This window comes from Elusimicrobiota bacterium (genome assembly GCA_041658405.1).
In the GTDB taxonomy this organism is placed as follows: Bacteria; Elusimicrobiota; UBA5214; order JBBAAG01; family JBBAAG01; genus JBBAAG01.
Window position 1 is genome coordinate 57,672 of sequence record JBBAAG010000001.1, and the last position, 92,850, is coordinate 150,521.

Here is a 92,850-nt window from a genome sequence, read left to right on the forward strand (position 1 = left end):
TTGTTTTTCGACATCGCGGATAAGAGGTTGAACATCCCGCCGGGTTGGTCGTCGATTACTGCAATAATAATTTTTCGTTTTGATACCGCAATACTGTTTTGTTTAAGCCTGTCATACGCGAGATCGGGATTGTTAACCAACAGTTTTAGCACACCGTACTCGCCCGTACTTGCGAGAGTAATCGCACGGAGGTTGATACCGTTATCCGCAAGAACTTTAGTTATTTTTTCAATTTTTCCAGGTTTATTCTCTACGAAGATCGATAAGTGATACGCCATAAATGTTTTATTTTACCTCCGATAAATTATTTTATACACTTTTTTTTCTGAAATCATATACCCGCTGGGCTTTACCTTCCGCTGCGGGTAAACTATTAGGTTCAACCAGCTGGACAATAGGGTTCAACCCGAGCTCGGACCTAAGTTCTTCCGTCACTTTACGCTGGATTTGTTCAAGTTCTGTCAACGTTCCGCGGAAAATGTTTTCGTTGATCTCAATTTTGATGATAAGTTTATCCATAAAACTTTCTTTTGTTAACTCAATAATATAATTATTGCCCACACCGGGTATACGCAGGATTGTGCGTTCAATCTGTATCGGGAAAATGTTTACCCCGTTGATGATAAGCATATCGTCACTACGCCCGGTAATCCTTGCGATCCTGCGGTGTGTCCGCCCGCAGGAACAGCGGGTAGATATTATATGTGTGAGATCGCGTGTGCGGTAGCGTATCAGCGGCATTGCCTGGCGCTGAAGCGTGGTTAATACAAGCTCGCCTTCTTCCCCGTCGGGAAGGACTTCGCAGGTATCCGGGTTAATGATTTCCGGATAAAAATGGTCTTCCCATAGATGCATACCATTTTGATGCGAGCATTCAAATGCAATCCCGGGCCCGCACATTTCGCTTAACCCGTAGGAGTTATAACATTTTATTTCATAAAGATTCTCAATTTGTTTCCTCATTTCCTCGCTATGCGGTTCTGCGCCGATGAAGGCAATACGTAGTTTAACGTCTTTCTTTGGGTCGAGGTTGAGTTCTTTAAATACATCAGTTAGCCGTAATGCGTAGGAGGGAAGAATATGCATAACTGTAGTCCCGAACTTTTGCATAAACCATATTTGGCGTTTACTATTCCCCGGCCCGATCGGGATTGTAAGCATCCCAATCTTTTCCGCACCGTAATGGAACCCAAGCCCGCCAGTGAATAAACCGTAACCCATAGTGTTCTGGAACACGTCGGTATCACGTACCCCGGACATGTACATACATCTGGCGATCAGTGTAGCCCAGTTATCTATATCTTTCCGTGTGTGATACACGACAGTAGGATTGCCGGTAGTACCTGACGAGGAATGTAACCGAATAACAGATTGAATATTTACCGCAAGCATACCGTAAGGAAAACTGTTCCGCAGGTCGTCTTTCACGGTGAATGGCAGGGATTGTATTGTTTTAACTGTTTTTATTCCATCTGCCGGGAAGGTTTTGAGTTTATCACGGTAAAACTCTGACTTCTTTGCGTGTTTTACAGTTTTGTTGAGTAACTGTATCTGTAACGCCTCAAGTTTTTTGCGCGGTATTGTTTCATATTCCTGCTGCCAGTACATTTTAACAACCCTTCCTTTTGGTTAATAACTTAATATTTTATAAAATATGCGGGTTATTAACAACTTATGCTTTCTTGACAAAAAGCGTACAAAAAGTAGTAAAATTATTATTATGAAACGTATTAATCAGCTGTCTGTCTGTACAGTAAAACAAATGTGTACATTATTTCTAACAATAATAATATTGCTGGGTTATACCGGTCTATTACCCGCAGTAGAACAAAAACCCGGAATTAAAAAGGTTAAACCCGCTGCAGTAAAAATATCTACATCAACCGTAAAACAGGAAGAACCAAAATATTTTGTACGTAAAAGCACAAACACGGATTATTCTCTTACAATGCTTGAACTTGGCTCAACAAATTGTATCCCATGCAAAATGATGGAAAAAGTGTTGTACACACTTGACGCAAAGTATGGCCGGCAGGTTAATTTTGTCTTTATTGATGTACGTTCAGCAGAAGGTACGCCCTATGCGCATAAGTATAACATTCTCGGTATTCCTACCCAGGTATTTCTTGATAAAGACGGGAATGAAGTATTCCGCCACGTAGGATACTTCCCCGCGGACGAAGTTGTGAAAACATTTAAACGGTACGGGGTTAAGTAAGCCGCTACTATGACTACCAACATCCAGTCGCTGTTAGAAGTAATGAATAAAATGAAGGAAGCCGAGATGAAAGTCGGCGAACTGTACCTTCTCTGCGCCAATAAATGGAAGGAAGATAAACATTTTTGGATTGACATCGCGGGAACAGAGGCTAAGCATGCCGAATACCTTCAGCAGATGATGGATATGATAATAACGAATCCCAACAAATTTAGCTACAACCGTCCGTTTAACATTACCGCAGTTGAAACTATGATTAAATTCGTGAAGAAAAACATTGAACGGTTGAACAAGGATGAGATTACTAAAGACAATATGCTTTTTATTGCCCGCGATTTTGAAAACTCGGTAATTGAACAAAAATATGTTGAGATTATTGATACGCTAGACCTAAAATACAAAGAGTTGATGAACCGTATCGTGGAGGAAACATTTGAACACAGGAAAATGTTGATAGACCGTATAAACATTTCCTGTAAAAGAGGATGCTGAATGGAAAACTTAAACGCGTTACGTGAGATGATGAAAAAAATGGCGGAAGCTGAAGTAAAAATCGGCGAGCTATACCTTCATTGTGCGAGAGTGTGGAAGGAAGATAAGGAATTCTGGATTTCAATCGCGGGTGAAGAAGCTAAACATGCAGCAAATTTAGAAAAAATGTTTCAAATGATAGAACATGAACCGAATAAATATAAACTTAAGCATGAATTTAAGATTGAATCGGTTGACTTAATAATAAAAGGGATCAGTAATACAATGGAAAACCTTAAATCCGGTAAAATGATTAGGCATTCTATGTACTTCGTTGCACGGAATATTGAAAGTTCGTTACTTGAAAAGAATTATGTGGAAATTATCGAAACTGAAGTTCCGGAATATAACGTAATGATTAACGATATTATTAAGCAAACGGTTGATCACCGCAAGATGCTCATAGCAAAAATTGAAAAAGGGTAACCGTACAAACCTTACGCCAGATGCGTCATAATTTCATCTAATGCCGCACCGGCAGGTACCATCGGGAACACGTTTTCTTCTTTCTCCACCCAGCAATCAATAATTACAGGTTTATCTTTTACTGCTAACGCTTTCTTCAATGCTTTTACTACGTCTTCTTTTTTATCTACACGGATACCCACTGCACCATACGCTTCCGCGAGTTTAACAAAATCAGGGACCAGCGCAGGACAGCCGTGATTCGGCCCGTCGCATTTGGGGGAACAACTGTCCGTTTTGTGTAAACACACAGCGGAGTAGCGTTTCCCGTAGAATAACTGTTGCCACTGGCGTACCATCCCGAGATATGTGTTGTTTAGTATTACAACTATAACATTTGTTTTGTTTAATACCGCAGTTGCGAGTTCCTGGATGTTCATCTGAATACTTCCATCCCCTGCGATATCAATCACGGTTTTGTCAGGTAACGCAAACTTCGCGCCGATCGCTGCGGGAAAACCATAGCCCATAGTCCCTAACCCGCCGGAGGAAATAAATAATCTCGGTTTCTTCGCCTGATAAAACTGCGCGGCCCACATTTGGTTCTGCCCGACTTCGGTTGTAACAACAGCTTCGCCGTTGGTAAGTTTTGATATTTGTTCCACAACATACTGCGGGCGCAGTTTATTGTCTTGTGTATAAGTCAATGGCTGTTCTTTTTTCCATTTATTAATTTGTTTTAACCATTCCACATGCTTTGTCTTAGCTACGATTTTGTTGAGTTCACTGAGTACAACTTTGCAGTCGCCTACCACAGGGATATCGGTCTTAACATTTTTTGAGATTGATGTAGGATCAATGTCAATATGCACAATCTTAGCTTTTTGCGCGAACGCTGTGAGTTTACCCGTACACCGGTCGTCAAATCTTGACCCTACTGCAATTATGAGGTCTGAGTTTTGCATTGCGTGGTTTGCCCAGTACATCCCATGCATACCAAGCATGCCAAGGGATAGTTCGTGATCCGGAGGGAACGCGCCGATTGCCATCAGTGTTGAGGTAACCAGGATCTCGCATTTTTCCGCGAGTTCCAATAGTTCAGCGCTTGCATTCGATGCGATGACACCGCCGCCTATATAAAGCACCGGCTGTTTTGATGATGCAATCGCATCAGCAACACGTTTTATCTGCACAGGATGGCCTGTATAGTTTGGTTTATACGACCGGAGTTCAACTTTTTCCGGGTATACAAACTTAGTTTTCTGCCGGGAAACGTCTACTGGTATATCAATCAGCACAGGGCCCGGGCGGCCGGTTTTTGCGATATAGAATGCTTCACGTATAACTCTTGCGAGGTCCGCTACGTCCTTCACCAGATAATTATGTTTTGTAACAGGCCGTGTTATACCCGTGGTATCAGCTTCCTGGAACGCGTCATTACCAATAAGATTCGTCGCAACCTGGCCTGTAATTGCTACCATCGGGATGGAATCCATATACGCCGTAGCAAGCCCGGTTGTAAGATTTGTAGCTCCCGGGCCGGAAGTTGCAATGCAAACACCTACTTTTCCTGTTGAACGCGCATAACCGTCCGCCATATGCGCTGCGCCTTGTTCATGACGGGTAAGGATGAGTTTTATTTTGGAACCATAAAGCGCGTCAAATATCGGAAGTAATACTCCGCCGGGGATACCAAACATTATATCCACGCCTTCTTTTGTTAAGCATTCAACTAAAATCTCTGAGCCAGTTTTTTCCATAAAAATAAATTCTTTCCCTGCCTTATTCCATAATTCCTATTTCAACACCGCGCCGGTATTTGCTGAAGATACAAGTTTTGCGTACCGCGAAAGATAGCCCGTGCGTACCTTTGGTTGTAACGGTTTAACTTTTGCTGTACGGATTTTTATATCCGCATCTGTCAGCCGTACAGTAAGCATACGGTTTGGGATATCAATTGTTATCATATCACCGTCCTCAACCACTGCGATCGGCCCGTTATCCGCAGCTTCCGGAGAAATATGCCCGATACACGGACCGCGGGTACCACCGGAGAATCTGCCGTCAGTAATTAATGCTACGGATTCAGATAAGCCCATCCCTACAATTGCGGAGGTGGGGGATAACATTTCACGCATACCCGGCCCGCCCTTCGGTCCTTCATGCCGGATAACTATTACAACGCCTTTATCAATTTTTTTGTCAGTGATAGCTTTCATTGCATCAGCTTCGCTGTTGAACACTTTGGCTTTACCTGTAAATGTAAGCATTTTATCTTTAACAGCGGACTGTTTTACTACCGCGCCATCCGGTGCGAGATTGCCATGGAGTATCGCAATCCCGCCTTGTTTACCAAACGGATTATTTAATGATCTAATAATCTCGGGATCCAAGACTTTACCACTCGCCGCGATTTCTGTTATATCCCTGCCACTGACAGTAGCTGCGGTGTTTAGTTTACTTTTTAAGACTGATAGTACCGCTGAAATACCGCCTGCGCGGTCAAGGTCTTCCATATACACATCCCCCGCGGGTTCAAGACGAACAATATTGGGGGTTGTTCTTGAGATATCATCAAACTTTTTTAATGGTAACTCTATCCCGCATTCACGCGCGATTGCCGGAAGGTGAAGAACCGTATTTGTTGACCCGCCAAGCGCCATGTCCGCCATAATAGCGTTATTAAACGCTTTCTCCGTCATTATACGTTTTGGGAGTAACGTTTGTTTTTCTATGAGTTCCACCACACGCATACCGGAATCATAGGCAATACGCCGTTTCTTTGCAGAGACCGCCGGCGCTGTTGCGCAACCCGGTAAACTCATACCCATTACTTCAGTTAAACACGCCATAGTATTGGCAGTGTATAATCCCTGGCATGAGCCCGCACCGGGACATGCACAGATTTCCACTGCGGATAGTGCAGCGTCATCCATTTTCCCGGCGGAGTACAACCCTACCGCCTCAAATGTATCGCGTACTAAAGACCTGTGTTTACCCGCATGAAAACCCGCAAGCATCGGCCCGGCAGTAACTACGATTGATGGTATATTCAACCGTGCAACTGCCATAAGCATACCCGGGGTTATTTTATCACAGTTTGTCAGGAGTATCAGCCCGTCAAGCCCGTGTGCGCGTGCAACGCATTCTATGGAGTCCGTGATTAATTCACGGCTGGGTAATGAATAACTCATGCCTTCGTGTCCCATGGCAATACCGTCACAGATTGCGGGTAAGCCAAAAATAAAGGGTGTCCCGCCTGCAGCGGCAACTCCCCGTTCTACCCAGCGTTCAAGATCACGTATGTTTATATGTCCCGGTACGAGGTCACTGAAACTCGACGCTATACCAACAAACGGTTTATCAATCTGTCCTTTAGTCAATCCTGTAGCATATAATAACGCGCGATGCGGTGCGCGTTGATATCCTTCTTTCACCGCACGGCTGTTAAATGACGGTACCAGTTTTTTTTCGTCCTTACCTGTCTGCACAGTACCCGCTTTTTTTGATGACTTAACACTTTTCTTACTATTTTTTCCTGACATTTCCAAACTCTCCCCTCTTCTTCAATAATTTGTATTCAATTGCATCTACTAACGCTATTAAACTCGCTTCAATAATGTTTTCTGATACTCCTATGGTAGTCCAGGTGTCTTTTCTATCACGTGATTCTATTAACACACGCACCTTCGCTGCGGTACCGGCTTTTGCGTCAATCACACGTACCTTGAAGTCTGACAGGCTCATATCCGCGAGTTCTTTATAAAACTTGGCTAATGCTTTCCTCAACGCAGTATCCAGCGCGTTTACCGGCCCGTCGCCATCCGCGGCAGTATGTTCTGTCTGGCCGTTAACTTTAACTTTAACCGTAGCTTCCGACCTCCACCCGCCTTTTTCTTCTTTCTCAATGATCACCCGCATGCCTTCCAGGTCAAATAACGGGACATACTGTTTCAATGTTTTACGCAGTAATAATTCAAACGATTCCTCTGCTGCTTCAAATTGATACCCTTGTTTTTCCAAATTTTTTACGGTATTCAACACTTTTTTTGCGGTATCATCATCTTTACCGTTACTCAATTTTAAGTCCGTCATTTTTTGGAGGACATTACTTTTCCCGGAATATTCGGAGATAAGAATTTTTCTTGTATTCCCAACATCCTCCGGTTTTATATGTTCATAGGTTCCTGTATGCCGGCTGACCGCGCTCGCGTGGATACCGCCCTTATGCGCAAACGCTGCGGTACCAACATACGGCTGGTAATCATTGGGGACCATATTTGCTATCTCCGAAACATACCTCGAAAGTTCTGTCAGGTTCATAATTTTTTCGGGGGATACACAGTTATACCCGAGTTTTATCTGCAGGTTCGGCAGTATCGCACAGAGATCGGCATTCCCGCAGCGTTCGCCATAACCGTTAATCGTTCCCTGGACAAGCGTTGCGCCTTCCATAACAGCGGTAACACTGTTCGCTATCCCGCAGCCGGAATCATTATGCGCGTGTATGCCAAGCGGTACACAGCGTACCTGCATGCGTACGTACCGCATAATATCCTGTATCTGCCCCGGGAGCATACCGCCATTAGTATCACACAAAGTAAGATTTACTGCACCCGCGGATGCCGCGGTTTTAAGGACTTCCACAGCGTACTCGCGGTTATTGATGAAACCATCAAAAAAATGTTCCGCATCAAAGATAACATCCATACCTTTACTTTTGAGGAACCCGATTGAATCACGGACCATACAAAGGTTGTTCTCTAATGTAGTCTTTAACGCGTGAGTTACATGCAGCGCCCAGGATTTACCGAATATACTTGCCACCGCAGTTTTGGCGTTCACCGTGGCAATAAGGTTAGGGTCGTTCTCCGGTTTATTATCCTTATGCCGGGTGGAACAAAACGCAACTACTTTCGCGTGGGTAAGTTTTACCGTCCTTGCACGTACAAAAAATTCGCTGTCTTTCGGGTTTGAGCCCGGCCATCCGCCTTCTACGTAATCAATCCCGAACTTGTCTAATGCGAGTAATATTTTTATTTTATCTTCTACTGATAACGACACCCCCAGAGCCTGTGCGCCGTCACGTAGGGTTACATCAAAGACGGATATCTTGCTGGTTTTCATATATCAAATAATTCCCTGTTTCATCCCTGGCGTTTAGCAAGGCCAAATGCTTCATGCAAAACTCTCACTGCGTGTATAATATCCGCGCTGTCTACCATACACGAAATCTTTATCTCGCTGGTGGAGATCATTTCAATATTAATCTTTTCTTTTGCCAGGGCACTGAACATCTTTGCAGCGACACCCGCATGGCTGCGCATGCCAACCCCTACGATTGAAACTTTTGCAACGTCTTTATCACAGAGAACATCTTTTGCACCGATTTCTTTTTTTAATTTCGCGAGTATCGGTAAAACTTTATCCAAATCATGTTTTGATACCGTAAACGATATATCGTTAGAACGGTCCTGTGCGGCAGATTGTATGATCATATCTACCATAATATTAGCTTTCCCAAGCTCGCTAAAAATCTTAGCTGCAACACCGGGTTTATCCGGTAAGTCAGTGATTGACAGTTTTGCCTGGTCTTTATCAAACGCAACGCTGGAGACTACTACTTCTTCCATATTATTTACCTCCCTGCGAACAATTGTACCTTTCTCCGTAGAAAATGTTGAGCGTATATGCAGAACAACATTATATTTTTTTGCTACTTCAATTGACCGTGCCTGCATTACCTGCGCGCCGGAACCTGCCATCTCAAGCATTTCGTCATAACTTATAGCATCAATCTTCCGCGCGTCAGGTACTACCCGCGGGTCGGTGGTATACACGCCTTTGACGTCAGTAAATATTTCGCATTCATCCGCTTTCAATGCCGCGGCTAATGCTACAGCCGTAAGGTCAGAACCTCCCCGTCCAAGAGTTGTTATATCGCGGTTGGGGTTTTGTCCCTGGAAACCTGCAACTATGACAATTTTATTTTTTTGTAATTCCTTATAAATTTTTGTGGGTATAATCCGCGTAATCCTTGCTTTTGTATGAGTACGGTCCGCATAAATACCTGCTTGCGGGCCGGTTAATGAGATTGATTCCTGCCCGAGTTCACGGATTGCCATCGCTAATAATGCGATTGATACTTGTTCACCCGTTGCAAGCAGCATATCCATCTCACGGTCGGACGGGTTCTCTGTAATCTCCTTCGCTTTTGCGATAAGGTCGTCTGTCATGTCTCCCGGAGCGGAAACTACAACTACTACCTTATTTCCGCGTTTTTGTACTTCAATAACCCGTGATGCTACATGTTTTACTTTAACAGTATCCGCGACGGATGAACCGCCGAATTTCATTACAATAAGTGCCATAATCTTTTAACGGTACTCCTGATAAATAAAATAATCCTAAACTTTTTCCACCCTATACCCTGTATCATCTATCTCCAACACTTTATACGACGCAAGAACATTATACTTTTTCCACGCTGATACCATACGCTCACCGATGATACTCCCTGTTTTCTTACTTTCCGTTACTGCCAGCATTGTCGGGCCAGCGCCGCTGAGCGCGACACCCATTGCGCCGGCACGTTTTGCTGCAGCATAAACTTTATAAAAACCGGGGATAAGTTTTGAACGGTATGGTTGGTGTAGTTTGTCTCTCATCCCAAAATCCAGTAATCGCAGATTACCAGTTATAAACGCTGTGGTTACCATACCTACTCTTGCACAGTTATACACAGCGTTACGCATAGGTATATTTTTTGGTAATACCGCCCGTGCTTTCTTCGTCGTGAGTTCAAATCCCGGTATACACGTTATGGCATAAATTTTACTTTTTATTTTGTCAAACTTTATGTACCCGATCTTTTTGTCTTCTATATATGACAAACACACTCCTCCGACAATTGCAGGGACAACATTATCCGGATGCCCTTCAAGTTTAGATGCCATATTAATAATATCTTCAGTTGTAAACCTGTCATTCAACACCGCGTTTACCGCGGTAATACCGCCTACTCTTGCCGCAGCGCTGCTGCCTAACCCGCGGGTTACCGGTATGTTATTCACAAGCTTAAGGCTTACCCCTGCAGAATGTATCCCCGCTTTTTTTAGTGCAACTTTGATAGCGGTGAATACCACGTTATCCTGTGTCTTCGAAATGCTTTCACAACCCTCACCCAGGATATGGATATTCTTAAGCACCACTCCACCTTTTTTCACGGAGGGGGATAAAGTATCGATCTCCACATCAACGGTATTATATAAGCCCACCGCCATGCCCAGACAGTCAAACCCTGACCCGAGATTACCGCTGGTTGCGGGGATTGTAACTCTTACCGCACGTTTAAATCCCATACTTGCTTATTTCCCGCATTGCACAAAATGTGCCGCACATTGTGCAGACTTCTTTATCCTTCGGTACCGACTTACTGCGTTCCTCATGTACTTTACGCGGATCTATCGCTAACCTTTCCTGGGTTGCCCAGTCAAGGTTTTTCCGTGCTTTAGAAAATTTTTTGTCCCACTCAAATGCCGGTTTTAATCCTTTTGCTATATCACCTGCGTGGCCGGCAATACGCGCAGCTATGATACCGTTATGTACATCCTGAATATCAGGCAACCGCAGATGTTCCGCCGGAGTTACATAACAAATAAAATCCGCACCTGCTGCAGCGGCTACAGTACCGCCGATAGCTGCAGTTATATGATCATACCCCGGTGCGATGTCTGTTACTAACGGTCCCAGAAGATAATATGGCGCGTTATGCGTAAGGCGTTTTTGTAGTTTCACGTGTGGAACTATTTTATCTAATTGCATATGCCCCGGGCCTTCAACTATGACACTCACTCCTTCTTTCCTCGCGGCAGTAACCATTCCCGCTAAAATGTGTAGTTCAGATAGTTGAGCATTATCATCAGCATCCGCTAATGCACCCGGGCGTAAACCGTCACCCAGGCTCAGGGTAACATTATATTTCTTCGCAATTTCAAGTACTCGTTCAAAGTTCTGGTATAACGGATTCTCTTTATTATTCGCAAGCATCCATCCTGCGAGAAACGCACCGCCACGGCTTACTATCCCGCAGATACGTTTATGTTTTCTCAACCTCTTCACAGTTGAGAGTGTAACCCCGCAATGTACCGTCATAAAATCTACGCCGTCACTCGCATGGCGTTCAAGCGCGGAAAATAAGGTTTCCGGATCCATTTTGTGGACGGGTAAACCTCTGCGTGATGTCTCAACAATTGCCTGGTAAACCGGGACTGTACCTACAGGAATCGGTGATTCTTTTATTACCATAGCACGGATTTTGTTGAGGTTACCCCCGCAGGAAAGATCCATCACGGCATCAGCTTTTGCTGCAACAACCGCTGCGAGTTTCTCGCGTTCTTTTTCAATTGATGAACAATCAGTCGAAGTTCCGATATTGGCATTAACCTTTGTACTCATCCCTTCACCTACTGCGGAAGGAGTTTTCATTTTTCTTTTAATATTGTTGGTTATAACCACAGTCCCGCGGTTAATACGCGAGATTAGTGTTTTTACGTCAATGTTTTCCGTTTTTGCAACGGCAGTAAGGTTTACTTTACATTTTTTACTGAGTATATCAGATATTTTTTCCATATTATTACAACCAATCCTTCCCTATATTACCTTGCTTTTTTTACGCCGCCGGGGTTTAACTTTATTAATGTTAATAAGTTTCACCACCTGTTTCTCTAGGCTGTAAAGCCTGAACCTTATTCTTTGCAGGTCACTCACTGCGTCACGAGATAATAACCTGCTGTACTCTTCTAAAACACGAACCGCTTCCTGTGCACGGCGAAAATTGCTGGTCACCAGTTCGTGCAGCGTTTCAAATCCTGTTGATGTAAATTCTTTACCAACATCACCATCGCTATCCCGCGTGGTGATTAACAGGTTATACACCGCAGAACCTATCCTGCTAACCCTGTGCCTTAACCTGCGGAGATCATTCACAACCTTTTTGTTATCCGCCAGAAACCGTACTGTATCTTCCACCACGCGTAAGCCTTCTCTCGCGCGGTTAAAGTTTGCGTCAATTAATCGGTAATACTTACTACTTTTTTTTCCCATATGCGTTCAGTATTTTTTTAATAATGCCAGTGGTGGATTTCCCGGCAATAACTTTTATCCGTACAGTTTCCCCTGCAATATCATGGCCTATAATGTCGTTATACTTCCAGTCCCCGCCTTTTACCAGGATATCCGGTACCAATGCGCGGATAACTTTCTCCGGTGTGTCTTCGTTATATACCACCACGTGATCCACGGGGGTTAGTGCGGCAAGCATTTTTGCGCGGTCAAGTTCCGGAACTACAGGCCGCTTCGGGCCTTTTATCCTGCAGACTGATTTATCTGAGTTCAAACCGACTACCAGGATATCGCCTAATTGCTTGCACCGGTAAAAAATCTGTAAATGCCCGGTATGCAGTATATCAAAACATCCGTTTGTAAACACTACCCGCTTCCCCGCGCGTTTATACCGCCGGGTAAGCGTTACCATTTCCCGCAGGGGGATAAGTTTACTTTTCCACCAGTTCATCTTCTACCAACTGGCAAATAATATGCCCCGCTGCAATATGCCCTTCCTGTATCCTTGCTGTTACATCTGACGGGATTTTCAGGCAGACATCCACCATTGAACCAATTTTTCCGCCGGACTTACCAGTAAATCCTACCGTCACAGCACCCTGTTTCCGTGCCTGTTTCAGCCCGTGAATAACGTTAACAGAATTGCCGCTGGTGGAAAGGCCGATCACAACATCGCCTTTCTCTGCTAGAGCTTCAACCTGGCGGGCAAACATTTGTTTTATTCCCAGGTCGTTCACCAGTGCGGTAAGTACTGCGGTGTTGCAGTTTAAAGCCAAAGCCGGTAACCCGCGACGCGTGCGCTGGAACCGCCCGACAAGTTCTGCGGATAGATGCTGAGAATCACACGCTGACCCGCCGTTACCGAAAAACATGACTTTACGCTTGTTCTTTAAGCAACACGAGATCAACCCGGCTATACGCACAATGTCATCCACACAATTGTCCTGTGTATGCTTGAATACATCAATACTTGAGGAAAGACTTGTTAGCACAACTTTTTTCTTTTCTTTAACTGTTAACCGCATAAAAATAATATTTATTCCTTCCGGCGCAGTGTTTACTGCGAAAGTATACGTTTTTGTACAAAGTCTGTACTGACCTTCCCTGCCTGAAACTTTTCGTCATTCATGACTTTTATATGGAACGGAATCGTGGTCTTTACGTTTTCAATCACAAACTCGCCTAACGCGCGGCGCATCCGGTCAATTGCGCGTTTACGGTCTTTATCAATAACAATAAGTTTTGCGAGTAAACTGTCATAGAAAGACGGTATGGTGTACCCGCTGTATAGGTGCGTATCAACTCTTACCCCAGGACCGCCGGGGGGGATAAACTGCGTAACTTTACCCGGTGACGGTATAAAATCAAGGTCAGGGTCTTCAGCGTTAATCCTGCATTCAATCACGTGCCCTAGCATACGTGTATTTAAACTTCCAACTTCCAGTTTTTCACCTGCAGCGAGACGGATCTGCATCCTTACAAGATCAAGCCCGGTGATCATCTCAGTGACAGTATGTTCCACCTGTATCCTGGTGTTCATTTCAAGAAAATAAAAGTTTTTTTCTTTATCCAATAAAAACTCTATTGTCCCGACGGTTGTGTACCCCACGGTTTTTGCGCAGCGTATCGCCGCGTGGCCCATACGTTCCCTGAGCTTGCTGTCCACCGCGGGACACGGTGATTCTTCCACTAATTTCTGGTGCCGACGCTGGATTGAACAATCGCGTTCCGGGAGATATCTTGTCTCCCCGAATTTATCTGCAACAATCTGGAACTCCACATGCCGTGGTTCTTCAATATATTTTTCAAGGTATACCTGAGAATTACCAAAACTTGACTTTGCTTCCGCCTGGGCAGTAAGTAATGCGTTATTCAACGCTTCTTCATTTTGAACGACACGCATACCCTTTCCGCCGCCGCCTGCACGGGCTTTCACCATTAATGGGAACCCAATCTTTTTCGCGATCTTCAAAAGATTGGGGTCGTCAGCATTAATCGGGCCATCAGTCCCTGGTACTACCGGTACACCTGCTTTTTTTACGGTTTCACGTGCTTGAATCTTATCACCCATCTTAAGTATCGCGTCTTTTGACGGGCCAATAAATTTGATATTACAGTCCGCGCAGATACCGGCAAACTGCGTATTCTCCGCAAGAAAACCGTAGCCCGGATGAATAGCATCCGCACCACTGATCTCCGCAGCTGAGATTATACTCGGGTAATTAAGATAACTTTCAGTTACAGGTGCCGGGCCTATGCAAATAGATTCATCCGCAAGTTTTACATGCAACGACTCGCGGTCGGCATCGGAATGTATTGCCACGGTCTTTATCCCCAACTCCTTACACGCACGGATGATTCGTACTGCTATTTCTCCGCGGTTGGCTATTAACACTTTTTTAAACATAATAGGTTCCTTTTAGTTTGTTTTGGGATACTATCACTTTTTATCGTCAATCTTATCACCGTTATCCGCGGTGAATTCTACTTCGAACAGATCCTGCCCGTACTCCACAGGACTGCTGTTTTCTACCATAATTTTAATGATTTTACCTTTTACATTCGACATAACGTCTTTATTAAGCTTCATTGTTTCTATGATACCAACCTTTTGCCCCGGGGTTATATGGTCGCCTTCAAGTACCATCGGGGGACGGTCAGTGAGTGACCGGAAAAACCGGCCGACAATCGGTGATTTTATCATCCCGCTTTTCGGGGATTCAACCTTTTCTTCCGCAGCTTCTTCCGCTTTATCCTTGTCTTTCTGCTGCCGCGCTTTTTCGTCTAACTCTCTCTCCAGAGCTTCCGCCGCAAGAGCTGCGGAATCTTTTGCACGGCGGAAGTTTATCTTTGTACTCCCATTTTCCCAGCGCAATTCTTCAATATCAGTATTTTTTACGAGCTCCACAAACTTTTTTACGTTGTCTAATTCCATAAAAATATTTTTGCTCCTATTAAAAAAATTATCCGCGTTCTACGTACTCGCCGGTAGTTGTATCAATAACAACGTATTCATCTTCTTTGATAAACAACGGTACCTGGATTTCGTATCCGGTTTCCAGTGTCGCAGGTTTTGTGGCATTCGCTACGGTATCACCGCGCGCGCCGGGTGCGGTGCTTGTGATTTTTAGCCTTACCTTCGGAGGTAATTCCACACCGATAATTTTGTCATCTAAATACAAAACGTCAAGCGTTGCGTTCTCAACAATAAAGTTCAACGCGTTAGTTATCATCTCTTTATTGATCGGCACCTGTTCATACGTTTCCTGGTCCATAAAATAGTACATACCGTTTTCTACGTATAAGTACGTTTTGGGACGTTTTTCTAGGGATAATTCGCGGAAACGTTCCCCTGACTTAAACGAACGCTCAACCGTTGAACCTGTACGGAGATTACGCATTTTTGTGCGCATAATCCCGCCACCTTTCCCAGGTTTATGATGCTGGAACCATACTACGGTATACGGTTCTCCTTCCACTTCAATGTTTAAACCATTATGAAAATCTGATGTATCTACTGCCATCTTTGCGTTCTACTCCTTTATCTATCCCTATACATCCCTGTCTTCGATTTTTTAAGTTAACCGTTTACACCCGGTTTTTGTGATGATTACGGTATTCTCAATCCTTACCCCGCCACGGTTGGGGATATATACACCCGGTTCTACGGTTATCACATTACCTTTGACCAGAAGATCCGCGCTTTTTGCGCTTACCGTCGGAGCTTCATGAACTTCTAAACCCACCCCGTGACCTGTTCCGTGTATAAACCGTTTACCGTACCCGCTGTGTTCCACAACCTGCCGTACCGCGGTATCCACATTTTTTGCGGGGATGCTTGGTCTTACAGATTCTATCCCTGCGTTATACGCGGTATCAACAACCTTATATAGTTTATTAAACAGTTTATTAAGTTTACCTATAAAAACCGTCCTTGTCAAGTCACAACAATACCCCTGGTATTTAACGCCAAAATCAAGTATTACGGGTTCATTTTCCCGGATTTTACGTTTTCCTGGTACGTGGTGCGGGTACGCGGAGTTCGGGCCGGACGCTATAATAGTTTCAAACGCGGGGATACAGTAGTATGAAAGTATCAAAGTATCAAGTTCCTTTGCAAGTTCGTGTTCGGTCTTCCCTGCACGGAAGAAGGTTCTTGTCCATTCAGTAAATACCTTATCCGCAATACGGCCTGCGGTACGGATAAAGCCGGCTTCCACACTATCTTTCACTGACCGGATCTCACGGATAACTTTTGTACAATCTTCAACTGGTATCTCGGGGCCTAGTTTCTCAATAATTGCGCGTGCCTGCGAATGAGTGGTACACCCGAAATCCAGCATTACCCCGCGAAGATTATCGCGTGATGCAATCTCCGCTACTCCCGCTATGATATCTTTTGTGCATTTAAAAAATAATCCGCGTTGCCGCCCTGCGGTATTGCGTATCTGTTCATATAGCAGCTGCGGGGTCAGGACATACCATTTATCAGAAGACAAAAACAGCCAGTATCCCGAAAAAGTTATGCCCGTGAAATAGGAAGTTAGTACCGGTGAAGTGAATAATACACCGCGTAAAGTGTCACCATAATACTCAGCTATCTTATTCCTGCGGGATAATAATGATTTCAAGTTTTTCATAATTATTTTTTTATGTTTTCCTAATACTTTTAATGGATTTATTATAGTTCTTATCTGGAAGGTACCAGTACTCGGGTTAAGATTTTTTTGTCAATAACAATCCCGGTTATTACATTCCCGATTTTTGTCGGTAAAACCGCTTTTATCTTACCATCAGAAACTTTTTTATCGCGTGCCATTGCGGATATCACAGCCTCAACCCCTAATTCCTTAGGCCAGGAGGTAGGTAAGCCATACGCGTGAAGTAAACGTTCAATCCTCACCGCAAGGCCTTTAACGGTATAGCCCATGGATTCCGCAGTTTTTGCAGCAACAACTGTCCCGATTGCCACTGCCTCGCCGTGGGTATACTTTTTGTACCCGGTTAAGGTTTCTACTGCATGGCCAAACGTATGCCCGAGATTAAGTTTTGCACGGAGGCCGTAACGTTCATACTCATCCTTCTCAACGATCCCGGCTTTAATTTTAACGCAGCGGTATACTATTTGTTCCAAAACACCGGAGTTATAACCCATAACCTTCCCGATGGTTAATTCCAGAATCCTGAATAACCCGGCATCCGCGAGGACACCGTATTTCACTACTTCCGCAAGGCCGCCCCGCAGTTCGCGTAATGGTAAAGTTTTTAGTACCTCAGTATCCGCTACTACCGCCGCGGGTTGATAAAACGCACCGACAAGGTTTTTCCCAACCGCAAGATCAACCCCTGTTTTCCCGCCAACCGACGAATCTACCTGCGCAAGTAATGTCGTGGGAACGTGTATCACGGGTACACCCCTGAGATACGTCGCAGCAGCAAATCCCGCAGTATCACCGACAACACCGCCGCCTACCGCAATGACCGCTGTACGGCGTTCAACAAAATGCGCTGCAAAGAAAGCGTATATTTTTTTTATAGTATCAAGGTTCTTGTATTTCTCACCCGCAGGTATGACACTTTTTCCGGTAATCCCGGCAGTTTTTAGAGCTGATTCCACTTTTTTCCCGTAAAGTTTGTTTACATTACCGTCAGTAATAACGGTTACTCTATTAATACTACGGTTCTTCAATACACAGGGTAGTGACTCAAGAGTATTTTTGCCGATAATAATGTCGTACCCGCGTGAAGCGGGGAGATTGAGTTTCACAACTTTATTTGTCATACCTGCCATCTTTTTCTTAACATTATTTTTTTAAGTACTCCGCTATTTTATCAACTACTTCTTTTACCGTTAGCTCCGATGTGTCAACCATAGTACGGCAGCGTTTATAATAACTTTCCCGGGCGGATAATAAACGTGTAATTTCCGCTAACGGGTCAGGTTTCTGTAATAACGGCCGAGCAGTATCATTTTTTATGCGGTTATATATAACCTCCGCCCGGGCGGTAAGGCATACCACTACGCCGTTGTACTCAAGATTATACATATTTTCCGCACGGAGGACAGCTCCACCGCCGAGGGTAATCACCTGGGTATCGCGTTGCGCAAGGTCAAATATAACCTCGGATTCAAGTTTACGGAATTCCGGTTCGCCTTTTGACGCAAAAATATTGGAGACCGTCATCCCTGCGCGTTGTTCAATAACAGTATCCGTATCAACCACTATCATATTCAAACGTTTACCCAGTTCTTTCCCTACCGCTGTCTTACCGGTACCCATAAATCCGGATAACACTATATTCATGGCCTTACAACAACTCCATTCGTTTAGTAGATTTAAACAAAATCGCTTGACGCTATATAAAAGTCTAAAGGAAATATTATAGATAAAAACTTGTATATTTGCGAACTAATCCTGTACCTGCACAACTCATGCGCTGTGGAAGTGTAGTTAAACACCAACCGTACAGCCCCGCAACGGGTAAGAGTTAATGTTTCCGCACCGGGGATGTTTTTCCGTGTGACAACAACATTTTTACCGTTATAACATAAGCTCGTGATTTCGTTATCAATTCTGAAATTAACGCTTACCTTTGAGGAGAATCCTGCTGTGCGTAACCGCTGTTCTATCTGCGGGATAAAACCTTCCAGTACCGCTGTTAAATCATTGATCCTCACCTTACCTAGAGAATGCACACCCCAGTCCGCTGCGTAGTCTATAAAACAACGGTTATCTTCATGCACGGTAAACTGGCGTTTTACAACAATGCTGTTTACATGTTTATACTTTTTAAATAACCACCGCAGTGTCTGGATAACCGTCATGGAATCACCCGCAGCGTCGTAAACGTTGATATTTGAAGAATCTTTACTTTCGCGGTAGTTAATATAAGCACTCCCACGGGAATGTGTATTGTTCTCCGCATACACTGTCTTCAGATGTATCCGTTGCCCGAACTGTTTTGTATAATCCTCGCTCTGGCGGAGAACCCTTAACTGCCTGGTGTTATGTAACGCTTCCATCTTGGGATTGAACTTTGGATTATACTTTGATACTTTCAACCCTTTGATTGATTGGCGGTCTATATCCAGTGACCTGCGGGTAAAGGAGTATGATACTACACGCCCGCCGGTTTCCCAGCCGTAATGGCTGTACCTCAACCGTTCACCCCAGAGGATTGACATTGCAACCCCGCGGAGTGTCATTTCGTCAATACAATGGTTCAATAACGCGGTCATATACCCTTTACCTCGGGTACTTGGATGCGTTGCTACCGCGCCAATACCTCGGCAGGTAACTGTTTTTGAGCCAATACGCAAGTCCAGCGGGTACAATCCTATATGCGCGAGAAATTCGTGGGATGGGGAATACATCGCATAATTATCTTTTAACATCCCATTCTCTGTACGGTACATATGCGTATACTCTTTATACATTGCCCCCGGTGTTTTCGGGCGAAATATAGCGTCAAGAAAGGCAATAAGTTTTTTTCGTTCAGTTTGTTTTACTATCACGACTTCTAATTCATTACTCATATTATCCGTCCTTACAAAAACTTCTTGTTTTTAATATAAAAAATGATATAATTAATTGCGTAAACAAGTCAATCATTAAGGTTTTTTCAGAAGGAAGGGATAGGTATTTACCGGCAAATGAAAACTGCAACCGCAGTATTATCAGCATTATTAGCCGTAACCCTCGCAAACTCCTTATGTTTTTGCGAGGATACGTATGTCTCAAAAAAAGTTCTGGCATTAAAATGGACATCCTCACGTCAAACCGCTACCGAATGCAAAGTACCGAAAACCGCACGGAAGGAATACACCGGAAGTTATACCTTCGCAATCGCACCGGATAATAAAACATACTTCTACGATCTGGAAGGTAACAGAGTTATGATCTTTAACAAGGGAAATTATGTGGATGAGATAAAAATACCGTTCCATGCACTGGTGTACGCGCTATGTGTTGACCCTAAAAACCAGGTGTATGTGGTATACAAAAAACAAGACCTCGCGGATCCTTTAAAAATGTCTACTATGATGAACATCTACGACCAGGCATCACCCGGGGCGGTTATCTCCACAAAACTTACTGATTCAACTACCGCGTTTTACGCAGTAGAACTCGATGGTGAGTGTAATATGTGGCTTGAAGACGGTGTGTACCGTTATGACGTGTTTAAATCCGGGAAATTTGTCAACGCAAAAACCAGGAATATAAATAAAACAAAGGTTATCGCACAGCAGATAAGTTATCCCGCGGAAGTAAAAGTTCTGGCGGATAAAACTGATCCGAAGTATCAGCCAATGATATCCCGCGGTATACAGAAACACAACCTGCCCGCAGAATTTGAGTACGCGGTACTGACACTAACCTCGACGGGGGCAGAGATCACAGGTTTTGCTAAATCCAGTGATAAACCAAAGAATAGTAAATAATATAAAGGAGAATTTTAACAATGAACGGTTTTAAATGCACGGTATGCGGTTATATGTCAATCACAGGTACAGCGCCGGATAAGTGTCCCGTCTGCGGAGCTAGTAAAGATAAGTTTGTCAGCCAAACAATCCAGCGCCCGGTTGATCCCAATAATTTAACGGAAGCTGAGAAAAAACATACTCCTGTTATCATAGTAGAAAAAAAGTGCGGGCTACTCCCCGATAGCGGGTGTACGGATGTACACACAAAAATCGGTGCGATAACGCATCCAATGACACCTGAACATTTTATAGGGTATATCTTGTTTTATGTGGATAAAGAGTACGTCGGGAAAATGTCGTTAGCTCCCGGGAAAACTAATCCCGCTGCGGCAATTCATTTAAAAGTTAATACCGGAACAGTCTCCGTGGTTAACTGGTGTAACCTCCACGGGTACTGGATGGCTGACGCTGCGTTATAAAATAACGCAGGAGTTCCGTTATTTTTGCAATTTCAGTATAAGCTCCGCGACCTTCCGCCGCATTGCGTATAATGTTTCCGGATCATGCGTAAAGTCCGTCAACGTTTTCACAACTTTATCATCCACCGCGAGTGCAGCTTCGATCTCCGCTACGAGTTTAGTGTCAAGTTTACGTTTAGACTTAGCTTTTTCATACAAGTTTCTTAACATATAAAAATACTCATAATCCTCAAGGCCGTCACGTATATTTTCAAACCGTATCGTCGATAACGGCCCCTTAGGACCGGGGCAAAGAATACTGCCGTCACCGTTTGAGGTATCAAAACTTGCGGGGTTCCAGTCGGTATACGGCCCGGATTCAATCGGGTGCGTATTATTCGGCCACCGTGTCATCGCATAGTATAGATATCCGTCAGTTTTGTACTTAAACGACATCGCACCAAGTAAGAGCCGTGCTTCAATCGCGGGGTATTCCACAAACCAGTTGGCATAGGGATGTTTCGGCCCTATACACGTGTACCACCACACTTTCTTACCTTTTGCCCTAACCTTTTCCGCAAGGTCAAGGTTATACTTCGGTGTCAGCGGTACCCAGATATCCACGCAGTCAAGCCCGGTTTCCAGCCCAAATGAATGGTCATACGCAGTTGTCATGGTCGGTACTTCCGGGGCAATAGTTTTGAGGTACCCAAAAATGTCTTTCATAATAGGAAATGTTTCTTTATTAATCTCGTCAAACCCGTAGAAACATATGCGGTCCATAGCGTTTAGACGGCGGAGAACCGGTAGCATTGCTTCATACTCCGATTTAGTTTTTTGCCTGAATTCGTCAGTAAAAACTTTTTTGGGATCATAAATATATTTCAGGTTACACATTGTCATCCCGCGGGGCATAGAGTATTCCAGAATTTCCTGATCCATAAAAGTTCTGCGGTATAAATAGTCCGGGCTCACGCGGTGGTCAAGGATAAACCCGCGGTAGGAAAAGTCTAGTTCTTTAGTCCACGAACTTTTGTATATGTTTTTAACGAAACTATCGTAATAACTGAACGCCGTGGGTAACGACGGCTGCTGGGGTAACTCAAAATTCCAGACGGTTATTTCCAGTCCGAGAACAATACTGCCCTGCCCTTCGGTATTAACCGTGAGTTTGCCTTTGTAAACACCAGCCGGGGTATCCGTCCCCGCGTGAATGTTGACCCAGAAACAACCGGTTTCTTCTTTTTCATAACTCGCTGAGGCCAGAAAGTCGAGGATAGGATCCGGCCACCACCCCACGAAGTCCACTCTGTAATGCCGTGACGGATCCGCTGTGTGTACGTACCCCATAATGCCGGTAGTGATATCTTTCCCGGGCTTAAGCACACTTTTTTTGTCTGCACTCAATAAATCGGATACTGTCACGGACACGTTAACCAGTTTTTCAGTAATCGGTATCACTACTACCTGGAACGCTTCAGATTCATTTTTTGCAAGTTCCACTTTGATATTATCACGGAATTCCGCAGTTACCGGCCGGCTTGAGATAAACACTTTCCGCATTGGCGGTTCGTACCCCACAGCGAACTTCGCGTCGGGATACACGGATAAGGTGTTGACATACAACACCGCTTTCCTGCACTGTAACCCAATAGATTCAAGCCGGGTGATTGCGGTATCCCAGAGTTCACCCGTAAGTTCCTCATAATCCTTCAACCGCTGTTCAATTGACAGTATTTCATCGTCAAGGCCAGAGAGTGACCTCATAACTTTTTCGTACGTCTCAGGAGAGGATTTCTCAAGTTTAGCAGCGTATTGTTTTACGGTATTTAGTTCCGCACGGATACCGTCAACACTGTAAGCCGGGGAGGAAAGTGTCACGGAATACCAAGTACGGTATATAGGGTTCCGCCCTTCATCACGTATCGTAATTTCTATATCCGTCACCTCGTTGGATAATATCCAGTACTTAACCTCTGACCAATAATCGGTAGTGATCAATGGTGTCGGCGGTGTCTTTACCGCCATATTACCCGCTACCTGTGTTACACGGCCACGGAAGCCCGAAGGGAACGGGGTAAAACTAATTACGTTCTTACCCCAATAAGGTTTTGGTACATCGGTTACCTGTACACAAGTGTTTGTACTATTAAATATCAACTGCCCGAACTGGTCCGGTTGGTGGTAGTCCGGGTCAGTTTTTGCCCACATAGTGTAATCCTTACGTTTAACCGCATTTCTTGCGAAGTTACACCAGATATACGATCCCGGGACAGGGGTTGAGGATATACCGATATCGTTAAACGGAAGTTTTAGTTCTGTAATCCAGGAATAGGTTGTACGGGTAACTGCAAGGGTTAATCCCTGTGCATTCCAGGTTTTCCCGCCCTTACCGGTCTCATCGTATACCGTACCGGAAGAGTTTATAACGAAATGATAGTAAGACTGGTAAGTGGATTGTTCCGTAAAAAATAGTTCGATACTTTCATTCTCCCATACATGTCCGTCACGCTTGGCAACTGTAGAAACTATTTTACTTATCTGCGGTTCGTAACACTCAATCCCGGCATATACCGCTTCCGGCGTATAGTACATTTTTACCTTGGTTTGATGGTTAACCCAGTTTTTAGTATTAAACGAAACAAAGCCGGTAATCCACGTAGCCTTACCCCATTGCGGATCATCAAGCATGCCGTCAATTTTTGTATCACCTTCAACCATTGGGATTGCGAGGATATTGTTCAGCGGATACGCGGAGTGCAGGGTTTGGGTTAATCCTGAAATTAACAGTGCGGATAGTACGGTTACCAATACAAGTAACGGTTTTACATTTCTTAACATCATAAAAAAACGGTTCTCCTTTATCTATTTTCTATTAACTTCAACGCTTGACTAATATAATCCGGCACGGATGACGATGGGGTGGGGGGATATACAGTAAGCATACGCCGACATTCTTCAATTGCTGCGGTATATGATATTTTTTTAGGAACTTTACCGAATATTTTATCCGCATTTGATGAGTATATCTTCCTCAAAACTTCTTCCGGGAGGTTAAGCCCGTGCAGGACATACTTCCCAGCTTCCCAACGGTCATCGGATTCCATCAACCGCCGGATATGGAGTATATGGTTCACTGATTTCTCAACGCTAAACTTACCTCCGCGCAAAGCGTTATCACTGCCGAAAACTATGCGTTCGCTGTATTTGACAAACATTTCCCGGGTTGTATCCAAGTTTTTTGCGATATCAAAATACACCCAACTCCCCGGAGTGATATCCATATAAAAATTCGGGTATTCTTCGAATATCCGTGATAACCTCGGGATGTTGTGTGTCATAAAAAACATATGCGCAAAAACGAAATTTACACGGGGATGGCGTTTAACCACGCTTAATGCATCCTGCCACAAAAATTCCAAGGTCGGATAAGTATTGTCGTATACCCATCCTTTGGCTTTCAAATGTTCCGGCGCATTGATGAGGTCCCAGTATATAAGCGGGTCTCCTACGTGCCAGAGAACCGGGAGGTTATTGGTTTCTAACGATTTAAAAAACGGGGTGAATACCGGCGAACCGATTTTGTGTTTATAGCTAACATAATATTCTGGCTTGGATTCAATAAGTTTGACACCATCAAATCCCAGTGCGTGTATCCGTTCCGCCTGGTGTTCCAAGGCTTTCGCTGCAGAAGGTTCGTCCATATCAAACACTTCAACATCATCCGGTGCGCCAAGGCCGTAAACTTTATCCGGATACAACACTTTTGCGGCAAGTACCACGGGGTTAGAGTTCACCCGTGACATTACTTCACTCCCGGGTTTCATATGCCCGAGAGTAAGCATCCCGAACTTTGTTACACCACACGCTGAGGATGATAGTCCGTCAACACAGGTGCGGATGTCCCCGGGTACATCGCAGTGTATATGCGTATCAAAAATATTTGTATTATTTATTTTCATTTGAAATACAGTTTAATAAACTTTTCCGGGCTGTGATACGTACGGTCAACTTTAGCTAATGAAACTGCCAGTTTACCCTCAGAAATATTATGCCCCAGGTTTATGCCCCATACATTCGTTGCGCCTATGGTGTTAATCGGTACCACAAATTCTGTACTCCAGAACTTATCCCCGGTATACGCTGCGGTTTTCCAGCCGGTTGCGTCCCATACAGTGTCATGTGTCTTCCCGCGGGAAGCTGACCTGTCATCAAATACGGTATTATTTGTATTAACTACAATACGATAATACATATTCCCGTCAGCTGAGGGGTCGATATATAGTTCTATACTATCATCTTCCCAGACTTTACCGTCATGTGTGACTGCATCTTTTTTTATGCTATCCTTCACTTTGATATCACACATTACTCCAATGTACAAGTTTTTGTCATCATACGCGAAGTATGCGGTGGTACCATATAGAACAGGCGCGTTATTTACTTCATTAAAATCTGAGACGGTAACAACCGAGGTTGATATCCAAACTTTATCATCGAGACGGCCGTCGAGGATAATACTGCTATCCCCCGGGTTTTTGCTTAACGTCAACGTTTTCTCCTGTGCAGCAGCTATACTCGAACCAGCAGATGATATTTCGTCTCTCATCTGGTAAGTTGTTTGGATATAGAATTCAGGTTTTATGGTTAATGGTATAACAAACTCCTGTTCTTCTTTAATGCCTTCATGATAAATCCGGACATCCGAATGGATGGAATCCACGTTCTTCGGTGAGTTCCATTTTGGCGCTGGTAATTTATCAATGGGAAGCATGTATACTGTCCGTACCTCTATACGGTCTTTGTAAACCTTGAAGTATCTATAGCATACCGAGTTCACCAGTGCACTGGTATTTACCTGATGAAAATTGTTATTGCGGGTATACGCGTTTATATGGTTATGCCCGTTAATGAAAACCACCGGGCGTGTAATGCCTTCCTGTGTAAGCCACTGTGTAAAACTTGCCGGGATAAAGTCCAGCCCGCGTTTTTTCATTGCACCGCCATCACGGCATGATACCGCAGGATAGTGTGTCGCAATAACCACCGGGAGGTTGCTATGTGCCTCCGCGTTTTTTATGATCCAGTCAGTCCATTCCCGCGCATCGGATTTTCTGAACGTAGCACCAATGAAGTATACCCCGGATTTTTCAAATTCGTAGTTAAGCGCAGGTGTGCCAAAAACTATCGCGTAATTCGTTTGTTCCAGCGGTAATGCCACAACAGCTGTACTGGTTGCAACGTCGTGGTTTCCTCCCAGAATGAAGAGTTTGGTGTTAAGTTTTGACATTATTGACTTAAACTTTTCCATACTTTTAACATCGCCGTAGTTCGCAATATCGCCGGTCACTACCACAAAATCAGGGACTGAATGATATGTTTTATTATTTATTGCATTAACAAACATTGTGAGGTACTTAATATTTTCCTGGTACGGGTTCCGTAACGCAGGGTCAGGGTTGTCGTCAGACATTATATGGACATCCGTTATTTGCGCAAATGAACATAACGGCGTTTCTGCTGCTGACTTTACAGGCTTTCCCGCACTGTACGCCTGCGGAGAAAATGTTAGAAAAACCAGTACCGCCATTAATAACCTTAACATTAAAACGCCTCCTGTTTGTTATAATACCTTTTTTAGTAAATAAGTTACAACCTTACCCGGCTGGATAACAACTTCAGCGTCAATACTTTTACCTGCCAGGCAGGAGTACCACAATGATTCTGTATTGTTCTGGTAATCATATTTATACAATGCATACCCGTTACTTTGTTGTAATGAATACTCCGCAGGGTTAATATTAAACTTAACCGAAACTGGTTCATTAACCGCGCAGTTTGTCAAAATAACGCATACCGTATCATCATTTTTGTTATACCACGCAGAAGATTGTATTACCGCCATTTTGTGGGTTAACGTATTAGCCCAGATTTTGCGGGTTACTTCCACCTGCAGGACCGTATCCTCAATCCTTACAGGCATAGCGTACTCACCGGAGACAATATATTTTGATAATGCCCTCCGCGCCTGTGCAAGGGTTTTTAGGTACTCACCTGCCGGGGTGGGTGATGGAAAAAAGAGTTCTGATGGTAGATCCCACGCAAGCTGCGCGCCAAAAGTAAAACATTCCGCTACGCGCGCACGAAAAGATTGGTGATCGCCTTTAAGTTCATGTTCCGCTATGTAATACATTCCGAAAGTAGAGGTGTACCCGCTGTACACCGCGGAAAACAGGGGGGCCATATCGTCACCGCAGCAGTTTACCATTAACTGGTTATCTATAAAATCAATATACGGTTCCGCATTACCTTCGGAAGTAATAAAAAACTGCGGATTTTCTTTTTGTCCATAAGTTTTTACCTGTTCCAGTAACTTACGGTAACTGCGTACCCATGCGTCACGCCCGCCTACAGGATGGGCGTGTGAGGCGTCATAACACAGTTTTGGGGGTGCAATCGCGATCTGGTCAATATAAATACCGTCTATACTGTAGTCTTTAATAAGTTTTTTTACGAGGTTAAGCACAATTTTTCTCCAACCCGGTGCGGTGGGGCACATAACACAGAGTTTACGTTTTGATGCGTAAAGTTCAATACTGACTTCACCGGTACTATCCTTCACGGCAAGAGGTTTGCCTGTGGTTTCAAACTCAGGGTTCTCACTGTCATACAACCGGCCGTTGATATACGGCATCACAGGGATATTGTTATCCTTCAATGTTTTAACTTCACCCGCAAACTCCGCTTTCGCTGGGAAGTAGTGCGGGTACGTATGGTCAAACGGTATCTGATGCCAATAATAGTAGTGGCACGCCAGAGGGATACCCAGGTACTGCGCTTTTTTTACGACATCCGCTGCCTGGGTACGTGTAGGACGAGGGGAGTTAAGCCCGGCGTTTGACCAGATAACGGTATCCAGCATTACCGGTGAATAATCTTTACGTTCATCAATCCTGCCTTTTGAACACCACAGTTGTTTTACCGCCCAGGAACGGTACTCTTTCCCTGCAGTATACCACCCGCCGGAGAGAGGTTTAAGAATAAACGCGTACTCGAGGTTCACCGTTTTTGGCTGGTTAACAAAATCTTTTGGGAAGTTTGTTATCGAATACTTTATTGTATGTTTAACTTTATCAGTCTCAAGGTTGAACTGTTTAATCCCGGCATTCCCGTCACACGCAGCGAGGTATACACTTTTTTCATTGCCTTGTAATGCATCACTATGATCTGTCTGCCCGATAAACTGCATAACATAATGACCCGGATAGTATGGTGATAGGGTTTTATAGCGGTCACATGCATTTTTAATAACACGGCCCCAGCCGTCGCATAAGATAGTTTTTGAATCCTTACCCGCGGATACAGTGATTACCGGGAAATGCAGTTTGTTTAGTTTCCACATACCGTCATCAGGACGGGCAAGTTTTATTTTCCATAAAACATTACCGGCATCGTTGTCGTACTCAAGCCGGACAGTAACGTCAATACTTAACGTTTTACTTTCTTCAAACACTTTCCGCCACTTAAGCGTTACGCTATCCGGCGTATCCTGTTTAAGCGAATACTTACCCGGTAAAAGGTTGGTGAATACAGCTGTAGTTTTAGTTTCAGCATTAACAAATTCTGCATGCCATAACACTGTCCCGGGGATAAAGTTATAGGTTAGTCCCTGAATCCCGGTATTACCCATGTGTTCAATTGACCCGGTCTTATCATTAAATACGTGTAAAAGATTCTGTATCTGTATTTTCATAGTGTCTATATTTTATAAAACCGCGTGTTGTTGTTTCAATACCTGTCTTAACTCTTCCACCCGTGTAATCAACCCGCGGGGGGTAATTTTGTTTTTTATGCATAACGCTGCAGCTGCGCCTGCTGCGTGTCCTACCACCGCAACGATCGGCATTATCCGCATTGCACCCTGTCCCTCCCGGGTAGAGGATATACACCGCCCGGCAATTAGCATATTATCAATTTTCAATGGGACAAGGCAACGGTAGGGTATATGGTAATAATCCCCGGGTTTTGGCCCGCCGGACATAAACGTTTGTGATTCTTCATCATGGAGGTCAATCGGGTAATTCCCGCAGGCAATACCGTCATCAAACTTTTTTGCGTTTATAACATCCTGCCCGGAGAATACGTACTCACCGGTTATCCTCCGTGTTTCACGTACGCCAATCTGCGGAGCGGTAGTCGTGATAAATGAGTTTTTGAACCCCGCAACGTTATCCCTCAAAAAATTCCATACCATCCATGCCTGGTACCGCGCGTCTACCTCCGCGGTGGTTAATCCTTCACCGGTGGAACCATCCAGCCCGGGTACATGCGTGGTATTGAGTTCAACCTCACCCGGGATAAGCGTGGAATAAAAAAATATGTGCTGGTGGATAGGTTTTGGGTAGGTGCCTTCCTCCTGGCCTTTTTTTGTTAGGTCAAAATATCCGGCAATTGATGCACGGGATGCACCTTTTGTTTTGGTTGACCACTTAAAAAACTGTTCCGGTGCTGCAGCTACGTCATCAATAGTTTTGTCAATCTCCACCCCGCCGATACGGAACATCAGCGTCATTGCCTGAAGTTCACCGGTTGGGTGCTTACCTTTTTCATAAGGTACTCCGGAATAGTATGCAACATCACCGTCACCCGTGGCGTCCACCACAATTTTTGGGGTTATAGCAAACAATTTTGATTTCCCTGAAAATATGAGTGCGTCCACCCTGTTATTTTCTACTACAGCATCCACTACCTGTGAATGAAAGACAAGTTGTACTTTTGAGTCAACCAGCATCTCAAGCAGCACCTGTTTCATTCCTTCCGGATGGAATGCGTTTTGTATAATCGCATTCTTTTTTGCCAGCCGGTCAAGGATTTCCTGAAACAATCCGCCGCATAAAGATTTCTCGCCGGATTTCCAGTTCATAAATATACTTACCCCGCCGGCTGTACCGTCACCGCCAAGCATACCCAGGCGTTCTACGAGTAAAGTCTTCGCGCCGGTACGCGCTGCAGCTACTGCTGCGCAAACTCCGGCAATCCCGCCCCCGGTTACCAGTACCTCAGGCGACTGGGTTACTTCCACACTTGTTTTGTACTCAATAGTTTTTGGCATAATAAATGTACTGCGCTCCTCCTTACCTTAAAACTCATAACGCCACAAGTACTACTGCTGTAAAGAAAAATAGCATACTGACAAACCCCGGGACCGTGGGTTTCTCTCCCAGGAATAACATACCAATGATAAACGTAAACGGTATCATACTGGAGGTTAGTAATGCTGCCTGTGATGCTGCGATGTTTTTTAGGGATACCATAAAAAATATTTCTCCGGTGATAAGACATAAACCGGAGATTATACTGTACACCACACCATGTTTTGTGTAGCCCGGTTTTGTGAAATAAGATAATATCAATAATCCGATCACCGCGAAGATAGCTTTATAAAACATTGCATTAAACGGCATGTAGAGAGTTAATACGTATTTAGTAAATACCGTACTTGACCCCCAGGATAATGCAACAAGGACTGCGCCAATCATTGCTACCACCGCGGTAGTAAGTTTGTTGTTACTCTTACTATTGTTTTTCTCTTCCCCGTTCCCGCTGAACATAGTCATAATCACTAACCCGGTAATAACGCAGAGTAGAGCAAGGAAGCTTAACAGCGTAAGTTTTTCATGTAAAAAAAGTACCGCCAGAACAACAGTCCATACCGGTGAGGATGAGGATACCGGCCCGACACGGTGTAGGCTATCAAGTTTGAGAACATAAAAGTATAGTGTTGCACCGACAATCCAGCCGGTAAGGCTTGCCATAAAGATAGGGAATATCATCCGCGGTTCTATCGGCTGAAGCCCTTCGATCCCCAGTGTGGCAATAAAGATTAATACTACAAACACGATAAACCGTATGGTATTGAGTCCCACAGTCGTAGTGTCCCGCATTGCAATCTTACCGAAATACATTGCCAGAGTCCAGAATACCGCGGCTAATATACACAAAATACTGTAGATAAACATATTTACGGCTAACAACTACTTTCTAAAGATAAACCATATCCGCTGATCATATTTGTTTACATTATACAATATCGCGCAATTGCTTGACTTCTTATTTCAAGTATAGTAACATTTTGAGTATTATTTATGACGGATAAAAAAGATCCCAAAACGTGTTTAATACTCATAGTCGATGACGACTCCACAGTTGTAGATTTCTTCAGTACTACAATGGAGATTGAAGGGTTTACTACAGAAATTGCGTTCGACGGCGGTGAAGCTTTGGCAAGTATGCGTAAGTCCAAACCTTCACTCATCCTGCTTGACCTCATGCTCCCAACCAAAGGCGGGTACGAAGTATTACGGGAAATGCAGTCGGATAAAGAACTTAAGGATATCCCGGTAATCGTTATTACCGCTAAGAGTTTGGAAGCTGAATCAAAAAAGTTTTTGGCGGAAGGCGTTAATATCCTTGAAATTATTGAGAAACCGATTAATCCTACCATCCTCGCGCATAAGGTTCATAAAGCTCTTAATACACTGACAATGGAAGATAAAATTATTGAACGCGGGAAAAAACAGCTTGAACAGCTTAACATTAAACCTGAACAGTTAAAGAAAAAGTTATGGGATTACTGAAGGACCGTCTGATACTTGTCGTAGATGACGACCTTATGGTTGCTGACCTGTTCAAACTTACCGTTGAATCCGAAGGCCTCCGTGCGGAGGTTGCTGGTGACGGAAAAATTGCGTTACAAAAAATTGCTGACCTCAAACCCGACCTCGTGATACTAGACCTTATGATGCCCAATATGGGCGGGTACGAGGTACTGCGTAAACTTCAAGCTGATCCTGAACTAAATAAAATGCCGGTGATCGTTGCTACCGCTAAAATAATGGATCCCGGGACTAAGGCGGTGCTCACAGAAGGGGTTAATGTCCCTGAAATTATTGAAAAACCCGTGGATATTGAAGCGTTAATGAAACTTGTCCACCGTATGCTTCCGCAGGAGGGGAGGAAATGAACATATTTACAAAAGTATTTACTAAAAAGTGGGTGCAGATAGTATCAGCAGTTATTGTTTTTATCCTCACCGTCTACACAGTCGTATATTTTGATATAACCTCCCGTGCGAAGGAAGCGTATCTTGAAGCTGAGAAATACCAGGCATGGCATACCGATCCGCAGTTAAAGGTTAAACAACTTGAGGAACAGTATACCACCGAAAAAAAAGCGCTGGAGAAACGGTTAAACCCGTCACTCATCAATACAATCCTCGGGGTGAAGAAACTTACGAAAGAAGAACTTGCGCAGCAGGTTGATGCTATTGAGTTTGAACATACCCGCAGATTAAACGAGTCATCTATCAAGTACGCGTATGTATGGTACCAAACCTGTGTAGAACTATTTTCTCCGCCGGAATCTAAATGGGTAAAACTTTCCCGTGAAAAAATGCCGGCAGCCAAGGAGTTGTGGAAAGCAGAACTCCGTGCGAAGAAAATTCCGTTTGAAGACTATATGCTTGACTGACCTCAGAAAAAGATATGCCGGGATTCCTGAACTTTTTATTCAAAACATTAGTAACCATCCTCTTATTCCCGTTATCGATTGGCGCGGTATACGCACTGGCGCGGGTATTAACCGCTCCGCAGGCACGGAATACCGCCTATTTCTGGTACCTCGCGGGGGGTACACTCGCGTATCCTGTCCTCCAAATCTTTATCCCGAAACCTATGTGGATATACACACTTGCGCATGAGGTTACCCACGCGATTACGTCAATATTATTCGGGGGTAAAGTGTTAAGCATGAAAGTAACCGCCCGGGGGGGTAAGGTGGTGGTAACAAAATCCAATTTTCTGGTAGCCCTGGCACCGTATGTATTCCCGTTCTACGCTGCAATACTTATGCTCCTATGGTATATTCTTACATTAACCTATGGCCCGGAGGTTGGATTGTACTACCACTGGTTTTTACTGGTACTGGGATTACTTACAGGATTCCATCTCACACTTACATGGTACGCCATAAGTCTTGGCCAGACTGACCTAAAGCAAACAGGGGTTATGTTTTCATTATTCTTTGTGTTATTCACTAACTGCGTATTCATAGTGCTGATAATGAAAGCCGCAGCGCCGGGTAGTGTTGATACAAAAACTTTTTTTACAGACCTTGCAGCGTTCCAGGGAACCTTCTGGGTCTATGCGTACATCTACGCCATTAAACTATGGCAGTACATCATACTATTGACACGTTCCCTTACTCAATAATAAGATTACAAAATTGTATATTCCTCTGCGTGTATCGCCACAGGTTTTCCTATCGCGATTGATTCATTCGCGCGGTAACTCAATAACGCGCCACGGATTGCTTTATTCACACCATTCGGCGGTTCTTTTTTGTTTAACACAGCATCCGCAAACGCATGAAGTTCGTACTCCCAGCCCTTATCACCCTTAGCAAGTTTTTCGGTAATAGTTTCCGTAGCGAAGCCATAAGCGTTAAGTTCAGTGAAGTCGTTGATATACACGGCCTTGCGGTTACTATAGATTTCAGTAACCTCCTTCGGCATTTTGTCATTACCTCTACTGGTGATAAGCGTAGTTCCCACAGATCCATCCGCAAAAGTTAGGGTTACACTCGCGGTATCCGGAACCTCAACTTTTTCGTCAGTGATAAACACCCCGCCTGCAGCGTAGATTGTTATGGGTTCAGCGTTTATGAGTTCGCATAACAAGTCAAGGATATGCACGCCTTCCCCGATAATCCGTCCCCCTCCAAAAGTTTTATCGTGGAGCCAGTGGTTAGGTTTTGTTGTGTTCTGCAGACGGTGATAAATTATGCGTTTCGAGTTTTCAGTGGATAACATTTCCTTTGCTTTCCTCACCAGTGGAGCTAACCCGCGGTTATACCCAACAGTATATTTTATGCCAGATTTTTTCACGGCTTCCGCGATACGCAGGCAGTCCGCGTAGTTTAACGCCATCGGCTTTTCGCAGACCACGTGTTTGCCCGCTTCCGCTGCTTTAACTGACAAGTCAGCGTGGGTATCATGACGTGTGGTGATAAACACGGCATCAATGTTTTTGTCATCCAAAACTTTCTCCGCATCAGTTGTAGCGTACTCCGCGCCGGTAATATTTTTTAAATTATCCGCTGCGGGCTGTACAACATCGCAGGTAGCTATGACTTTGAATAATTGCGGTGCGTTCTTGATTATTGGTGAGTAAATCGTTTTCGCGAACCCTCCGCAGCCGATCATGCCGATCTTTAGTAATGACATAAAGTATAAAACTCCTTCTCCAAATATTTTGTGTTTCCAGATACAATTATACTATTTTTGCTCATTCTATGAATATCAGCTTGCTACCCATATCGTACAATCAACTTAAGAAAATATTTTCATTGTGCCAAGAAAGGTAGTTTATTGAAGGCTTATTCTTTTCTTCGGGTACACTTTTTAATGAACTACCATGCACTGCATAATAATCTCTTCCATTCTCAAACTCCTCACGAATTCTTCTGCTGACTTCAACTTTTAAATCCGGTGTTATAGTAATATATCCCGTATCAAATAGCTTATGCAGATCCGAACGTAGTAATAAACCATTGGTGATTATATTGGGGCCGTTTTTAGAAATTGGCTGTATATGTGCCGCTTCTAAAACAGGTAACGTTCTTTCACCAGTAATCGCACATTTTTTATAATAAATATCTGTTACTATTAACCTGAATCCACCCTGACCTAATCTAGATTTCGTTAGATAAGGATTTCCATATATTGCGGTCGAATCTGGCATTTCGTATTTACTTATTGTAAGTAAGGGATTGTATTTCACTAATCTTTCTGAAATCATTTTAAACAAATTAAATCCTTCTGCTTCTTCAGTCTTATATATTTTTCCTCTAACTATATTTGAACTCCAACTTTGTGGTATATCAATCCAATCTTCTCTTTTAAAGAAAAATGGTGTTGAAAGCACGTTACATACTATTGATAGAGTGTGAATATTTTTGTTGTTAATTTCTTTGTTATATTTTTTTAAAACTGGTAGAAAATCATCTAATGCTTTTACACCATTTTTTTCTCCAAACGTTTCCCATGCTAATGCAATTGGAATTATAGTACTTGTTTCAAAAAAGCCACCACCAACAATAAAATCTAATGGGCTATGCAATTTAAAAAGAAAAAGTTCTTTTGAAGACAATGCTTTAAAGGAGGTTAGTGATGGCTGCCAAAAATTTACTTCGTCGGGTAATGGATTTTGAGATGACAAATATTCAAACCATCTATTATCTGTTACACCTATCCAAATTTTCACATATTCACCTTTTTACTTTAAAGATTTAGATAATATGATAATTCAAACGAGGCTTAACTTAACAAAAACCGATTACGGGCGCGATTACTAGCTTTTAAATTAATGATACTAAACAACAACTTATCAATCAATAAATATGTTTATGTTGTTATCATCATCTTTTTTGTATAATTGTAAGTATATTCGGATATAAAGAAGTGGATAAATATCAAGAAATAATTATGAAAAGATCTTACTATTCTGACTCTATTGAGCGTTTTCTTAATACAAATACTGACGAAATTCTTGGAAAACTAACAAAAAACAGCGATTTTGATTTAGGACAAGCTCAAAGAGATTCATGGATAGAAGAAATTAGTATTTTAAAGTCAGTTCTTTCTTATTATACGGGCGCGATATATTTTGAATATTCTATCCCTCGAATGGGGAAACGCATAGACGTAGTACTTCTTATTGATTCCATAATCTTCGTTCTTGAATTTAAGATTGGCGAAAAACAATTTACTTCATATGCAATAGACCAAGTATATGATTACGCACTAGACTTAAAGAATTTTCACGAAACGAGTCATAACCAACCTATTGCACCAATTCTCATAGCAACAGGCGTTAAAAATTGTGATTTAGCTGATCCAATAATACGCATAGATGATAATTTGTTTTCACCTATACGAACCAATGATAAATTTTTAAATACTGTCATTAAATATGTTCTACAATTTTCTCCCGAACACAAAATAGACCAACTGGCATGGGAAAAAGGGAGATATTGCCCTACACCTACCATTATAGAAGCAGCTATGGCCCTCTATAATAGCCATTCCGTTAATGATATATCTCGAAACGATGCTAGCGCAAAAAATCTGAGCATAACGTCAGAATCGATATCAGAAATTATTAGTTATTCAAAAACGAAATACAGAAAATCTATATGTTTTGTAACCGGCGTACCTGGGGCCGGGAAAACTTTAGTTGGACTTAATATTGCAACCAAATATATTGATAAATCGAGTGATCTCCATAGTGTATTTCTATCCGGAAACGGTCCGTTGGTATCAATACTACGGGAAGCTCTTGCACGTGATAAGGTTCAACAATCAAAAGAACGTGGAATACGAATAAGAAAAGGTATTGCAATGAGTGAAGTAAAGATGTTTATTCAAAATGTGCACAATTTTCGTGATGATTGTCTTGATAACTTAAAACCCCCATTGGAACATGTTGTTCTTTTTGATGAAGCGCAACGCGCGTGGAATAAAGAACAGACAACAAATTTTATGCGTCGAAAAAAGAATAAGCCTAATTTTAACCGTTCAGAATCAGAATTTCTAATTTCATGCTTGGATCGACATACAGATTGGGCAGTTATCGTATGTCTAGTTGGTGGAGGTCAGGAAATTAATACAGGTGAGGCAGGAATTAGTGAATGGTTAGCATCCTTGAATAACTCGTTTAAAGATTGGGATATTTATATATCCGCCCATCTTACCGATAGCGAATATAACACAAATGACGTTCTAGATAAATTAAAATCACGAATAAATATTAACTTAAAAAATGACTTACATCTTGCAGTATCAATGCGTTCTTTCCGAGCTGAACATGTTTCGTTATTAGTAAAGCAATTACTCGATCTTGAAAATGCCGAGGCATATAGAACTTTGATAGAAATTCAGGAAAAGTATCCTATTGTTTTGACTCGTAACTTGGCTAAAGCAAAACAGTGGCTCAGGTCGAAAGCACGAGGTTCAGAACGTTATGGCCTTGTCGTGTCTTCTCAAGCCGAACGACTAAAACCGTATGCAATAGATGTTAAATCACCAATGGAGCCAATTCATTGGTTTCTTGATGGAAAAGAAGATGTTCGTTCTTCCTATTATTTAGAAGACGTTGCAACAGAGTTTGATATCCAAGGCCTCGAACTTGATTGGGCAGGGATTATCTGGGATGCCGATTTCCGACATTCAAATGAAGGTTGGAACCACTGGTCTTTTTGCGGTGATAGATGGAATCACATTAGGAAACCAGAAAGACAAAGTTACCAAAAGAATGCCTATCGCGTACTTTTAACTCGTGCACGCCAAGGAATGGTGATTGTTGTACCAGAAGGAGATGCTGGTGATCCAACTCGAAAAAAAGAATATTATGACCCTACTTATGAATATTTAAAGGAAATTGGTTTTACGGAGATATAAAACATGTTTGACAACAACGTCCTCTTTGCATTCGGGCTGACCTTGCTCGCAGGGTTATCTACCGGGATAGGTAGTATCCTGGCGTTACTCTCAAAAAAGGTTAACCCCAAATATTTATCCGCAGCATTAGGTTTCTCCGCAGGGGTTATGCTCTACGTATCATTCGTAGAAATCCTGGCTGACGCACGGAAATCGTTAGTTGTTCTCTATGGTAACAAGCCGGGGTTCTGGATTGCAACCGCTGCTTTTTTCGCGGGGATCGGGTTAATCGCATTGATTGATAAACTAGTTCCCGAGTATGAGAACCCGCATGAACTTAAGAATATTAGTGATAAAACTGATGGCACTGCACCAGCCTGTGATCCGCGGTTAATGCGGGTGGGAGTGTTCACCGCACTGGCGATCGGTATACATAATTTCCCTGAGGGTATTGCCACGTTTATCAGTGCGTTACACACACCCGCTTTGGGGATAAGTATTGCCGTGGCGGTTGCTATCCACAACATCCCGGAAGGCCTTGTGGTATCGGTACCGATATACTGCGCAACAGGTAGTAGAAGAAAAGCGTTTATTTACTCGTTTCTTTCCGGGTTATCAGAACCCGTTGGCGCGATTATTGGTTACCTGTTGTTACGCACATTCCTTAACCCTGCAATGTTCGGTATAATTTTTGCTCTCGTAGCGGGAATTATGGTATATATTTCTCTGGATGAACTGTTCCCCACTGCGGAAAAGTATGGGGAACATCATATCGTTATCACCGGCTTTATTGCCGGGATGGCGGTTATGGCGGTAAGTTTATTGTTATTGATGTAAACTCTTCCTCCCTTGCGGATAATGACGTTAAAAAAGTATACTTATGTCACTCTAAGATGAACGGGATGGGGATATTTAATATATGATAAAAACCGTAGGGTTAACAAAACAGTTCAACCGCACATTAGCCGTGGATAATCTTAACCTCGAGATCGCGGATGGCGAAATTTTTGCCTACCTCGGCCCGAACGGCGCGGGGAAAACTACTACCCTGAAAATGCTGCTGGGGTTACTAAAACCTACTAAAGGATACGCTTTGGTAGGCGGGCTTGACCCGCAAAAAGATCCAATGAAGGTTAAGCATATGACCGGCCTTGTGCCGGAGTACCCGTACTTATACCGTAAACTCACAGGGTTTGAGTACCTTAACTTTGTTGCTGACCTTTATCATTTACCAAAAAACGATATTGACCGTATCCCCGAAGTACTGAAAACGTTTGGGCTCGAGGATTGGATGTATGACATGGTGGAATCATACTCTCATGGGATGCAGCAAAAACTTGCGCTCTCCGCGATTGTCCTGCGCCAACCGAAGTTTATATTCCTGGATGAACCACTGATCGGGCTTGATCCTCTTAGCCAGCGTAAGATGCGCGAGATACTAGTTGGGCTAGCAAAAAAGGGTGCGACAATTCTTATCTGCACACACATCCTTGAGATTGCAGAGAAAGTGTGTACCCGGGTAGGGATTATTAATAAAGGACAGTTGACGCATATAGGTACTATCGACGAACTACGGAAGAAAGCTGATACCGACGCAGCAAGCGGGCTGGAAGATATTTTCTTCAAACTTACGGAATGACGGGGATACCGGGAAATACTATTATGCCGAACGACTTATTGATATTCCTCAGGATAAGTAATCAGACACGTAAGAACAGCCTCCGTGCTGCGACAAAGCTTGAATGGGGTGTCGGCATATTTTTTTCTACGCTAACCCTCTTATTTTTTGCGGGAATCGGTGCGGGCTTATGGCGGTTCTTCGGGTACCTCGAGAATGTGCCGTATATCGGTGAAGCACTGGCTATCAAAGTTATCTCCATGGCATTTCTTTCATTATTTTCAATGCTTATATTTTCAAGTATGGTGACGTCGTTCACCACAATTTTTTTTGCGCGTGACCTCCCGTTTTTGTTATCCACCCCGCTGGAGTACGGGACGGTGTTCACTTATAAGTTTATCGAGACCGCGTTTTATTCGTCATGGATGGTAATCGTAGCGATGATACCCGTGATCGTATCCTACGGTATTGTAAAACATATGAACATATTGTTTTATTTCACAACCTTCGGGGTGATGATACCTTACTGCCTGGTTGCATCCGGACTTGGGGTGCTTATCAGCATGGTATTGATGTACTTATTCCCGACTGCAAAAACTAAGGATGCTGTAATGGTACTCTCGGTAGTGGTGGGATGCGGGATGTACGTGTTCCTGAGATTCCTCGAGCCGGAACAGTTTATGAAACCTGATAAACTTACCGAGATTGTGCAGTACCTGAATTTTATACAGGCACCGACGGCGGTATATCTTCCCAGCTGGTGGATGACCGGTGTGGTGAAAGGGTTTGCGTTACACCAGCCGGTAGAATTATGGTTTTATTCTTTATTACTGATATCCTCGGGGTTATTGACCATAGCGTTGATTACCAAACTATCAGAAGTTACCTACTTCACATCATGGGCACGGGCACAGGAATCTGTTGGTAAACGTCCGGTGGTGGGCGGGTGGGGTGACCGCACAGTGGACTTACTGCTTCACTTATTCCCGCAGTCATGGCGCGCGTTGGCAAAAAAGGACCTCAAACTTTTCTTCCGGGATCCTAACCAGTGGACACAATTGTTACTCCTGGGCGCGTTGATTGTGGTGTACATCTTTAATATCGACAAACTTCCGTTGGATAATTATTATCTCAAGAACATAGCAGCATTTTTTAATATCGGCCTAGCGGGGTTTGTTATCTCCGCAGTGGCGTTAAGGTTTGTGTATCCCGCGTTGAGTATTGAAGCGGAAAGTTTTTGGGTGCTCCGCAGTGCACCGTTGTCCTCACGGCAGATTGTGTGGTCAAAATATTGGCTGACATTCTTACCGGTATTTGTTCTGGGGCTTGCGATATCCGTGGTATCAAACCTACTCCTGCGGGTGGATACGTTTGTGTTTTGGTTATCCACCGGTGCTGTGATCGTGAGTATCTTTGCGTTAACCGGGCTGGCGATGGGTATGGGCGCGGTGTATCCCCGGTTCCGTGTCGAGAACGTTGCACAGGTGGAATCCTCTTTTGGCGGGATTATGTATATGGTATACTCTTTGTTTTATAACGGTTTTGTTCTGGCAGTGTTAGCATGGCCGTTGATTATGCATTTTAAGGTTTTGTCCGGTATGGGGAAGTACAGCGCGCAGGTAACCGTTTCTGCAGTCCTTACCGTCGCGGGGGTTAGTGTGCTGGTGTTTATCATACCTTTAATAATCGGCGTGAAACGTGTTGAGTTAATGGAGAATGAGTAGTTGAGGGGGTAACGGAAGTTGAGAGTTAAGAGTTTAGGGTTACTGGTTTTAGCAACACTTTTATTTGCAGCAGGTACTGCGGAATGCAGGTTTTATACTAACGGCCCGAAGGATGGCGGTAGATTTGTAGCGTTAACGTTTGATGACGGGCCTGGGCAGATGACTCCTGACTTTCTTGCGGTACTTGAGAAACAAAAGGTTAAAGCAACCTTCTTTATGTCAGGCAGCCAGGTTAAGTATCATCCGGAAGAAGCTAAGTTGGTAGCAAAAGCCGGGCATGAGATCGGGTCGCACACCACAGTCCACCGGGGGTATCATAAGATAAAAGTTATTGATGAGAAAGCCATAAAAATCCTTACTGACGATATCAAACAAACCGAGGCGGTACTCAGCACTACGATCGGTATAAAACCGCATCTTCTGCGGTTTCCCTATGGGTACTGCAAAAAATGGGCGATTGATGTATGCGCAAAACTGGGATACGACGTTATCAACTGGTCCTATGGGTATGACTGGACAAAATTGTCTGATCAGCAGTTATTGGATTACTACGTAAAAAATTCTGCACCCGGTGCAATAATTCTTATGCATGACGGGTGGAAGGTAAACCGTGTTCTCGCGTTATTACCAAAAATTATTGAAGATATCCGCGCGAAAGGGTATGAGTTCGTTACCGTAAGCGAGTTATTGAAGTTAGAAGATAAAGGGAAGGGTAAGTAACCGGGATGAGTATATTTGAGATCATAATGCTTCTCTGTTTTGGTGCGGCATGGCCGGTCTCAATCTACAAATCGTGGGTATCAAAGAATAACAGCGGGAAAAGTGTTACTTTTTTATATATCATTGTCATAGGATATGCCGCAGGGGTAATACATAAACTGCTCTACAGTTGTGACTGGGTGGTATATCTTTACGTTTTAAACGGAATAATGGTTCTCATAGATATTGCGTTGTATTATCGTAATAAAAACAGTGCTAAAGGGAATGCGTGATGGTTGAACCCAATATTTTTGAAGCGCAGATAAACGAACACGCGGTATTCCAGGATGAACTCCTGGAACGTGAACGTGTTGTATGGACCGGTAAGCCTGATCCTAATATAATCTTCGGTGCAGAGGATTGGTTTATGATACCGTTCTCCATTTTTTGGACCGGATTCAGTCTTGTATGGGAAGCTGCTGCATGCGGAATGTTTTTTGTTAATAAACACAGCGGGACTAACACCATACCGTCAGGGATTGATTTATTCACATACATATTCCCGTTGTTTGGATTACCCTTTGTCCTTATCGGCCTATACCTTTTATTTGGACGGTTTATATATAAACACTACCTCCGCAAGAAAACGTTCTACGCTGTAACTGACCAGCGGGTTATTATCGTCACCACGCTTGGGAATAAAAATATGAGAGCGCTAGAGCTTGATAAAATTGAGGAGATCAGCAAAACAGTTAATTCTACCGGACGGGGTACGCTGGTTTTTGGTATCAGTACTTCATTTATTAACTATGACTCACGAAAACAGCAGGTGGGCGGGGTGGTACAGGGTAATAGTTTCAATGATATCCCTGATGCTACAGGTGTGCATAAAGAAATCCTTACCCTGCGCGAAACAGTTATTGCCCGGAAAAAAACGGATCCGCAGGTATGATATGACGGATAAATACAATAATACTTTCGGGTATGACAGTAAAACTGAAACATGGATGCTGTTGAAAGACGTAATAACCGCCAGTGAGCGTGTTTTGTGGTCCGGTAAACCTGATGCCAGTGTTATCTTCGAAAAACTTGACTACCTGTTTATCCCTCTGGGGATTGGCTATACCTGGGTTTGTACCTCGTGGTGTGTGGGTGTGACAGAAAAAGTTGTGGAGTTATACCTGGACACAAGATTCGCGAATCCCGCGAACTGGCTCTCGCTTTTGTTTCCGTTAATCGGTGCGGTACTGATATTATCAGGATTGTATCTCACCATCGGACGGTTTGTGTATAAAACGTACAAACGTAAACGCACGTTTTATGCGCTTACTGACAAACGCGTAATCATTGTTCATGCAACTGGAGAAAAAAAGGTTACCTCAGCTGAATACAGGATTATTGATAGCATACAAAAAGTGGCAACTGCAGAGGCACGGGGAACTGTTGTATTTAGTTTATCCAGTGAAATGTTTGACCCTGAACACAACAAGGATAATATACCTGAATATTTTGTATTTGCAGATTTACCGGACTACGAACTAGTGTACAATCTTGCAGAGCCGTATTTAAAATCACAGAAATAAACGGTTAAGTAACCTTTACACGTTAAGTGTTATCCATTATCTCAAGATATATTTAAGATTATTATGTTTAAATAATATCATAAAAGGCTTGATATTGAATTCATAAATTATATATATTGGTGTAAACATGATGAAAATATTTTTGTCTACCTTTTTGTTAAGCCTGGCTGGTTATCTGAGTAATGCTGACTGTGCAAACCTGCAAAATAATTCTTTATACGACCCGTCATTGGATATTACTTCAGTTGAAGCTATGGAAAAGAGTTTAATAATAAAATTAACGGGTATCCTCAAAACACCGGTAAAATTGATTGAACTTAAACCTTACCAAAAATATACGCTTGACTCAAAACTGAGTATCGCCTGGCAGGGGATCCCCGAAAATAACCGTATCGAAATACCCAGGTTTGCGGGTACACAGGACAGGTTATTTTCAAAATTTCAAATAATTGATTCTAAGTCCAGGCAACGGGCCGGGAAATCTCATTATGTAAACGACTTATCGTCGGTATCATTACGTAACTTCGATTTTCTCCGGCCTGCAAGTATTAAAGGGCTTCAGGTGCAGGATGTAGAAGATGCGGTTCTTCTAGGGGTTAAACATGCGGCAATAAATATTTCGGTCTCAAGTATAATTAATTGGTCTACCGGTACCCCTAGCGAAACATGGGAAGTAGACGGTGAAAATATACCGATTAATACTAAGTATATAAGTAGATTAGACACTACCTGCAAAAACCTGACTGCTGCAGGAATTGATATTACCGGAATTCTTCTTAACCATGTGCCGGATAGCCCAAACCCGCAAAATTATTTAATTCATCCAAAAACGGATTTAGCTAACGCACCGAATCATTTAGGAGCATTTAATACGGCTACTGACCCCGGGTTACGTTACTATCATGCAGTAATTGAATATCTGGCTAACCGTTACTCTGATCCAACGGGTAAATTCGGCTGGGTTTCCGGTTACATTATTGGTAATGAAGTTCAGTCACACCTGGAATGGTATAATATCGGTAAAATCACGTTATCTGATTTTGTTGAAGATTACGGGATTGCTTTACGGATTGCCGATCTTGCAGCAAGAAAATTTCATTCTAAAATCCGGATTTACGTATCCTTAGACCATCATTGGAGTACAGCCCTTCGCCCTGATCCGTTAACGGCATTTAATGGTAAAGAATTTGTGGAACAATTAACTATTTGGTCAAAAAACAGCGGTGATTTCCCCTGGCATATTGCTTTTCATCCGTACCCGGAGAACCTTTTCGAACCGCGGTTCTGGAATGACCGGATGGCAGTATTAAGTTTTGACACACCCAAGATTACTTTTAAAAATATTGAAGTATTACCTGCGTTTCTAAACCAGGATATTTTATTGTACCGAGGTCAGCCGCGACGGATTATTCTCTCAGAGCAGGGATTTCATACACCAGCGGGGATAGACGGCGAAAAAGTTCAGGCAGCTGCTTATGCATATGCTTTCCATAAACTCAGCCATCTGCCGGGGATAGACGCATTTATTCTTCATCGGCATGTAGACCATAAAGGAGAGGGTAACCTGAGGTTAGGTCTTTGGACCTGGACAGAAAATGATCCTAATGCTTCTAAGCCTGATAAGAAAAAATATATATATGACGTGTTCCGTCTGGCAGATACCGCACAGCGGGAAAGTGTATTCGAGTTCGCCAAACCAATCATTGGAATAAAAGATTGGGCTGAAACATTACCCGTACTTTCTACAAGTACTTATACTAAACTATCCTGGAATCCGGTCCCGGAGGAAACAGAATCTGTTGTTATCAATTTAACTGACAATATAAACAATGCCGTACTTACAAACTGTTTATCCTGGCGTAGTGAAGTTGTACTTTATAACGAAACCCTAAAAAAATCTATTTTCCATCATCCTAAGGAACTAGCTGATAGTGACGCTACTTTTACGATTAAGCTCCCTGTTCTGAAGTCAGGAAAAAAGTTGAGTTTCGTATTTGGTACCGGTTTAACTCATGAAAGTGTTGATGGTGCACGGTTTTCTGTCTTGATTGACGGTAAAGAATTATGGGATGTTTCTGATAAAAATACGGTAATAAACGAATACAAAATTGATTTAACACCATGGGCTGGGAAAACTGTTTTATTAACCCTCCGGGTAAACCCGCTGGAAAACACTCAATATGACTGGCTGGTCTGGGTGTATCCGCTGATAATCACAGAAAAATAACATATTTGGGCAAGGAGGGAATCGAACCCTCAAGACCTGTAAGGGTCATAGGTTTTTGAGACCTACGTGTCTGCCAGTTCCACCACTTGCCCAGGCTTGTTAATTTCCGCTTATTATATATAATTTAGTGCGAGTCCGTCAATTTATATGGAAACAGGGGTACTTTAAATGCGTAAATTGTTAATCGCCATTGCCGTTACCGTCGCCACTGCGATCTCATCAAGCTTGCAAGGAGCTAACATTGTGTATCCAAACTACATTGGCAAGATAATCCCCGCACCAAAAGAGGTTGTGTACTACCCGGACTTTTTGATGGTATACAAAAAAAGCGCAGTGGCGTCTTCGCTGTTAATAGTAACTTCGTCGACAGTTGCTCCGGCGGTAGAGTATGCCATTGAATTATTCAACGGTAAATTACAGTTTGTTTCTAGCACAACCTCTGTCGTTGACGTTATCTCCGCTCCGTTGAAGGATTACGGGAAGTATGACACTATTATCTCCTTGGGAGATAATGGATTAACCGAAGAGCTTGAGAATAAATATAACCTTACCTACAGCACAACAGCACTGGCGAATAGCGAAGGGTATGTTGTCAAAACGGTAAAACATAACAATAAAAACGTAATTATCTGTAAAAGCAATACATCCCGCGGGCTGGCATACTCATTGATATCGTTGATTCACATGATGACTACGGATAAGGACGGTAATGTTGTGCTTCAAAAAGTTGAGGTTACCGACTGGCCATCATACAAAGTTCGTACTGTCAGCGGAACTACGCAATTCGCTAAGATGAAAGAGTATGCGCGGTGGATGCCGTTGTACAAGCTCAATATGATCGACATAAACTACAACACGCACGATTGGCGAAACCCGGATCAACGATACACCGAGTTTGTTAAAGATGTGTGTAACAATAGCCGTGATATCGGGTTAGTTGATATCATGCAGTTCGTCAACCCGTACTACTCTGTGAAGGTAACAACATCGTCAAGGATCGTGGTATCCGACCCCGCAGAACGTGACCGGTTGTTTGCCGATTTTGAGAACAGCCTCGCGCAGGGAGGGAAGTATATAATGCTTTGCGCTGATGACTATACGCATTACAAAGATAAAGAGTTTATCCTGTTTTACGAAGGGGATAAACAAATGTTTAAAACTGTCGCTGATGCCCAGGCATTCCTTGTGAACGACGTATACCGCCGGGTGAAAGCTAAATATCCTGAGACAACAATTATTTTCTGCGCACCGCATTATAGCAACGGACACGTGTACGGGTGGAGCCGCGAGCCAAAACTTGCAATTGATTATTTTAAAGAACTCGCGGATAAAATACCGTTGGACGTTCCTATCGTATGGACCGGCCCAACGGTGCGGTCGTTCAAGATTACGGAAGATGATGTTAAAGTTTTTTCCGGTTTCATCAACGGGCGGATACCGTTCCTCTGGGATAATACGTCATACGCGCATCATAAACCATTGATTTGTTTTTTTGATGCCTACGAAATCGACTTACCTGCAAACTTTTATGAACTTACCAACCCAAGCGGGATTCATATGAACGGAACTGTTAGTGAAATTTACAAACTTACGCATGTTACCGGCGGTGACTATATGTGGAACCCAGGGAAGTATAACGCTAACCAGTCAACAAAAGATACGCTAGCGTCTTTACTTGGCCCATCCTGTGCAGAACCGGTATTGGATTTGAAAAACCAGTATTTTGAAACGTTAAACGTTGTGTTGACCACCCCGAGGAACAAAAGTTACCAATCAACTGTATCCTCGAGCCTCTCAATCCTTGACGCTAAACTTGACAGCGTTGCAAAAGTGTGCAATGATACCGCGATGATGTCTGAGATACGCAACACCATCCGCACCCCGCGGGTGGAGTACCAAAAGGTGCTGGACATAAAAAAAGTTGTAGTCAAGAAACTTATGTCCGGAGCGAAGCTTGACCCGGCCATATCTTTTACCGACGAAAAGTGGGAAACGCTTACCCGTACTTCACAATTTATTCCGATGGATAACAGCGGTAAAATACCGCCTACCTACGCGTATGTAGGGTATGACAATAACAATTTGTATATCGCCGTCGTTGCGGAAGAACCCTATGTAAACAAGCTCGGCGGAAAGGTTACCAAGCGTGACAGCGGGGTGTACAACGAAGATAGTATCGAACTGTTTATCGACCCGAAACTTACACGCGATACTTACTGGCACCTAGGGGTTAATAGTATCAACACACAGTACGATAGCCAGGTGAAACCGGGGACTTCAAAAACCGCGGAAGCAAATATTGAATGGATGTCAAACGTAGAAAAAGATTATAATAAGTCGCGCTGGATTGCAAAGTTTGTTATCCCGTTTAAGTCGTTAGGCATGGTACCCGTAGCTGGGGATACCTGGGGATTGAACTTAAACCGCCAACGGTATATTGATATCGCCGACCCGCAGGAACTATCTACGTGGGCAGGCCTTACCGGTCGGATGTTTTTCCAGCCCAAACTGTTTGGAGAGCTGGTATTTGAATAAAGAAGGTAAACAGAACCATGAAAAACAAATGTGCTTACTTAAGGATGCTGGTCGTATTATTACTATCGTCCCCCGCTTGGATTACCTGTACAAATGTTATGGGAGAAAATACTAAAGTGTTATTATCGCAAAAACAACGGCCGTATATTATCGTTAATAAAGACAAAGTCGCGGAGATAAAAGAACGTATACAAAAGTATGAATGGGCAAAAACCATTGCGGACCGGTTAATAAAACAGGCGAATAACATTGTTGCAACGCCAGTTAACATACCGGATACCGGCGGGGAGTGGACACACTACTATGCGTGTCGGCAATGCGGCCGTACGCTGGATTATGTTGACGGTAAAAACTGGTGCCCTGTCTGTAAACTTGACCATCCCGGGATGCCGTATGATGGTGTTGTTGTCTCGCGTAAGCATCACGCTATTTTAGACAACCTTTTCAACGTTTCTATCGTATATGCACTTACCAGCGATACACGGTATGCTAAGCACGTGCGGGATGTTTTAACTGGTTATGCGGAGAGATATCGTAACTATCCTCTACACGGGGTGAGGTCAAGAACGAATGATAAATCATGGGGTCATGTGTTTTCACAAACACTGGACGAAGCCGTAACGTTTATCTCCGTGGTATGGGCATACGATATTATCTGTAGTAATACGGTTTTCTCTGATATTGATAAACAAAATATTGAACAAAACCTTTTTCTTGAAGTAGCGAAGAATATTATGCGTAACAATTCGGGACGTAGTAACTGGCAGTCGTGGCATAATGGATTGCTTACTGCTGTGGGGTTGTGTTTAAACGATTCCAAGATGGTAAGCGATGCGTTGTACGGTGATAGCGGGTTACAGTTTCAACTAAATAACTCTGTCCTCCCCGACGGTTTCTGGTATGAAAGTTCGCCGTCATACCATTTTTATGCGTTAAAGCCTATCAGAGAAACCGTAGAGATGGCTTCTCTGGCAGGTATTACAGAGTTTGTGGATAATAAACAGTACCGTTCATTATTCGCTGCACCGCTGGAATATGTCCAGCCGAACCTGCGGTTCCCGGGGGTAAGCGATGCGGCAGAGTTTTCGCTTTCCGGGGAAAGCGCTAATTACGAGTACGCATACGCAAAGTTTCGTGATCCAAACTACGCGACAGCAATAAAATCGCGGGGACGGAATTCAATGGAAGCGTTACTTTACGGCGTAGAACCGTTACCCGAAACCGCGGGGTTAGTCCTTACCAGCAAGAATTTTGGCGGCTTAGGCGCAGCTGTATTACGTGAAGGTACAGGGTCAGATCAGCTTTATCTCCACTTCGACTACGGCCCTTATGGGTCAGGCCACGGGCATCCGGATAAACTCGCTATACATTTATACGGATACGGGAAAGTGTTGGCGCCGGATCCTGGGGTACTCAATTACGGTGCAGCACAGTTTACTTGGTGGTACAAACAAACGTTGTCTCATAATACAGTTTTGATTAATGAAAAAAGCCAGGCAAAGGTAGACGGGATACTTGAGTTTTTCCATACTGAACCCGGCTTCCACGTGGCACGCGGTATGTGTGATAATTTATACCCTGGTGTGGCTATGCGGAGAACCGTAGTGCTTACCGACAAATACGTGGTTGATATTTTTGATATCGACTGCGGTACTGTTCCTGTGACAATCGATTGGGCATACCACAACTACGGAATTTTGCAATCATCACTTCCGTGGATTGTTCAACCCGAACCGGTATCAAAAGAAAAAGCGTACCAGTATTTTACTGATATCAAAAAAGCGGAACATAACGATGATTGGACTGCTGATTTTGTTGATACCGCCAGCAGTGTTACCGTGCGGTTGACAATGCTGGGGCATACCGCAGGGGAAACGAATAATGTTATCTATGCCGGTAACGGGTTAGCTGGTAAACCTCCGCAAAAATGTCCGATGGTACTCGCACGTAAAACCGGCGCTACTTCCGCGCGGTATATCGCAGTGATCGAACCCTATCGTACCAGCGAAAATCCGCCGTTACGCGATGTAAAGGTTATAAATAATATTGGAGTTGGCGGTATCGCAAGAATTGAATTAACAAGAAGTGATGCTAAAAAAGACATCATTTCTTTTACTACGGATAAAGTTGAGTTAATAAAATGATCCTCGGTGTGCATTGTTCTATACGCAACGGCTTACCTTCTGCAATAGACGAGGCGGTATCAAAAAAGTGTAATGCTTTACAAATATTTACACATAATCCCCGCGGATGGCGGTACCGGCAGATAAGCACCGGTGAAATCCATGAGTTCCGTAGTAAGGTGAAAGAAAATAATATAGTATCCGTTATCGCGCACTCGCCATATCTCCCGAATTTGTGTACGTCAAACCCTGTGCTCTACAAAAAATCGGTTGATACCCTGATTACCGACCTCAATACGTGTAACGCAATTGGGGCACACTTTTTGGTGATCCACCCGGGGTCATACTCTGAGAATTCTACACGCGAACACGGGCTCATGCAGTTGATCAGCGCTGTGAATAACGCACTGGAGGATCCTTACCTTAATACAAAAGATACGGGTACAGTATTATTGATTGAGAATGTTGCCGGGGGTGGACGGAGGATTGGCGAAAAATTAACTGAATTAAAGTATGTGTATGATAATATCAAACTTAAAGAACGTGCCGGGTTTTGTCTGGATACGTGTCATATATACGCCGCAGGATATGATATAAAAACATCGGCCGGATGGCGGTTTACCGTTAAGGAAATTGAAGACACTATTGGTTTTATCAACGTGCGGATGTGGCATATAAACGATTCGAAGTCCGTCCTTGGCGCGCATCTTGACCGCCATGAACATATCGGAAAAGGAATGATCGGGCTGCAGGGAATAAAGAACGTTGTAACTCATACGATACTCGGGAAATTACCGCTGATACTTGAGACACCAAAAGATCCGCCAGGATCTGATCTCCTCAACTTAGAACGTGTGCGGAAGGTAAGTTGAACAAAAGCTGAGATTATTATAGAATTCTGGTAATATATTAAAAATACATAACGTTAAAAGGAGACTTTTTACAATGCCGGAGATCAGGCAAAACATTATCACACGTGAATGGGTAGTCATCGCTACGGAACGCGCAAAACGGCCCGATGATTTTAAGAAAGGGCGGATAGATACAACTCCCATACCTTCACATGATCCCGCATGCCCGTTTTGCCCGGGGAATGAACAGCAGACACCGTATGAGTCATGCACAATCCGCAATAAAAACGGTAACTGGCAGGTACGCGTGATACCCAACAAATTCCCTGCGTTACTACGGGAAGGCGTGCTTAAACGTAAATACGAAGGGTCTAAACGTTCAATGACCGGGGTCGGGTTACACGAGGTGGTGATTGAAACACCGGAGCATAACCTTGATATCCCGCTGATGCCGGAAAATGAGGTTAAAGAAATCCTTATCGCTTACCGTTCAAGATACGCTGAGATGCTGAAAGATAAGAGGATTGAACAGATAATTATTTTCCGTAATCACGGGTCTAATGCCGGAACGTCGATTGTTCATCCTCACTCACAGATTATCGCTACACCGATTGTTCCACAACAAATACGGTTACGTATGCAGATTGCGATGCAATATCACGACGATACAGGTGAATGTATTTTCTGCAGGATGATGAAGGATGAGCTTGAACAGCAGGAACGCGTAATATTTGAAACCTCGCATTTTGTGGCGCTTACTCCATACGCAGCATTAACGCCGTTCCATACGTGGATCTTCCCGAAACGTCATTCCTCTTCATTCTCCACAACCAATGACGGTGAACTTGAAGACCTTGCGTATGTAATGAAACTTATGCTTGGTAAGTTATACTACGGCCTCGCAAATCCGGACTACAATTTCTGTATACGTTCCGTCCCGTGCAGCGATGATGTATCAGAATATTTTCACTGGTACATAACAATAATTCCGAGGTTAACCAAAACCGCGGGGTTCGAGCTTGGGTCCGGGATGTTTATCAATTCGTCTATACCTGAAGAAAACGCTAAATTTTTACGTGAAGTGCAGATGAGGTGATATATTATGAACAATTTGCCGTTACTCATGATTCCGTTGATAACCGCTCTTACTTCCGGAGTGGATACCAGCCGTATACCTGAAATCACAGATTTTGTTAAACTCTCAACCACTACCGCTGCGGAGAACCAGACAAAAGCTGCTGTGTGGTATGATGACACACATTTATGTTTTAAACTTACAATGTTTGACCCTGCGGCAATGAAGCTTTCACAGGGTACAGTAACACCGGCTTCTCAGCATGACGGGTCGTTATGGAGAGAAGATAGTATTGAACTTTTTATTTCACCCGTCGCAGATGGAACTACATATTTTCATATACTCACCAACCCTGTTGGCGCGGTGTTTGACCAAAAAATGAAGGATGTTACATGGGCTAGTAATGCTGTTATAACAACTAATACCGGCAAGGAGTCCTGGGATGCTGTAATAAAAATCCCATTTGTGTCATTCGGGGTTACTACCCCTCAACCCAATGATGTGTGGCGGTTAAACATCTGCCGGAACTCAATCTCAACTCATGAAACTTCGTCATGGATACCCGCAGCGAAATCGTTCCATTCACCCGCATCATTCGGGAAACTCGTTTTTGGCGGTGAAAAATGCAGTACTGCGCAGATTAACAGGCATACAGCGTTGTATCCCGACAAAAATGTTGTCACCTACAGTATTTACAACAATACCGGCGAGAAAAAGAAGTATACCGCTAAAATTTATTCTACTGATATAGTGATCAACACCTTAGATAAACCTGTTGTTGAACAAAGGATTGAGTATCAGTTGATAGATGGTATACAACCCTCACCCACAGTATATTTTGTTATTGCAGAAACAACTACGGATACTGAACTATTACGCACAATTCTTCCTTCCATCCCGTCGCTTACCGGACAAATGGATACTCTGAAACATGAATTATCAGTTGCGGAAGCTGCGGTGAATACATTACCCGAAGATAAAAGAACCGGGGTAATAAATATTATTGGTGAAGCGAAGAAAGTTTATACCGACGCAACGGTGGTATATCCAACTACTGATATGGATATAAGAAAAGTCAACGCTTCCGCTGCGGTGTTAGCGTATAACACGCGGATGCTGGCATTAACAAAAAATATTGCGGATTATTATGCATTACACAAAACTATCCCCGAAGGTTTTATCGCTACACCGTTGAACCCGTTGATTAAGGTTTTTAAGGATAGTCCTTACACATACACCCTTGAAAAAAATGTTGAGCTTAATACAGCAAAGGATGAGTACACAAGTTTTCAGGTGATCGTTATTCCAACAGAACAAAATGTTGATGATGTAAATGTTGAACTCACTGATCTTAAATGCGGCGATACCGGCGCAGTAATTTCTTCTAAGGACAACATCAAACTATCCGTTGTGTGCTACGTAAAAACCGGAAATCCGGTTTATCCAATCGACCGTATAGGCTGGTTCCCTGACCCATTGCTTGATTTTTATAAGTTTAAAGTTAAGTTCACTGAAGTACAGCCTGTATGGGTAACAATACACGTTCCAGCGGAAACTCAAGCGGGAAATTATAAAGGGAAGGTTAAGGTAACAATTCCGGGGAGTTACTCAGCACAGGAAATACCCGTTACTTTGCGTGTGTACAACTTCGTATTACCCCGAACATCAAGTTTACCGACTGCGTTCCAGTTATGGGATTTACCCGAGAAAATGTATGTCAATACACGCAACTTTATGCTTGACTACCGGGTAAGCCTGATAACCCCTATTTACCAAAAACCTGAATGGGCGGGGAAGGCGTTTAACGAATTACCGGTCGAACAAATAACCGTGGAGTATGAAGACTGTTTCCGTCGCGGTTTGAACGTGTTTAATTTTGCGTTATTCGGTTATAACTGGCCGGGCGGGATTGATTTTTTTAAGGACAGGAAAAATGTCAGGAAAGAAGATTTAGACTTTGCCGTAAAGTTTGTCACTGACTACAGCGCGTACCTGCGTAAACACGGGTGGTTGAAGTATGCGTATGTTTATACCGCAGATGAACCTAAACCTGAAGATTTTGTGTTTATCACACGCACCAGCGAACTTGCAAAGAAGTATTGTCCTGCATTAAAGATACTTAATACAACGTACTATAAAGAACATCTTACGAACTATATTGACATCTTTTGCCCGACTACAGCTAATTTTGATACTGAAATTTTTGAAAAACAACGAAATAAAGGGACTGAGTTCTGGTGGTATGTCTGCCTGTCACCGCGGCGGCCATATGCGAATTTGTTTATTGACTACCCTGCGATTGATCACCGGTTATTATTTTGGCAAACCTGGCAGTATAAATCCCGCGGGTTTTTGTACTGGGGGGTAAATGTCTGGGGTAAGAATACCGCGAAAAACGTTATCCCAAATGAGTACAACGAACTCGTGGATTACGATGCGTCAAACGGCCAGGTGCGGGTATTCAACGGTGATGGGTTTTTGTTATACCCCGGCCCCGGTGAAAAAGCTTTAAGTACTCTACGGTTTGAATGCCTGCGTGATGGTATACAGGACTACGAATATTTTGTTATCCTCCAGAAAAAAATTAATGAACTAAAGAAAAACGGAAAGTATAAAGACTGGGTGGAAGAAGCGGAAAAACTTGTGGTAGTGCCTGATACTGTCAGTAAATCAGTAACAGAGTTTTCAGTGAATCCAGAATTTTTGCTTGAACACCGCAATAAGATAGGTGAACATCTGGACAAAGTGTTCACTAAATAGGAAGTGAGTACCGGGTTTTGAATCCGTTTTATTTATATAACAGATACTTTTTGCGTATCTTCAAAAACTTTTGGTGTTCATCATTCCACCCGGCAACTATTGTGTCTACCGGCACACGGGCAAGGAGTTGTTCACGGACGTTACTGTTGCCGCTTAGCCCGTCAAATGCAGGGATTAACTTAAAATTATCCGGGAAAAGTTTTATCATTGCATCCACCATATGTACCCCGAGCGTTACTGCCTGAACTTTTTCTCGGTCGGTAACTTTAATTTTTACGCCATAACACGTTTCGCCTTTGTACTTATAAAATGACGCTGCATCAGGAACGAATTCTGTTGGCTCAAACGTAACTCCTGAAATATTCCGTGAGTTTAATTCTGCAGCATAGGTTGTTGAACTTATCCATGGCGCTCCGGTATATTCAAACGGCGCTTCCGTCCCGCGGCCTTCACTGACATTAGTCCCGCGGCCTTCAAATAACGCTACCCCTGGATACAACAACGCGGCGGTAAGGCTTTTCATATTCGGTGACGGATTAATCCAGGGAACATTGGTGTTATCCAGCCACATCCCGCGGGTCCATCCAACCATTTTCACAACCTGTATCTTACACCCGATTTTGAACTGTGTATTAAACAACAATGCAAGCTCACCTACGGTCATCCCATGCCGTACCGGCAAAGGGTAATGGGTAGCAAAACCGCCCCAAAACTTTTTATCCAAAATATTTCCTTCAGTATAAACCCCGGTGATCGGGTTCGGGCGGTCAAGAACAATAACTTCTTTCCCATTTTCTTTTGCAGCTTCCATTGCGAGCGCAAGGGTGGTTATATACGTATAAAACCGTGTCCCGATGTCCTGTATGTCAAAAACTATAATATCAACATTCTCAAGCATTTCTTTCGTTGGTTTTTGAGTTTTCCCGTAAAGACTGTGGATCGTAAGGCCGGTTTTTTCGTCTACACTGGAGTTAATCTTTTCATCCTTATCCCCGCGGATACCGTGTTCCGGCGCAAATAATGCTGTTACTTTAATATCGGGTGCTGCGTATATAAGATCAATCACGCTTTGCCCGGTTTTGGTTTTTCCTGTATGGTTAGTGATTATACCCACACGTTTATTTTTGAGGATTTTGAACCCGGACTTCTGCAATACTTCATTACCCAGTAATACTTCCGCTGATACTTTTGGTACTGATGACATAAGATACACTCCTGTTATTAATATAAGACTGCCTGCGTGCCATAGATTTGGTTTCATTATCGCAAATATTTCCTTTCGATATACTTTTGTATCATAATATGGTACTTATCTAGTTATTATATATTATTTGAGAAAACAATTATAACTTGAGGGGAAAGAAAAAACGCGGGGATCATTGAAAAAAACCGGATTATTTGTTAATAATATAGGTTATGTATGAAACAAGGGGGAGATTGAAATGAAAAAAGTTATGGCAGTACTCGCAGTTATGATATTAGGTTTTACCGGTGTAGCATACGCCGGGATTACAGATGACGTGCAGACCGCTACAAACGATATTAAGACCGACTTTTCGTCGGTAAGTTCGTGGTTCGGCAGCCAGTTGAAACCCGGGCTTGAATTCAACGCATCAGGCGGGATGTACTTACCCGCAAACGTGTGCCATTTGCTGGGGTTTGAAATTGGCGCAATCGCGGGGCTTAATACGTTCAATATCGACCTCTCAGCATTTAAGAATTTAGCGATGAACGCATTTGATGCAAATAAATACGCGTTACCCGAAATGCTTGCATTGCCGCAGGTAATGGTCCACGCAAAGGTAGGGTTACCGTTTGATCTTGACCTCGGTGCAAAGTATGGTACCAGCGAAATCAGTATTGATGTTACAGGGACTAAGTTTGCGTTTAAGAACCAGGCAATGGGCGCTGAAGTGCGTAAAAAAATTATTGGCGGCGGGCTGGAAGGTATTATTTTGCCTGACATCTCAATTGGTGTGGGGATGGATATGTTAACCGGTTCACTCACAGCGGGGCAGGCGTATAATGTTACTAATACAGACACTTATTCGGGTTATAACTATACCCAGACGGTTAACGCTGCAACAACGTTATCTTCCGACTGGGCAATCACGTCAATGAACGCAAAACTTATGGTTAGTAAGTACTTATTATTCGTAACACCATTTGCCGGTGCGGCGGCATACTACAATACTTCAAAGGTTAACACCAAAGTCAACACTAACGGCAGTATTACTTTAACCGAATATACGTCGGCTAGTACTTCAAGCAGTTCGGCCTTTACGATTGAAGGGCCGGGTAATCTTGAATCCACCGGTATGGACATCGGTTATTTTGGCGGGTTGGAATTTAGTATTTTAGTAGTAAAAATCAATGTCAGCGGCGAGTACCGTATGGGTGAAACACGGAATAAAGACCGTTACTGCGTGAACGCAGGATTACGGTTGGAATTCTAAGCTTTATACCAGAAATACTTATTTCTTTTTCCAGGACGCTTCGTCCTTAACCTGAATAGTTTGTTTCGGTTCAGTCTTCACAATTTCACAAGTGGCAGATTTTTTTCCTACTTCCGTGACTTTAACTTCACCGATTGTGCTGTATACTTTCTTGATTTCTTCACCCGTATCAGGGTCAGTCACAACTTTTGTTATACGGCGTATCATAAAAACCATGTCTTTCTTCACTCCAGAATCCAGGCCGGCATTGAGTGTAACAATATTTTCTTCGATATCCGCAACTTTTGCAAGCACTTCGTTAACCTCTTCGATTGCGCCGGTAGTAACATCAGTTGGTTGTTGAGGTTTTATCGTTCCATCCCCGCCTACCTGAGCGGTAAGTTTTGCAACAAAATCAGTTACTGCTGTGCGGGTAGCTTTACCGAGAATACTTTTATGGAAATCATTACTCCCGAACGAAAAATGCGGGACGCCGGATAACCATACCGACAAACCTGTCTTAGTTTCTTTCCCCTGCCCGTCAATCGCGGTAAGGATCTCCGCGGTTTTTACGCTGACCACCCTGGCATCAATCGCGCATTGCGCAACGTTGTTCTGTACTCTCCCGACGTAGGGGATTGATATATCGTTGGATTCCACAGCGAACTGTGTTATTCTCCCGACGATGATATAGTCAACACCAAGAATTTTTCCTAACTGCGCGGCAGTGTTTTCATTCACCGCGCCGGAAACGCCGAGTTGCTGTTCTGCCATAACTTTTTGTAGTTGTTCACGTTCAATCATAGAAAACTTGCCGCTTTTTACAAGGTCGGTTACCAGCATGTCCGACACGCCCTGCCCGACATTCCAGTTACCCCACCAATGATCAATCGAACCTTCACTCAACGGCATAACGGCCATACGCGGTTTACTTCCCGCTGTGAATGCCGTTGTCCCCAAAGTAGCCAGTAATACTGTGCATGTAAATAACGCAATAAATTTCTTCATTTCTTTATAACCCCCTTAAAACTTTCTTTATCCATTTTTCTGTTATACCATAAACTTTATCTTCTAATTGCGGTGAACTATATGTATGATCCGCTCCTGCAATAACTTTCATCTCAAACAGGTTGCCGTTATGTTTAAAATGTCGGGCATACATCCCAGCGTGGGTTAGCGGTATACTTTTATCATTATCCCCGTGCACAACCAGTACAGGACTGGTGTAGGCGGGCATTGTATGTATTGCAGGAAATTGATAAATATCGTCAATAAAGGGTTTCGTAAGAGCATTCCCAGCTCGAAGGTGGTACCCTTTCCGGCGGATATCTTCTGTTACCTGTGGTGTACGTGTAAGTATAAATTTTGGGTCAGCTACGGCAGACCATAACACCGCGTACTTAACTATTTCTGGTAACTTATTTGCAGTCATAAACGTAACGAACCCGCCAAGGCTTAATCCCATAATACCGATACGGTTTGTATCAACCCCGGACAGGGTTTTTAAAAAGTTAATCCCCTCAACAGCATCTGTTATCTCGCCAGTTATTGTCATATCCTTAAAATCGCCTTCACTATCCCCTGAGCAACGAAAGTCAATCCTTAATACCGCAACGCCCTGTTTTGCTAACCGCCGCGCAAATTTGGTGAATAACATATGAGCTTCTGACTTGTTCCCGGTAAAACCATGGCACATAAGTATTGCCGGAACTTTTGAGGGACGCGATTTTTTTCTTTCAGGATAGTGCCAGATACCATAAACGTACTGCCCGTGAACTTTGTATTTAACAAATGTTTCCATAGATCAATCAACTCCTTTAATAATCGAACATTTTAACATATTACAAAATAATATTGTGATATAATATTCATTAACTAAACTAACTAGGCAGTTATGGAAGGAGTTATGATGAATTTTTTTGTGCGATTGGCACTGATAGTATTAACATCCTTTTTTGTGTATGTACCGTCAGCAGGAACGCTGCATGCGCTAATGTTGTCTACCACTGTACAGGACACCAACCCGCCGGAAGCTATGTTCACATCAATTTATGATAATGATTACATCACAGCCATGCCTCTTCTCCGCGGGTATATCAAGGACGATGTTGCGGTTAGTGTTTCAAGTATAACATTTAAGATTGACGATGTGTTAACCCCGGGCGTTATTTATGACACTACAACATACATTTTTACATATCAGGTAAACATTGCGTTAACGGAAGGGGAGCATTACTTTTCAATAGAAGCATCCGATCTCGCGGGGAACATCAGCAGTAACGAAGTTTATTGTAAAGTCAGCGGAACTGACCTCGTTGTGGAAAACGTTTCTAATTTCCCTAATCCGTTTAATACCACCACAAAATTCGCTGTCATGATAAGCAAACAAACCACAGAGGTTAAGGTTGAAATTTATACATTCACCGGAGAACCGGTCCGCTCATTAACCCTTTCCTCTCCGGGTATAGGATACAATGAGCTTGAGTGGGATGGTAAGAATGAAGCGGGGAATGCCGTTGCGAGGGGTGTTTATTTTTATAACCTCACAGTAAAACCGTCAAGCGGTAACCCGGTTAATTACCTAAAAAAAATGGTTAAGAAATGATGGGAAATAATATATGAAAACAAAAATTATTTATACTGCAACCCTAACAGCCATATTATCACTGTTCTCCGTGGTCTGTGTTTATGCCGGATCAAATGCCGGGGTTGGAACAGCATCATATTTACGGCTCATAAGCACCCCGAAAACGTCGGCAATGGGACTCGCCGGGACAGGGTTGGTGAATGAACTGGAATCTATAATGTATAACCCCGCGGCAATTGCTACACTCAAACAAAACAGCGCGGAAGCTGTGCATATGGAATATCTTACACTAATCCAGCATGAAACTGTTATTGCCGGATATATACTCCCGTGGAAAGGCGTTATGGGTTTAGCTGTTAATAGTATTAACTTCGGAGATATCGCTGTGACTGACACTGATGAATTATCAGGACGCGACATTCCCCTGGATGTAATGGTACCAACGGTCATTATTGGAACACTGAGTTATGCACAAAAAATTTTCTTGCCATCTTTATCAGCAGGGGTAGCAGTAAAGTATGCGCAAGAAAAGTTCAGTACCGCTGATGAAACGGATATCGCAAATATAATCTCCGTGGATGCCGGTATAATGTTTGAAGTGAACCAGTCATTAACTGCGGGTATGTGTTACCAGAACATAGCGGGTTCTTCCGGGAAATACGCGTTACCCGGTGTACTTAAACTCGGTGCGGGATACAAGTTGCTTGACAATGCATTGACAATCGCAGCGGATTTTGACTTACCCTCAGACGCTGCGGGTTTCTTTAGCATCGGCACGGAGTTTGCGTTAACCCCCAACATTGCGTTACGCGCAGGGTATAATACCGGTACAGCAGCGATTACCGGTGGAGGGATAACCGCAGGAATAGGCCTGACCTGGGAAAAATGGCAGTTAAACTATGCGTATGTACCTTATGGCGGGTTAGGATTGACTCACAGGGTTGGGCTAAAGTTTACGTGGTGATAAAATAAATAAGATGAGATTATTTACAGGCCTCGTGTTTTTGTTATTGACTAACATAAGTATTGCAGCAGCGATTGATGAAAGGGTTAAAACAATGATTCCTGAGCTCTCAGAAATTATTGATAACGGGGAGTATACAAACGCGGAAAAGCTTATCACACAGTACATCCTGAAAACCGGGGACACAATTTTACCGGAAGACCGGGCACGTTTATTATGGGAAAAAGAAAAACTTAAACGTATCCGTCTTGACTATACTTTATCTGCGGAAGATTTACAGAAAGCGCTAGCTAAGAAAATTAAGGATTTTAAACCCGGCGAATTCAGGGAATGGGATGAATCACGGATGTTTGACAAACGTGTAATTGATGGTAAGACATGGTATATTAATCCCAGTGTCAGCAACCTGTTTTTCCGTTACCGCGATATCTATCCCCGCGCTATAGAATGGAAAGACCTCGGGAAAAAAGCGCAGGATTATCTTTCATTAGTGACAAGTATCACCGGTGAATACGCAACTACAAAACAACCCCTGCTGGCTCAGACAACGTTTATACTGACCCTTGAAATACGAACGGATACCGCAGGGATGAAAAAAAACGAACTCCTGCGGTGCTGGTTACCTATACCGTTGAGTATCCCGCGGCAGATAAATATTACCATCCTGGAATCCACACCAACATATAAAAAACAAATTGCTACACCGGAATTCGCGTGTTTATACTTTGAACAACCCGTAACCGGTGATACAGCAGTATTTACCGTTAAGACAAAATATAACTCGTATGCGTATTATAATCCGGTGAATCCCGAAAAAGTTATTCCATATGAAAAAACTGATCCGGAGTATGTCAGTAATATTAAAACCAGGACACCGCATGAGGAACCGTCAGCAGAACTTATTGAACTTACGAAGTTTATTACTGCTAACGAAACTAATCCGTATCTAAAAGCAAAAATGATTTATGACTGGATTGCTGAAAATATTAAGTACAGTTTCGCAAATGAGTACTCCACTCTTGACAATCTTTCAAAGTATACTTATGAACATATGTACGGTGATTGCGGGCAGATAGGCATGTTGTTTATTACGTTGTGCAAACTTTCCGGTATACCGGCGCGGTGGCAGTCAGGATGGACAATCATACCGGGAGAGGAAGGTATGCATGACTGGACAGAGATATATATTCCGCCTTATGGATGGCTCCCGGTTGATCCGCATAGAGGAAGTTTTGAAATGCATTACGGCAGTTTTACTCTTGATCCCGAACAATGCAGAAAAGTCCGTGACTTTTTCTTTGGTAATATTGATCAGTACAGGTTTGTGATAAACAATAATCACAGTTATACGCTTATACCATCAAAAAAACACTTCCGTGCGGAAATCGTTGATTTCCAGCGGGGTGAACTTGAAACCGTGGATACCGGCTTTTATTTTGATAAATTTAAGTGCACGGTAAAATCAGAAAATGTTTCTTATGCAAAGTAAACACGGAATAGCGGCAGTAACTTTCTTCGCGGTTCTCTATATTACAGTTTCCTCGCCAGTGCTTCTCTACAGCGCTGTTTATAATCTTGACTATATAAAGAAAGTTACTTTAGAGAATAACCGGGCGGTATTGTCCTCAAAAAAGAAAGTTGATACCGCAAAAAGTAAGGTACATGAAGCCGCAGCGGGATATCTGCCGGTAGTCTCAGCATTAGCTAAGTATCAGTATACATCATTAATTCCGGAGATGAACGTATCATTTCCTGTCACAATCCCAACCGGCCCTACAACAAGTATTACGAAAACTATTGATAATTCCATCAAAATCGGTGATGACGACAACTGGATGCTTGGCGTGGCGGTACAGCAAAACATTTTTTCGTGGAACCGCGTGAGAAATGCGTATAGTGCTGCAAAAAATGCTGTTGTGACAACAGAGAGTGAATATATAAAAACATGTAACGACGCGGTGAATGACGCAGCTACTGCGTTTTATACCGCGCTATTTGCGAAGGAACTGGTGGAGACACACAGGGCATCACTTGACCGTGCGGAGGAACACCGTAAAACCGTGGAATCAAAATTTAATGCCGGAGCGGTATCCAAACTTGACCTTCTGCGTGCAAAGACACAGGTGGCTAATACTGAACCTCTTGTAGTGCAGGCGCAAAATATGTATGACACTTCACTGGTAAGGTTGAAACATTTAATGGCACTGGAACAAAATACTGAGGTTATATTAAACGGTAAACTTGAATACGTGCCGGTTGAGATTATACTAAATGACTGTATTTCTTCAGCGCTAAAGACACGCAGTGAGCCCGCTATCGCAGCAACTGCTGTGGAAACCGCTAAGCTGAACACAAAAATTGTGGGTACAAAAAATAAACCTACCCTCTTTGGCCTTGCGGGATACCAGTACCAGTACCCGTTTTATTCTAAACTTGAATGGAAAGACAGCTGGTATGCCGGTTTAACGTTTAACTGGCAGATATTCACCGGTTTTGCTGTATCTAACGCAATAACCCAGGGTAAACTCATTGAACAACAAGCTGAGATTGCGCAGGTGCAGGTACGTGATGGTATTATTGTGGAGATAACACAGTCGGTACTAAAACTTCATGACGCGAAGGAACGTATTAAGTCGCAGGTGGAAAACGTAGCATTGGCGGAAGAAATGTTAAAAATCGCGAATATAAGTTTTTCAAATGGTTGCGTTACTAATCAAGAAGTACTTGACGCGCAAATGGCATTGACGCTTGCCGGGACAAATTATCTTCAGGCAGTGTATGACTACACTCTCGCGAGGATTGCTCTGGATAAAGCAATGGGGAAATATTAAGTAGCAGGAGGAATATAATACATGGTTGGTAATAAACATAAACCGCCGGTGATCATACCGGTAATTCTGGTACTGGGCACAGCGGTATACTTTTTAGCGACGCATAAATGGTCAGCGGATAATACAAACATTACAGCGGCGGGAACAATTGAAGCTACTCAGGTGGATATATCCTCAAAAATTCCGGGAACAATCACTAGGCTTAACTTCAAAGAAGGCGAAGTTGTGAATAAAGGCGTTTCCCTCGCTGAAATTAATCATGATGAACTCGATGCGCGGCTCGCACAGGTACAGGCACAGGCAATGGCTGCGATGGAACAAATTAATCAGGTGGAGATTAATCTTAATAATATCAAAGATAACTTTAAACGCACACAGGAATTGTACACAGCAGGATCTGTTTCTCAGCAGCAATACGATACTGTAAAAACACAGTATGATACTCTGCAATCACAATATTCCGCGGCAAAACAAAATTATAACCAGGCATCCGCTGCGGTGGATGTCATTAAGTCTCAAATAGGCAACGCGTATTTCCGTTCACCGATTGACGGGACAATTGTAGATAAGCCCGTGAGTATCGGGGAAACTTTGTTCCCGGGAACAGTTTTATGTTCAATAGCCGACCTCGATGATGTATGGTTAAAAATATATGTCCCTTCAACAAAACTCGGACGGATTACGGTTGGGCAATCTGTGGAAGTTACCACTGACTCGTTCCCCAATAAAAAGTATGAGGGTAAAATTATTAATATCGCAACAAAAGCGGAGTTCACTCCAAAAAATATTCAGATAAAGGAAGAACGCGCAAAATTGGTATTTGCCGTAAAAATCGGTGTACAGAATATTGAACAGGAACTTAAACCCGGGATGCCGGCTGATGCTATTATCAAGCTTAAGTAAGTATTAAAATCCCTATGCCTATTCTTTCCACTAAGGGATTACAAAAAGTTTTTAGTGATACTTCCGTTACTGCCGTTGATGGTTTAACTATCAGCGTTGAACCCCGTGAGATCGTGGGACTAATCGGCCCGGATGGCAGCGGTAAAACTACGGCATTACGTATGATCTGCGGGGTAATACCACCAACTTCAGGAACTGTAATAATTGACGGGTATGACATTCTGGCTAACCCTGAACCGGTTTATCATATATTCGGGTATATGCCCCAGAAATTTAGTTTATACACCGACCTTACTGTTGAAGAAAATCTTGACTTCTTTGCCGATATGTACGGAGTATCAAAAAAAGTCCGGACTGAACGGTTTAAGCAGTTATATGAGTTCTCACGGCTTGAACCCTTTAAAACAAGGTTGGCTATGAACCTTTCCGGGGGTATGCAAAAAAAACTGGCGTTAGCATGTAATCTTATCCATACACCTAAATTACTGGTTCTTGACGAACCAACTACCGGAGTGGATCCCGTATCACGGCGTGAACTCTGGGATATGCTGTACAAACTTGTCGCCGGGGGTACCAGTATTGTGGTCAGTACGCCGTATATGGACGAGGCGGAACGCTGTCACCGTGTAGGGTTGATGCATGAAGGTAAGATTATACGCTACGGTACACCGGATGAAATCCACGGATTATCAAACCAACAAGTGTTTGAGATTATCACTACTGACAACCATCACGCACGGAATGTTATCTCAAAAACCTGTCCGGACATAAAATTTGTGTATATCTTCGGTGATACATTACACGCAACCGCCGGGATGGAAACTGATGCCGGGAAGGTTAATACCTCAATTGTTAACACCCTTACCGCTGAAAAGGTGGGGGTAAAAAGTTTTTGTGTAATCCATCCGTCGTTTGAAGATATTTTTATTGAACTTTTACAGGAGAAAACGGGATGACGGGTAGTAACAACAATATATCTATCGACGTTAAAGCGCTTACCCGTAAATTCGGTAAGTTCACGGCGGTAAATAATATCAGTATGCAGGTGAAACAAGGAGAAATTTTCGGTTTTCTCGGTCCGAATGGCGCGGGGAAGTCTACAACAATACGTATGCTCTGCGGGATTATACCTCCAACAGAAGGAACGGCAATTGTTGCGGGGTACGATGTTGTTACCGTACCGGATAAAGTTAAGGGTTCAATCGGGTATATGTCCCAGAAGTTTTCGTTATACGACGACCTTACCGTAAGCCAGAATATAGATTTTTACAGCGGTATTTATCTTGTCCCTAAAGCTGAGAAAAAACAGAGGAAAGAGTGGGTGCTTAACACCACGGGATTAACTGACAATATTAACACTCTTACCTCCAACCTTTCAGGCGGATGGAAACAACGCCTGGCGCTTGCCTGCGCGGTTGTTCATAAACCAAAAGTCCTTTTTCTGGATGAACCCACTGCGGGGGTTGACCCGTTAGCGCGGCGTAAGTTCTGGGATCTTATATATGATACCGCGGCAAATGGAACTACAATACTGGTAACCACGCATTATCTGGACGAAGCGGAAAACTGCAACCGCATAGGGTTGATCTATAACGGTGAAATCATTGCTATCGGCACACCCGGAGAGGTTAAGGCTGACGCGTTACCTGAGAACATACTTGAACTTAACTGCGGAGACTGTCTTGCTGCAATGGATATACTGTCAGGAAACGAGTTTGTGAAACAATCAACGCCGTTTGGTAATATGCTGCACCTGATACTCAACCGAATATCGGGATCAAATAACGGGGTGGTGGAAAGTATAAAAACAAATTTATCTTCCCGGGGGATACAGGTTGTCTCCGCAGAATTTGTCCGGCCGTCACTTGAGGATGTGTTTATATATTTGATCAACGAAAAACTGGGTAGGTGAAATCATAATATGAAAATTGATTTTGTACGTATCATCGCAATCACCCGTAAAGAGTTGATACAAATATGGCGTGACCCGCGAACATTGGTACTGGCAATCGCGATGCCAATATTTTTACTTTTGCTTTTCGGATACGGCATATCGTTTGACATAAAAAATGTGCCGGTAGGTGTCTATGATCAGGACAATTCGGTGCATAGCCGCGAGATAATTGGGAAAATAATGAATTGTGGATACTTCAGGTACGCAGCAAAGGTAGTGTCTCCGAATGAAGTTAATAATTTACTTGACCGCGGAAAATGTAAGATTATTATCGCTTTCCCTCCGGGGTTTGGTAAAAATGTTGTTAAAGGCACAGCACAGGCAGTACAGTTATTAGTAGACGGTAGTGAGTCAAATTCCGCAACAATTATTGTGGGGTATATCGCAGGGATATTGCAAGCATACAATATCGAACTGACCGTCCGCGTGTTAAACAAATATGGAATACCGTTTAGTAATGACAGGTTTCCCCCGGTTAAAGTTCAGCCCCGGGTATGGTATAACCCGGAAATGCGCAGCAGTAATTATATTGTCCCCGGGGTTATTGTTACCGTGATGACAATCATCACTATTATCCTTACCTCATTTACTATTGCGCGGGAACGCGAACGCGGGACTTTGGAACAACTTATTGTCACACCAGTGAAAGCTTATGAAATAATGATCGGTAAACTACTTCCTTACCTTGTGATCGGGATGGTGGACATGATAATAATATTTTTTATGGGAACACTTGTGTTCCATGTTTCATTCCGGGGAAATTTTGTAGTATTATTTTTTACCGCACTGATTTTTGGTGCAAGCGGACTTGGGTTCGGGTTGTTAATCTCAACCCTGGCAAAAACTCAGCAGGTGGCAATGATGATTGCATGGCTGACGTCGATGTTACCGGCAGTACTGTTATCCGGGTTTGTATTCCCGATCAACAGTATGCCCGGGATCATACAGGTAGTGACATACATTATCCCCGCACGGTATTTTTTGGTTATTGTCCGTAATATTTTTCTTAAAGGCAACGGTCTTGAAGTTTTTTGGGGTGAAACACTGGTTCTTGCACTGCTGGCAGTATTGACATTAACCATTTGTTCTGTACGGTTTAAGAAAAGGTTGGATTAATTAGTATATGGAACGGTTTTGGTATATCGTAAAAAAAGAGTTTATACTTTTTACGCATGATCCGAAGATGATGGTGTTAAGTTTTATATCGCCGATAATACAGTTGGTTATTTTTGGGTACGCGGTTACCACAGATATACGCAATATAAAAACTGTTATTTGGGATAATGACGGAACATATGAAAGCCGCGGATTGGCTGATAAGTTTATACATTCCGAGTACTTCAGGATTACCGGTTACGCGCGGGATGAGAACCAGTTTGAATCGTCAATCCAAACCGGGCGCAGTGTTATTGGAATACATATACCCTCAGGATTTGAACGTAATATCAAACGCGGCCGTTCTGCTGAAGTACAGGTAATAGTTGACGGAAGTGATTCTAATGTTTCAAATATAGGGTTAAACTATGCGCAGCAGATTGTTAATACCTATGCTGAGAAGTTTATTGAACAAACGATCAAACCCAGGTTGATACAGATGGGGACAACTACAAATATGCCAAAAATCACAGCTGAAGTCAGGATATGGTATAACCCAACACTGAAAAGCGCTAACTACATGGTCCCCGGGGTATTAAGTTTGATACTGTTATTACTGACCTCAATCCTTACTTCAATGGCAATAACAAAAGAACGCGAGACCGGGACTATGGAACAGGTGATTGTCACACCGGTACGGCCGTGGGAGTTGATGATCGCTAAAATTGTTACCCCCGCGCTGGTCGGATTTATGGATGTTATCATCATAATTATTACCGGAAAAATTGTGTTTGCCATCCCGATAAACGGAAGTTTGACATTAATGTTTGCAACATCATTACTCTTTCTCCTGACCACCCTGGGGCTCGGATTATTTGCTTCCGCAGTCTCGCAAACACAACAACAGGCAATGATGACCGCGTTTTTTTTGATGCTGCCTCAGATGCTTTTATCCGGGTTTATGTTTCCTATAGAAAACATGCCGGAGATTATACAGTATTCAACATACCTGTTGCCGTTACGGTACTTCCTTGTGATTGTCCGCGGAATTTTTCTTAAAGGCGTAGGGGTTGATATCCTATGGCCAGAGATCCTGGCGTTAGCGATATTCGGAGTTGTGATCCTGGGACTGAGCTCTGCATTGTTCAAAAAACAGTTGAATTAAGACTTTTCCTCGTCAAAGACGTATTGTAACAAGTATGCGAGTTGTGGTATACTTATAAAAATGGAGTTTTTTAAATGAAACAAGGGTTTAAGAATGTGAGGACAAACCAAAATTTATGAATAAACTAAAACTTGCGTTACCTAAAGGCAGTTTACAGGAATCTACTGTAGAACTTTTTGCGAAAGCGGGAATAAAAATCCGTACTGCGGAACGTTCATACTTCCCTTCCTGTGATGATGAAGAAATTGAGATAATGCTTGTCCGCGCACAGGAAATTGCGAAGTATGTCGAACAAGGAGTGTTTGACTGCGGGGTAACAGGTTATGACTGGATCTGTGAAACCGGTGCGAAGGTAAAAGAGTTAGGAGAACTTATTTACGCGAAAAGCGGGTTTCGTCCCGTAAAATGGGTCCTTGCAGTACCCGAAACATCAAAGATTAAATCCATAAAAGATCTTAGGGGTAAACGTATCGCTACAGAAGTGGTCAATATCGTAAAAAAACATCTTGCAAAAAATAAAGTTAAGGCGGAAGTAGAATTTTCATGGGGCGCAACTGAAGCAAAAGTGCCGGAATTGGTTGACGCAATTGTTGAACTCACGGAAACAGGGTCATCCCTCCGCGCAAATAGGTTAAGGATTGCAGAAGTACTACTGGAATCCACTACACGGCTGATCGCGAATACACGGTCGTATAAGAATACATGGAAACGTACGAAGATGGAAAATATATTTATGCTGCTAACCGGTGCGCTTAACGCTGTCGGTATGGTTGGGCTTAAGATGAACGTCCCAAAAAATAAACTTGCGGTGGTAACCAAATGCCTGCCGGCATTACAGAACCCTACAATATCCTCGTTATCCAACCCTAACTGGGTGGCAATTGAAGTTATACTCGAAGAAAAAGTTGTTAAACGCATTCTCCCGGAACTTAAACGCGCAGGAGCGGAAGGTATTATTGAGTATCCGTTAAACAAAATCATATATTAAATGCAGCTACAGAAAGACTGGACAAGAAGGTTTTTATGAATACAGAAACAGTAAATAAAGTACGTGTACGTTTTGCTCCAAGCCCTACCGGGTTTTTGCATCTTGGCGGAGCAAGAACTGCGTTATACAACTACCTATACTCGCATAAACTTAATGGTACGTTTATACTCAGGATTGAAGACACTGACGAGACACGGTCAACTAAAGAATCGTTGGAGTCTATCCTCAACGGCCTTAAGTGGCTGGGGTTAAACTGGGATGAAGGCCCTGAGACAGAGAACCAGCCCTATGGCCCGTATTTCCAGATGCAACGTCATGAAAAGGGGATGTATACGAGATACGGTGAACAACTGATCAACAACGGCCATGCGTATTGCTGTTACTGCACACCGGATGAACTTGAACTTCAGCGCGCGGACGCTATGCGCCGTAAAGTACCACCAAAATATAATGCGCGATGCCGAACTTTAACACCTGAAGAACGTAAGAAAAAAGAAGCCGAGGGACGTAAGCCGGTTATACGTTTTAAGATGCCGAATACCGGAAAAACCGTGTTTCATGACCTTATCAGAGGCGATGTTGAGTTTGATAACGCATTACTTGACGATTTTGTATTAGTCAAAACTTCAGGTGTGCCGACATTCAACTTTGCGGTTGTTATTGACGACCATTGTATGGCAATCACGCACGTGCTCCGCGGGGATGATCATATTTCAAATACACCAAGGCAGATATTGTTGTTTAACGCTCTGGGATTAACCCCTCCGGCATACGCGCATTTTCCTATGATCCACGGGAGTGACGGGGGTAAACTTTCAAAACGCCACGGTGCGGTTGCGGTGTTTGACTACAAAAACGCGGGATACCTGCCGGAAGCTATGATCAACTACCTCGCGTTACTCGGATGGTCAACTGAGGATAGCCAGCAGTTGTTTAAACTCAATGAAATGTCACAAAAATTTTCGCTTGAACATTGCGGGAAAAGCAGTGCAGTGTTTGATTTCAAAAAACTTGAATGGATGAACGGTGTGTATATCCGTGAACTCACAATTGACAAGTTATTGGACCGTTTATCTGACCCTAATTCGCCGATACTTCAATGGGCGGCAGAGAACGGTGTCACAAAGGATACCGCGCAACCTGAGAAAAGGGAGTTCATAAAAAAAATTATTACCGCTGAACATGAAAAAATTAAGTTTCTTACCGATATTCCCGGGTTAACTGAATATTTTATTAAGGATATCACAGATCCTGCGTTAAAACTTTATGATGAAAAAGCGGTTACTAAAAGTATTAAGTCAAAACCTGACAGCCGGGGGATACTGACAGACCTTCGCGGTTTACTGGAAAAACAGGAGGACTACAGCGTAATTGCGCTGGAAGCATCTGTCCGGGCGTATGTTACCGAGAAAAATATCGGCGCGGGGGCAGTGTTTCATCCTTTACGTGTAGCGGTTTCCGGGCGTACAACCGGCCCCGGGGTGTTTAATATACTATCCTTACTGGGTAAAGAACGCGTGCTTAAACGCCTTGATTACACATTGAACAATTTGGTATAGTTATTAATCGTATTTAGTACATATAAGAAGTGCGCGGTTTTTTTGTTGTACAGCGCACAAAAATGATGGCTGTATAACGGAGGCCGAGATAAGAATAATATGATTGACTGGAAAAAACGTATTTCTCCTGATGAAAAGTTTGAGACGTTAACCAAACTTACTCCGCGGTATTTAGTATTAGGCGCGGGGATACTCAGCGCGGTACTCATTGCGGTAGCCATACTTATTGTTTATTGGATAGGAACTAAGTTTATCGCATCCGTAAACACACAAACAATTATGGCGGTCAGTGCACAGTGCGTTATGATATCAATATTATTCGGGCTGGTAATCGGGACGATCGCAACTGAACTTGAATGTTTCTTTTACCGTAACCGTCTACGCCCGTTCCGTTCATGGTACGTATGGCCGTGGGTATACGTTTTTTTCTCGACCTCTTTAATCATAATATTCTCGTTATTGTTAACCCTGATTTTTAATAATAACGTTCTTGGAAAGTCTTTACTAAGATTTTTTAGTTTCCTGACCCTTGACCTTCTTGCCTGGGTGGCGCTTATCATTGGTGTACTGGTAATATCCTTCGCCCTGGCAAACCCGTTGGAGTACGTATGGCGGTGGCTTTACCGGTTATTACTGCAAACCGTCTCTGATGTTGATTATATTTCAATAATTGAAGAAAAACGGTTTTTGAATGAGTTAAGGTTTAGGTTTGATGAAGCACGAAGGTATCAGATACCGTTATCCCTGATGGTTATGCGGGTAAGTAATTACGATTATCTTTCAAACCTTCTTGGTAAACGCACAATGCATAAACTACAGCGGGAAGTAAGCGAAATGATTGCGGAGCATTTACGGCATACCGATGTTATTGGTATCCTTAAAGACGGGCAAATGCGTATGATCCTTACCTATACACCAATGAAGAATACTGCGCTTATCGGTGAACGTGTCCGAGAGATCGTACTGCAAAAGGAGTTTCATGCGCGGGACGGGCAAAAGGTTGTGATGGACGTATCTTTCGGGGTGGGGTGTTATACACCTGATATGCACGAACCGGATGAGTTAATGAAGAAAGCTAATAATGCGATTGGGCAAGTTGATGTCACGGAAACTACGGTTAAGATAGATATGCAAAGGATAGTCGATGGCAATAACTGATGATAACAACAAACCGCAGGGTAGGGATAAAGAAGTTGACCATTTGTTTTTGATACTGGTACATTCTTTAAGCACCGCTGCAATGCTGCAGCTTGGTAAGACAGCGAATCCGGCTACAGGCAAAATTGAACGCGACCTTATTGCTGCAAAACATACAATTGATCTTTTATTGATGATAAAACAAAAAACTCAGGGTAATCTTACAGACCGTGAATCGTTATTGTTGACCACAATACTTGCAGACCTTGAATTAAATTACGTGGATGAACTAAAAAAAGAAGATAACGGCGAAAAAAGCCCTGACAAAACAAACTAATACTTTAGGTTGCCGGATAGTGAAATGGTATCACACATGGCTCTGGACCATGTTTTCTAGGTTCGAGTCCTAGTCCGGCAGTTTTTTTATTGTATTTTTAAGGTTTTTAAGTGTTGTTCAACACTTAGTATAATGTAACCATAGATAATTTTAAATTAGGAGATAAGAATAAACAATGAACATTATTGAAATGAAGGGTGTTACAAAAGACTACCCGCTTGGCAAAACCACGGTTAACGCGTTACGCGGGGTGGACTTCAGTGTGGAAGAAGGCGACCTGTTGTCCGTCGTCGGGCCGTCAGGCAGCGGGAAAACTACCTTGCTTAACATCATCGGGTGTATCGATACCGCGACAGCGGGCACCGTAAAAATTGGGGATAAAGAAATCACAAAAATGCCTGACACGCAGCTCACTGACCTGCGGTTGTACAAAATCGGGTTTATCTTCCAAACGTTTAACCTTATTCCCGTGCTTGACGTACTGGAAAACGTCGAGTTTCCGTTGTTACTAATGAAAAACAAGTCCCGCGCGGAAGTACAGAAACGCGCGGAACAGCTTATCGAAGAAGTCGGGTTGAAAGAGTTTATCAAACACCGCCCCGCGGAACTTTCCGGCGGGCAACGGCAACGGGTTGCGATCGCGCGCGCGTTGGTTACCAATCCGGACATTGTCTTAGCCGACGAACCCACTGCGAACCTGGACTCCCAAACCGGTGCTAATATTCTCGAGCTGATGAAAGAAATGAACAAAAAAGAAAAAACGACGTTTATATTTTCCACTCACGACGCGAATGTTTTGCAGTACGCAAAGCATATTGTTAAAATCAAAGACGGGTTGATACAAGTTGAATAATTATAAGGCAATACCTAAATGAACCTAATACTAAAAATAGCGTGGCGCAATATCCTCCGGCATAAAGGAAAAAGTTTTGTTATCGGCATCATCCTTTTTCTTGGCGCGTTACTGATGACCGTTGGCAACGGTATTATATCCGGTATGGATAAAGGTATGGCGCAAAATATTGTCAACAGTTTTACTGGCGACGTTGTTATAATCTCCGATAAACAGCGCGAGGATAGTGTATTGTTCACGCAAATGGGCCGCGCTATTGAACCCATCAACAATTTTGTTGATATCAAAAAAGCATTGGTACAAGAAAAGTGTGTATCAACCTTCCTTCCCGCGGGACGAAACATGGCAATGGTGCTTAACGACGCTGGCGGGGATCCGGGATACGCGTTTGTTCTGGGTGTAGAGTATGATAAGTATCAAAAAATGTTTCCCAACAGCGTTGTCGTACTTGAAGGAGAAGAGCTCGGTGCAAATACCCGCGGGGTGTTGCTCCCGACAGAAGCGCGGAAGTACCTCTACGACTTTTCAAATTTATGGTTTATCCCGAAAAACACGGTGTTCAACGAAAAATCGTTCCGCGATCTTGTGAAAGACACGAAGACTGATATCAAAGACGTTAGTGTCCGTGATAATATTATTTTCATGGGGTTCAGCGACAGAAATACGTCAATGGATATCCGTGTTGACGTAAAAGGCGTTATGAAATACCGCGCGTTAAACGCGATATTTGGAATGTTTAATATTCTGGATATTGAATCCTACCGCGAATGCCAGGGATACTTTTCCGCAGCGGATAAAGCGGTGGAAGTGTCAAAAGAAAAGAAGCAGTTGTTGAGTATGGATAATACTAACCTCGACAACCTGTTTTCCGACGATTCGTTGATTGTGATAAACACAGGAAATGTTGATATCGCCGCTGCGAAAAAGGATGCCACAAAAAAAGAAGCCGTGAGTACTATGCCAGCCGACCTCGAAACCGGATCGTACAACCTTGTTTTCGTGAAACTTCAACCCGGCACTGCGTTGAATACCGGGCTCGATAAAATTAATAAGTTGTTGAAGTCCAATAACCTCAATGCACGGGCTGTTTCATGGAAAAAAGCGGCCGGCGTTATCGGCAGTATGGCTGCGTTGATTAAAGGATCGTTATTCGTTTTTGTATCATTCCTGTTTTTTGTTGCAATAATCATTATTGTTAATACTTTGAGTATGGCAGCGTTGGAACGCACACAGGAAATTGGTATGATGCGAGCGGTTGGAGCGAAGAAAAGTTTTATCTCCCAAATGTTTATCGGCGAGACCGCAATACTTTCGTTCGTCTTCGGCGGTGCAGGAATACTGGCAGGAATTATTATCGTAAACCTTATCCCGTTGTTCAACATCACATCAGCCAACGAAATGGCACAATTATTGTTCGGCGGGGATAAGTTCCACCCAATCCTTTCATTTATCGATATTGTATTAACAATAATACAACTCGGCTTCGTAACATTTCTCGCGGTACTTTACCCCTTGAGGGTAGCACGCGGGATCACGCCGTTGGATGCGATTAGCAGGGACTAAGAAATAAAAAAGGATTATTACAGATGAATATTATTATTGAAATAAGTTTGCGTAACCTACTCCGGCAGAAACGGCGTAATCTGTTACTCGGACTTGCAATTGCGTTCGGGATGATGATTTTGGTAATTGCCAACTCGTTCTCCCGGGGTATTACCGACAATTTGTTGAACAAAATCATTGTTATGACCTCGGGACATATAACTCTCGGGTTTCAGGAACGCGGGCGCGCGCAGTGCCAGATATTCCGTGACCGCGAACGTGTGCTCGAGATTATTAACCACACAATCCCGGATTACGACACTCTCAGCGAAAGCCTGGGCACGTTTGCGCGTGCGATCGGCAACGGGAAGTCGGATAACATTATTGTTGTCGGGATTGATACAAAACAGAAGATGGACACAAAAAAACGCAAGGTACTTGATGAATCGTACAAAATTGTTGCCGGCGAATTTGACCGTATCGACGATGAAACTGTTGAGAACCCGATTGTTATTTCCGACGAAAAAGCGAAGTATTTAAACGTTACCCTAAACGATACTATACGCATACGATACCCCAATGTTTTTAACCAGCCGCAGGCCGCGAGGTTAACCGTTGTCGGGATTATCCATAACGACAATGTGTTTATGTCCAGCGCGATGTTGATGAACTTACAAAAACTTAAAGCGCTTATGGGCTACAAAACTTGGGAAACCGGGGATATCAACATCGTTGTAAAGGAACCCAGAAAAACCGCGATTTTGTACGCGAATAAACTGCATGAAGCATTAAAACCCGGGCTCGCAGTTATACACGGTATTGGGCGTTCCGAAGGTGTTACAATGCTTGGTTTCCGCACGAGCAGCGATACCGTAAAAATGTTGAGTGATAAAGTACCTCTTATCCGCGGGGATAAAGAATCCGCGTGGGGAAAAGACGAGGTGGTGGTTACGAGTGCGGCAGCAAAAAAGTTTTCTACCAATTCCGGCGGGACAATAGAGTTTACGTACCAGCCGAAGTTCGGGGATAAGCCAGTGGCGGTAAAGTGTAAAGTAACCGCTGTTGCTGACGACAAAACCTTTGATGGTAAGCCGGTTATCCTTGTTAATGATAAAGAGTTTTACAGCGCGTATTACGACAACCTGCCATCCACTATGGTACCAACAGGAACCACAGCGTATTATCCCGCGACAACGAACCCGATTTACCCGGCATTAGCAACTGAATGGATTATGCTTGACCGGTCAAAAACAACTCAGGAAATGCAGTTGAAGATGAAAGATGTTATAAAGAAAAAGTGGAAAGCTACGTTAATCGATGTCCGTACAATGTACGAAAGCGCAAGCGCGGTGTTGCAACTTGAAGCTGTCCTGAACATCATAACCCTATCCGCCGTGATGGTACTGTTTTTTATTATCCTCATCGGTGTCATTAACACGTTGAGGATGACTATCCGCGAACGTACCCGCGAGATTGGTACTATTCGTGCAATAGGGATGCGGAAAAAAGATGTGAGAAACACGTTTATCCTGGAAACCTTTTTCCTTTCGCTATTTTCGTGTATTACCGGCATTATCGCAGGGTTTATTGCGATGTGGCTATTGTCGTTGTTAACGTTTAGTATAAAAGACAATCCTATGATGATGCTGTTGATAAACGGGCATTTGTACTTCAAGCCCCACGTTGGCGGGATTTTGTCGAACACGGTATTGATACTGATAATTTCTGTGGCAACCGCGTACTTCCCGGCGAAACGCGCAGCGAACCTCGTGCCGTCAGACGCGTTGCGGCATTACGAATAAATTGGTGTTATAAATCAAAACTGGAGGATATAAAATCTTTATGTATCGAAAATTTTCCTATGTGTTATTACTAATCCTGGCATTGACCGCTTTTCTCGCGCCGGCGTACTCCGCTGACCTACCAAAAATCGGGGTGATTCTTAAGAGTATAGAATCGTCAATGGAAATTCGTTCCGACGCGAAAGGGAAAGTCGCGATGACCCAGCAGAAGGTTGAGGAAGGCGTGAAAACAATGGAGCTTATATACTACCGCCGGGATAAGGATAACGCATTTCTTATGATAATCACTGCGCCGGAATCAGATAAAGGGAACGGGTACCTCCGGGTAGACGAAAATTTTTGGATGTACCGCAGGAACACACGGACGTTCCAGCATATCAACCGTGACGAAAGTATCGGCGGGTCCGACGCGCGGGGTGACGATTTTGAAAACCGTAAACTCAGCGAGTTATACGCTCCGGCAACTGCTGAAAAAGGTGGGAGAGAAATTATTTCTGAAGAAACATTGGGAAGTATACCTGTGTATAAGTTTGAGCTTAAAGCTATAGCAAATGATGTGGACTACCCGCGGAAAATATATTGGGTACGCCGCGACAATTATTTGCCGTTAAAGGAAGAGTCGTACTCGTCCTCAAACATGTTGATGCAGACCGCGTACTACCTTAAATACACAACGTTGGAAGGAAAGTTTGTACCCGTAAAACAAATGTTTATCGACGAGTTCGAAAAAGGCAACAAAACTGTGGTGGAACTCTCCGGATTGTCTACGGAAAAGCTTAACGACGAGATATTTACAAAAGCATACCTCGAGAATTTGAGTAAGTAAATGAATAAGAATATTGTCCCCGCGCTGTGTTTATTGTTAACGACGCTGATATCCGTCCCGGCTGTTGTACCTGTTTATGCAAAGGACGCGCAGGCGTCCCCCGCGATCAACGAAAATGAGTTGTTTGGCGCTACTGACACCACGATGGTTGACGCGAAAGAAGTAGTGAACAACGCTTCAATTATAGAAGAAAATACGGAAAAAAAGAAAACAAGTATTTCCGGAGAACTAACAACCGTAGCGGATTTTACTGCGAGCCGTGACTATATAGAAGACGGTAATGATACTCAAAACAGGTACTTCACTTACATCGCAGGCAACCTTATGCTTGACGCGCGGTTGAAACAGGGCGTCAAAGGGTTTGCGAATCTCGAAACCCAGTACTACTCGCAAACCGGGACAACGCTTGTTAATATCCGCGAACTATTCCTCGATTTTAACGCGTACCACCGCGTGTACTTCCGCGCGGGGAAACAAGTACTCCAATGGGGACGGTGTTACCTCTGGAACCCAACGGATCTTATCAACGTAGAAAAGAAGCCGTTTATCCAAAAAGTTGGCTACCGCGAAGGAGCGTATGGTTTGAAATACCACGTGCCGTTTGGTACTACCGCCAATATTTACGGTTTTCTTGATTCTGGCAATGCAGCGGATATAAACTCTACCGCGGTAGCAGTGAAGGTTGACGTGTTGGTAGGAAAAACTGAAATGGCGCTAGCGGGTTGGACGAAAAAAGGGTTTATCCCGGTGTACGGTTATGATTTTTCCACCCGCGTGTTTGGACTTGATATTCTCGGTGAAGCCGCGTTTTCCTACGGCGACAACCGTGAACGTATGATTATCGAGAACGGGATGTTGTCAAAAGCGAAGAAAAAAGATGAGTGGGTAACAAAAGCATCTGTCGGATTCGGCCGCGCGTTTGACTGCCTCAACGTACCCGACCGTATAAATGTTATCACCGAGTTTTATTACGACCAAAACGGGTATAATGATAATGTTTTGTCCGATCCAAAATCTTATTCGCTCGCTAACATACCGGGAAATCTAAGTCTCTACTGGCCGGTAGACACAAAAAAAAATTATATAAAAGCAAACGACCTGTATGAATCCAACTATTTTTCTCAACGCTATGCCGCGTTGTTCGTGAGTGTATCAAAATTCATTATTTCCGACATGTCGTTGTCCACCAACATTATCTCCAACCTCATTGACGGGTCCGGGATGGTATCCACCGGCCTGTCTTACCGTAATATGAACGACTTTATCTGGGGGCTGACGCTTATCGGCTACTACGGCGGAGCAGATGCGGAGTATACCTTTAACAATTCCGCTATTGGCGTCCGTATGAACTTCGGGATCACGTTTTGATGAGGGGACGGGGTTGAGTTAGTTCACTTCCCTTCACCTCCACTTGTTTGTAAAACGGACAAATTGTAAATCGTATTGACAATTTGTCCATATTGTTCTACAATGACAACCATGATAAAACGAACTATGGCGGTTAAACTTAAATATCTATCCACAAAATTCCCGGTAATTACCGTTACCGGCCCGCGTCAGTCCGGAAAGACGACATTAGTAAAGAAAGTATTTCCCAAACATGACTATGTGTCATTAGAAGATTATGACAACCGCGACTTTGCGGCCCAAGACCCGCGCGGGTTCTTAAAAACCTATGGCACCGGCGTAATAATTGACGAAATACAGCGAGTGCCGCGCTTGTTTTCATATATCCAAACTGTTGTTGATACAAAAAATAAGCCTGGTATGTTCATTCTCACCGGGTCGCAAAACTTTCTTCTGACAGAAAATGTGTCACAAACACTTGCCGGGCGCGTGGCGATACTTAAACTGTTGCCACTCAGTATTAATGAATTAAGTGACGCCAAGTACACGTTGGCCAATCCGGAAAAATATGTTTTTAAAGGGTTCTATCCCAGGATTTATGATAAAAACATTTCACCGAGAGACTGGTACCCTAATTATATTCATACCTACCTTGAACGCGATATCAGGTTAATAAAAAATATCAGTAATCTTTCTACATTCCAAAATTTTATACGCTTATGCGCAGGCAGGACCGGGCAAATACTAAACTTATCGTCCTTAGGCAACGACTGCGGGATTACGCACAATACTGCCAAGGACTGGTTATCAATACTGGAGTCAAGTTATTTAGTATTCCTATTAAAACCGTACCACAACAATTTTAATAAACGTTTGGTCAAGATGCCCAAACTATATTTTTACGATACCGGGTTGGCTTGTTCATTATTGGGAATACAAACTGTGAAACAACTGGAAACACATTATTTTCGTGGCAGTTTATTTGAATCGTTTGTTATCTCAGAAATAATGAAAAACAGGCTGAATCTCGGGTTAGAACCTAATTGTTATTATTGGCGAGATAAAGTTGGGAACGAGATTGATTGTATTATTGAACACCCACAATCGTTGGTGCAAGTAGAAATAAAAGCGGGCAAAACAATTGCCAGTGATTTTTTAAAAGGTTTAAAATACTGGCAAAAAATTGCGGGAGACAAAAACACGAATCCATATTTAATATATTCCGGTGAAAAGGCAATAACGCGTGAATCTGTAAAGATATTAAGTTGGAAAGAAGTTAAACTATTAACACACCCCCTCTCATAAACCAGGTTCTGATGGCATCTAATCCCTTCCAAGTTTTGTTCCGACGTTACCAATTTCTGTTTTTGACTTCCCACTAACTTTTAGTAGAATATCTGTAATTTGATATTCGTGAATCTACGAAAGGTGGGGTGGGATGATGAATGCGAATAATGTGGTTAGAATTGAAAATGTTCAGAACAGGATATTTACTCTCCGCGGTGTTCAAGTGATGCTGGATAAAGATCTGGCACTTTTTTATGGTGTAAAACCTATAAGGTTAAGAGAGCAGGTAAAAAGAAATATTAAACGTTTCCCCTATGATTTTATGTTTCAACTTACAAAAGAAGAAGTTGAAATTATGGTATCGCAAAATGCGATACCTTCAAAACAGCATCTGGGAGGTTCGCTACCGTTTGTTTTTACTGAGCAAGGAGTTTCTGCTGTTTCTACAGTAATTACTAGTGAACGTGCTATTGAAGTAAGTATAAAGATTATACGCGCTTTTGTTCAAATGCGCAGGTTTACCGCGTTGAACACGCAGGTATTCCAAAGACTTGATAGTCTTGAAACCAAACAAAGCGAAACTGACAAAAGATTGATAAAGTGTTGAACGCCATTGAAAGTAACGAGGTTAAACCAAAACAAGGAATATTTTTCGATGGCCAGGTATTTGATGCATACCGGTTTTTATCAACCCTTTTCAGGGCTGCAAAAAAGTCTCTTATCATTATTGATAACTATATCGATGAAAGTGTCCTAACGCATCTCACAAAACGTGCGAAAAACGTGAAAGTAACCATTTTAACCAGAACAGTTTCAAGCTTATTGGCGCTTGATGTGAAAAAGTTTAATGAACAATACCCGTTTGTCGAAATCAAGATATTCAAAAACTCGCATGACCGGTTCATAATTATCGACGAAAATACCGTTTATCACTTTGGCGCGTCGCTTAAAGACCTGGGGAAGAAATGGTTCGCATTTTCTAAAATGGATATCACATCGATTGAGATGCTTACCAAGTTAAAACAATTAAATAATTGATTTAAAAGCGCATTCTATTTGAACCCTAGGAAGACAGCTGCTTCATAAAACAACTTATTTTACAAACCAGATTATGATGGCGTCCAAGAAACTTCCTGTTGATAGTTACCTCAAAAACCCTATTTGTTTCTTCGGTTTTTCCTTCTTTGGTGTTAGTAACCTGCGGATTGCATTGAACACCGATTGGAATTGCTGATCATATTTCTTTTCCATTTCATCAATTTTGTGTTGCAAGCCTTTGTGGGATACAATAATCTCGCGTAATTTATTAAAAGTAAGAATGATCTGAATATTAACCTGAATTGCCTGTTCACTATTCAATACACTTGAAAGCATTGCGACTCCGTGTTCGGTAAATGCATAAGGCAATTTGGGTGAAAACTTAAGCATTTTAAGGTGGTCACAAGTTGTGACCACCTCAGTTTTTTCTTGCTGATTGAGTTGAAAGATGAATGTTTCTTTTGGGAAACGCCGGATATTTCTTTTTACTGCCTGATTCAAAACTTTGGTCGAAACGTTGTAAAGTCCAGCAAGGTCATGGTCAATCATTACCCGCTTGCTTCTGATTAATAGAATCTTGGTTTCAATACTTTCTTGCAGAATAAGAGCTTTGTCCATAATATCCTCCTGTTTCAATTTTATGAGGTGTTATGTACCAAAGCCTGTAAATATATTAACACTAAAAACAAAGCGATGTCAAATTTGATAAGAAGTTGTATATGCTGTCCCACAAACCAGGTTCTAGTGGCGTCCAACGCTCCCCATTTTATACTCCGTTGCGCTTCAATTCCTGTTTTGACTTCCCACAAACATTTGGTAGAATACTACTATCGAGACGCAATAAAGCATTGGAGATTGTCTAATGGCTATTGAAATATCAAAATACTACTGGAATACTAAATTGAATGATATAGAAAATACAACTAAGGTATTGTGCTTGGTGTCAGTGTTAATGTTTTGTACTGTAATTAAAGCATTAGGAAATCAATCGGCTGTGAACAGTTCAACTACTACCGAAAACGATTATACTTACGAACTTGTAGATGTAAAACCTTTGACACCGGAAGGAATGCATGCTACTTCTATCCAATGGTCTCCGGATGGAAAGAAAATAGCATTTACTTTGGATAAAGGATTATATGTACATGTATTAGATTTATCAACTAGAGAAGTCAAACCAGTAAGCCAACCAGATGAAGGCTATTCTTTTCATTGGTCACCGGACAGCAAGCGCATACTTTTTTATCGCGGTAAGGTAGAGTTTGATGATAAAACCCAAATACGAGATACGAAATATTGGGGAATAATAGTTGACATAGATAATAAAACGAAGAAAGAATTTGAATCACAATTTAAAGCTGCTCCGGTAGAAAAATGGACAGAAGAAGACGGTATAGTGGTAAGAAGCAAAGGAAGAGAATTAAAAAGTATTGACGAGACAGGGAAAATAAAACCTATAAACGAAAAAGAAAAAGATAAATTTGTTGTATACATTGATAGACAAAAGGCAAGTTCAACCTTCACGGATGAATATGTTAGTGGTGGATTTGTTAATAATGTGTGGATAAAAAAGGTAAATGGTAGTGTGAATGAACAACTCACAAAAGAAGGTGGTTATTATGGAGCAGCATTATCACCAAATGGTAAATATGTTCTTGCATATGCACAGGGAAAACATAATGGGAAAGGTGTTTATCTAACTATGGTAATGGATCTTCAAGGAAGAAAAATTATGGAAATTAAAGGAAGTGGTAATGAAGTAGAAGATGCTCATGGTAATCTTGGTTGGTCATTAGATAGTCGTTTTTTGATAGGTATTAAAGAATATGAAGAAAGCGAATGGGATATTAAAGCCACGGAAATAGTTTTATTTGATGTGGAAAACAAAAAGAAGTATGAAATAACACACACTCCTAATGTCGTTGAATCAAGTCCTAGTTTGTCCCCAGATAATAAATATGTTGTTTTTACTGATTACAGTAAATCGATAATTTGTATAGGGAAATTGGTTAAAAAGGTGATAAAACAATGACAACAAAAGGTTTTGTTAGCGTTGTTGGACAAGTATTTAAATGAAGAAAACGCTAAGTGGTGGAATAATAAATAGCAAGGAGTAGTACCAATGACAGAAATCACAAAAATTGAGAACGTAACAGTCGTAACAAAAGCCAACATATACTTCGACGGTAAGGTTGTAAGCCATACCGTTGAACTAAAGGACGGCAGTAAACAAACCGTTGGTTTAATCTATCAAGGCAATTTCCATTTCACTACGGGCAAGCCGGAACGTATGGACATCACCGCGGGGCAGTGCAAGATAAAACTTGCTGGCGAGACAGAATGGACAACCTATTCCGCGGGAACGTTTTTCGATGTCCCCGGCAACTCAGCGTTTGATATTGCAGTAGAATCCGGGATTACAGAATACATTTGTACTTATATGTAAAGATAAACGGTTGGTTGTATGCAGTTAAAAGTTGGTAAAGAAAAGAATATTATTGCTAATGTTTAAAATATCCGTAACTTTGCAGGATACAACCACCTAAAACTAAGGATGAACAAAACAGTACCATCCATCCTACCCCGGAAGTAATTTAAGTAGCTGATACTAAAGCTTTATAATACTGTGGTATCTCAAATATTCCGCCTGATGTTTCATAAAAAGAGTTGTCAAGTTCATAAACACCGTTTTTCGGGGTAACCCATCCTGCTGTGCTATACGGATGATACGACAACAATGCCTGCCAGTTTTTGTAGTTCTGATGCCCGTTACTTTCTAATAAACCTATTTTTAAACCGGGAAACGGCATTAGCCGCGCCGCTACGTTTTTGTTCCATTCAACCATCACAGGGTTAACCGTGAGGTCAGCACAGAAACAGGGAACATTTTTTTTCCGGCATAATTCCGCGATCTGCAACGATTTACTTAATGTTTTGGCGATAGGTTTCAACGCTATAGCAGTATACCCGAGGTTTATCCTGTTCCCCACATCCAAAGGCGAATGCGCGCTTTCATCCGCAGCGATACGCACCCCAAGGCCGGTAACGTCAATCATAGCTTCTTCCGGGAAGGGTTCTTCAACAATGGCTATATGCTCAACCGCACCGATACGCGCAGCGTAGTCAAGAAGTTCACATAAGCGGTCTTTAGTATCATACCGACCATTGGCATCAAGGTAATACGGTACCATACCGTTTTCTGTGTAAGGTATACGTATATCTTTCACCATACGGTGTACTTGTTCCAACCGTTGTTTATCCCATTCCACCATTTTCCCGCGGTCACCGTCTTTTTCAGGGTCCGCCCCGATTTTTATTTTCATAAAAAAGTATCCCTGCCGGATAACTTCTTCAATATCCTCCGGAGTTAACGCATAGGTTATCAGCGGTATCCCCGCAACCTTTTCATGCCGCGCGGATAATGAAGGACGGTATTCCTCTGGTACCATTGCATCAAATGTTGTATACCCATTCTCCCGGGCGTATAATACCCATGCGGCGGTATCTAAAGGTACAAGAGCGTTTAGTACAAAGGTTAATTTTAACCCTGCTGTATTCGTAACAATTTTTGCGTACGCATATACGGAATCAAGGATTTGGTCTATCAAATCTATGGGTGTTGACCACTCAACGTTACGCGCTTTGGTTAACGCATACTGCAAGATCGCGTACATTAACGCGTTACCCCCAGATTCTGAATGCGCTTCAAACACTTTTGCGTCGGACCACAGAACGCTTTGCGTGCCAAGTCCAATACCCTCATTACCTTTTGAGGAACGTACCAGCGCTACTGTTTGCCAGAGTTCAGTGGTATACCCGCCCTTGAATCCGAACGGTTTGATAAGGGGTTCTCGCACAAAATTTGAGGAAGTTGAAACAACCGATATTTTGTTCATACAATTTTATGCTAGCCTGTCCCAGTGCGTTAAGTTTACAGGGTACTGCACCTTTTCGTTTTTCATGAAATAACGTTCAAGGTCGTCAATAACATCCCGCCCGTTACGTAACCTGTTCTGTGCGACAGCGCCGGCTATATGCGGGGTTAAGATAACATTGGGTAATGAACGTAATGAGTTGTCCGGTTTTGGGGGTTCTGGGTCAGTAACATCAATACACACAGTTATCCGTCCGCGTTTAAGTTCTTCTATCATCTCAGGTTCATTCACAATCGCGCCCCGCGCGGTATTAATGAATATAGCGTTCTCTTTCATCATCGCGAACTCGTGGAGCCCAAGCATATGTTTTGTTTCTTCAGTTGACGGTGCATGAAGCGTCACAACATCCGCGGTTTTTAAGAGTTCTTCTAACTCAACTTTCCGTACACCAAGATTATTAGCATCATCCAGTGTTAAATACGGGTCATACACAAGGATTTCTTTGAGGTCAAAATTCTTTAGTAACTTTATTAAATGCCGTCCTACGCGTGAAGCGCCGATGATGCCGATTACCGCGCCATAGGGTTCTACAACCTTTTTTCGTTCATTTTCATCCATCCACCTGCCGTTAACCGTGTTTTTGCAGAGCCACCACGCGCGTTTCATTGTTGTCAACATCATACCAAGCGTAAACTCCGCAACACCGATACCTAGTGCTGTATTTGCGTTGGTAACCACCACATTGTTTTGTATCAATACATCCTTCACTTGTGCAAGCATTACCTTTACTGACCCTGCGGAATGCGCAATCATTTTTAGGGATGGAGCGGAGGTAAGTACTTCCGGTGTTATCACAGGGGTACTCCATCCGGTTAGCAATGCATCAGCACCGGAGGATAGTTTTAACATTAACTCCGTTGATAGTTTTGGAGTATCCTCAAACCGCACATCAGCGAAGGTGTTCAGCCGTATATAATCTTCCGTCGATATACAATTATTCTTCATCTGTGTGTTCAGTAGTACCGCGATTTTGGGTTTATTACTCATTTCTTTATAAGCCTTTCTTGTTTTATACATAATAGACGTTTACTTATAAAATAACAGTTTTCTTATGTTAATTATATCATAATCTCCTATGTACAATCTCATAAAACAGGTATTGTTTATCCCGCACATTATTTGTTATTATTTAACTATTAAGGTATAGTATAGCAACGGTAAAACACAATATTTTTTTATATGGCAAAAGAAAAAGTTTTAGTTATAGAAGATGATGTTAATGTCAGCGATTTTTGTTTTGACGCACTGACCGGCGAAGGGTATGAAGTGGAAGTCGTTAGTTCGGGAGAAAACGGCCTTGCACTGCTTCAGGATAAACCTTATAACCTCGCTTTAGTGGATCTCCACCTCCCCGGTGGGATGGATGGTATACAGATACTCAAAGAAATACGTATAAAGTTTCCGCATACCGCGGTTATTATCTTCAGTGGTGTTGGAAAAATTGAAATCGCAGTGGAATCCATGCGGCTGGGTGCTTATGATTATATAACTAAACCATTTTCAGTTGATGAATTACGCTTTGTGGTTGACCGGTGTCTTGAACAGCAGCGGTTACATACCGAGGTTGGCGGGTTGAGAAACATCAAGAACCTTTATAAGGTCAGTATCATGATGAGTTCTTTGATGGAAGTAGAAAAAGTTTTGGATATGATACTTAAACTTGCGGGGGATATGGTCCACGCGGATAGCGGGTCATTAATGATGGTAAACGAAAAAACCGGCGAGCTTACCATCGGCGTATCCATGGGCATGTCGCGTTACATAGCAAAAAATGTGCATTTACACTCCGGAGACCGTATCGCCGGATGGGTTGCAAAAACCGGTGAGGCTTTACTTTTAACCGACCGCCCGGATACACTGCCGCAGTTTAAGGATATTGAAACAAACCCAAAAATAAAATCGTCAATCGTAATACCCCTGAAAAGTAAGGACAAAATTATTGGTGTGTTAAACATCAATAATACAGGTTCGACGTATACGTTCACACAACAGGATTTTGAGTTATTAAAAGAATTGGCAGTAGATGCCGCGGTTGCAATTGAAAACGCTAAAGTATACGAACGGTTAAAAGAAATTGATACATTAAAAACACAGTTTATTTCTATGGTCTCGCATGAACTCCGTACACCGCTTACAATAATCCTTTCCTCAGTAGAAAACCTTGATGACGGCATTTTTGGTGAGCTTAACCTTGAGCAGCACCGCTGGATTAAGGAAATTGGCACCAGCGCAAACCGGTTAAACACCCTAATTAGCGATATTCTCGATCTTTCAAAACTGGAATCCGGACAGACGGTATTGAAGAAGGAAAGTATTAAACTCTCTGACCTTATCCAAAAAAATGTTGCGCAATTATCGCAACTGGCAAAAAAACGGGGGTTAACCCTTAAGTTCACGCCGTGTCCCAAATGTATAACCATACTGGCGGATCCCAAAAAAATTGAACAGGTACTGGTTAATCTTATCGACAACGCTTTGAAGTTCACTCCGGCAGGGGGTAGTGTTGAGGTTACCATGAAACCCGGTGAAAAGGATGAGATTATAGTTACCGTTGCTGATACTGGAATCGGCATAAAATCTGAATACCTGGAAGTTATCTTCAACCGGTTTCAACAACTTAAACAATCCGATACACCTGAAGGTAACCCTCAGGGTGTAGGGTTAGGACTGGCTATCGCAAAAGAAATTGTTACACAACACGGCGGGCGTATCTGGGCGGAAAGCGAACCCGGGAAAGGTAGCCGGTTTATCTTTGCTTTACCGATAGAGGAACAGCGGAATGATTAATACCCCGGACAAAAAAAAGGTTTTGGTAGTTGAAGATGAACCGTTAATTGTAGCCCTTTTATCTACCGCACTTACTGCCCGGGGATATGAAGTGACAATTGCTGAGGATGGGGAGAAAGCGTTGGAGTTGGTATCAAAAATATTGCCGGATATCATCTTACTTGACCTCATGATCCCGAAAATCAGCGGGTATGACGTCTGTAAAACCATTAAAGCGGACGATCAATTTAAATCCATACCCGTAATTGCGGTATCTGCGTTAGCGCAGCAGATAGAGATTAATAGAGCTTTAACCGCAGGAGTGCAGGAGTATGTTATCAAACCATATAAAATGTCTGCATTATTGGAAATAATAAGGAAATATGTATAATGAAAAAATGTATCCTCGTAGTTGAAGATGATCACACACTTGCCGGCGCGGTGGAAGCGCGGTTGCAATCAGATGGATATGAAATTATCCTGGCTTATGACGGTGAAGAGGCTGTGGAGTTCATTAACAAAAAAAATATTGATCTTGCATTACTTGACGTTATGCTGCCAAAAATGAACGGGCACGGCGTATGTGCGTATATTAGGTCAAAGAAAAAGTTTGAGCATATACCCGTGATAATGATGACTGCGCTGAATACTATGGCGGATATCGACGAAGCATTTCGTTGCGGGGCTAATGACTATATTGTGAAACCGTTCTCGTTTGAACGGCTTACCTCAAAAGTACAGAAGTTACTGGAACAAAATAAATAAGGAGATGTTTAAACAATGACAAAACAATTTAAAGTGTCCGAGTTACAGACAGCCCGCGGAAAATTTAAACCGGTCTTACCGGCAATCCTGAAACACGGCCCCGGTGCCGTTGTTACGAAAGCTGGTAATCCCACCCAAAGCATTGCGGATTATGATACCGTAAAAAACCTTTTCCCTCTTACCTACGGAATGCCGTTGGTTAAGTTCGGGAAAGGTAAAAACCCGGCTGTTACAAAAAAAATTGTGCGGGTTGGCGTAGTACTCTCCGGAGGTCAAGCACCCGGGGGACATAACGTTATTGCAGGGTTATATGACGGGTTAAAAAAAGCTAACCAAAAGAACAAACTTATCGGCTTCCTTGGCGGGCCATCGGGTATCCTTGATAATAAATGGAAAGAAATCACCGCACCATTTATGGACCAGTACCGCAATACTGGCGGGTTTGATATTATCCAGTCTGGCCGGACAAAAATTGAAACCCCGGAACAGTTTGAGTTAGCAAGTAATAATTTGATTGCAAATAAACTTGATGCGCTTGTAGTAGTTGGGGGGGATGATTCAAATACAAACGCTGCGTTGTTAGCTGAATACTTTAAGATAAAAAACCTTCCTGTTTCCGTGATTGGCGTACCTAAAACTATTGACGGTGACCTAAAAAATGACCAGATTGAAGCGTCCTTCGGGTTTGATACCGCAACTAAGATTTACGCGGAACTCGTTGGTAATATCTGCCGGGACGTAAACTCCGCACAAAAGTATTGGCATTTTGTGCGGTTAATGGGCCGCAGTGCGTCGCATATCACGCTCGAGGTTGGATTGAAAACACAACCTAATATTGTGCTTATAGGTGAAGAGGTTAAATCAAGAAATCTTACCCTCGCGCAGGTGGTACATTATATAGTAGATGTTATCGTTGCACGGGCTGAGGTAAAGAAAAATTTTGGCGTTATTCTCGTCCCGGAAGGATTGGTTGAGTTTATCCCTGAGATAAAACAGTTAATCGCAGTACTCAACGACGTACTAGCAGAGAACGAACAAACACTTCATGCAATGGCGGGATTAGACGATAAAAAAGTGTTTGTTATCTCAAAACTACCGGAGAACCTAGCGGCATTAATGAAGTCGTTACCCTCCGGGATTTCATCACAATTAATGCTGGACCGCGATCCTCACGGTAATGTCCAGGTGTCACAGATTGAAACCGAGAAGTTGCTAATAGATATGATAAAGAAACAACTTTCTGACCTCAAGAAGGAAGGGAAGTATAATGGTAAGTTCGCAACTAATACGCATTTTCTGGGATATGAAGGGCGGTGCGGTGCGCCATCAAACTTTGATGCGAACTACACTTACGCACTGGGTTATACCGCTGCGGTATTGGCGATGAATGCGTTAACCGGTTATCTTTCATCTGTTAAAGGACTAACCAGCAAATCGTCTTCATGGACCTGCGGTGGTGTACCTTTAACAATGATGATGAATATTGAACGGCGGAAAGGAAAAGAGAAACCGGTGATCCAAAAAGCGCTGGTTGACCTTAACGGGAAACCGTTTAAAGCACTGGAAGTAAACCGCGATAAATGGGCATCTACTGATTGTTATGTTTATCCCGGGCCGATACAGTACTTTGGCCCGTCAGTTGTGGCTGATATTACCACTAAAACATTAGCGCTTGAGCAAGGCGGGAAAAAGAAATAAGTGTCTATACGTATCAGGTATGACACCCCGGCACTAACCTGGGATGAAGGTTTACCACTGGGCAACGGTGTGCTTGGTGCGTTGGTATGGGGTACTGGCAGGCCTCTAAAAATATCATTAGACCGTACTGACCTGTGGGATACACGGGTTATCCCGGAATTTCATTCCGCTGATTACACTTACGACAACGTTCTTCGCTGGCACCGTGAAGGAAAACATGACGAACTAAAGAATTTATTAGAAGAGCCTTATAACCGCCCAGCAAATCCAACAAAAATCCCAGCCGGGCGGATAGAATTAGTTGCAAATAATGATGCGGTAGTACAATTTTCTGAACTCGACCTTTATACCGCAACAGTGTATGTTCAACTCGGGAATACTCCAATCCGTATATTCGTTCACGCAACTGAAAATGTGGGAATAATAGTATTACCCGCAAAAACTGATGTTACTATACGGTTAAACAATCCTTTATTCAATAGCGATGCCGCTACAAATGTTCCGGCAGATAAAACAGCGTTAACTCATTTGGGATACCCGGTGGTAGAACGTTATGATAGTAATACTTACCAATCGTTCCGGCAAAAGGGATGGGAGAAGTTTTGTTATGCTGGGTATTTAGCGTGGCATAACCAAAACGGTGAACGTGTATACGCTTGGACAATAACGTCTAATCATGACGGAACTGATCCATTGGAGGTTGCGCGGGAACGCGTTACTAACGTATTATCCTGTGATACAAAAGAAATGTTTGGAACCCACTGCGCATGGTGGAATAATTATTGGCAAAAATCGTGTATTTCATTACCTAACAAAAGAATTGAAAAACAATGGTTTCTTGATACATACAAATTCGGAGCAACAAGCCGTAAAGGTGGGTATCCAATAACACTGCAGGGCGTATGGACTGCTGATGACGGAAAACTTCCCCCGTGGCGGGGTGATTATCATCACGATTTAAATACTGAGTTAAGTTACTGGCCATGTTATTCCGGTAACCGGTTAGAAGAAGGACAGTGTTTTGTTGACTGGTTATGGGACACCCGTGGAAACTGTAAGAAATGGACCCGCGAGTTTTTTGGTATGCCGGGATTAAATGTACCGATGACTGCGGATATTAACAATAACCAAATCGGCGGGTGGAGACAGTATACACATTCTGCAACTACTGCTGCGTGGCTGGCACACCATTTTTATCTTCACTGGAAGTATAGTAATGACCGCGAGTTTTTACGTACCCGCGCGTATCCTTACCTGCGCGCCGCTGCGGTTTTTGTCGATGCAATAACTTCACGGAAAAAAGTGAATGGTAAACGCGTGCTTGAGCTTTCTTCTTCACCTGAGATCAATGACAACCGTCCTAATGCGTGGTTTGTTGATACTATAACAAACTATGACCTCGCGCTTATACTCTGGCTGTTACACGCTACCGCAGAACTCGCAACTGAGCTTGGAAATACCGGTGATGCTGAATATTGGCATAGTGTTTCATCCGAATTTCCGGGTTACGCAGTTGATGATAATATAGGCTTACTTGTCGCACAAAATTATCCGTTAAAAGTTTCTCACCGCCACTTTTCGCACCTGATGGCAATCCACCCGCTTGGACTTTTAAACTATCCGGGCGGGAGTCAGGATGAACAAAAAATCGTTACAAATTCATTGAAATACCTCGATACACTAGGAACAAGCCGGTGGTGCGGGTACAGTTTTGCGTGGCTGGCCAGTATATACGCACGGGATGGAGACGGGGTTAACGCAGAACGTATGCTTGATATTTTTGCTGACGCGTTTACGTTACGAAATAGTTTTCATTGTAACGGCGACCAGTCGGGGAAAGGGTACTCGACTCTAAAATACCGCCCATTTACATTGGAAGGAAACTTTGCTGCTGCTGCGGGTGTACAGGAAATGTTATTGCAAAGCCATAATGGTAAAATCACAGTATTCCCCGCAGTGCCCGGCATATGGCGTGATACGGAATTCACGACATTACGTGCACAAGGCGGGGTATTGGTATCAGCACAGCGTAAGAACGGGCAAGTTCAGAATGTCGAGCTTATATCCGAAACTGGCGGGCGGTGTTGTTTTGTGTCTCCATGGGCGAAGAAAGATATTATTTTAACTCTGGTTCCTAACAAACCATTAACGCTTACCCCAAAAATGTCTTTGTGATGAAACAAAAA

Annotated in this window: 84 protein-coding genes and 2 tRNA genes (1 of these 86 cut by a window edge); 53 read left to right on the forward strand and 33 right to left on the reverse strand. The window is 42.9% G+C overall.

What is annotated here, in order from left to right; genetic code table 11:
- A protein-coding gene (locus tag WC955_00235; GenBank protein ID MFA5857472.1) for an ACT domain-containing protein crosses the window boundary here: on the reverse strand, nt 1-278 show its 5' portion. The gene continues 151 nt to the left of window position 1, outside the view; 278 of the gene's 429 nt are visible here — the first part of the coding sequence; its start codon is at nt 276-278; its stop codon lies beyond the left edge, outside the window.
- Between the two features lie 31 nt (nt 279-309).
- Complete coding sequence (locus WC955_00240; GenBank protein ID MFA5857473.1) at nt 310-1,608, reverse strand: phenylacetate--CoA ligase; 1,299 nt, start codon at nt 1,606-1,608, stop codon at nt 310-312.
- A 112-nt stretch (nt 1,609-1,720) separates the two neighbouring features.
- On the opposite strand from WC955_00240, the gene WC955_00245 reads away from it, so the two are divergent.
- From WC955_00245 to WC955_00255, 3 genes are read left to right on the forward strand one after another with little or no spacing between them, the layout of a single operon-like run.
- Nucleotides 1,721-2,218 carry a thioredoxin family protein gene (locus WC955_00245; GenBank protein MFA5857474.1) on the forward strand — a complete coding sequence of 166 codons (498 nt, stop codon included), beginning with the start codon at nt 1,721-1,723 and terminating at the stop codon, nt 2,216-2,218.
- A 9-nt stretch (nt 2,219-2,227) separates the two neighbouring features.
- Nucleotides 2,228-2,710: a hypothetical protein gene (locus tag WC955_00250; protein ID MFA5857475.1), complete on the forward strand. Its 483-nt coding sequence runs from the start codon at nt 2,228-2,230 to the stop codon at nt 2,708-2,710.
- Entirely contained in the window at nt 2,711-3,175 is a 465-nt protein-coding gene (locus tag WC955_00255) for a hypothetical protein (protein MFA5857476.1), read from the forward strand.
- An 11-nt stretch (nt 3,176-3,186) separates the two neighbouring features.
- Here WC955_00255 and ilvB read toward each other — a convergent pair whose 3' ends face one another.
- Genes ilvB through WC955_00335 form a run of 16 tightly spaced genes read right to left on the reverse strand, consistent with a single transcriptional unit; the run spans nt 3,187 to nt 19,814 of the window.
- Entirely contained in the window at nt 3,187-4,914 is a 1,728-nt protein-coding gene (gene ilvB / locus WC955_00260; GenBank protein ID MFA5857477.1) for a biosynthetic-type acetolactate synthase large subunit, read from the reverse strand.
- Between the two features lie 36 nt (nt 4,915-4,950).
- A complete protein-coding gene (gene ilvD / locus WC955_00265; GenBank protein MFA5857478.1) occupies nt 4,951-6,699 on the reverse strand; it encodes a dihydroxy-acid dehydratase in 1,749 nt (582 codons plus the stop codon).
- The gene (gene cimA, locus WC955_00270) at nt 6,683-8,281 is read right to left on the reverse strand and encodes a citramalate synthase (GenBank protein ID MFA5857479.1); all 1,599 of its coding nucleotides are present in this window, start codon (nt 8,279-8,281) and stop codon (nt 6,683-6,685) included. The genes ilvD and cimA overlap by 17 nt, the downstream gene beginning before the upstream one ends.
- A gap of 20 nt (nt 8,282-8,301) precedes the next feature.
- Nucleotides 8,302-9,525, reverse strand: coding sequence for an aspartate kinase (locus WC955_00275; protein ID MFA5857480.1), 1,224 nt, complete (start codon nt 9,523-9,525; stop codon nt 8,302-8,304).
- Between the two features lie 36 nt (nt 9,526-9,561).
- Entirely contained in the window at nt 9,562-10,515 is a 954-nt protein-coding gene (thrB, locus tag WC955_00280; protein MFA5857481.1) for a homoserine kinase, read from the reverse strand.
- Nucleotides 10,505-11,785, reverse strand: a complete 1,281-nt coding sequence (gene thiC / locus WC955_00285; protein ID MFA5857482.1) for a phosphomethylpyrimidine synthase ThiC — start codon at nt 11,783-11,785, stop codon at nt 10,505-10,507. Before thiC ends, thrB begins: the two co-directional genes overlap by 11 nt.
- Nucleotides 11,786-11,806: 21 nt before the next feature.
- Nucleotides 11,807-12,259 carry a thiamine-phosphate pyrophosphorylase gene (locus tag WC955_00290; protein MFA5857483.1) on the reverse strand — a complete coding sequence of 151 codons (453 nt, stop codon included), beginning with the start codon at nt 12,257-12,259 and terminating at the stop codon, nt 11,807-11,809.
- Entirely contained in the window at nt 12,243-12,728 is a 486-nt protein-coding gene (locus WC955_00295; protein MFA5857484.1) for an adenylyltransferase/cytidyltransferase family protein, read from the reverse strand. The genes WC955_00290 and WC955_00295 overlap by 17 nt, the downstream gene beginning before the upstream one ends.
- Nucleotides 12,709-13,302: a D-sedoheptulose 7-phosphate isomerase gene (locus tag WC955_00300; protein MFA5857485.1), complete on the reverse strand. Its 594-nt coding sequence runs from the start codon at nt 13,300-13,302 to the stop codon at nt 12,709-12,711. Before WC955_00300 ends, WC955_00295 begins: the two co-directional genes overlap by 20 nt.
- A 32-nt stretch (nt 13,303-13,334) precedes the next feature.
- Nucleotides 13,335-14,684, reverse strand: a complete 1,350-nt coding sequence (gene accC, locus WC955_00305) for an acetyl-CoA carboxylase biotin carboxylase subunit (GenBank protein ID MFA5857486.1) — start codon at nt 14,682-14,684, stop codon at nt 13,335-13,337.
- A gap of 33 nt (nt 14,685-14,717) precedes the next feature.
- A complete protein-coding gene (locus WC955_00310; GenBank protein ID MFA5857487.1) occupies nt 14,718-15,212 on the reverse strand; it encodes a biotin/lipoyl-containing protein in 495 nt (164 codons plus the stop codon).
- Nucleotides 15,213-15,240: 28 nt separating this feature from the next.
- A complete protein-coding gene (gene efp, locus WC955_00315; protein ID MFA5857488.1) occupies nt 15,241-15,801 on the reverse strand; it encodes an elongation factor P in 561 nt (186 codons plus the stop codon).
- A 51-nt stretch (nt 15,802-15,852) separates the two neighbouring features.
- Nucleotides 15,853-16,917, reverse strand: coding sequence for an aminopeptidase P family protein (locus tag WC955_00320; protein MFA5857489.1), 1,065 nt, complete (start codon nt 16,915-16,917; stop codon nt 15,853-15,855).
- Nucleotides 16,918-16,967: 50 nt separating this feature from the next.
- A complete protein-coding gene (aroB, locus tag WC955_00325) occupies nt 16,968-18,059 on the reverse strand; it encodes a 3-dehydroquinate synthase (protein ID MFA5857490.1) in 1,092 nt (363 codons plus the stop codon).
- Nucleotides 18,060-18,081: 22 nt separating this feature from the next.
- A complete protein-coding gene (locus WC955_00330; protein MFA5857491.1) occupies nt 18,082-18,582 on the reverse strand; it encodes a shikimate kinase in 501 nt (166 codons plus the stop codon).
- 32 nt (nt 18,583-18,614) lie between these two features.
- Entirely contained in the window at nt 18,615-19,814 is a 1,200-nt protein-coding gene (locus WC955_00335; protein MFA5857492.1) for a GNAT family N-acetyltransferase, read from the reverse strand.
- A 117-nt stretch (nt 19,815-19,931) separates the two neighbouring features.
- On the opposite strand from WC955_00335, the gene WC955_00340 reads away from it, so the two are divergent.
- Nucleotides 19,932-20,720, forward strand: a complete 789-nt coding sequence (locus WC955_00340; GenBank protein MFA5857493.1) for a hypothetical protein — start codon at nt 19,932-19,934, stop codon at nt 20,718-20,720.
- Between the two features lie 20 nt (nt 20,721-20,740).
- Nucleotides 20,741-21,181 carry a desulfoferrodoxin family protein gene (locus WC955_00345; GenBank protein ID MFA5857494.1) on the forward strand — a complete coding sequence of 147 codons (441 nt, stop codon included), beginning with the start codon at nt 20,741-20,743 and terminating at the stop codon, nt 21,179-21,181.
- Between the two features lie 18 nt (nt 21,182-21,199).
- Here the strand turns inward: WC955_00345 and WC955_00350 are convergent, their stop codons facing one another.
- Genes WC955_00350 through WC955_00375 form a run of 6 tightly spaced genes read right to left on the reverse strand, consistent with a single transcriptional unit; the run spans nt 21,200 to nt 31,179 of the window.
- Nucleotides 21,200-24,004, reverse strand: a complete 2,805-nt coding sequence (locus WC955_00350) for a glycoside hydrolase domain-containing protein (protein MFA5857495.1) — start codon at nt 24,002-24,004, stop codon at nt 21,200-21,202.
- Nucleotides 24,005-24,021: 17 nt separating this feature from the next.
- On the reverse strand, nt 24,022-25,122 hold the full coding sequence (locus WC955_00355; protein MFA5857496.1) for an amidohydrolase family protein: 1,101 nt from the start codon (nt 25,120-25,122) through the stop codon (nt 24,022-24,024).
- Nucleotides 25,119-26,765, reverse strand: a complete 1,647-nt coding sequence (locus tag WC955_00360) for a sugar-binding protein (protein ID MFA5857497.1) — start codon at nt 26,763-26,765, stop codon at nt 25,119-25,121. The genes WC955_00355 and WC955_00360 overlap by 4 nt, the downstream gene beginning before the upstream one ends.
- An 18-nt stretch (nt 26,766-26,783) precedes the next feature.
- Nucleotides 26,784-28,913, reverse strand: coding sequence for a DUF6259 domain-containing protein (locus WC955_00365; GenBank protein MFA5857498.1), 2,130 nt, complete (start codon nt 28,911-28,913; stop codon nt 26,784-26,786).
- Nucleotides 28,914-28,925: 12 nt separating this feature from the next.
- Entirely contained in the window at nt 28,926-30,272 is a 1,347-nt protein-coding gene (locus tag WC955_00370) for an FAD-dependent oxidoreductase (GenBank protein MFA5857499.1), read from the reverse strand.
- A gap of 34 nt (nt 30,273-30,306) precedes the next feature.
- Nucleotides 30,307-31,179 carry a GRP family sugar transporter gene (locus WC955_00375; GenBank protein MFA5857500.1) on the reverse strand — a complete coding sequence of 291 codons (873 nt, stop codon included), beginning with the start codon at nt 31,177-31,179 and terminating at the stop codon, nt 30,307-30,309.
- Between the two features lie 126 nt (nt 31,180-31,305).
- Here WC955_00375 and WC955_00380 point away from each other — a divergent pair, with 126 nt between their 5' ends.
- From WC955_00380 to WC955_00395, 4 genes are read left to right on the forward strand one after another with little or no spacing between them, the layout of a single operon-like run.
- A complete protein-coding gene (locus WC955_00380) occupies nt 31,306-31,797 on the forward strand; it encodes a response regulator (protein MFA5857501.1) in 492 nt (163 codons plus the stop codon).
- Nucleotides 31,785-32,183, forward strand: a complete 399-nt coding sequence (locus WC955_00385; protein MFA5857502.1) for a response regulator — start codon at nt 31,785-31,787, stop codon at nt 32,181-32,183. Before WC955_00380 ends, WC955_00385 begins: the two co-directional genes overlap by 13 nt.
- Nucleotides 32,180-32,689, forward strand: coding sequence for a hypothetical protein (locus WC955_00390; protein MFA5857503.1), 510 nt, complete (start codon nt 32,180-32,182; stop codon nt 32,687-32,689). Before WC955_00385 ends, WC955_00390 begins: the two co-directional genes overlap by 4 nt.
- 14 nt (nt 32,690-32,703) lie before the next feature.
- Nucleotides 32,704-33,429: a hypothetical protein gene (locus WC955_00395; GenBank protein MFA5857504.1), complete on the forward strand. Its 726-nt coding sequence runs from the start codon at nt 32,704-32,706 to the stop codon at nt 33,427-33,429.
- Between the two features lie 5 nt (nt 33,430-33,434).
- On the opposite strand, the gene WC955_00400 is transcribed toward WC955_00395, so the two are convergent.
- Together WC955_00400 and WC955_00405 are read right to left on the reverse strand one after the other, a co-directional pair.
- Nucleotides 33,435-34,442, reverse strand: coding sequence for a Gfo/Idh/MocA family oxidoreductase (locus WC955_00400; GenBank protein ID MFA5857505.1), 1,008 nt, complete (start codon nt 34,440-34,442; stop codon nt 33,435-33,437).
- 100 nt (nt 34,443-34,542) lie between these two features.
- Nucleotides 34,543-35,481: an HNH endonuclease gene (locus tag WC955_00405; protein ID MFA5857506.1), complete on the reverse strand. Its 939-nt coding sequence runs from the start codon at nt 35,479-35,481 to the stop codon at nt 34,543-34,545.
- Nucleotides 35,482-35,678: 197 nt separating this feature from the next.
- On the opposite strand from WC955_00405, the gene WC955_00410 reads away from it, so the two are divergent.
- The 9 genes from WC955_00410 (at nt 35,679) to WC955_00450 (ending at nt 45,506) form a co-directional block, all read left to right on the forward strand.
- Entirely contained in the window at nt 35,679-37,676 is a 1,998-nt protein-coding gene (locus WC955_00410) for a DUF2075 domain-containing protein (GenBank protein MFA5857507.1), read from the forward strand.
- Nucleotides 37,677-37,679: 3 nt separating this feature from the next.
- Nucleotides 37,680-38,492: a zinc transporter ZupT gene (zupT, locus tag WC955_00415; GenBank protein ID MFA5857508.1), complete on the forward strand. Its 813-nt coding sequence runs from the start codon at nt 37,680-37,682 to the stop codon at nt 38,490-38,492.
- An 82-nt stretch (nt 38,493-38,574) separates the two neighbouring features.
- The gene (locus tag WC955_00420; GenBank protein MFA5857509.1) at nt 38,575-39,294 is read left to right on the forward strand and encodes an ABC transporter ATP-binding protein; all 720 of its coding nucleotides are present in this window, start codon (nt 38,575-38,577) and stop codon (nt 39,292-39,294) included.
- Nucleotides 39,295-39,317: 23 nt separating this feature from the next.
- The gene (locus tag WC955_00425; GenBank protein ID MFA5857510.1) at nt 39,318-40,997 is read left to right on the forward strand and encodes a hypothetical protein; all 1,680 of its coding nucleotides are present in this window, start codon (nt 39,318-39,320) and stop codon (nt 40,995-40,997) included.
- Nucleotides 40,998-41,015: 18 nt separating this feature from the next.
- On the forward strand, nt 41,016-41,717 hold the full coding sequence (locus WC955_00430) for a polysaccharide deacetylase family protein (protein MFA5857511.1): 702 nt from the start codon (nt 41,016-41,018) through the stop codon (nt 41,715-41,717).
- 5 nt (nt 41,718-41,722) lie between these two features.
- Nucleotides 41,723-41,989 carry a hypothetical protein gene (locus WC955_00435; GenBank protein MFA5857512.1) on the forward strand — a complete coding sequence of 89 codons (267 nt, stop codon included), beginning with the start codon at nt 41,723-41,725 and terminating at the stop codon, nt 41,987-41,989.
- The gene (locus WC955_00440; protein MFA5857513.1) at nt 41,989-42,648 is read left to right on the forward strand and encodes a hypothetical protein; all 660 of its coding nucleotides are present in this window, start codon (nt 41,989-41,991) and stop codon (nt 42,646-42,648) included. The genes WC955_00435 and WC955_00440 overlap by 1 nt, the downstream gene beginning before the upstream one ends.
- A complete protein-coding gene (locus WC955_00445; protein ID MFA5857514.1) occupies nt 42,557-43,279 on the forward strand; it encodes a hypothetical protein in 723 nt (240 codons plus the stop codon). Before WC955_00440 ends, WC955_00445 begins: the two co-directional genes overlap by 92 nt.
- Before the next feature lie 127 nt (nt 43,280-43,406).
- Entirely contained in the window at nt 43,407-45,506 is a 2,100-nt protein-coding gene (locus tag WC955_00450) for a DUF5722 domain-containing protein (GenBank protein MFA5857515.1), read from the forward strand.
- A 6-nt stretch (nt 45,507-45,512) separates the two neighbouring features.
- On the opposite strand, the gene WC955_00455 is transcribed toward WC955_00450, so the two are convergent.
- Nucleotides 45,513-45,598: transfer RNA gene (locus tag WC955_00455), tRNA-Leu, on the reverse strand.
- Nucleotides 45,599-45,674: 76 nt separating this feature from the next.
- Here WC955_00455 and WC955_00460 point away from each other — a divergent pair.
- The 5 genes from WC955_00460 (at nt 45,675) to WC955_00480 (ending at nt 54,850) form a co-directional block, all read left to right on the forward strand.
- Nucleotides 45,675-48,041, forward strand: coding sequence for a beta-N-acetylglucosaminidase domain-containing protein (locus tag WC955_00460; GenBank protein MFA5857516.1), 2,367 nt, complete (start codon nt 45,675-45,677; stop codon nt 48,039-48,041).
- Nucleotides 48,042-48,058: 17 nt separating this feature from the next.
- On the forward strand, nt 48,059-50,185 hold the full coding sequence (locus WC955_00465; GenBank protein ID MFA5857517.1) for a heparinase II/III family protein: 2,127 nt from the start codon (nt 48,059-48,061) through the stop codon (nt 50,183-50,185).
- Nucleotides 50,182-51,036, forward strand: coding sequence for a deoxyribonuclease IV (locus WC955_00470; GenBank protein MFA5857518.1), 855 nt, complete (start codon nt 50,182-50,184; stop codon nt 51,034-51,036). Before WC955_00465 ends, WC955_00470 begins: the two co-directional genes overlap by 4 nt.
- A 73-nt stretch (nt 51,037-51,109) precedes the next feature.
- Nucleotides 51,110-52,111 (forward strand): galactose-1-phosphate uridylyltransferase, encoded by a 1,002-nt coding sequence (galT, locus tag WC955_00475; GenBank protein ID MFA5857519.1) that lies wholly within the window; start codon nt 51,110-51,112, stop codon nt 52,109-52,111.
- Between the two features lie 6 nt (nt 52,112-52,117).
- The gene (locus WC955_00480) at nt 52,118-54,850 is read left to right on the forward strand and encodes a glycoside hydrolase domain-containing protein (GenBank protein MFA5857520.1); all 2,733 of its coding nucleotides are present in this window, start codon (nt 52,118-52,120) and stop codon (nt 54,848-54,850) included.
- Between the two features lie 28 nt (nt 54,851-54,878).
- Here the strand turns inward: WC955_00480 and WC955_00485 are convergent, their stop codons facing one another.
- Nucleotides 54,879-56,111 carry a DUF1343 domain-containing protein gene (locus WC955_00485; protein ID MFA5857521.1) on the reverse strand — a complete coding sequence of 411 codons (1,233 nt, stop codon included), beginning with the start codon at nt 56,109-56,111 and terminating at the stop codon, nt 54,879-54,881.
- Between the two features lie 181 nt (nt 56,112-56,292).
- Here WC955_00485 and WC955_00490 point away from each other — a divergent pair, with 181 nt between their 5' ends.
- Nucleotides 56,293-57,306, forward strand: a complete 1,014-nt coding sequence (locus WC955_00490; protein ID MFA5857522.1) for a hypothetical protein — start codon at nt 56,293-56,295, stop codon at nt 57,304-57,306.
- Between the two features lie 18 nt (nt 57,307-57,324).
- On the opposite strand, the gene WC955_00495 is transcribed toward WC955_00490, so the two are convergent.
- Both WC955_00495 and WC955_00500 read right to left on the reverse strand, forming a co-directional pair.
- Entirely contained in the window at nt 57,325-58,293 is a 969-nt protein-coding gene (locus WC955_00495) for a CsgG/HfaB family protein (protein MFA5857523.1), read from the reverse strand.
- Nucleotides 58,294-58,297: 4 nt separating this feature from the next.
- Nucleotides 58,298-59,086, reverse strand: a complete 789-nt coding sequence (locus WC955_00500; GenBank protein MFA5857524.1) for an alpha/beta fold hydrolase — start codon at nt 59,084-59,086, stop codon at nt 58,298-58,300.
- A gap of 105 nt (nt 59,087-59,191) precedes the next feature.
- On the opposite strand from WC955_00500, the gene WC955_00505 reads away from it, so the two are divergent.
- From WC955_00505 to WC955_00610, 22 genes are all read left to right on the forward strand, one after another.
- Nucleotides 59,192-59,890, forward strand: a complete 699-nt coding sequence (locus WC955_00505; protein ID MFA5857525.1) for a FlgD immunoglobulin-like domain containing protein — start codon at nt 59,192-59,194, stop codon at nt 59,888-59,890.
- Nucleotides 59,891-59,903: 13 nt separating this feature from the next.
- Nucleotides 59,904-60,836, forward strand: a complete 933-nt coding sequence (locus tag WC955_00510; GenBank protein ID MFA5857526.1) for a PorV/PorQ family protein — start codon at nt 59,904-59,906, stop codon at nt 60,834-60,836.
- A gap of 13 nt (nt 60,837-60,849) precedes the next feature.
- Nucleotides 60,850-62,325 carry a transglutaminase domain-containing protein gene (locus tag WC955_00515; GenBank protein MFA5857527.1) on the forward strand — a complete coding sequence of 492 codons (1,476 nt, stop codon included), beginning with the start codon at nt 60,850-60,852 and terminating at the stop codon, nt 62,323-62,325.
- On the forward strand, nt 62,315-63,667 hold the full coding sequence (locus WC955_00520; protein ID MFA5857528.1) for a TolC family protein: 1,353 nt from the start codon (nt 62,315-62,317) through the stop codon (nt 63,665-63,667). Before WC955_00515 ends, WC955_00520 begins: the two co-directional genes overlap by 11 nt.
- 21 nt (nt 63,668-63,688) lie before the next feature.
- On the forward strand, nt 63,689-64,570 hold the full coding sequence (locus tag WC955_00525) for an efflux RND transporter periplasmic adaptor subunit (GenBank protein ID MFA5857529.1): 882 nt from the start codon (nt 63,689-63,691) through the stop codon (nt 64,568-64,570).
- 14 nt (nt 64,571-64,584) lie between these two features.
- Nucleotides 64,585-65,526, forward strand: coding sequence for an ABC transporter ATP-binding protein (locus WC955_00530; GenBank protein ID MFA5857530.1), 942 nt, complete (start codon nt 64,585-64,587; stop codon nt 65,524-65,526).
- The gene (locus tag WC955_00535) at nt 65,523-66,482 is read left to right on the forward strand and encodes an ABC transporter ATP-binding protein (protein ID MFA5857531.1); all 960 of its coding nucleotides are present in this window, start codon (nt 65,523-65,525) and stop codon (nt 66,480-66,482) included. Before WC955_00530 ends, WC955_00535 begins: the two co-directional genes overlap by 4 nt.
- A 9-nt stretch (nt 66,483-66,491) precedes the next feature.
- Nucleotides 66,492-67,640, forward strand: coding sequence for an ABC transporter permease (locus tag WC955_00540; GenBank protein MFA5857532.1), 1,149 nt, complete (start codon nt 66,492-66,494; stop codon nt 67,638-67,640).
- A 7-nt stretch (nt 67,641-67,647) separates the two neighbouring features.
- Entirely contained in the window at nt 67,648-68,784 is a 1,137-nt protein-coding gene (locus WC955_00545) for an ABC transporter permease (GenBank protein ID MFA5857533.1), read from the forward strand.
- A gap of 115 nt (nt 68,785-68,899) precedes the next feature.
- The gene (hisG, locus tag WC955_00550) at nt 68,900-69,772 is read left to right on the forward strand and encodes an ATP phosphoribosyltransferase (GenBank protein ID MFA5857534.1); all 873 of its coding nucleotides are present in this window, start codon (nt 68,900-68,902) and stop codon (nt 69,770-69,772) included.
- A gap of 35 nt (nt 69,773-69,807) precedes the next feature.
- The gene (gltX, locus tag WC955_00555; GenBank protein MFA5857535.1) at nt 69,808-71,331 is read left to right on the forward strand and encodes a glutamate--tRNA ligase; all 1,524 of its coding nucleotides are present in this window, start codon (nt 69,808-69,810) and stop codon (nt 71,329-71,331) included.
- A gap of 99 nt (nt 71,332-71,430) precedes the next feature.
- On the forward strand, nt 71,431-72,489 hold the full coding sequence (locus WC955_00560; protein MFA5857536.1) for a diguanylate cyclase: 1,059 nt from the start codon (nt 71,431-71,433) through the stop codon (nt 72,487-72,489).
- Nucleotides 72,476-72,805 carry a DUF1844 domain-containing protein gene (locus tag WC955_00565; protein MFA5857537.1) on the forward strand — a complete coding sequence of 110 codons (330 nt, stop codon included), beginning with the start codon at nt 72,476-72,478 and terminating at the stop codon, nt 72,803-72,805. The genes WC955_00560 and WC955_00565 overlap by 14 nt, the downstream gene beginning before the upstream one ends.
- A gap of 10 nt (nt 72,806-72,815) precedes the next feature.
- Nucleotides 72,816-72,886 (forward strand) — tRNA-Gln (locus WC955_00570).
- Nucleotides 72,887-72,980: 94 nt separating this feature from the next.
- Entirely contained in the window at nt 72,981-73,658 is a 678-nt protein-coding gene (locus tag WC955_00575; protein ID MFA5857538.1) for an ABC transporter ATP-binding protein, read from the forward strand.
- A gap of 18 nt (nt 73,659-73,676) precedes the next feature.
- Nucleotides 73,677-75,221, forward strand: a complete 1,545-nt coding sequence (locus WC955_00580; protein MFA5857539.1) for an FtsX-like permease family protein — start codon at nt 73,677-73,679, stop codon at nt 75,219-75,221.
- Between the two features lie 23 nt (nt 75,222-75,244).
- Complete coding sequence (locus tag WC955_00585; GenBank protein ID MFA5857540.1) at nt 75,245-77,002, forward strand: FtsX-like permease family protein; 1,758 nt, start codon at nt 75,245-75,247, stop codon at nt 77,000-77,002.
- Between the two features lie 40 nt (nt 77,003-77,042).
- Nucleotides 77,043-77,828, forward strand: a complete 786-nt coding sequence (locus tag WC955_00590; protein MFA5857541.1) for an outer membrane lipoprotein-sorting protein — start codon at nt 77,043-77,045, stop codon at nt 77,826-77,828.
- Nucleotides 77,829-79,196 (forward strand): hypothetical protein, encoded by a 1,368-nt coding sequence (locus WC955_00595; GenBank protein ID MFA5857542.1) that lies wholly within the window; start codon nt 77,829-77,831, stop codon nt 79,194-79,196.
- 126 nt (nt 79,197-79,322) lie between these two features.
- Entirely contained in the window at nt 79,323-80,480 is a 1,158-nt protein-coding gene (locus tag WC955_00600) for an ATP-binding protein (GenBank protein MFA5857543.1), read from the forward strand.
- Between the two features lie 133 nt (nt 80,481-80,613).
- A complete protein-coding gene (locus WC955_00605) occupies nt 80,614-81,069 on the forward strand; it encodes an ORF6N domain-containing protein (GenBank protein MFA5857544.1) in 456 nt (151 codons plus the stop codon).
- Nucleotides 81,066-81,500, forward strand: coding sequence for a hypothetical protein (locus tag WC955_00610; protein ID MFA5857545.1), 435 nt, complete (start codon nt 81,066-81,068; stop codon nt 81,498-81,500). The genes WC955_00605 and WC955_00610 overlap by 4 nt, the downstream gene beginning before the upstream one ends.
- A 105-nt stretch (nt 81,501-81,605) precedes the next feature.
- Here WC955_00610 and WC955_00615 read toward each other — a convergent pair whose 3' ends face one another.
- Nucleotides 81,606-82,118, reverse strand: coding sequence for an ORF6N domain-containing protein (locus WC955_00615; protein MFA5857546.1), 513 nt, complete (start codon nt 82,116-82,118; stop codon nt 81,606-81,608).
- A 244-nt stretch (nt 82,119-82,362) separates the two neighbouring features.
- Here WC955_00615 and WC955_00620 point away from each other — a divergent pair, with 244 nt between their 5' ends.
- The gene (locus WC955_00620; protein MFA5857547.1) at nt 82,363-83,532 is read left to right on the forward strand and encodes a hypothetical protein; all 1,170 of its coding nucleotides are present in this window, start codon (nt 82,363-82,365) and stop codon (nt 83,530-83,532) included.
- 99 nt (nt 83,533-83,631) lie between these two features.
- Entirely contained in the window at nt 83,632-83,946 is a 315-nt protein-coding gene (locus WC955_00625) for a pyrimidine/purine nucleoside phosphorylase (GenBank protein MFA5857548.1), read from the forward strand.
- A gap of 148 nt (nt 83,947-84,094) precedes the next feature.
- On the opposite strand, the gene WC955_00630 is transcribed toward WC955_00625, so the two are convergent.
- The gene (locus WC955_00630) at nt 84,095-85,396 is read right to left on the reverse strand and encodes an enolase C-terminal domain-like protein (protein ID MFA5857549.1); all 1,302 of its coding nucleotides are present in this window, start codon (nt 85,394-85,396) and stop codon (nt 84,095-84,097) included.
- Nucleotides 85,397-85,402: 6 nt separating this feature from the next.
- On the reverse strand, nt 85,403-86,422 hold the full coding sequence (locus WC955_00635) for a hydroxyacid dehydrogenase (protein MFA5857550.1): 1,020 nt from the start codon (nt 86,420-86,422) through the stop codon (nt 85,403-85,405).
- Nucleotides 86,423-86,614: 192 nt separating this feature from the next.
- Here WC955_00635 and WC955_00640 point away from each other — a divergent pair, with 192 nt between their 5' ends.
- From WC955_00640 to WC955_00660, 5 genes are read left to right on the forward strand one after another with little or no spacing between them, the layout of a single operon-like run.
- Entirely contained in the window at nt 86,615-88,222 is a 1,608-nt protein-coding gene (locus WC955_00640; protein MFA5857551.1) for an ATP-binding protein, read from the forward strand.
- A complete protein-coding gene (locus WC955_00645; protein MFA5857552.1) occupies nt 88,215-88,592 on the forward strand; it encodes a response regulator in 378 nt (125 codons plus the stop codon). The genes WC955_00640 and WC955_00645 overlap by 8 nt, the downstream gene beginning before the upstream one ends.
- Entirely contained in the window at nt 88,592-88,966 is a 375-nt protein-coding gene (locus WC955_00650; GenBank protein MFA5857553.1) for a response regulator, read from the forward strand. Before WC955_00645 ends, WC955_00650 begins: the two co-directional genes overlap by 1 nt.
- A 15-nt stretch (nt 88,967-88,981) precedes the next feature.
- Nucleotides 88,982-90,664: a diphosphate--fructose-6-phosphate 1-phosphotransferase gene (locus WC955_00655; protein MFA5857554.1), complete on the forward strand. Its 1,683-nt coding sequence runs from the start codon at nt 88,982-88,984 to the stop codon at nt 90,662-90,664.
- Complete coding sequence (locus WC955_00660; protein MFA5857555.1) at nt 90,665-92,839, forward strand: glycoside hydrolase family 95-like protein; 2,175 nt, start codon at nt 90,665-90,667, stop codon at nt 92,837-92,839.
- Nucleotides 92,840-92,850: the final 11 nt, after the last annotated feature.

What these genes read in the sequence shown, in the direction of transcription:
- WC955_00240 (MFA5857473.1), bottom strand. Translation starts at nt 1,608, where the DNA reads ATGTACTGGCAGCAGGAATATGAAACAATACCGCGCAAAAAACTTGAG.
- WC955_00245 (MFA5857474.1), top strand. Translation starts at nt 1,721, where the DNA reads ATGAAACGTATTAATCAGCTGTCTGTCTGTACAGTAAAACAAATGTGT.
- WC955_00250 (MFA5857475.1), top strand. Translation starts at nt 2,228, where the DNA reads ATGACTACCAACATCCAGTCGCTGTTAGAAGTAATGAATAAAATGAAG.
- WC955_00255 (MFA5857476.1), top strand. Translation starts at nt 2,711, where the DNA reads ATGGAAAACTTAAACGCGTTACGTGAGATGATGAAAAAAATGGCGGAA.
- ilvB (MFA5857477.1), bottom strand. Translation starts at nt 4,914, where the DNA reads ATGGAAAAAACTGGCTCAGAGATTTTAGTTGAATGCTTAACAAAAGAA.
- ilvD (MFA5857478.1), bottom strand. Translation starts at nt 6,699, where the DNA reads ATGTCAGGAAAAAATAGTAAGAAAAGTGTTAAGTCATCAAAAAAAGCG.
- cimA (MFA5857479.1), bottom strand. Translation starts at nt 8,281, where the DNA reads ATGAAAACCAGCAAGATATCCGTCTTTGATGTAACCCTACGTGACGGC.
- WC955_00275 (MFA5857480.1), bottom strand. Translation starts at nt 9,525, where the DNA reads ATGGCACTTATTGTAATGAAATTCGGCGGTTCATCCGTCGCGGATACT.
- thrB (MFA5857481.1), bottom strand. Translation starts at nt 10,515, where the DNA reads ATGGGATTTAAACGTGCGGTAAGAGTTACAATCCCCGCAACCAGCGGT.
- thiC (MFA5857482.1), bottom strand. Translation starts at nt 11,785, where the DNA reads ATGGAAAAAATATCTGATATACTCAGTAAAAAATGTAAAGTAAACCTT.
- WC955_00290 (MFA5857483.1), bottom strand. Translation starts at nt 12,259, where the DNA reads ATGGGAAAAAAAAGTAGTAAGTATTACCGATTAATTGACGCAAACTTT.
- WC955_00295 (MFA5857484.1), bottom strand. Translation starts at nt 12,728, where the DNA reads ATGAACTGGTGGAAAAGTAAACTTATCCCCCTGCGGGAAATGGTAACG.
- WC955_00300 (MFA5857485.1), bottom strand. Translation starts at nt 13,302, where the DNA reads ATGCGGTTAACAGTTAAAGAAAAGAAAAAAGTTGTGCTAACAAGTCTT.
- accC (MFA5857486.1), bottom strand. Translation starts at nt 14,684, where the DNA reads ATGTTTAAAAAAGTGTTAATAGCCAACCGCGGAGAAATAGCAGTACGA.
- WC955_00310 (MFA5857487.1), bottom strand. Translation starts at nt 15,212, where the DNA reads ATGGAATTAGACAACGTAAAAAAGTTTGTGGAGCTCGTAAAAAATACT.
- efp (MFA5857488.1), bottom strand. Translation starts at nt 15,801, where the DNA reads ATGGCAGTAGATACATCAGATTTTCATAATGGTTTAAACATTGAAGTG.
- WC955_00320 (MFA5857489.1), bottom strand. Translation starts at nt 16,917, where the DNA reads ATGAAAAACTTGAAATCATTATTATCCCGCAGGAATAAGATAGCTGAG.
- aroB (MFA5857490.1), bottom strand. Translation starts at nt 18,059, where the DNA reads ATGACAAATAAAGTTGTGAAACTCAATCTCCCCGCTTCACGCGGGTAC.
- WC955_00330 (MFA5857491.1), bottom strand. Translation starts at nt 18,582, where the DNA reads ATGAATATAGTGTTATCCGGATTTATGGGTACCGGTAAGACAGCGGTA.
- WC955_00335 (MFA5857492.1), bottom strand. Translation starts at nt 19,814, where the DNA reads ATGAGTAATGAATTAGAAGTCGTGATAGTAAAACAAACTGAACGAAAA.
- WC955_00340 (MFA5857493.1), top strand. Translation starts at nt 19,932, where the DNA reads ATGAAAACTGCAACCGCAGTATTATCAGCATTATTAGCCGTAACCCTC.
- WC955_00345 (MFA5857494.1), top strand. Translation starts at nt 20,741, where the DNA reads ATGAACGGTTTTAAATGCACGGTATGCGGTTATATGTCAATCACAGGT.
- WC955_00350 (MFA5857495.1), bottom strand. Translation starts at nt 24,004, where the DNA reads ATGATGTTAAGAAATGTAAAACCGTTACTTGTATTGGTAACCGTACTA.
- WC955_00355 (MFA5857496.1), bottom strand. Translation starts at nt 25,122, where the DNA reads ATGAAAATAAATAATACAAATATTTTTGATACGCATATACACTGCGAT.
- WC955_00360 (MFA5857497.1), bottom strand. Translation starts at nt 26,765, where the DNA reads ATGTTAAGGTTATTAATGGCGGTACTGGTTTTTCTAACATTTTCTCCG.
- WC955_00365 (MFA5857498.1), bottom strand. Translation starts at nt 28,913, where the DNA reads ATGAAAATACAGATACAGAATCTTTTACACGTATTTAATGATAAGACC.
- WC955_00370 (MFA5857499.1), bottom strand. Translation starts at nt 30,272, where the DNA reads ATGCCAAAAACTATTGAGTACAAAACAAGTGTGGAAGTAACCCAGTCG.
- WC955_00375 (MFA5857500.1), bottom strand. Translation starts at nt 31,179, where the DNA reads ATGTTTATCTACAGTATTTTGTGTATATTAGCCGCGGTATTCTGGACT.
- WC955_00380 (MFA5857501.1), top strand. Translation starts at nt 31,306, where the DNA reads ATGACGGATAAAAAAGATCCCAAAACGTGTTTAATACTCATAGTCGAT.
- WC955_00385 (MFA5857502.1), top strand. Translation starts at nt 31,785, where the DNA reads ATGGGATTACTGAAGGACCGTCTGATACTTGTCGTAGATGACGACCTT.
- WC955_00390 (MFA5857503.1), top strand. Translation starts at nt 32,180, where the DNA reads ATGAACATATTTACAAAAGTATTTACTAAAAAGTGGGTGCAGATAGTA.
- WC955_00395 (MFA5857504.1), top strand. Translation starts at nt 32,704, where the DNA reads ATGCCGGGATTCCTGAACTTTTTATTCAAAACATTAGTAACCATCCTC.
- WC955_00400 (MFA5857505.1), bottom strand. Translation starts at nt 34,442, where the DNA reads ATGTCATTACTAAAGATCGGCATGATCGGCTGCGGAGGGTTCGCGAAA.
- zupT (MFA5857508.1), top strand. Translation starts at nt 37,680, where the DNA reads ATGTTTGACAACAACGTCCTCTTTGCATTCGGGCTGACCTTGCTCGCA.
- WC955_00420 (MFA5857509.1), top strand. Translation starts at nt 38,575, where the DNA reads ATGATAAAAACCGTAGGGTTAACAAAACAGTTCAACCGCACATTAGCC.
- WC955_00425 (MFA5857510.1), top strand. Translation starts at nt 39,318, where the DNA reads ATGCCGAACGACTTATTGATATTCCTCAGGATAAGTAATCAGACACGT.
- WC955_00435 (MFA5857512.1), top strand. Translation starts at nt 41,723, where the DNA reads ATGAGTATATTTGAGATCATAATGCTTCTCTGTTTTGGTGCGGCATGG.
- WC955_00440 (MFA5857513.1), top strand. Translation starts at nt 41,989, where the DNA reads ATGGTTGAACCCAATATTTTTGAAGCGCAGATAAACGAACACGCGGTA.
- WC955_00445 (MFA5857514.1), top strand. Translation starts at nt 42,557, where the DNA reads ATGATATCCCTGATGCTACAGGTGTGCATAAAGAAATCCTTACCCTGC.
- WC955_00450 (MFA5857515.1), top strand. Translation starts at nt 43,407, where the DNA reads ATGATGAAAATATTTTTGTCTACCTTTTTGTTAAGCCTGGCTGGTTAT.
- WC955_00460 (MFA5857516.1), top strand. Translation starts at nt 45,675, where the DNA reads ATGCGTAAATTGTTAATCGCCATTGCCGTTACCGTCGCCACTGCGATC.
- WC955_00465 (MFA5857517.1), top strand. Translation starts at nt 48,059, where the DNA reads ATGAAAAACAAATGTGCTTACTTAAGGATGCTGGTCGTATTATTACTA.
- WC955_00470 (MFA5857518.1), top strand. Translation starts at nt 50,182, where the DNA reads ATGATCCTCGGTGTGCATTGTTCTATACGCAACGGCTTACCTTCTGCA.
- galT (MFA5857519.1), top strand. Translation starts at nt 51,110, where the DNA reads ATGCCGGAGATCAGGCAAAACATTATCACACGTGAATGGGTAGTCATC.
- WC955_00480 (MFA5857520.1), top strand. Translation starts at nt 52,118, where the DNA reads ATGAACAATTTGCCGTTACTCATGATTCCGTTGATAACCGCTCTTACT.
- WC955_00485 (MFA5857521.1), bottom strand. Translation starts at nt 56,111, where the DNA reads ATGAAACCAAATCTATGGCACGCAGGCAGTCTTATATTAATAACAGGA.
- WC955_00490 (MFA5857522.1), top strand. Translation starts at nt 56,293, where the DNA reads ATGAAAAAAGTTATGGCAGTACTCGCAGTTATGATATTAGGTTTTACC.
- WC955_00495 (MFA5857523.1), bottom strand. Translation starts at nt 58,293, where the DNA reads ATGAAGAAATTTATTGCGTTATTTACATGCACAGTATTACTGGCTACT.
- WC955_00500 (MFA5857524.1), bottom strand. Translation starts at nt 59,086, where the DNA reads ATGGAAACATTTGTTAAATACAAAGTTCACGGGCAGTACGTTTATGGT.
- WC955_00505 (MFA5857525.1), top strand. Translation starts at nt 59,192, where the DNA reads ATGATGAATTTTTTTGTGCGATTGGCACTGATAGTATTAACATCCTTT.
- WC955_00510 (MFA5857526.1), top strand. Translation starts at nt 59,904, where the DNA reads ATGAAAACAAAAATTATTTATACTGCAACCCTAACAGCCATATTATCA.
- WC955_00515 (MFA5857527.1), top strand. Translation starts at nt 60,850, where the DNA reads ATGAGATTATTTACAGGCCTCGTGTTTTTGTTATTGACTAACATAAGT.
- WC955_00520 (MFA5857528.1), top strand. Translation starts at nt 62,315, where the DNA reads ATGCAAAGTAAACACGGAATAGCGGCAGTAACTTTCTTCGCGGTTCTC.
- WC955_00525 (MFA5857529.1), top strand. Translation starts at nt 63,689, where the DNA reads ATGGTTGGTAATAAACATAAACCGCCGGTGATCATACCGGTAATTCTG.
- WC955_00530 (MFA5857530.1), top strand. Translation starts at nt 64,585, where the DNA reads ATGCCTATTCTTTCCACTAAGGGATTACAAAAAGTTTTTAGTGATACT.
- WC955_00535 (MFA5857531.1), top strand. Translation starts at nt 65,523, where the DNA reads ATGACGGGTAGTAACAACAATATATCTATCGACGTTAAAGCGCTTACC.
- WC955_00540 (MFA5857532.1), top strand. Translation starts at nt 66,492, where the DNA reads ATGAAAATTGATTTTGTACGTATCATCGCAATCACCCGTAAAGAGTTG.
- WC955_00545 (MFA5857533.1), top strand. Translation starts at nt 67,648, where the DNA reads ATGGAACGGTTTTGGTATATCGTAAAAAAAGAGTTTATACTTTTTACG.
- hisG (MFA5857534.1), top strand. Translation starts at nt 68,900, where the DNA reads ATGAATAAACTAAAACTTGCGTTACCTAAAGGCAGTTTACAGGAATCT.
- gltX (MFA5857535.1), top strand. Translation starts at nt 69,808, where the DNA reads ATGAATACAGAAACAGTAAATAAAGTACGTGTACGTTTTGCTCCAAGC.
- WC955_00560 (MFA5857536.1), top strand. Translation starts at nt 71,431, where the DNA reads ATGATTGACTGGAAAAAACGTATTTCTCCTGATGAAAAGTTTGAGACG.
- WC955_00565 (MFA5857537.1), top strand. Translation starts at nt 72,476, where the DNA reads ATGGCAATAACTGATGATAACAACAAACCGCAGGGTAGGGATAAAGAA.
- WC955_00575 (MFA5857538.1), top strand. Translation starts at nt 72,981, where the DNA reads ATGAACATTATTGAAATGAAGGGTGTTACAAAAGACTACCCGCTTGGC.
- WC955_00580 (MFA5857539.1), top strand. Translation starts at nt 73,677, where the DNA reads ATGAACCTAATACTAAAAATAGCGTGGCGCAATATCCTCCGGCATAAA.
- WC955_00585 (MFA5857540.1), top strand. Translation starts at nt 75,245, where the DNA reads ATGAATATTATTATTGAAATAAGTTTGCGTAACCTACTCCGGCAGAAA.
- WC955_00590 (MFA5857541.1), top strand. Translation starts at nt 77,043, where the DNA reads ATGTATCGAAAATTTTCCTATGTGTTATTACTAATCCTGGCATTGACC.
- WC955_00595 (MFA5857542.1), top strand. Translation starts at nt 77,829, where the DNA reads ATGAATAAGAATATTGTCCCCGCGCTGTGTTTATTGTTAACGACGCTG.
- WC955_00600 (MFA5857543.1), top strand. Translation starts at nt 79,323, where the DNA reads ATGGCGGTTAAACTTAAATATCTATCCACAAAATTCCCGGTAATTACC.
- WC955_00605 (MFA5857544.1), top strand. Translation starts at nt 80,614, where the DNA reads ATGATGAATGCGAATAATGTGGTTAGAATTGAAAATGTTCAGAACAGG.
- WC955_00615 (MFA5857546.1), bottom strand. Translation starts at nt 82,118, where the DNA reads ATGGACAAAGCTCTTATTCTGCAAGAAAGTATTGAAACCAAGATTCTA.
- WC955_00620 (MFA5857547.1), top strand. Translation starts at nt 82,363, where the DNA reads ATGGCTATTGAAATATCAAAATACTACTGGAATACTAAATTGAATGAT.
- WC955_00630 (MFA5857549.1), bottom strand. Translation starts at nt 85,396, where the DNA reads ATGAACAAAATATCGGTTGTTTCAACTTCCTCAAATTTTGTGCGAGAA.
- WC955_00635 (MFA5857550.1), bottom strand. Translation starts at nt 86,422, where the DNA reads ATGAGTAATAAACCCAAAATCGCGGTACTACTGAACACACAGATGAAG.
- WC955_00640 (MFA5857551.1), top strand. Translation starts at nt 86,615, where the DNA reads ATGGCAAAAGAAAAAGTTTTAGTTATAGAAGATGATGTTAATGTCAGC.
- WC955_00645 (MFA5857552.1), top strand. Translation starts at nt 88,215, where the DNA reads ATGATTAATACCCCGGACAAAAAAAAGGTTTTGGTAGTTGAAGATGAA.
- WC955_00650 (MFA5857553.1), top strand. Translation starts at nt 88,592, where the DNA reads ATGAAAAAATGTATCCTCGTAGTTGAAGATGATCACACACTTGCCGGC.
- WC955_00655 (MFA5857554.1), top strand. Translation starts at nt 88,982, where the DNA reads ATGACAAAACAATTTAAAGTGTCCGAGTTACAGACAGCCCGCGGAAAA.